Annotated in this window: 73 protein-coding genes and 3 pseudogenes (1 of these 76 running past the window's edge); 29 read left to right on the top strand and 47 right to left on the bottom strand. The window is 68.3% G+C overall.

The window, feature by feature from the left end; translation table 11 throughout:
- Positions 1-110: 110 nt before the first annotated feature.
- Positions 111-1,592, bottom strand: a complete 1,482-nt coding sequence (locus AB0I53_RS16555; protein ID WP_358602913.1) for a M23 family metallopeptidase — start codon at positions 1,590-1,592, stop codon at positions 111-113.
- A gap of 462 nt (positions 1,593-2,054) precedes the next feature.
- Here AB0I53_RS16555 and AB0I53_RS16560 point away from each other — a divergent pair, with 462 nt between their 5' ends.
- Together AB0I53_RS16560 and AB0I53_RS16565 are read left to right on the top strand one after the other, a co-directional pair.
- The gene (locus tag AB0I53_RS16560; protein ID WP_358602916.1) at positions 2,055-3,059 is read left to right on the top strand and encodes a hypothetical protein; all 1,005 of its coding nucleotides are present in this window, start codon (positions 2,055-2,057) and stop codon (positions 3,057-3,059) included.
- A gap of 12 nt (positions 3,060-3,071) precedes the next feature.
- Positions 3,072-3,968, top strand: coding sequence for an SAM-dependent methyltransferase (locus AB0I53_RS16565; protein WP_358602918.1), 897 nt, complete (start codon positions 3,072-3,074; stop codon positions 3,966-3,968).
- A gap of 102 nt (positions 3,969-4,070) precedes the next feature.
- On the opposite strand, the gene AB0I53_RS16570 is transcribed toward AB0I53_RS16565, so the two are convergent.
- Both AB0I53_RS16570 and AB0I53_RS16575 read right to left on the bottom strand, forming a co-directional pair.
- On the bottom strand, positions 4,071-5,177 hold the full coding sequence (locus AB0I53_RS16570; protein ID WP_358603086.1) for a P1 family peptidase: 1,107 nt from the start codon (positions 5,175-5,177) through the stop codon (positions 4,071-4,073).
- A gap of 45 nt (positions 5,178-5,222) precedes the next feature.
- Positions 5,223-5,882 carry a TetR family transcriptional regulator gene (locus AB0I53_RS16575; protein ID WP_358602921.1) on the bottom strand — a complete coding sequence of 220 codons (660 nt, stop codon included), beginning with the start codon at positions 5,880-5,882 and terminating at the stop codon, positions 5,223-5,225.
- A gap of 121 nt (positions 5,883-6,003) precedes the next feature.
- On the opposite strand from AB0I53_RS16575, the gene AB0I53_RS16580 reads away from it, so the two are divergent.
- The 7 genes from AB0I53_RS16580 (at position 6,004) to AB0I53_RS16610 (ending at position 13,378) form a co-directional block, all read left to right on the top strand.
- On the top strand, positions 6,004-7,422 hold the full coding sequence (locus AB0I53_RS16580; protein WP_358602924.1) for an APC family permease: 1,419 nt from the start codon (positions 6,004-6,006) through the stop codon (positions 7,420-7,422).
- 677 nt (positions 7,423-8,099) lie between these two features.
- Positions 8,100-9,425: an MFS transporter gene (locus tag AB0I53_RS16585; protein WP_358602927.1), complete on the top strand. Its 1,326-nt coding sequence runs from the start codon at positions 8,100-8,102 to the stop codon at positions 9,423-9,425.
- On the top strand, positions 9,422-10,210 hold the full coding sequence (locus AB0I53_RS16590; RefSeq protein ID WP_358602930.1) for an SDR family oxidoreductase: 789 nt from the start codon (positions 9,422-9,424) through the stop codon (positions 10,208-10,210). Before AB0I53_RS16585 ends, AB0I53_RS16590 begins: the two co-directional genes overlap by 4 nt.
- Positions 10,207-10,605: a nuclear transport factor 2 family protein gene (locus AB0I53_RS16595; RefSeq protein ID WP_358602932.1), complete on the top strand. Its 399-nt coding sequence runs from the start codon at positions 10,207-10,209 to the stop codon at positions 10,603-10,605. Before AB0I53_RS16590 ends, AB0I53_RS16595 begins: the two co-directional genes overlap by 4 nt.
- Before the next feature lie 35 nt (positions 10,606-10,640).
- Positions 10,641-11,453, top strand: coding sequence for an SDR family oxidoreductase (locus tag AB0I53_RS16600; protein ID WP_358602934.1), 813 nt, complete (start codon positions 10,641-10,643; stop codon positions 11,451-11,453).
- 9 nt (positions 11,454-11,462) lie between these two features.
- On the top strand, positions 11,463-12,893 hold the full coding sequence (locus AB0I53_RS16605; RefSeq protein ID WP_358602936.1) for an FAD-dependent oxidoreductase: 1,431 nt from the start codon (positions 11,463-11,465) through the stop codon (positions 12,891-12,893).
- On the top strand, positions 12,890-13,378 hold the full coding sequence (locus tag AB0I53_RS16610) for a nuclear transport factor 2 family protein (protein WP_358602938.1): 489 nt from the start codon (positions 12,890-12,892) through the stop codon (positions 13,376-13,378). Before AB0I53_RS16605 ends, AB0I53_RS16610 begins: the two co-directional genes overlap by 4 nt.
- Before the next feature lie 42 nt (positions 13,379-13,420).
- Here the strand turns inward: AB0I53_RS16610 and AB0I53_RS16615 are convergent, their stop codons facing one another.
- The 5 genes from AB0I53_RS16615 to AB0I53_RS16635 all read right to left on the bottom strand — a co-directional run bounded on the left by AB0I53_RS16615 (position 13,421) and on the right by AB0I53_RS16635 (position 22,191).
- On the bottom strand, positions 13,421-14,161 hold the full coding sequence (locus tag AB0I53_RS16615) for a helix-turn-helix domain-containing protein (protein ID WP_358602940.1): 741 nt from the start codon (positions 14,159-14,161) through the stop codon (positions 13,421-13,423).
- 312 nt (positions 14,162-14,473) lie between these two features.
- The gene (locus AB0I53_RS16620) at positions 14,474-15,409 is read right to left on the bottom strand and encodes an acyl-CoA desaturase (protein ID WP_358603089.1); all 936 of its coding nucleotides are present in this window, start codon (positions 15,407-15,409) and stop codon (positions 14,474-14,476) included.
- 213 nt (positions 15,410-15,622) lie between these two features.
- Positions 15,623-16,969 (bottom strand): M1 family metallopeptidase, encoded by a 1,347-nt coding sequence (locus AB0I53_RS16625; protein WP_358602942.1) that lies wholly within the window; start codon positions 16,967-16,969, stop codon positions 15,623-15,625.
- On the bottom strand, positions 16,966-20,886 hold the full coding sequence (locus tag AB0I53_RS16630; RefSeq protein ID WP_358603091.1) for a Pls/PosA family non-ribosomal peptide synthetase: 3,921 nt from the start codon (positions 20,884-20,886) through the stop codon (positions 16,966-16,968). The genes AB0I53_RS16625 and AB0I53_RS16630 overlap by 4 nt, the downstream gene beginning before the upstream one ends.
- A gap of 321 nt (positions 20,887-21,207) precedes the next feature.
- Complete coding sequence (locus tag AB0I53_RS16635) at positions 21,208-22,191, bottom strand: GlxA family transcriptional regulator (RefSeq protein ID WP_358602945.1); 984 nt, start codon at positions 22,189-22,191, stop codon at positions 21,208-21,210.
- A 101-nt stretch (positions 22,192-22,292) separates the two neighbouring features.
- On the opposite strand from AB0I53_RS16635, the gene AB0I53_RS16640 reads away from it, so the two are divergent.
- On the top strand, positions 22,293-22,931 hold the full coding sequence (locus AB0I53_RS16640; RefSeq protein ID WP_358602948.1) for an HD domain-containing protein: 639 nt from the start codon (positions 22,293-22,295) through the stop codon (positions 22,929-22,931).
- Between the two features lie 189 nt (positions 22,932-23,120).
- On the opposite strand, the gene AB0I53_RS16645 is transcribed toward AB0I53_RS16640, so the two are convergent.
- The gene (locus tag AB0I53_RS16645; RefSeq protein WP_358602951.1) at positions 23,121-23,666 is read right to left on the bottom strand and encodes a helix-turn-helix domain-containing protein; all 546 of its coding nucleotides are present in this window, start codon (positions 23,664-23,666) and stop codon (positions 23,121-23,123) included.
- A gap of 51 nt (positions 23,667-23,717) precedes the next feature.
- On the opposite strand from AB0I53_RS16645, the gene AB0I53_RS16650 reads away from it, so the two are divergent.
- Both AB0I53_RS16650 and AB0I53_RS16655 read left to right on the top strand, forming a co-directional pair.
- Entirely contained in the window at positions 23,718-25,034 is a 1,317-nt protein-coding gene (locus tag AB0I53_RS16650; protein WP_358602954.1) for an alpha/beta hydrolase, read from the top strand.
- A 27-nt stretch (positions 25,035-25,061) separates the two neighbouring features.
- Complete coding sequence (locus tag AB0I53_RS16655; RefSeq protein WP_358602956.1) at positions 25,062-26,306, top strand: serine hydrolase; 1,245 nt, start codon at positions 25,062-25,064, stop codon at positions 26,304-26,306.
- Positions 26,307-26,394: 88 nt separating this feature from the next.
- Here AB0I53_RS16655 and AB0I53_RS16660 read toward each other — a convergent pair whose 3' ends face one another.
- The 3 genes from AB0I53_RS16660 to AB0I53_RS16670 all read right to left on the bottom strand — a co-directional run bounded on the left by AB0I53_RS16660 (position 26,395) and on the right by AB0I53_RS16670 (position 28,477).
- Complete coding sequence (locus AB0I53_RS16660; RefSeq protein WP_358602958.1) at positions 26,395-26,613, bottom strand: hypothetical protein; 219 nt, start codon at positions 26,611-26,613, stop codon at positions 26,395-26,397.
- Between the two features lie 744 nt (positions 26,614-27,357).
- On the bottom strand, positions 27,358-27,840 hold the full coding sequence (locus AB0I53_RS16665) for a dirigent protein (RefSeq protein ID WP_358602961.1): 483 nt from the start codon (positions 27,838-27,840) through the stop codon (positions 27,358-27,360).
- Positions 27,841-27,934: 94 nt separating this feature from the next.
- Positions 27,935-28,477 (bottom strand): AraC family transcriptional regulator, encoded by a 543-nt coding sequence (locus AB0I53_RS16670; RefSeq protein WP_358602964.1) that lies wholly within the window; start codon positions 28,475-28,477, stop codon positions 27,935-27,937.
- Between the two features lie 172 nt (positions 28,478-28,649).
- Here AB0I53_RS16670 and AB0I53_RS16675 point away from each other — a divergent pair, with 172 nt between their 5' ends.
- A complete protein-coding gene (locus AB0I53_RS16675; RefSeq protein WP_358602967.1) occupies positions 28,650-34,343 on the top strand; it encodes an amino acid adenylation domain-containing protein in 5,694 nt (1,897 codons plus the stop codon).
- 316 nt (positions 34,344-34,659) lie between these two features.
- Here AB0I53_RS16675 and AB0I53_RS16680 read toward each other — a convergent pair whose 3' ends face one another.
- The 22 genes from AB0I53_RS16680 to AB0I53_RS16785 form a co-directional block, all read right to left on the bottom strand.
- The gene (locus AB0I53_RS16680; protein ID WP_358602970.1) at positions 34,660-36,639 is read right to left on the bottom strand and encodes a carbamoyltransferase C-terminal domain-containing protein; all 1,980 of its coding nucleotides are present in this window, start codon (positions 36,637-36,639) and stop codon (positions 34,660-34,662) included.
- 31 nt (positions 36,640-36,670) lie between these two features.
- A complete protein-coding gene (locus AB0I53_RS16685) occupies positions 36,671-36,892 on the bottom strand; it encodes a ferredoxin (RefSeq protein ID WP_358602972.1) in 222 nt (73 codons plus the stop codon).
- 104 nt (positions 36,893-36,996) lie between these two features.
- A complete protein-coding gene (locus AB0I53_RS16690) occupies positions 36,997-37,782 on the bottom strand; it encodes a thioesterase domain-containing protein (RefSeq protein WP_358602975.1) in 786 nt (261 codons plus the stop codon).
- Entirely contained in the window at positions 37,779-39,041 is a 1,263-nt protein-coding gene (locus tag AB0I53_RS16695) for a cytochrome P450 (protein WP_358602977.1), read from the bottom strand. The genes AB0I53_RS16690 and AB0I53_RS16695 overlap by 4 nt, the downstream gene beginning before the upstream one ends.
- Positions 39,038-39,367: a phosphopantetheine-binding protein gene (locus tag AB0I53_RS16700; protein WP_358602979.1), complete on the bottom strand. Its 330-nt coding sequence runs from the start codon at positions 39,365-39,367 to the stop codon at positions 39,038-39,040. Before AB0I53_RS16700 ends, AB0I53_RS16695 begins: the two co-directional genes overlap by 4 nt.
- Positions 39,364-40,620 (bottom strand): cytochrome P450, encoded by a 1,257-nt coding sequence (locus tag AB0I53_RS16705; protein WP_358602982.1) that lies wholly within the window; start codon positions 40,618-40,620, stop codon positions 39,364-39,366. Before AB0I53_RS16705 ends, AB0I53_RS16700 begins: the two co-directional genes overlap by 4 nt.
- A gap of 53 nt (positions 40,621-40,673) precedes the next feature.
- A complete protein-coding gene (locus tag AB0I53_RS16710; protein WP_358602985.1) occupies positions 40,674-41,912 on the bottom strand; it encodes a cytochrome P450 in 1,239 nt (412 codons plus the stop codon).
- A gap of 81 nt (positions 41,913-41,993) precedes the next feature.
- Positions 41,994-43,796 carry a non-ribosomal peptide synthetase gene (locus AB0I53_RS16715; protein ID WP_358602987.1) on the bottom strand — a complete coding sequence of 601 codons (1,803 nt, stop codon included), beginning with the start codon at positions 43,794-43,796 and terminating at the stop codon, positions 41,994-41,996.
- Positions 43,793-44,602, bottom strand: a complete 810-nt coding sequence (locus tag AB0I53_RS16720; RefSeq protein ID WP_358602989.1) for a thioesterase domain-containing protein — start codon at positions 44,600-44,602, stop codon at positions 43,793-43,795. The genes AB0I53_RS16715 and AB0I53_RS16720 overlap by 4 nt, the downstream gene beginning before the upstream one ends.
- A gap of 47 nt (positions 44,603-44,649) precedes the next feature.
- Positions 44,650-45,444 carry an alpha/beta fold hydrolase gene (locus AB0I53_RS16725; protein ID WP_358602990.1) on the bottom strand — a complete coding sequence of 265 codons (795 nt, stop codon included), beginning with the start codon at positions 45,442-45,444 and terminating at the stop codon, positions 44,650-44,652.
- Positions 45,437-47,860: a penicillin acylase family protein gene (locus tag AB0I53_RS16730; protein WP_358602993.1), complete on the bottom strand. Its 2,424-nt coding sequence runs from the start codon at positions 47,858-47,860 to the stop codon at positions 45,437-45,439. The genes AB0I53_RS16725 and AB0I53_RS16730 overlap by 8 nt, the downstream gene beginning before the upstream one ends.
- A complete protein-coding gene (locus AB0I53_RS16735; protein ID WP_358602996.1) occupies positions 47,857-54,297 on the bottom strand; it encodes an amino acid adenylation domain-containing protein in 6,441 nt (2,146 codons plus the stop codon). The genes AB0I53_RS16730 and AB0I53_RS16735 overlap by 4 nt, the downstream gene beginning before the upstream one ends.
- Positions 54,294-54,677 (bottom strand): phosphopantetheine-binding protein, encoded by a 384-nt coding sequence (locus AB0I53_RS16740; protein WP_358602999.1) that lies wholly within the window; start codon positions 54,675-54,677, stop codon positions 54,294-54,296. The genes AB0I53_RS16735 and AB0I53_RS16740 overlap by 4 nt, the downstream gene beginning before the upstream one ends.
- The gene (locus AB0I53_RS16745) at positions 54,649-57,837 is read right to left on the bottom strand and encodes an amino acid adenylation domain-containing protein (protein WP_358603002.1); all 3,189 of its coding nucleotides are present in this window, start codon (positions 57,835-57,837) and stop codon (positions 54,649-54,651) included. Before AB0I53_RS16745 ends, AB0I53_RS16740 begins: the two co-directional genes overlap by 29 nt.
- A 5-nt stretch (positions 57,838-57,842) precedes the next feature.
- Entirely contained in the window at positions 57,843-64,481 is a 6,639-nt protein-coding gene (locus AB0I53_RS16750) for an amino acid adenylation domain-containing protein (protein ID WP_358603004.1), read from the bottom strand.
- Between the two features lie 170 nt (positions 64,482-64,651).
- Positions 64,652-65,851: a cytochrome P450 gene (locus AB0I53_RS16755; protein WP_358603007.1), complete on the bottom strand. Its 1,200-nt coding sequence runs from the start codon at positions 65,849-65,851 to the stop codon at positions 64,652-64,654.
- A 14-nt stretch (positions 65,852-65,865) separates the two neighbouring features.
- Positions 65,866-68,874, bottom strand: a complete 3,009-nt coding sequence (locus tag AB0I53_RS16760) for a M14 family zinc carboxypeptidase (protein WP_358603010.1) — start codon at positions 68,872-68,874, stop codon at positions 65,866-65,868.
- Positions 68,875-69,308: 434 nt separating this feature from the next.
- Positions 69,309-70,151, bottom strand: a complete 843-nt coding sequence (locus AB0I53_RS16765) for an SUMF1/EgtB/PvdO family nonheme iron enzyme (RefSeq protein WP_093265427.1) — start codon at positions 70,149-70,151, stop codon at positions 69,309-69,311.
- Entirely contained in the window at positions 70,148-71,458 is a 1,311-nt protein-coding gene (locus AB0I53_RS16770; RefSeq protein WP_358603013.1) for an MFS transporter, read from the bottom strand. The genes AB0I53_RS16765 and AB0I53_RS16770 overlap by 4 nt, the downstream gene beginning before the upstream one ends.
- The gene (locus tag AB0I53_RS16775; RefSeq protein WP_358603016.1) at positions 71,455-73,080 is read right to left on the bottom strand and encodes a DUF885 family protein; all 1,626 of its coding nucleotides are present in this window, start codon (positions 73,078-73,080) and stop codon (positions 71,455-71,457) included. The genes AB0I53_RS16770 and AB0I53_RS16775 overlap by 4 nt, the downstream gene beginning before the upstream one ends.
- A gap of 90 nt (positions 73,081-73,170) precedes the next feature.
- Positions 73,171-73,323: a hypothetical protein gene (locus tag AB0I53_RS16780; protein ID WP_358603019.1), complete on the bottom strand. Its 153-nt coding sequence runs from the start codon at positions 73,321-73,323 to the stop codon at positions 73,171-73,173.
- 353 nt (positions 73,324-73,676) lie between these two features.
- Entirely contained in the window at positions 73,677-73,886 is a 210-nt protein-coding gene (locus AB0I53_RS16785; protein WP_358603022.1) for an MbtH family NRPS accessory protein, read from the bottom strand.
- A 350-nt stretch (positions 73,887-74,236) separates the two neighbouring features.
- Here AB0I53_RS16785 and AB0I53_RS16790 point away from each other — a divergent pair, with 350 nt between their 5' ends.
- From AB0I53_RS16790 to AB0I53_RS16815, 6 genes are all read left to right on the top strand, one after another.
- Entirely contained in the window at positions 74,237-75,253 is a 1,017-nt protein-coding gene (locus AB0I53_RS16790; RefSeq protein ID WP_358603025.1) for a ketoacyl-ACP synthase III family protein, read from the top strand.
- 155 nt (positions 75,254-75,408) lie between these two features.
- Positions 75,409-76,308, top strand: a complete 900-nt coding sequence (locus AB0I53_RS16795; RefSeq protein ID WP_358603028.1) for a cupin-like domain-containing protein — start codon at positions 75,409-75,411, stop codon at positions 76,306-76,308.
- Positions 76,309-76,351: 43 nt separating this feature from the next.
- Positions 76,352-77,611, top strand: coding sequence for a diaminobutyrate--2-oxoglutarate transaminase (ectB, locus tag AB0I53_RS16800; RefSeq protein WP_358603031.1), 1,260 nt, complete (start codon positions 76,352-76,354; stop codon positions 77,609-77,611).
- A 39-nt stretch (positions 77,612-77,650) separates the two neighbouring features.
- Complete coding sequence (locus tag AB0I53_RS16805) at positions 77,651-79,420, top strand: non-ribosomal peptide synthetase (RefSeq protein ID WP_358603034.1); 1,770 nt, start codon at positions 77,651-77,653, stop codon at positions 79,418-79,420.
- Complete coding sequence (locus tag AB0I53_RS16810; RefSeq protein WP_358603037.1) at positions 79,417-80,637, top strand: cytochrome P450; 1,221 nt, start codon at positions 79,417-79,419, stop codon at positions 80,635-80,637. The genes AB0I53_RS16805 and AB0I53_RS16810 overlap by 4 nt, the downstream gene beginning before the upstream one ends.
- Positions 80,638-80,791: 154 nt before the next feature.
- Positions 80,792-81,994 (top strand): hypothetical protein, encoded by a 1,203-nt coding sequence (locus AB0I53_RS16815; RefSeq protein ID WP_358603040.1) that lies wholly within the window; start codon positions 80,792-80,794, stop codon positions 81,992-81,994.
- A gap of 56 nt (positions 81,995-82,050) precedes the next feature.
- Here AB0I53_RS16815 and AB0I53_RS16820 read toward each other — a convergent pair whose 3' ends face one another.
- A complete protein-coding gene (locus AB0I53_RS16820; RefSeq protein WP_358603043.1) occupies positions 82,051-83,175 on the bottom strand; it encodes a hypothetical protein in 1,125 nt (374 codons plus the stop codon).
- Positions 83,176-83,622: 447 nt separating this feature from the next.
- Here AB0I53_RS16820 and AB0I53_RS16825 point away from each other — a divergent pair, with 447 nt between their 5' ends.
- The 3 genes from AB0I53_RS16825 to sbnA all read left to right on the top strand — a co-directional run bounded on the left by AB0I53_RS16825 (position 83,623) and on the right by sbnA (position 86,069).
- Positions 83,623-83,865: a hypothetical protein gene (locus AB0I53_RS16825; protein ID WP_358603046.1), complete on the top strand. Its 243-nt coding sequence runs from the start codon at positions 83,623-83,625 to the stop codon at positions 83,863-83,865.
- Positions 83,866-83,909: 44 nt separating this feature from the next.
- The gene (gene sbnB, locus AB0I53_RS16830; RefSeq protein ID WP_358603048.1) at positions 83,910-84,944 is read left to right on the top strand and encodes a 2,3-diaminopropionate biosynthesis protein SbnB; all 1,035 of its coding nucleotides are present in this window, start codon (positions 83,910-83,912) and stop codon (positions 84,942-84,944) included.
- Between the two features lie 66 nt (positions 84,945-85,010).
- Positions 85,011-86,069, top strand: coding sequence for a 2,3-diaminopropionate biosynthesis protein SbnA (gene sbnA / locus AB0I53_RS16835; RefSeq protein WP_358603050.1), 1,059 nt, complete (start codon positions 85,011-85,013; stop codon positions 86,067-86,069).
- Here the strand turns inward: sbnA and AB0I53_RS16840 are convergent.
- Positions 86,044-86,210: pseudogene (locus AB0I53_RS16840) on the bottom strand (IS5/IS1182 family transposase); the annotation flags it as partial. The gene sbnA and the pseudogene AB0I53_RS16840 sit on opposite strands and share 26 nt — an antisense overlap.
- Before the next feature lie 231 nt (positions 86,211-86,441).
- Between AB0I53_RS16840 and AB0I53_RS16845 the strand changes: the two are divergent.
- Complete coding sequence (locus AB0I53_RS16845) at positions 86,442-87,917, top strand: alpha/beta hydrolase (RefSeq protein ID WP_358603052.1); 1,476 nt, start codon at positions 86,442-86,444, stop codon at positions 87,915-87,917.
- A gap of 483 nt (positions 87,918-88,400) precedes the next feature.
- On the opposite strand, the gene AB0I53_RS16850 is transcribed toward AB0I53_RS16845, so the two are convergent.
- From AB0I53_RS16850 to AB0I53_RS16860, 3 genes are all read right to left on the bottom strand, one after another.
- Positions 88,401-89,876 carry an alpha/beta hydrolase gene (locus AB0I53_RS16850; RefSeq protein WP_358603054.1) on the bottom strand — a complete coding sequence of 492 codons (1,476 nt, stop codon included), beginning with the start codon at positions 89,874-89,876 and terminating at the stop codon, positions 88,401-88,403.
- 111 nt (positions 89,877-89,987) lie between these two features.
- Entirely contained in the window at positions 89,988-90,707 is a 720-nt protein-coding gene (locus tag AB0I53_RS16855; protein WP_358603056.1) for an ABC transporter permease, read from the bottom strand.
- A gap of 36 nt (positions 90,708-90,743) precedes the next feature.
- Positions 90,744-91,628 (bottom strand): ABC transporter ATP-binding protein, encoded by an 885-nt coding sequence (locus AB0I53_RS16860; protein WP_358603059.1) that lies wholly within the window; start codon positions 91,626-91,628, stop codon positions 90,744-90,746.
- A 344-nt stretch (positions 91,629-91,972) separates the two neighbouring features.
- Here AB0I53_RS16860 and AB0I53_RS16865 point away from each other — a divergent pair, with 344 nt between their 5' ends.
- Positions 91,973-93,043 carry a histidine kinase gene (locus AB0I53_RS16865; protein ID WP_358603094.1) on the top strand — a complete coding sequence of 357 codons (1,071 nt, stop codon included), beginning with the start codon at positions 91,973-91,975 and terminating at the stop codon, positions 93,041-93,043.
- Positions 93,040-93,633 (top strand): annotated as a pseudogene (locus AB0I53_RS16870) (response regulator transcription factor); the annotation flags it as partial. The gene AB0I53_RS16865 and the pseudogene AB0I53_RS16870, both read left to right, overlap by 4 nt.
- A gap of 11 nt (positions 93,634-93,644) precedes the next feature.
- On the opposite strand, the gene AB0I53_RS16875 reads toward AB0I53_RS16870, so the two are convergent.
- On the bottom strand, positions 93,645-94,841 hold the full coding sequence (locus AB0I53_RS16875; protein WP_358603097.1) for an IS30 family transposase: 1,197 nt from the start codon (positions 94,839-94,841) through the stop codon (positions 93,645-93,647).
- Positions 94,842-94,935: 94 nt separating this feature from the next.
- On the opposite strand from AB0I53_RS16875, the gene AB0I53_RS16880 reads away from it, so the two are divergent.
- The gene (locus AB0I53_RS16880) at positions 94,936-95,598 is read left to right on the top strand and encodes a GPP34 family phosphoprotein (RefSeq protein ID WP_358603062.1); all 663 of its coding nucleotides are present in this window, start codon (positions 94,936-94,938) and stop codon (positions 95,596-95,598) included.
- 13 nt (positions 95,599-95,611) lie between these two features.
- On the opposite strand, the gene AB0I53_RS16885 is transcribed toward AB0I53_RS16880, so the two are convergent.
- On the bottom strand, positions 95,612-96,604 hold the full coding sequence (locus AB0I53_RS16885) for an IS481 family transposase (protein ID WP_358603100.1): 993 nt from the start codon (positions 96,602-96,604) through the stop codon (positions 95,612-95,614).
- 457 nt (positions 96,605-97,061) lie between these two features.
- Between AB0I53_RS16885 and AB0I53_RS16890 the strand changes: the two genes are divergently transcribed.
- Positions 97,062-97,517, top strand: coding sequence for an aldo/keto reductase (locus tag AB0I53_RS16890; protein ID WP_358603065.1), 456 nt, complete (start codon positions 97,062-97,064; stop codon positions 97,515-97,517).
- 500 nt (positions 97,518-98,017) lie between these two features.
- On the opposite strand, the pseudogene AB0I53_RS16895 reads toward AB0I53_RS16890, so the two are convergent.
- Together AB0I53_RS16895 and AB0I53_RS16900 are read right to left on the bottom strand one after the other, a co-directional pair.
- Positions 98,018-98,212, bottom strand: a pseudogene (locus AB0I53_RS16895) (ISL3 family transposase); the annotation flags it as partial.
- A 289-nt stretch (positions 98,213-98,501) separates the two neighbouring features.
- On the bottom strand, positions 98,502-100,658 hold the full coding sequence (locus AB0I53_RS16900) for a UvrD-helicase domain-containing protein (RefSeq protein WP_358603068.1): 2,157 nt from the start codon (positions 100,656-100,658) through the stop codon (positions 98,502-98,504).
- Positions 100,659-100,842: 184 nt separating this feature from the next.
- Between AB0I53_RS16900 and AB0I53_RS16905 the strand changes: the two genes are divergently transcribed.
- Positions 100,843-103,326 (top strand): AAA family ATPase, encoded by a 2,484-nt coding sequence (locus AB0I53_RS16905; protein WP_358603070.1) that lies wholly within the window; start codon positions 100,843-100,845, stop codon positions 103,324-103,326.
- Positions 103,323-103,736: a hypothetical protein gene (locus tag AB0I53_RS16910; RefSeq protein WP_358603073.1), complete on the top strand. Its 414-nt coding sequence runs from the start codon at positions 103,323-103,325 to the stop codon at positions 103,734-103,736. Before AB0I53_RS16905 ends, AB0I53_RS16910 begins: the two co-directional genes overlap by 4 nt.
- Positions 103,737-103,850: 114 nt before the next feature.
- Here the strand turns inward: AB0I53_RS16910 and AB0I53_RS16915 are convergent, their stop codons facing one another.
- The 4 genes in view from AB0I53_RS16915 to AB0I53_RS16930 are tightly spaced (at most 10 nt apart) and all read right to left on the bottom strand, a layout consistent with a single transcriptional unit that may run on beyond the window.
- A complete protein-coding gene (locus AB0I53_RS16915; protein WP_358603076.1) occupies positions 103,851-105,698 on the bottom strand; it encodes a DUF1998 domain-containing protein in 1,848 nt (615 codons plus the stop codon).
- 2 nt (positions 105,699-105,700) lie between these two features.
- A complete protein-coding gene (locus AB0I53_RS16920) occupies positions 105,701-108,883 on the bottom strand; it encodes a helicase-related protein (RefSeq protein WP_358603079.1) in 3,183 nt (1,060 codons plus the stop codon).
- Between the two features lie 10 nt (positions 108,884-108,893).
- Complete coding sequence (locus AB0I53_RS16925; RefSeq protein ID WP_358603082.1) at positions 108,894-110,753, bottom strand: ATP-dependent helicase; 1,860 nt, start codon at positions 110,751-110,753, stop codon at positions 108,894-108,896.
- Positions 110,750-115,343, bottom strand: the 3' portion of a protein-coding gene (locus AB0I53_RS16930) for a DEAD/DEAH box helicase (protein ID WP_358603083.1). It continues 74 nt past the right edge of the window; 4,594 of the gene's 4,668 nt are visible here — the last part of the coding sequence; the start codon falls outside the window, past its right edge; it ends in the stop codon at positions 110,750-110,752. Before AB0I53_RS16930 ends, AB0I53_RS16925 begins: the two co-directional genes overlap by 4 nt.

The raw sequence follows: 115,343 nt of genomic DNA on the forward strand, positions 1-115,343 counted from the left end.
TCCCTCCACCGGCCGGGCGCTGTGCTCGGTCGCCGACGCCTCCCCGCACGACGGGCTGGCGGCGCTGGCGGCCGCGGCCGACGCCCAGCCGCAGTCAGAAGGGTTCCTGCTCAGCCGCAGTTGTGCGCGGCGGAAGTGCTCGACGCGATCACCACATCCACCCCGCCGGGCGCGGTCAGGTGCGCGGCGTTGACGGTGAGCCCATCGTCGGTTTCGACCTGCTCGTTGACCACCAGCCTGGTGCCGACGACGCCGAGGTCGACCTCGGCGTTGGGCACCTCGCCGACGTCCACCGGCCGGCCGGCGACGGTCAGCTCCAGGTCCACCGCTCCCGTCGCGGAGTCGCAGCCGCTGGTCGAGGTGGACCGGACACCGGAGATCTCCAGCACCGGCAACCCGGGCAGCCCGACACGGACGTCACCGGCCGTGGCCGTGGCCGTGACGGCGGTCGGGTCGGCCGTGGCAGCCACCTCCGCGCACACCACCCCGGCCGAGAGCACCACCGCGTCGGCGGTCTGCACGCACACCTGCTCCCCGGCTTGTTCGCCGGCCGTGCGCACCTCACCGGTGTCCGGGGTGGCGGCGATCGGCAGCGGAACGCCGAGCACGCCGGCGTTCGCCGCGAGGCCGTACGCACGGCCCGTGAAGTACTGCAGGAGAAGCTCCTCGGAGGTCTCCGCCTTCAGGTAGGCGCCGTCCTCACCGGCGTACTCGACGGTCAGAGGAACCGTTGTCTCATCGGTCAGCGGTTGCTCGACCTTCTCGACCGCGCAGCTCGCGACTCCATCGTCGTTCGTGGTGTCCGAACAGGTCTGCTCACTCTCGCCGGAACCGAGGGTGAAGCTCACCTCCTGGTCGGCCACCGGCTCGTCGCCCTCGGTCGTGGTCAGGGTCGCCGACAACTCGGCGCCCGTCCCGTTGGCGATGCTCTCCTGGCCGGTGTACTTGAGCGCCGTCTCCTCCGGCTCCGGCTCGGGTTCCGGCTCCGGATCAGACCCATCGCAGTTCTTGCTGGTCAGAAAGATCTCCTGGTCACTGGTCTCCGGGTCGTACTCGACCCCGTCGAAGACCTGCACCACCCGTTCCGAGCCGGGCGCGCCCCAGTCGGCGAACCCGTCGCCGTTCTCGTCATAGCCCTGCTCGAAGTGCAGGTGCGCCACACCGTTCGAGGTCGCGCCGCTCTTGCCGATGTGGCCGATCAGGTCGCCCTGCTTGACCTCGTCCCCCTTCTTGACGGCCCGGTCCTGCAGGTGGATGGACGTGGTGAACCACCCGTTGCCGTGATCGATCTGGATGATGTTGCCCGCACCAGGCGGATCCTCGTAGGACTCCGTCACGACGCCGTCGGCCGCGGCCACCGTCGGATTTCCCTCGGTCTCGTCGAACGGGTCGCGGAACATGTCCAACGCGGGCGCGTGCTGGTCGGATCCGGACAACGCCCCATACCCCATGTACATCTTGTCCCCACACGGAAACGGCAGCTGGAACGGCGGGCGCTCCGGCTCCGCAGCCGCGGAGCCGGACGGCACCGCGACCAGCCCGACCGCGACCACCGCCACCCCTAGACTCCCCACCACAGAACGGATTCTCATCGAGTGTTCCCTCCCCGAGTTGCTCGATCATTCGCGGAGCCACGCTAGGAACCAGCGCTTTCCTCCCCCTTTCCTCCCGCTTTCCTCGCACTTCTCCCGCGCCGGGCCGAGGCACGATTCATCCGCCCCCGTTACCGTTTTGCGGTGGGGTCGCCGAAGACGGATCGTGCTCGGACCAGGCGATGCCGGAGCGGCGAGGGTCACAACCGGCCCGACCCGGAATCGACCGAACGGGCCAATCAGTTGCTCCGCGCGGAACGAACTCATCGCGTTCTCCCGCGAACGTCTAGGCGGTTTGCGTAGTGTCGGCCGGACCGACATCAGGCGCCCACCGGCCGAGCATGTCGATGCCGAGGGCGACAAAGCCGCTGGCGCGGTGCGGTGCGAGCGGCTCGCGATGCCGGCCGGACGCGGGGTGCTGCCAGGGGCCCGCGTCGAAACCGACCGACGGGAGTGTGCTTGATGATCAACCGACGATGGCGCGCAGTGGCCGCCGCGATCGCCGCCGCGGGGCTCGCCCTCAGCGCACCGGCGACGGTGCAGGCGTCCGAGCTGGACGGGCGTGAGATCGAGCCGGCCGCGGATCAGAAGATGATGCTGCTGGTGCACGGCTACAACCCGGAGCCTCCCACCAACTGCAACGGGTCGACCTGGGACGAGGCCCTCGAGTACTACCAGGAAGCGGGCGGCCGGGATCGTTCCTCGATGCGGACGATCGGCTACTACGAGGGCGACAAGGCGTTGTGCGATGACGTGATCGGTGACGGTCAGGCCGACCGCGAGCGGCCCATCCAGGAAATCGCCAAGGACTTCGCCAACTACATCTACGACGAGTACACCAGCAAGGGCGAGGAAGTCGACATCGTCGCGCACTCGATGGGCGGCCTGATCACCCGCGTCGCGGTGCTCGGCACCCGCGAGGGCTGGAAGGGCTTCCCGCCCAAGGTGGCGGTCGAGGACATCGTCACGCTCGGCACCCCGCACCAAGGGCTGATCAACGGGTGCAGGAATCCCGATGACAAGCCGGACGACAAGTGCACTCGGCAGTGGCACCAGATGACCGAGGCGGACGAAGGCGGGTCGGGTTTCATCGACAAGCTGCACGAGTCCGCGCCCGGCCGCAACGACCGCGGCCTGGACGATCCGTGGGCCGCCGGGATCGACTGGAGCTTCGTCAGCTCGCTGGAAGACGAAACGGTGTCGTACTACTCCGGAATCGACAAGGGCTACTTCGCGCACCAGAAGTACGGTTACGACGAGGATCTGAGCGACAACGGGGTCGAGGACTGCTCGGACCCGGACGTCAGCCACGGCAACCTCCGGCAGCTGACCGGTGCGGGCGGCTACTGCCTCCGCTACTGGCACCACGGGGCCGACGGCGGCCCCTACACCACCGAGAACGGCTGGTCCCCGCTGAAGGTGGCCTTCAAGGCGGCCACCTACAAGGGCGACGACCTGCCGCGATGACGGCCGGCCGCGATGCGGCACAGCGACCTGTTCGCCGCATCGCGGATCCGTTTACCGCCGGGCGACGGCCTGGCATACTTCCGCGGCACCACGAGTGGATCGGGGATAGCGGTGGAAGAACTTCCGAGCTGGGTTCCTCCGGAGATCGACTGGAGCCAGCCCAGTGTGGCGCGGATCTACGACTACGCCCTCGGCGGCGCGCACAACTTCGAGGTGGACCGGCAGGCCCAGGACGAGGCGCTCAAGGTCTTCCCGTACCTCAGCGACGCCGCGAAGGCCAACCGCGGATTCCTGCACCGCGCTGTCCGGTTCTGCCTCGACGAGGGCATCCGCCAGTTCCTGGACCTCGGCTCCGGAGTCCCGACGGTCGGCAACGTCCACGAAGTCGCCCAGGCCGCCGAGCCGGAAACCCGCGTCGTGTACGTGGACCACGACCTCGTCGCCGTCTCGCACGCTCGCAGCATCCTCGCCGACAACCCGCGGGCCGTCGTGCTGCACGAAGACATCCGCGCACCGCACCAGATCCTCGCGCACCCGGACACGGTGCGGCTGATCGACTTCGAGCAGCCCCTGGCGGTGCTGATGGTCGGAATGCTGCACTACGTCAACGATGCGGCCGAGCCGATGCGCCTGCTGCGCGAATACCAGGACCGGATGGCACCCGGCTCCTACCTGGTCGCCTCCCACCTCACCAGCGACCTGCCCGAAATGCAGGCGGCGGCACCGTTCTTCGACGACAGCCGGAACCCGATGACCCTCCGCAGCAGAGCCGAGATCGAGGCGCTGCTCGCCGACTTCCACGTCGTCGACCCGGGCGTCGTCTTCACCGTCCAGTGGCGCCCCGAAAACCCACCCGGGGACCGCCCAGAACGCTCCGCCTGCTACGCCGCAGTCGGCCGTCGCCACTGAGGACCAGCAGCCCTCGTCGCCGGTTCTGCCTGTCACGACGCGAAAAGCGCCGCACCATGGCGTGTCCGCTGCTGGACCCGAGTCCGCCAGATCCGCGCCCGGTCAACGGCGGCCGAGCCGCACCCCCGACTCGCGCAGCAGCTCGGCGAGCCGGTCGTGCGGCAGGGCCGGAGAGCGGTGGCCGTCGCGGCCGGTCATGTCCGCGTTGGCGGTCAGTGCGTTGAGCACCGCCTCCTCGGTGGCTTGCACCGTGGCCTCGTAGAACGGGTCCATCCGTCCCCACGGGACGAACCGCAGCTGTTCGTAGGCCGCCCCGCCGGAGTCCATGGTGCTGGTGAGCGCACCCGGATTCGCGGTGGAGAAGGCGAGGAACAGATCCCCGGAGAAGTGGCTGCCGGTGGTGCCGGTGCGGGCGAGGCCAAGCGGCACCCGCCGGGCGAGCGCGGTGCATTGCCCCGGCAGCAGCGGCGCGTCGGTGGCCACCACGACGATCATCGATCCGGCGCCGGGCGCGGCGAACCGGTCGGCCTCCTCCATCGGGTTGTCCGCCAGCAGCTGCGCGCCGACCGGCACGCCGGCCACCACGAGTTCCCGGCGGGAGCCGAAGTTGGCCTGCACGAACACGCCGACCGCGTAACCGTCCGATTCGTACTCCACGACCCGGGACGCGGTGCCGCTGCCGCATTTGAAGGCGTAGCAGTTCATTCCGGTGCCGCCACCGACCGAGCCCTCCTCGATCGGGCCGGACCGGGCGGCGTCCACGGCGGCCGCGGCGTGGGTGGTGCGGACGTGGGCGCCGTTGATGTCGTTGAGATAGCCGTCCCAGGTCTCGCCGACCACCGGCAGCAGCCACTCGCGGGCCAGCTCGGGCCGGTTCTCGACCACCCAGTCGATCAGTCCACGATGGACGGTTCCGATCGCGTGGGTGTTGGTGATCGCGACCGGCAGCGTCAGCGAGCCGGTCTCCTCGATCCACGTGGTGCCGGTCATCTCCCCGTTGCCGTTGAGGGAGAACCAGCCTGCGGCGCACGGCCTGGCCACACCGGCCCGGCCGCGGGGCAGGATGGCGGTCACCCCGGTGCGAACCGGGCCACGCCCCGGGCGCAGCGGGCCGTCCCCGTCGATCAGGGTGGCGTAGCCGACCTCGACGCCGGGAACGTCGGTGACCGCGTTCCACGCGCCGGGCGTGCCGCCGAACGGAATCCCCAGCGCGCGGGCCCCGGGGCAGTCCGGCGGGCGTGTGGGTGGCGCCGGTCATCGGGCTCCTTTCCGGGCCCGCAGGCGGGTCACCTCGGCGTCGGCCGGATCGCCGGTCAGGTCGGCGCAGCCGGTGGCGTCGCGGGCGTAGGACAGGATCAGCTCGAACGCTCGCTGCGGCGGCATCACCGCGTTGCCTGCCAGGATCTCCAGGCCGTAACCGTTCTCCAGGCACACCAGGTTCGCCGCGATGTCCGCGACCGGCGCGGTCGGGCGGAAGTGCCCCTGGGCGCGGCCGATCTCGAGGATCGCGCCGTACATGGTGACCTGGCGGTCGAACAGGCTCTCGGCGATCACCGAGTAGATCGGATCCTGCCGGACGGCGGTGGTGAACTCGTACAGCACGTTGACCAGCTCGTCGTCCGCCCGCCACGGAATGCCCGCGCGGGCCGCGGCCACCAGCTTCTCCCGCGCATAATCCACTGTGGACAGCATCGTCGCGCGGTCGGTGCAGAAACGTTCCACCGCCTGCCGGAACACCTCGCGCAGCAACTCGGACAGGTCGGGAAAGTAGTAGTGCACCGAACCGCGGACCACGCCCGCCTGCTCGGCCACATCGGCCACCCGCAGCGCGGCCAGGCCCTGGCGGCCGACGGCCCGGGTGGCCGCGGCGACGAGATGTTCGCGCCGCACCGGTCTGCGACTGGGACGTGCCATGCCGGTGATTGTCTGGCACTCGTGCCAATCAAGTCAACAAGATGGCCCAACGGCTATTGACGTCGAGCACCGGATCTTTGACTCTGACGCCAAATAATCGGCGCGAAGGTCGAGGTGCCCGATGACCGAAGAAGTCACACCGCAGACCGGCACTCCCCGATCGGCGACCTACCGCCAGGACCTCTCCCGGTCGCTGACCTTCAGGGAGAACATCCTCATCACGCTCTCCGCGGTGACGCCCGCGTCGAGCGTGTTCATCATCGTGCCGTCGGTGATCCAGGGGATCGCCGGCGCCTCCGCGGTGGCGTTCGCCGTCGCCGCGCTGGTCGGCGTCGTGGTGGCGCTGTGCTATGCCGAGCTGTCCAGCGCGTTCCCCATCACCGGCGGCGAGTACGCGTTCGTCGCCCGGACCGTCGGCAAGCCCACCGGATTCGCGCTGTACCTGCTGACCATCGTGTCCGGCATCCTGATCTTGGTGGTGATCGCGGGCGGGACCGGCCAATACCTCGGCGCGGTGTGGTCCGCCCTGGATGGGCGTTGGGTGGGCGTCGTGGTCATCGTGGTCACCGGGCTCATCGCCGTGCTGGGCATCCGCACCAACGCGTGGGTCACCGGCATCTTCCTGGTGGTCGAACTGCTGGCGCTGGCCCTGCTGGCGGTGCTCGGCTTCGTGCACGTCACCCAGCCAGTCTCCGTGCTGTGGACCGCCCAGGCAGCCGGCATGGACGGCACCCTGACCTCCGCGTCCGCGGGACTGGTGGTCTCCTACACCGCAATCGCGATCTTCGCCTACAACGGTTACGGCACCGCCGTCTACTACGCCGAGGAGACCCGCCAGGCCACCCGGACGATCGGGCGGGCGATCCTCTGGTCGCTGGCGATCACCGTGGTCGCCGAGTTCGTCCCGCTGGTCGCCGTGCTGCTGGGCACGCCGAGCATGCCGGCGCTGGTCAACGCGGATTCGCCGATGAACTACTTCCTGCTCGCCCGCGGCGGAACGGTGGTGAACACGATCGTCAGCCTGGGCATCGCGATCGCGGTGATCAACGCGGTGATCGCGATCATGCTCCAGCTCGGTCGCAGCCTGTACTCCGCGGCGCGCGACCGCTCCTGGCCCGACGCCATCAGCCGGCCGCTGACCTGGATCCACCCGCGACTGCGCACGCCGGTCGTGGCGACACTGACGGTGGCGGCACTGGGCACGCTGGCCTACTGGCTGCTGCCGTTCCAGGTGCTGCTGCTCGGTTCCGGGGCCAGCCTGGTGATCACCTACGTGATGGTCGGACTGGCCGCGCTGGTCGGCCGGATCCGCGGCCGCACCCGCCGGGCGGTCTACCGGATGCCCGGCTGGCCGCTGCCCCCGTTGCTGCTGCTGGCGACCATGGTGGTGGTCGTCTACGAGAACCTGCTCAGCGACTGGGTGCCGGTGGCGATCACGGTCGGCATCCTGGCCGTCGGATACCTCTACTACTACGCGTACATCCACCCGCGCCGCGACGACCGGTGGACGCTGCCCGACCCGGTCGACGAGGACGCCTGACCACGCCCACTCCGTCCATTTCGGACAATCCCTCCAGCGGCTTCCTGCTCCACGGCCAGGGTTGGTCGTGCCGGGCCATTTCCAACTCCGCGTCGCCGTGGCCGGTCCCGTGTAGCCGGGGACGGCGAAGAACGGCACCATCGCGGCGAATCCGATCGCGTAGGACACCAGCCCCCGCCAGGAAACCCTGCCGTAGACGCCGTCGGGACTGAAGATCTCCCGCACCGAGTAGCGGCCGTGGCGCACGGCGTAGAAGTCGACCAGGCCCTCGCCGGCCAGCAGCGCGAGTCCGATGTTGGTCACCAGCGGGCGGCGCGAGAGCCGACACCCGCAGCCGGCGTGCGAGGCGAATCGACCGGCGGGTGTCGATGATGCTGATCAGCGTCATCGAGCCGCCGTAGATCCGGGGAGGCGAGGACAGACGCACCGTCCGAAACGCCAGTGCCCCGAGTCCCGATCGCCGACGAGGCGAGCGCGCCCCCTGCTGCGCGCAGATCCGCCTGACACGTCCCGAGCTCGCAGGCCTTTCGGCGGGTCACCACGGACCGTTGACGCGGCACCAAGCCATTGCCAGGCGGCACGCCCGGTCCATATAATCCCACTAATTGAATACTATGCTCACTATATGAACTTCACGATCCGATCTAGGCATGGAAGACCTCATCGAAGGAAATTCAATGGCGAATTCCACCACCAATGACCCCGCGACAGCCGCCGGCGCAGCGAGAGCGCGGCCCGCGCAGTCGCACGCCAAGGTCATCCGCGCCGCCATCCTGGGCACCGTCGTCGAGTACTACGACTTCGGCATCTACGGCTACATGGCGACCATGGTCAGCGCCCACTTCTTCGTCGAAGAGGATCCGAACGCAGCGTTGCTGGGCACCTTCGCCGCGTTCGCCGTGGCCTTCTTCCTCCGCGTCCCCGGCGGGATCTTCTTCGGCCACATCGGCGACAAGTACGGCCGCAAGAAGGCGCTGACCTGGACGATCCTGCTGATGGCGGTGGCCACGGCGCTCATGGGGCTGCTGCCCACCTACACCACGCTCGGTGTCTGGGCGACCGCGCTGCTGACCCTGTCCCGATGCCTGCAGGGCTTCGCCGCCGGCGGCGAACTCGGCGGGGCCAACTCGTTCGTCTCCGAGCACGCGCCGCCCAGGTGGCGCGCCTTCCAGACCTCGATGGTCAACTCCGGCACCTACATCGGATCGTTGTGCGCCTCGCTGGTGGCCCTGGCACTCACGACCGGCCTGAGCCCCGAGCAGATCAACGCGTGGGGCTGGCGGATCCCGTTCCTGCTGAGCCTGGTGATCGGTGTGGTGGGGCTGTGGATCCGCAACTCGCTGGACGAAACCGAGCAGTTCTCCGACATCCAGCAGCAGGACGAAGTGGTCAAGGTGCCGCTGTTCGCGGTGCTGTCCACCGCAAGGCGGCAGATCCTCACCATCATCCTGCTCGGCGCGCTGATCACCGGCGGCTACTACATCGCCTCCGTGTACGCGGCGACTTACCTGCAGACCGCCGGCGGCCGTTCGCCGCAGTTCGCGTTCGCGGCCACCTGCATCGCGATGGTGCTCGGGGTGATCACCTTGCCCATTTCGGGATATCTCGGCGATCGCATCGGGCGCAAACCGATGTTCATCGGCGGTTCCGCGGCCGGGGCGCTGCTCGGGTTGCCGATGTTCATGCTGATGGCCGACGGTCCCGCGCCGCTGGCGATCCTGGGCCCGGCCGTGCTGTTCATCTGCGTCTCCGTGGTCAACGGCGTCTCCTTCGCCACGTACGCCGAGATGCTGCGCGCCCGGTTCCGCTACAGCGGGATCGCGCTGGGCAACAACGTCACCAACATGCTGCTCGGCGGGACCGCGCCGTTCATCGCGACGCTGCTGGTCGGTGCCACCGGCAACAAGCTCGCGCCGGCCGGGTACTTCGTCGCGTGCGCCCTGATCAGCCTCGTCACGTCCTTCTTCCTCAAGGAGACCAAGGGAAAGGAGCTCTCCCTATGACCGTGCGGTTCCGCGATCGCCGGATCGTGGTCACCGGTGCAGGCAGCGGCATGGGCCGCGCCGAAGCGCTCGGGCTGGCCCGCGAAGGCGCCGACGTCAGGGCTGCCGACATCGATCCCGACGCCGCCAGCGCGGTGGTCGACGAGATCATCGCCGAAGGCGGCACCGCGCGCGCCCACCACCTCGACGTGGCGGATCCAGCCGCGTGGCAGCGCTTCGCCGCCGAGCTCGGCGGGGACGCCTTGCACGGCCTCGTGAACAACGCCGGGGTGAGCTTCCGCAAGGGCATCGCCGAAACGTCGGTCGAAGACTGGCACCGCGTCGTGGACATCAACCTCTCCAGCGTCTTCTACGGCATGAAGTTCCTCGCCGAACCGCTGGCGCGGGCCGGCGGCGCTTCGGTGGTCAACGTCTCGTCGATCGCCGGGCTGCTCGGCTACTTCTCCGCCTCCTACGGAGCCACCAAGTGGGGCGTGCGCGGACTGTCCAAAGTGGCGTCCCTGGAATTCGCGGCCGCGGGCATCCGGGTCAACTCCGTACACCCCGGTCTCGTCGACACGCCGCTGCTGCACTCGGGGCCGGACGACCGATTCGTCACCGAGAGCCTGCGGTCCGTCCCGGCTGGACGGGTCGCTTCCCCGGAAGAAGTCGCACGGGCCGTCGCCTTCCTGCTCTCCGACGAATCCTCCTACGTCAACGGCACGGAGCTCGTGGTCGACGGCGGACTGGTGGGCTCCGGCATCTACCACCGCATCACCACCGCGCTGGCCGAGGACGCGTCGTGACCGGCCCGCTGCCGGAGATCCTCGACCTGCTCGGCCGCCAGGCCCACGCCATCGATGGCGGTGCCGCGCAGCAGTGGGCCGAAACCTTCACCCCGGACGGCATCTTCCGCTCCCCCACCTACCCGGAACCCGTGCGCGGCCGGACGGCGCTCACCGAGTTCGCCGCCGCTTTCGCCGCGAACAACCCCCGAACCCACCACATCGTCACCAACACCTGCATCGACCGCGCCGACCCGGACGAATGCCATGTCAAGGCGAACCTGCTCATCGTGCGGACCGCGCAGCAGGACGGGCGCGACGTGGTGTCCATCGACCGGGTCACGACAATCGACGACCGCTGCGTCCGCCGGGACGGCCGCTGGCTGGTCGCCGAACGGGTCGTCACCCGCGACTGACCCGGCGACCGAAACGAAACACCAGGAGAACTTCGATGACCACCAGCGCAACGAATCCGACTCGCGCGGACGCCAGCCAGATCACCGCCCACCACCCCGAGCTCGTCGGCAAGGTCGCCGTCGTGACCGGGGCCGGGCGCGGCATGGGCGCCGTGTTCGCCACCGAGCTCGCCCGGCGCGGCGTCCATGTGGTCGGCGGCGACCTGGATGACGCGCCCGGCACCGCCGCGCGGATCAACGCCGAGCTCACCGACGCCGGACGGGTGGTCGGACTCCGCGCCGATGTCACGGATCCGGCCGACCACGACCGGCTGCTGCAGACCGCGCTGACCGAGTTCGGGCAGGTCGACTGCTGGATCAACAACGCCGGGATCTTCCCGCAGGCCGAGTTCACCGAGATCCCGCCGGACCAGCTCACCGCCACGTACCAGGTCAACGTCAACGGCGTGGTGTACGGCGCGCAGACCGCGGCCCGGCACATGCGCGAGCACGGCGGCGGCGCCATCGTCAACATGGCTTCGGTGGCCGGTGTCCGGGTGCGCGCGACGCGCGCCGCCTACAACTCCTCCAAGGCCGCGGTGCGCCACCTGACCAGTTGCATGGCCGTCGAGCTGGGCGAGCACGGCATCCGCGTCAACGCCATCGCCCCGGGTTTCGTCGACACCGAGATGACCCGGTGGGTGCGCGAGGATCCGGCCGCGCTCGACCGCGCACTGAGCACCGTCCCGCTGCGCCGGGTCGGAGCGCCCATCGAGGTCTTCGGCGCCCTGTACTTCCTGCTCTCCGACAGCGCCCGCTACATCACCGGCGCGGTCGTGCCGGTGGACGGCGGCTCCCAACACGTCTGAGGTGGACCTTTGAGCTACGACTACGACCTGGTCGTCATCGGTGCCGGTGGTGCCGGGCTGGCGGCCGCGGTGTCGGCCGCGCAGCAAGGGCTGCGGGTCCTGGTTCTGGAGTCCGAGGACGAGATCGGCGGCTCCACCCAGCTCTCCGCCGGGATGCTGACCGCCGCGGCCACCGACGTGCAGCGGGCGCTGGGCGTCGAGGACTCCCCCGCCCGGATGTTCCAGCACTACATGGACCTGAACCAGTGGCGGGTGCTGCCCGGCCCGACGCGGATGTTCTGCGAGCAGTCCGGCTCGCTCATCGGCTGGCTGGTCGATCTCGGGGTGGAGATTCCCGCCCAGTTCTCGCAGAACGCCCACATGCCCGGCCTGACCCGGGCGGGCGTCGAGGACGTCTGGCGCGGACATGTGCCCAAAGACCAGGGCTACGGTCTGGTCCAAGCGCTGGACCGCGCCCGGCAGCGGCTCGGGGTCGACCTGGCGCTGGGCAGCCGAGCCACCGACCTGCTCCGCGACGGGCACGCGGTGACCGGTGTCGTCGTGGACGATGCCGAGGTCACCGCGCCGTCCGTCGTCGTCGCCTGCGGCGGGCTGGCGCAGAGCCCGGAGCTGGTGCGGGAGTACTTCCCGGACGCCCGGATCGCCGGCGACAGCCTGTTCGTGGTCGCAGCACCCGGCAGCCGGGGCGACCACATCGGCTTCGCCGAACGCCACGGCCTCTCGCTGTTCGGGCACGGGTGGGGATTGTTGCTGGTCACCGCCGAGTTCCAGCGCTTCCACCACTGGCAGAGCGGGTTCCCGCCGGTGTCCCGGGTCCACGTCGACTCGACCGGGCGCCGGTGCATGGACGAGGACGCCCCCTACGCGGTCAGCCCCGGAATCCTCAAAGACCACGGCGGATCCGTGTGGGCGGTCTTCGACGAGGCGGCGCGTGCCGCCCTGCCGCCCGGGTACGCCGACTGGGCCCCCGAGCGGGTCCTCGAAGAGGTCGGCAAGGGCGTCGTCCGCCGAGCCGACACCCTGCCCGAACTCGCCCGGTGGATCGGCCTCCCGGCGGACAACCTGGCACGGAGCGTGCACCGGTTCAACGAGCTGATGACGCAGGGCCACGACGAGGACTACCTCCGGCACGAATCGCTCGCCGCCAAGGGGATCGACCCGCATCTGTCCGCTGTGGACAGCGGGCCGTTCTACGCGGTCCGGATGCTCCCGGCGGAGTTGGTGTGCACGCACACCGGCCTGCGCATCGACGGCCGAGCGCGGGTGCTCGACACCGAAGGGCAGGTGGTACCCGGCCTGTACGCGGCGGGGGAGGCCGCCGGCGGGATCCTCGGCGAACGCTACGTCGGAGGCGGGAACTCCGTCGCGCACGCCCTGGTCCTCGGCCGGCTGGCCGGGGATGGAGCAGCACGACGGATCCACGTGGGGAGCGCGGCGTGACCACATCGGACGATCGAAGCGCCATCGAGCGGGTCTTGTTCCGGTACGCCAGGGCGGTGGACCGCCTCGACTACGAAGGCATCCGGGACTGCTACTTCCCCGACGCCATCGACAACCACGGCGGGTACTGCGGTCCGGTGGACGGGCTGGTGGAGGACATCCGCCGGCGCCACGCGACCATCGATTCCTCGCAGCACTTCATCAGCAACGTGCTCATCGACTTCACCGACGACGACACCGCCGAGGTCGAGTCGTACTGCCTCTGCTACCTCAGGCAGGCGCGGTCGGTGGGTTCGGCCGAGCAGGACCTGGCGATAATCCGATGCCGCTATGTGGACCGGTTCGAGCGGCGCGGCGGCCGTTGGCGCATCGCCGACCGCATCGTCGTCTTCGACGAATCCCGCACCGAACGCATCGTCGACGAGTTGCCCACCACCTGGGTGCGGTCCCGGCGCGACGTCTCGGATCCGGTGTACCGCTCGTGATCAGCGGGTCGTGGGTGCGAAACCGGGCCTCGCACCTACGACCTAGCGCACCCGGGCGCGCGAGGCGAACAGCTGCCCGCTGAGTTCGCGGGCGGCTTCCGCCAGGCGCGGGGCGACCTGGTCCACCGCGTCCGGGTCGACCAAGGACACGCCGATGCTGACCTCCGGCATGGTCGGCGGCGTCTGCACCGGCACCGAAACCCCGATGACGCCCGGGATCACGTGCCCGGTCGACACGGCGTAGCCCTGCTCGCGGGCGGCCACCACCTCGGCCGGATCGTCGTCGCGCGGCGGACGTCCGGCCAGGATGGCGATGCCGCCGGAGCCGCGGTCCACCGGATGCCGCTGCCCGGTCCGAAACGCGATGTGCGCCGCGGCCAGCCGCGGCTCGACCACCAGCACCGCCTGCACCTCGACGTCGCTGATCGGCACCATCAGGTGCGCCGTCGCGTCGACCGAGTCGGCCAGCGCCGCCATGATCGGATAGGCCAGCCCCCGCAGATCGCTGTCCACCGCCGAAGCCAGCTCCACCAGTCCGTAGGCGAGGTGGAACCGCTTGTCCTCGGTCCGCCGCACGAGGTTGTGCGCGGCGAGCGCTTCCAGCATCCGGTGCAGCGCGTTGCGGTTGAGCTCCAGCGAACGCGCCATCTCGGTCAGCGTCTCGCCGTTGGGCCGTTCGGCCAGGTGCCAGAGGATCCGAATGCCCCGGTCCAGGGTCTGGGCACCCGCGACCGAGGATCGCCGGGTGTCGTCCACGCTCGTCCGCCTCGCAATGCCGGTCATGCTTACCGCTCGATCCTATCGAACCGGTTCGCACCGGGTGCCCGCCGAGAACCTGCCGCCCAGAAATTAATTTCAATCAACACTGAACATATTGCAAGTCTTGATTCACCGAGCACCGTCGCGATGATCCGACGCACCGAGCAAGAGCGCGCTCATCATCAAGCCACAACGGGCCCGCACCCGAACCGCGGCCCCTCGACCTCCCAGCCGTGTCCACAAGAGACATTGACCAAACCGAGAAGCAGCAGGGCAAACCGGTGCAGTTCGCCGATGTTCAGAGCAGTACAACGCGGTCCAGGCTTCGACGGCGTCTCAGCGGTCGGCCGACAGACGGGCCAGGCGTTGGGGGTTCGGCCAGCGGACGTGGGAGGCCCAACCGAGCCTTTCGAAGATCCAGATCACCCGGGCGGAGATGTCGATCTCACCGGGCCGGACGCCGTGCCGGGCGCATGTCGGGTCGGCGTGGTGCAGGTTGTGCCACGACTCCCCCATGCTCAGCATCGCGAGCGGCCAGAAGTTCGCCGCCTTGTCGCGGCTGCGGAACGGGCGCTCCCCGAACATGTGGCAGATCGAGTTCACCGACCAGGTCACGTGGTGCAGGAAAGCCACGCGCACCAACCCGGCCCAGAAGAAGGCCGTCGCGGCGCCCCACCAGGTACCCGTGATCAAGCCGCCGCACAGCGCGGGCAGCGCGAACGTGGCCACGGTCAACGGCCCGAACAGCCGGTGCACCAACCGGATGTCGGCGTCGTCCAGCAGATCAGGCGCGAACCGCCGCTGATTCGTCAGGTCCCGCTCGAAGATCCAACCCATGTGCGCGTGCCAGAACCCCCGCGCCAGCGCAACGGGAGAGGTGCCGAACGCCCACGGAGAGTGCGGATCACCCTCTTTGTCGGCGAACGCGTGGTGACGGCGGTGATCGGCCACCCAGTGCAGGATCGGCCCCTGGACCGCCATGCCGGCCGCGACCGCGAGCGCGATGCGCAGCCAGCGCTTGGCGCGGAACGCGCCATGCGTGAAGTAGCGGTGGTAGCCCACCGTCACGCCGAGGATGGTGAACACGTACCAGCCGGCCGCGAGCAGCGCGTCCCACCAGCGCAATCCCCATCCCCACGCCAGCGGCACCGCCGCCACCAGCGCCAGGAACGGCAGGAGCACGAACACGTAGACCGACAGGTGCGGGGCCGCTGGCCTGCGTCCGGCCAGCAGTGGTTGGGGCGTCGACCTGGACGGCTCGGTGGCGACCATGGCAGCGGGAACCTCGAATCTGCGCAGCAGGAAGTTCTGCCACCACCAACCGGGAGGCAGCCGGGCAACCACCACACAACCGGCATCGAGCCGGGAGCGCAACGAACCGGCCCGCAAGCATTGGTGAACGGCAGACGAGGGCGCGGTGTCGGGACCCCGCCCAGCGCCGACAACACCCGTGATGCCGACGAGGAAGATCGCTTGCCGGCGGCCTCAGCCGGGCAGCGGCGGTAACTCGGCGCGGTCCAGCCAGATCGTGAACAACCCGGCAAGCGACCGGTTCGCGAATTCGTCGGCCAGCGCCGTGAAGTCCGCTGTGCTCACCATGCCGTGCCGGTGGTCGGCGACCCACTTCCGCAGCAGCTCGAAGAACGGCTCATCGCCCAGTTCGCGGCGCAGCGCGTGCAGCGTCAACGCGCCACGCTTGTAGACCTGTTCGTCGAACATCCTGGCCACACCTGGATCGGCGATCCGAAGATCCGGCGGACCTGCGGCGATGTGCGCGTGCCAGTTCGCCGCGTGCTGCTGCGCCGACGGCCCGCCCGAGAACTCCGACCACAACCATTCGGCGTAGGTGGCGAAGCCTTCGTTGAGCCAGATGTGCCGCCAGTCCGCGATCGTGACGCTGTTGCCGAACCACTGGTGCGCCAGTTCGTGCACGATGAGCCGCTCGTTCGTGCGCAGGCCGTCCAGATGGCTCGCACCGAAGATCGACATGCCCTGCGCCTCGACCGGCTCTTCCAGATCATCGTCGGTGACCACGACGACGTACTCGCCGAACGGGTACGGGCCGAACAACCGCTGCAGCGTGTCCATGATCTGGCCGTGCCGCGCGAAGTCCGCGGCGAAGCGGTCGCCCAGCCGTGCGGGAATCGCCGCCCGCTGCGGCACCGGGCCACTCGCCAGCTCCACCTCGGTGTACTGGCCGACCTGGATGCTCATCAAGTACGACGCGGTCGGTTCCGGCCGCTCGTAGATCCAGGTCGTGGTGCTACCGCGGCGTTGCCGCGACACCAGATTCCCGGTCACCTGCACCGAGTACGACGACGCCGTCGTGAACGAGATCCGGTAGCCGGCCTTGTCCGCGAGATGATCGTTGCAGGGAAACCACGACGGCGCGCCGATCGGCTGGCTGGCGACCAGGGAGCCATCGGTCAGCTCCTCCCAGCCGATCTCGCCCCACCGGCCGGAAATCGGCTGCGGATTGCCCGAATACCGGATGTCCACCCGGAATTCCGCCGCCGCCGCGATGGGGCGTGCCGGCCTGACCCGGAGTTTGCCGCCGCCATGCGTGAACTTGGCGGGGCGGCCGTCCACGAGCACCCGGCGAACCCTCAGGTCGGCGAGATCCAGGCTGAACCGCGACAGGGCCTGCGTCGCCACCGCCGAGATCGTCGCCTGCCCGGCGAGCCGGTTCGGGCCGACCTGGTACTCCAGGTCCAGGTCGTAGTGCTCGACGCGGTAGCCACCGTTGCCGTGTTCGGGCAGGTAGGAGTCCGTCGACCGATCCGCCCCGGGTGCCGGAGCACCACCGTTCAACCGGTTCGCCGTGAGGGTCATCGGCGGCGTCCTCCCGCGTTCTGCCACGTCGAGATCGGGTTGCCGAGCCAGCGCGAGTGCGCGGGCACCTCGTCACCACGGGTCACCAGCGACCCGGGGCCGATGGTGGTGTGCGCACCGATGCTCGCACCGGGCAACACGATTCCGTGCGGGCCCAGCGTAGCGCCGGCGTCCAGGCGCACCTCGTCCAACCGCATGACCCGATCATGGAACAGGTGGGTCTGCACCACGCAACCGCGGTTGACGGTCGCGCCGTCGCCGAGCCGCACCAGATCCGATTCGGGCAGCCAGTAGGTCTCCAGCCACACCCCACGACCGATCCGCGCGCCCATGCTGCGCAGCCACGCCGTCAGCAGCGGCGTTCCCCCGGCCGAACCGATCAACCACGGGACGGCCAGCACCTCCACGAACATGTCCGCGAGCTCGGTTCGCCACACGAAGGAGCTCCACAGTGGACGTTCATCCGCCCGGTAGCGCCCGACCAGCAGCCACTTCACCACGGTCGTCACGGCGCAGGCCAGCAGGCCTGCGGCCAGCAACACCGGGCCGGCCAGCAACGCGGCCAGCCACAGCCCGCCTTCGGCGCGCACGAACGCCAGCGCCGCCAACACCAGCACCGCCAGCGCCGCGCTGAACATGACCGGCACGAACCGGAACAGTTCGACCACCGCGCGGGCGATCTTCAGCCGAAGCGGCGGGGCGAAGGTCCGGCTCGCGTCGGCCTTGTCGATGGAACGCCGCAGCGGCATCGGCGGCATTCCCAGCCAGGACGAGCCCTTCTTGGCCTTGCGCGGTGTCGAGGACAGCACCCCGACCAGGCCGCGCTTGGGCACCGAATGACCCGGTGCGGTCATCCCCGAGTTGCCGAGGAAGGCCTGCTTGCCGATGCTGGCCGGGGCCACGTGCAGCCAGCCACCGCCGAGCTCGTAGGCGGCGACCATGGTGTCGTCGGCGAGGAAAGCGCCATCGGCGACCTTCGTCATCTTCGGCAGCGCCAGCACGGTGGAGGCTTCCACGTCGCGGCCGACCTCGGCGCCCAGCAACCGCAGCCACACGGGCGTGAACAGGCTGGCGTACAACGGGAACAGCCCGATGCGAGCCATGTCCATCAGGCGCTCGGTCGCCCACACCTGCCACGCCATGCGACCGTGCACCGGGTGGTAGCCCTCGCGCATCCCGATGCTCAGCGCGCGCACGCTGACCAGCACCAGCAACGCGTAGGAAACGAGGTACAACGCGCTCGCCACGGGTACCGCGAGCAGCGCCCGGGTCAGCGCAGAGCCGAGATCCGGTGCGCCGCCGAGCGCTTGACCGAGCACCACGATGCCGGGCAATCCCGCCAGCGCCGGCAGCAGCCCGAGCAGCACCGAGGTCACTCCGTAAACCGAAGCCCACACCTGTGACCTGGGCGGACGGCTCGACGGCCAGGCACGGCCCGCCTTGCGCACCGGGACGGCCGGGGAACCGGCCCACCGCTGCCCCGCAGGCACCGGGCCACGCACCGTCGAGCCGGCCACGATCTCCGCGGACTTGCCGATCCGGGCTCCGGGGATCAGCGTGCTGCGCACGCCGACGCGCGCACCGGCGCCGATCCGGATCTTGCCGATGTGCACCTCGTCGCCGTCGACCCAGTAACCGGCGAGGTCGACCTCGGGTTCGACGGCCGCGCCCTTGCCGATCTTGAGCATTCCGGTGACCGGCGGCGGCGAGTGCAGGTCGACGTCCTTGGCGACCTTGGCACCCAACGCCCTCGCGTAGTGGGTCATCCAAGAGGCGCCGGAAACACCCGCCGCCCCGCTGAACTCGGCGAGTCGCTGAGCCGCCCACAGTCTCAAGTGGACATTGCCGCCGCGCGGATAGGAACCCGGGCGCACCCCGGCGAGCAGCAACCGCGCACCACCGGCCGACAGCGCGATCCGGCCCGCGGGACTGAACAAGACCAGCCACGCCGCGCCGATCCACCACCACGACACCGTCGGCGCGAACGCCGCGGAACCGGTCCAAGCCAGCACATTGCTCAACGCCGCCAGCACCGTCGACCAGCGCAATCCGACGATGGCGAGCAACGGCAGGGTGATCAGCGCCTGCCACAACCCGGTCAGCCGCGGCGTCGGCCTGACGACACGCCGCGAGATCTCGGTCGTCGCCTCCAACGCGTCGAGGTGCGCGGCCAGCGAACCGAGCGTCGGGTGCTGGTAGATGTCGGCGACCGACACCTGGGCATGCCGCAGCCGGATGCGTGCGATCAGCTGGGCGGCGGTGAGGCTGCCACCTCCGGTGGCGAAGAAGTCCGCAGCTGGGTCGGTCACCTCCACGCCGAGGATCTCCGCCCAGCCTTCCGCGAGCCACGCCTCCGTCGGCGACATCGCCGACCTCTCGGCGGTGCCGCCGCCTGCGGCGGGCAGCGGCCAGGGCAGTGCCGCGCGATCCACTTTTCCGGAGGTTCGCGTCGGCAGGTCGGACACGACGGCGAGCAGCGGCACCAACGCGGCCGGCAGCTGTTCCTGCAACCGCCGCACCGCGTGGTCGTGGTCGAACCGCACGTCCGCGGGATCGGCGGCACGAGGTACCACGTAGCCGACGAGGATCTGGTTCCCAGCGGCGGTCGTCTGCACGGCCGAGGCCGCCCCGGCGACGCCGGGCAGGGCCTGCAGCACCGCGTCCACCTCACCGAGTTCGATGCGACGGCCACCGAGCTTGATCTGTTCGTCGGCCCTGCCGACGAACAGCAGCCCCTCGGGTTCGGCCCGCACCACGTCACCGCTGCGGTACGCCCGGGACCAGCCGAGCGAGGGCAGCGGTGCGAACTTCTCGGCGTCCTTGCCAGGATCCAGATACCGGGCGAGCCCGACGCCACCGATGATCAGCTCGCCGGTGGCGCCCATCGCGACCGGCTCGCCGTGTTCGTCGACGACCGCGAGCTGCCAACCGGCCAACGGCAAACCGATCCGGACCGGATCCTGGCCGGTGAGCCGGGCGGCGCAGGCGACGACGGTCGCTTCCGTGGGCCCGTAGGTGTTCCAGACCTCACGGCCTTCCACGGCGAGGCGCTCGGCGAGCTCTGGCGGGCACGCCTCACCGCCGAAGATGAGCAGCCGAACCTCTTCCAGCGCTTCGACGGGCCACAACGCGGCCAGGGTCGGCACCGTCGACACGATGCTGATGTGCCGCGCCACCAGCCAGGGACCGAGGTCGACACCGGTGCGCACCAGGGCGCGCGGCGCGGGCACCAGGCATGCCCCGTGTCGCCACGCCAGCCACATCTCCTCGCACGAGGCGTCGAACGCCACGGACAGCCCGGCCAGCACCCGATCCCCGGGGCCGATGGGCTCCTCGGCGAGGAACAGGCCGGCTTCGGCGTCGACGAAAGCCGCGGCGGCGGAGTGACTCACCGCCACGCCCTTCGGCTTCCCGGTCGAACCGGAGGTGAAGATGATCCACGCGTCGTCGGTGGGCGCCGGTTCGCCCGGATGCCCGAGGGGCTTGCGACGCAGGTCGAACGAGCCCCCGTCGGAAAGCACGGCGCAGACCTCGGCTTCGCCGAACACGAGTTCGGCGCGCTCGTCGGGATCGTCGGCGTCCACTGGAACATAGGCGGCGCCGGCCGCGAGCACGCCCAGGATCGAGACGTAGAGTTCCGCGGTGCCGGAGGAAATCCGGATTCCGACCCGGTCGCCGATGCCGATGCCGGACTCGGCGAGTCGTCGCCGCACGAGGTCGATCTCAGCGGTCAGCCGACCGTAGGTGAGCACCGCCGTGCCGTCGTCGATCGCCGGAGCGTCCGGGTGTCGGCGGGCGGTGTCGTCGAGAATTTCAATCAGGGTGCGCTGATCGGGAGCGAAGTCCGACCAGAACACCGCGCTGGCGGCGGTATCCGGAGGCGTGGACGGGGCGAGCTCTGCACCTGCTGTTGTCAGAGTCACCGAAGGCGCCACCCTGCCGACGGCCCACTGCCCGGTTCCCTGCCGTGTGGCAGGCCCTGCGAGATGTCGCAACTCTGACCAGGACGTGAAATCACTGTCTCGCTCCGCAGTCGTCCAGGCGCGTACTCCCGATGACCCGCCCAGGGCAGACCGATCAGCCTACGGCTCGAACGAATCGCCGCATCCCGAGACCCCCGCGGAGTGCTTGCCGTCACACCCGGAGGCAACGTTCGAGGCCGACCAGAACCGAGATCTACTCGACGGCGCGGGGCCATTTCCAATTGGATCCACAGTGGACAGAACGGGACTCGTCGCTCATTCCGATCCTCGCGCCGCGGGCGGTGCCTGCTGGTGCGTGGTGGCGAACCGTTGGCGGTAGTGGGTCGGTGTCGTGCCCAGGTGGCGGGCGAAGGCGCGGCGGAGGGATTCGTCGGTGCCCAGTCCACTGTGGTGCGCGGCGGAAGTGACGCTGTGCCCGTCGAGGAGGAGCTGCTGGGCGCGGTCGAGACGGACCCGTTCGACCCAGCGGGCGGGCGTGGTGCCGAGTTCGGCGCCGAACAGGCGAGTCAGGTGCCGGGTGCTGACGGCCGCGGAGACGGCCATCGCAGGCAGGCTGTGGTCGGCTGCGGGATCGGCGACCACGGACGCGATCACCGAGCGCAGCAGGTCACTGCGCGCCGGCGGGGTGGCGATGGCGGTGGAGAACTGCGACTGCCCGCCCGGGCGTTGCATGAACACGACCATCTCCCGCGCGATGTCCCGGGCCACGTCCGCTCCGTGGTCGTCTTCCACGAGGGCGAGGGCCAGATCGACTCCCGCGCTGATGCCCGCGGAGGTGACGTAGCGGCCGTCGCGGATGTGGATGGCGTCCGGCTCGACGCGCACCCGGGGATAGCGGCGGGCGAGCATTCCGGCGTGCCGCCAGTGGGTGGTCGCGCGCCGGCCGTCGAGCAGGCCCAGTTCGGCGAGGACGAAGGCGCCGGTGCAGACCGACGCGACCCGTGCCGCCTGCGCCGCGAGCGTGCGCACGGCCTCCAGCAGGCCGTCCTCGGGTGCCTGCTCGGCGAGCCGGTCGCCTCCGGCGACCACCACTGTGTCGACCGGCCCGGCCCCGGCCGCCGCCGTGGCGCCGGTCAGCCCCGGCCCGGCGGACGTGGCGACCTGCTCGCCGCTCGGCGAGACCAACACCAGCTCATACGGGTGACCGAGCCGACCCGCCTGGCGCAGCACCTCCGAAGGACCGCTGACATCGAGCATGGTCACACCGTCGAACACCACGAAGGCAACCCGATGCGTCATGTCTGAATCTGTGGTTCTTCTGACCGAAAGGACATGGCGCCAGGATAACCGCCCGGGCGAATCTGGAGCCGGTCACCGGCGGAGCGAGAGAGGCAGCGGAGATGAACGAATCGATCGCAGGCGTGGAGATCCCGGACAGCGCCCTGGCGCGGGAGGCCACCGAACTGGTGCGCGAGGCCGTTTCGCCGGTCCTGTTCGACCACTCTCGGCGGGTGTTCCTGTGGGGCGCGCTGCGTGGCCGGGAGCAGGGGCTGCGGTTCGATCCCGAGCTGCTGTACGTGGGGGCCATGTTCCACGACCTGGGCCTGACCGAGCGGTTCCGCCGCGCGGACCAGCGCTTCGAGATCGACGGTGCCGATGAGGCGCGCAGGTTCCTGCAGGCCCACGGCATCACCGGCGAGCCCGCCGACCAGGTCTGGACGGCCATCGCCCTGCACACCACCCCCGAGATCCCGCTGCACATGGCGCCCGAGGTAGCCCTGGTCACCCGCGGTGTCGAGCTGGACGTCCTGGGCATCGGCTATCACGCGGTCTCCGACGAACAACGCGCCGCCGTGGTCGCGGCGCACCCCCGTCCGGATTTCAAGAACCAGATCCTCGCCGCGTTCACCGAGGGCATCAAGGACCGCCCCGCGACGACGTTCGGCAACGTCAAGGCGGACGTGCTGGCCCACTACGTCCCAGGCTTCGTACGCGGCGACTTCGTCGAGGTCATCAAGAACTCCGACTGGCCGGAATGACACAGCACTCCCCGGCACACCTGCGGTAGATACCTGACGAACGTCCACACCAGACTGTTGCGCCCGATCCACGACTTCGGGTTCGACGAATAGTCCGGTGTGGACACTTCCGGTGCAGATATACACGGTTGGGGTTCTGACCGGGGGCGATTCGGCTCTGGGCGATTGGCCGTGGGCCGAGGCTGCGCTTCAGTCGGTGTGGGCAGGGGGTTGTTCGCTGGGAAAGAGGATCGGGCTGAGCAGGTATCGGATGCGGTCGGGCGTGGGTTGGTTGGCCAGCCGGGGGAGGATCGCGTCGCGCAGTTCGCTGATCATGGCGGTGAGTTCGTCCTGGTTGAGCCAGATCGCGTGTTGCCGGTAGCCGACAGCGTCGGCGGCCGGGTCGGTGTTTTCTCGGTCGAGGTAGGCGTTGAACTCGGCGACCAGGGCGGCTACCGCTCCGGCGAATCCGCGCCGGTGGTCGTCGGGCGACAGTGATGCGGCCGTGTCGGGGTCGATGCTCGCCCGTTCCTGGCGCAACCGGTAGTGGCGCTCGACCGCGCCGCGTACGCGTCGTTCGTCGGCCACCTCCAGGATTCCGCCGGCGGCGAGCAGGTCGACATGCCGGTAGACCATGGCCTTCGAGACGTCCGGCAGTCGCGCGCAGAGCTGGGCGGTGGTGAGCGTCCGCCCGCCGCGCATGGCGTGCACGATCCGCAGCCGCACCGGGTGCCCCAGCAGTTCCAAGGTGTCCACAACTCAACGATCTCATGTCATGATACCGTTCGCAAAATTTGAGAATGGGTGATGATGTTGGGAACGGATCCGGCGGCGGTCGCCACAGCGGTCGTCGACATGGCGATGCAGGGACGCTTCGCGGACATCGAAGAGTTGTTCGCTCCACGGCTGCGGGCGGTGGTGTCCGCCGAGACGCTGCGGGTCGGCTGGGAGGGAGAGATCTCCAGGATTGGGCCGGTCTCGGCGGTCGGAGAGCCGACAAGCGAGCCGGTCAAGGCGGGGCTGGTCCGGGTGAGCGTCCCGATGACCTGTGCGCGCGGGGGACTCACGGTGATCATGCCGGTCGACGACGCCGGCATGTTGCACGGTCTGCGGCTCGCGCCGCCGGCTTACACGTCCTGGGAGCCACCGAGTTATGCCGCCCCGAAACGGTTCACCGAGCATGAGGTCACCGTCGGCTCCGGCCCGCTCGCGGCGCCCGGCACCGTGACCCTGCCCAAGGGGCATGGCCCGTGGCCGGGGGTGGTGTTGCTCACCGCGGGGCCCTTCGACCGCGACCTGACCACCGGGCCGAACAAGCCGTTCAAGGACCTGGCGTGGGGGCTGGCCAGCCGCGGCGTGGCAGTGGCCCGCTTCGACAAGGTGACCCACGTCCACAGCGGGGTCGCGTCCGAACCCGGCTTCACGATGATCGACGAGTACGTGTCGCACGCGGTTGCCGCCGTTCACCTGCTCCAACAGCAGCAAAGCGTGGACCCCGCGCGGGTGTTCGTCCTCGGCCACAGCGGCGGCGGCAAGGCAACCCCACGGGTCGCGGCCGCCGAGGCATCGGTCGCCGGTCTGGTGAGCCTCGCCGGTGATGCGCTGCCGTTGAGCCAGGCCGCCGTCCGGGTCACCCGCTACTTGGCCGAGCTGAATCCCGGCCCGGCCACGGCGGCAGCTGTCGAGTCGGTTGCGCGGCAGGCCGCGCTCGTCGACAGCCCTGACCTGTCACCCTCGACCCCGACCGCGGACCTGCTCTTCGGCTGGCCGGCCTCGTACTGGCTGGACCTGCGCGGCTACGACCCGGTCGCGACCGCAGCCGGGCTGGACAAGCCGATGCTCATCCTGCAGGGCGGCCGCGACTATCAGGTGACCGTCGCCGACGACCTCGTGCGCTGGCAAGCGGGCCTGGCACATCGGCCCAACGTCACGATCCGCGTCTACGACGCCGACGACCACATGTTCTTCCGCGGCGAAGGACCGTCCACGCCCGCCGGGTACGAGTCGCCGCAGCACGTCGACCCGGCCGTGGTCGCCGACATCGCCGAATGGCTGGCGCCCAGCCAGAGCAAGATCGCCCGGCTCTTCTCCAACCTCAAGCGCCGACCACACCGGCCCGAGTGACCAGAACCGACCACAAAGGACACAGCAGTGATCGAAACAACCACGGCGGACGCATCCTCGTCGTCCGCCGGACGGCAACTGGACTGGCTGGTCGGCGCCTCAGCTCGCGCTCCCCTGCCGGACGGCGAGATCCGTCAGCGCCTAGCGCTGGCCCTGCTTGACGCCATTGGCGGGCCCGAGAGCTTCAACGCCGCATTAGCCGAGGTCGGCCGGCTCACCGTGCGCGAAATCCTCGCATCGCGACCGGATCACGCCCAGGCGGCGGTGCGCGGCAGCGCCGACTACCTCGTCGCGGTGCGCGTGGACGGTGCAGGACTCATCGACGATATGCGCCTGACCCCCGACGAAGCCCCACCGACCTCGTGGACGGACATCGACAGCCAGCTGACCCAGCTGGGAGCACGCGTGTCCTTCGCCGCTGCCGAGATCCGCCCCGACGGACAGTGCCAGATCCGGCACGGCCTCGACGCCGACACGCAACGCCCGATCGGTTCGGCGTTCAAACTGTACGTGCTGGGCGCGCTCGGCCAAGCCACCGCCGAGGGACGAGCCTCCTGGGACGAACTGCTGGCAATCCGCGACGACTGGAAGAGCCTGCCTGGGGGCGTGCTGCAGAACCGACCGGCCGGCGCCACCCTCACCTTGGCGGACTACGCCGACCACATGATCTCCATCAGCGACAACACCGCCACCGACCACCTGATCCACCGGCTCGGCCGGGACGCGGCGTGGCGGCAGCTCACACTGTTCAGCCACCGACAGCCCCAGGCGAACGACCCGTCCCTGACCACCAAGGCCTTCTTCCAGCTCAAAGCCGATCCAGCCCGCGCGCGGCGATACCTGACCCTGCCGCGGCACGAGCGTGCCGCCGTTGTGGAGGAGCTGGAACGGCTTCCGCTGCCAGACGTGCGCGAGAGCTGGCCACATCCCAGGGACATCGACCAGATCGAGTGGTTCGCCTCACCCATCGACATCTGCCACGCCTACGCCGGACTGCAGCGACTCGATCAGCCCGAAATCCACCACGCCCTGTCCCTCAGCAACGAAGGGCTGAACCTGGACATCTCCAGGTTCCCCACCGTCTGGTACAAGGGCGGCAGCGAGCCCGGCGTCCTTACCCTGCACTACCTGGTCCGCACCGCCGACGCACGTGTGCTGTCCACCAGCCTCATGGTGTCCGACCCCGCCGCTCCGCTCGACAAGATCGATGTGACGATCAAAGGCCAGTCGATCATCCGTGGCGCGTTCCACCTGCTGGCCATGCCGCAATGACCCCACCACGACCGCGCTCGACATCCCCGGTCTGATCTCGGGTCGCCGAATGCCCATCCCGGTGCGCATCGCGTACGGCTAGGGGCGATCATCTCCCGCGAGCAGCGCCTCTCCGCTTGGTGGCATACGGCAGCGCGAACAGGTACAGACCGCTGAACAGGAGCAAGGCGAGCGGAAGCAGCGGCACGTAGGAAACCCAGATGACAGGTTTTTCCTGCGCCAAGACGACGAAAGTGACGATCACGGTCACCGTGAAGACAATGGCCAGCCAGCGGTGAATCTGGCGAACCCACTTGTTCCCGATCAATGGAACCTCCTCTGAAGACGAGCAACCCCGGCGCCGGCGACCTGCCGGGCGAGACGTTCAGCCGGTTGTGGACGTTGGTGGTGGCGATCGACGGCGGCAGCGCCTCGCCGACCCGGTCGAAGGACAGCGGCACCAGCGCGGCGCAACCTGACGTCATGGGTCTGGTCGGGACCGCCTGGCTCGAAGACCAACGGGAAGTCCGGAAGTCGACCGGCCCGGATGACCGGTTCGCCGTTGGCCGTTCGGCCTTAACCGGGCCCAGCCCCGTGAATGGTGATGTCCATGGCGGTCACGCTAGGCGCGGCCGCGTGGCCAGCGCTTCTCGATTCCTGACCGGTCCGGCCACCTGTTTCGCACGCACGACTGCGTGTTGGTGCGGCGCCGCTTTCCACGTCGCGCAACCGGCTTCGGCGCCCGCAGCTGGCTCTGGGCACGCTCGTCGGCGCCCATCCTGCGGTCAGCGGAACTCGACGGACTTCTCGACGCCGCGCAGCGCTTCAACCGTCTCCTCCGTCAGCCGGTGGAGCACCTCGGCTGCTCCGGGAAGATCGTTGATCATTCCCTCCTCCGCGGTCGAACCGACAGGATTCGAACCTGCACCTCCATGATCCTCAGTTCAGTCTACAAGAGACAGTCATCGGCGAGAACCGAGAAACCGCAACACCGACCAGCCTCGTTCGTGCCACGACCACCAGGCCCGCGCAGAGCGATCGAACAGCACGGGAACCACCTGACGCTCGGCGGTCACAGCACAATCGTGATGCGGACTTTCTCATTCAGCGTCTGGACGTCAGTGGCTTCCACCTCGCCGCGGGCGGTGCGGTATTTGCCCGTGCCGCCGGTGATGGCCATCAACGAATCGGTGCCGCGGACCCACAACGTCTGGGCGGTGATCTGTCCGTCAGGCAGCCGGACCGATATCACGCAGTTGGTGGTGATCTCCTGCCCCTCGACATGCGTCACCTGGCAAGCGCCACCATCGTCGCCGACCTGCCGCCCGCCCTGGTACAGCTCGTCCGAGAACACGTACTCGTCGCCGATGCTCACACCGGGCTCGCCGACATCGGTGAGGACGAACTGGTCGTTGCTCACGTCGAGGTCGATCACCTCCGTCCGCACCGCCGGATCCGCGGCCGCGGACGTTTCGGGGACCGACAGGTAGCTCAGCGCCAACAGCCCGGCCGCGGCGAGGCCACCACCGACGGCGAAAGCCTTCTTCGCAAACAAGGAATCGTCCTCCTCCAAGGCGCCGTGCAGGTCACGGCGAACGAAAACGATCCTGAGACCTCTACTTCACTGGAGGTCAAGCATGATCTTTCGCCTAAGAAAGTCCGATCCTGAACCGTGCTGGTGTCACGCCCACGTGCCTGCGGAACACCCGCGTGAGGTGGCTCTGATCGCAGAAGCCGCACAGGTTGGCGATCTCGTTGCTGGGCGCGTGGGTGCGTTGCGGCAGGATCTTCGCGCGCTCGACGCGCTGGTTGACGCCTGGAACATGAAGGGGTCGTCCGCCTCGAGCACGTCCTGCAGCTCGATCTCGTCGACTTCGCGGTCGTACACCTGCCGGCAGGTGGTCGCGTGCTCCTCCCCGGTGAGGTACACGTGGACGACCTCGATGTCCGTCGGCCAAGCCCAGTGCGACTGCGCGGCCCGCGTCAGCAGGACACGTCTCTGCGACCGAGCGTTTGCCGAGTCCACACCTTGCCGTTGCACGGCCGGGTACGTCGCGGGGCTCGACGGTGGTTTTCGGACGGATGACCGGTTTCGTGGCGTCCTTTCGGATTTTGGCCTGGTTCGCTTCGTACGCCAGGCATTGGCCCACAAGGAGGTATCGACGCTTCCGGTCGAGTGACACACTCCACACAGGATGTCCCGATCGGGGATGGGGCGTTCAACGGTGCTTCGGGAAAGGGTCCTGCCTTGTCGATTTCCGCGCGTGGCGATGCCGAGCCCGGCCTCAGCTTCCGATCTGCGGTGACGGCGATTCGATGACGGACCCGTGCTCCGCCTCCGAACCGGCAGCGACCGACGGCTCGATGCAGTTCCCCTTGGCCTCCAACCAGGAGGCGCTGTGGTTCGTCGACGAGCGAGCGGGCGGCAGCAACGCCAACCGCGTGAGCCGCGCGGTCGAGATCGCCGAGCCGCTCGACGTCGGCGCGTTCCGTCGCTGCTGGGAACGGTTGGTGGCGCGGCACGAGGCCCTCCGAACCCACTTCGGCGCCCGGCGCGGTGTTCCGCACCAGGAGGTGCTGCCCGAGCGCGCCCTCGACTTCGAGCACCGTGACGTGAGCGGACAGACCGTGCAGGCGGTGCGCGAAGCGCTCCAGGCCGAGGCCGACCGGCGGTTCGACCCGACCTCCGATTCCTTGCTGCGAATTCGGGTGCGCAGTTTCCACCCCGGCCGGCACTGGGTGCTCATCTCGTTGCACGGCCTCGTAGCCGATTTCCGGTCGCTCGCACTGCTGTTGGCCGAGTTCGGTGAGCTCTACCGAGCCGAGCGCGAGGGGCGACCGCCCGCGCTTCCCGGCCTGCCCGCCCGCTACGCGGACTTCGTCGCCGACCAGCGGTCCTGGCTGGAGGGCGAGGCGGCCGCCGCGCAGCTCGAAATGTGGGCCGACAAGCTCAATCCATCGCCGCCGCCGCTGGAAATACCGCCCGACCACCCGCGCCCGGCCGTGCAGACCGAGAACGGTGCCGTCGCCCGCCTCGCGCTCCCGGCTTCCCTGAGCTCGGCTGTCACCCGTTTCGCCGGGTCCCGTGGAGTCACGACGGACGTCTTCCTGACCACGGCGTTCCAGCTGCTCCTGCACCGCTGCACGGGGCAGGACCGGATCGTGGTCGGTGTTCCGGCGACTTGCCGCGACCGCGCCGAGTTCGCGCCGCTGGTGGGCTGCTTCGTCAACCCGGTGGCGATCGATCTCGACCTCGCCGGCGACCCCACGTTCGCGGAAGTCCTGGCCCGGGGAAAGCAGGCCGCCGACGACGCGTTCCACGGTCGTCTCGTCCCGTTCGCCCGTGTCGTCGAACGTGTCGCCCCGCGCCGCGAAGCGAGCCGTTCGCCGATCTTCCAGGTCATGCACGCCCACCTGCGGCCCCCGTCAGGCACGCCGCCCGAGCTCGCTCTGCTCGCCCTTGGAGACGACGGCGCGCAGGTCGAGGTCGGCGGCCTCACGCTCCGATCGCTGCCGCTGATCGACTCCGGCTCGCAGTTCGAGCTGCATCTCATGACGGCCGAAGGACCTGACGGGCTGAGGTTCTGCCTGCGGTACAACACCGATCTCTTCGACCGGGCGACCGCCGAGGCCATGCTGCGGAACCTGGAAGAACTCGTCTCGGACGTCATCGCCGAGCCCGCGCGACCGCTTTCGGCGTTCCCTCGGACCACGGCGCGTGAGCGAAGCGCAATAGCCGAGTGGAATCGGACAGCTCGCGACCACGACGGCGAACCGTGGTTGCACGAGGCGTTCCACACCAGGTCCCGGGAACGTCCGGACGACATCGCCCTCCGCGCTGCCGGGCGGTCGGTCTCCTACCGCGAACTCGCCCGGAGGGTGAACGGGCTGGCGCAGTTCCTGCGGGAACGCGGCGTCGGGCCGGGTTCGATCGTCGGCGTCGCGGTCGAGCGCTCGCCCGAGCTCGTGGTGGCCCTGCTCGGCACGCTGTCGGCCGGCGCCGCCTACCTCCCTCTCGACCCGGACTACCCGGTCGAGCGGATCGAGTTCATGATCGAGGACGCCCGGCCGTCGATCGTGCTGACCCAATCCCACCTTCGAGCCCGGATCCCCGATGCGGCGGCGCACGTGGTCGCACTCGACGACCCGCCCGAGGACCTGGCCGAACGGCACGAACCGGTCGCGGCCGCAGTGGACGACGACACCCCCGCCTACGTCATCTACACCTCGGGATCGACCGGCCGCCCGAAGGGCGTGCTGATCACGCACGCCGCCCTGCGGAACCGGATCGCCTGGATGCAAGGCACCTTCTCGTTGACGCCGCAGGACCGGGTGCTGCAGAAAACCCCTTCCAGCTTCGACGTGTCGGTGTGGGAGTTCTTCTGGCCGATGGCGGTCGGCGCGCGTCTCGTCCTGGCCGACCCGAGCGGTCACCGGGACGTGACGTACCTCGCCGATGTCATCCGCGCCGAGGAGATCACCACGATCCACTTCGTCCCGTCCGTGCTGCGAGTCTTCCTCGCCGAGCCGGGAGTGGCGGAATGCGGCTCCTTGCGGCGGATGTTCTGCAGCGGTGAGGCCCTGCCCCTGGACCTCGTCGAGGACGTGCTGAGCAGGCTGCCCTGCGAGCTGCACAACCTCTACGGCCCGACCGAGGCCACGGTGGACGTGACGTGGTGGCCGTGCCGCTCCGGGGAAGACGCGGTGCCGATCGGTTTCCCCGTCGACAACACCGGCATCCACCTGCTGGACCCCGCGGGACGGCAGGTGCCGATCGGCGCGGTCGGCGAGATCCACATCGGCGGGGTGCAGGTGGCGGCCGGGTATCTGAACCGACCCGCGCTGACCGCCGAGCGCTTCGTGCCTGACCCGTTCTCGGGCGCCCCGGCGCGGCTCTACCGGACCGGAGACCTCGGGCGACGCCGCCACGACGGCGCCGTGGAGTACCTCGGGCGGCTCGACCACCAGGTGAAGATCCACGGCAACCGGATCGAGATCGGCGAGATCGAGACCCGGCTGTCCGCCCACCCCGCGGTGCGCGACGCCGTGGTGACCGTGGGCAGGCAGGCGGGCACGCCGTTCCTGGAGGCTCACGTGGTTCCGGCCGACGGCGCCCAACCCGAGCCGGGCGAGCTGATCTCCCACCTGCGACGCCGGTTGCCGGCCTTCATGATCCCCAGCCGAATCCGGCTGCTCCAGCAGCTTCCGCTCACCCCCAGTGGCAAAGCCGATCGCGTGGCCCTCGCCGCGACCGCGGCCGGATCGGGCTCTGGCGACGGCGTGCGGCGGTCGCCGCGGACTCCTGCGGAGCGCACGCTCGTCCGCGTCGCCGCCGAGGTGCTCGCGATCCCGGAGACCGACGTCGACGACAACTTCTTCGCGCTCGGCGGGAACTCGATGGCCGCGCTTCGACTTCGCGCCGTCCTCCGGGAGGCGGGACTCGACGTCTCGGTGCTGGACGTGTTGCGCTCCCCCACCTTCGAAGCACTCGCGCGCGCCTCGCGGCCGGTGGTCGATCAGCCAATCCGCACCGCGCCGTTTTCGCTGCTCGCTCCGGCCGATCGGGAGAACCTCCCGGACGGGCTCGAGGACGCCTATCCCCTGACCGCTGCCCAGACCGAGCTCCTCGATCGCGATCCGACCGGCGCGGACCGCGAGCGCTGCGCTGCGGCCTTCCACTTCGGCGGTGAGTTCTCCGAGCCGGCTATGAGGGAAGCGCTCGACGCACTCGGCGAACGTCACCCGCTGCTTCGAACGTCCCTCGGGACAGCCGGTTTCAGCGAGCCGCTCCAACTCGTCCACCGGACGACGTCGGTGCCGCTGCGCATGCACGACCTCGCGTCGGCCACACCGGAGAGCCGGGTCGAGGACTGGTCGCGGTTCCAGGCTGACGTCCGCGTGGAGCCCGATTCGTTCCACCTCGTGCTCAGCCATCCGTTGATCGATCGCTGGAGCATGGGCCTGCTGATCGCAGAGCTCATGTCCGATTACGAGGCCCTCCGGGCCGGCGAGCGCCCGGCGCGCCGCGAGCCGTTGCCGCTGGGCTACGGCGATTTCGTCAGGGCCGAGCGAGAAGCGGCTCACTCACTGGAAGAGCAGCGCTTCTGGCGCGGCTACGTCGCCGATCACGAGACCCGCGCACTTCCCCGCTGGCCGTCGCGGCGGGACGAGCGCCCGACCCGCCACGTCCGCACCGAGGTGCCCGTACCCGCCGCGATTCTCGACGGTCTCGTTCAGCTCGCCCGCGCCGCGGGCACCCCGCTGCGCACCGTGCTGCTCGCCGCTCATCTGAAGGTGGTCGGCATGCTCGGCGGCCGGGCGGACGCCATGACCGGCGTCGCCACGACCGGTCGTCCCGAGCACCTCGGCGGCGACCAGATCGCCGGCTGGTTCCGCAACCTCGTGCCGTTGCGCGTCGAGCTCACCGGCGAGAGCTGGCTCGACCTGGTTCGGCGGGTCTTCGAGGCCGAGCAGGAGATCGTGCCGCACCGGCGCTATCCGTTCGCGGAGATCGTCCGGGCGCGCGGTGGAACGGCGCCCTTCGAGGCCGCCTTCGGCTACGTCGACTTCGAAGTCCGCGAAGCGCTCGGCGGACTCGCCGATGTCGAGCTGCTCGACTGGCAGCACCCGGCGGACCCGGTCGGCTTGCCGCTCGCCGCGAACTTCCACCTCGACACCGGGCGCTCGGAACTGACGTGCTTCCTCGACGCCGACGACGGCGTGCTCGACCCGAAGCAGGTGAAGCTCATCGCCGCGTACTACTCGCGCGCGCTGGCCGCGATGGCCACCGAACCCGAGTCGACGACCACCGTCGATCTCCGGCCGGACGAGGAACGAGCCTTGATCGACGGCCTCAACGCCACCGAGCGGGATTGGCCCGCGAAGTGGTCGGCCGGGATGCACCGCAGGGTGGCCGAGCATGCCCGCCGGGCCCCGGCGGCCGTGGCGGTGCGGTGCGCGGGGCGGGATCTCCCGTACGGGGAGCTCGACGCCCGCGCTGCCGGCCTCGCCCGGCAGCTGCGGTCGAACGGCGTCGCCCCGGGTGATGTCGTGGCCGTGTCGGTCGCGCACTCCGCCGACCTTCCCGCCGTCGTGCTCGGCGTGCACCGAGCCGGGGCTGCGTGCCTGCCGTTGGACCGCTCCGCCCCGGTCGGGCTGCGGCATGCGCTCGTCGACTCCGGGGCCTCGGTGATCGTCACCGATCAGGCCGCCACCGACCTGCGCGACTCCAGGGCGACCGTTGTCGACCCGCGGAATGTCCCGGACGCCGGTGAGCCTGCGACCCTGCCGCCGCCCGCCGACCCCGATTCGCTGGCCTACCTCATCTACCCGCCCGGGACGTCGCGCGGTGTGGAGATCACCCATCGCGCGGTCGACAACGCCCTGCACGCTCTCCGGGAACGGCTGAGCTGGCAGGACGAGGACGAGGTGCTGTTCGCGGTCACGACGCCTGCCACCGGCCGCGCGGAGCTGGAACTCTTCCTGCCGCTGATCACGGGAGCCCGCCTGGACCTGGCCACCGAAGCGGAGGCCGATGACCCGACCGCGCTCGCCGAGCTGCTGACCTCGACCGGGGCGACCACGATGCACGCGCCGCCGCGCACGTGGCGGATGCTCGTGGACGGTGGGTGGTCCGGGGATCCAGCACTTCGAATCGTTTGCGGCGGCGACGTCCTGCCCGCGGACCTCCGGGCACGACTGCGCGGGCTCGGTCGCGTGGTGTGGAACGTCTACGGACTCGCGGAGACGACGATCTGGTCGACGGCGGCACGCGTGGAATCCGCGGCCGGGCCGTCGCTCGGCGCGCCCCTGGCGAACACGACGTGCCACGTGGTGGGCCCGGACCACCTCCCGGTGCCCGTCGGTGTGCCCGGCGAGCTCCTGATCGGCGGGCGCGGTCTGGCACGGGGATACCGCAACCGCCCCGATCTCACGGCCCGGTCGTTCGTGCCCGCCCCCGGTGCCGACCGCCTTTACCGCACCGGGAAATTCGCCCGCCTCCGGCCCGACGGCGAGTTGGAGTTCCTGGGGCACCGAGACGGGCGGTCGAAGAACTGACGCGGGCGCACCAGTCGCCATCGCAAGATCGTCCTAAGGGGTGGTTGCAGAATGGGTTTGCGTGGCGGTGCGGGTGGCGGCCCCCCTGCGGGATTTACAGATGCCGTCTGGTCTGTGGGATCCCCGACTTACGTATGACCAATACGCGGCTTCGGGGCTGTCCTCGCCAGACGACATCTGAGAACCCGCGGCGGTGCAAGCTGAGTCCCTCACCGCATGCGGCTGACGCCGCATTCTGAAAGGACCTCTAACAGGACAGTGCGCCAGCCGGATTCGGTGATCTCGGCTGGAGCACTGGCCCGGAGTCGGGCTTCGCCTACAGGGTGTCGATCTGGCCGTGGGTGATCTTTCCTTCGAGGAGGGACTGCCAGTACGAGGCGAACCCGTCCACTCGCGTCCAGAACTGGCTGTCCTTCTTGGCGATCAGTTGCGCGGCGTCCTTCAACTTGGCCGTCCCGTTCGGCTGCCCGGCGAATCGGCGGAGAGCCGGCCAGAAGTAGAGCAGGTAGAGCACTTCCGGCGCCGCGTCGGGGCCGAACAGCACCGCGGGGCGCTTCTCCTGATCGGCGTACAGCTCGGCGAGCGGCCGCTGCTGCGGTTCGTCGGGCAGCAGTTCCGGCTGCGAGACGTCCAGCAGGAAACGCCGGCGTTCGATGTAGGCGACGGCGATTCCTTTGCGCACGCAGAAGTTCACGGCCTCGCCGGCCTCGTTCACGATCGGCTCGCCCCGGTCGTTCAGCGACGTGTTGCAGATGATCGGAACGCCGGATTCCCGGTGGAACGCTTGGAGAGCACCGGCCAGGAAGGGCTCGTCCGCCGCCGACAGCGTCTGTATCCGGGCGCTCCCGTCGATGTGCGCGATGGCCGGTACCAACGTCTGGTACTCGGGCGCGATCAGGAACGTCTCCAGCATGAACGGCGAGGGGCGACCGTCGACGAACCAGTCCGCGACGTGGTCTTCCAGCACGATCGGCGCCACCGGACGCCACCACTGGCGCTGTTTCACCCGGTTCAGCACCCGCTTGGTCTCCATCCGGCGAGGGTCTCCGAGCAGACTGCGATGCCCGAGCGCCCGCGGACCGATCTCCGCGGCACCGTCGACCCAGGCCACCGGATGGCGCTGGATGTCCGCGACGAAGACCTCCTCGTCGAAGTCCTGGACGTCCAGGATGCGGCTGTCCCAGCGTTGTCTCGCCGCCGACGTGCGCAGCCGGTTCTCCCCCGCGTACGGCAGCCGGACGTCCACCTCGCGATCGCTCAGGTCGCCGCGGGCGAAGAAGCCGAGAAGTCCGATGCCCAGCGCCTGGCCGGAGTCGTTCGCGCAGGGTGGTGCCAGCAGCCCGCGGAAGCCGTACGCGCTGACCAGCCTGGAGTTGGTGGGGCAGTTGAGCGCGAATCCGCCGGAAAGGGAGAGGAAGGCCTCGGTCGGATCGACTCCGCTGCGCTCCAGCAGCATGTCGACGTTGCGCTTCGCGATCGCGATCGACGCGGCTTGGACGATCTTCATCACCGCGCTGGCGATCAGGTCGTCGCGGGTGAAAGGGTGTTCTTCACTCTCTATTCCCGACCGGATCGCGTCCGTCGCCGCCTCGATGATGTCGCCGACCAGGCCCATGCACTTGTCCATCAGCGAATGGCCGCCCCAATACCGTTCGCTCAGCAGCACATCGATGTCGTAGTCGACGAAAGCCGGGCTGGCACCGGCCAGGGCCATCAGGGTGCCCGGTTCCATTCCGAAGAGGCGTTGGGCGGCGTGCCAGAGCAGGCCGGGCGACTCCACCGGGGTCAGCTCCACCTTTCCCTCGTGCGCGACCGCGCCTGCGTACCAGGTGTCGCCTGCGACGTCGTCTTCGAGGGCGAAGTCGGGGCCGCCGTCCATTGCCAGCGCGATGATCGGCGCGCTGCGGAACGCACGGGTGTCCATGAACAGACCGGAGAACACGTGCGCCAGGTTGTGCACCGGCAGGCCCTTGCAGTCGAACTCTGGTAACGCCGTGGTGATCTCCAGCCCGGGCGTGCCCCAGATCTCGGTCAGGTCGGCGCGTGTCAACCCCTCCCGCCCGATCAGTTCGTCGATTAATCGACCGCACGCCTCCGGCGTGTCGTACAGCGGTAACTCGTGGTGCTTCAGCCCGGACAGCCGTTCGACTTCCCAGTACCTGACCAGCGTGATGCGCGTGTCGTCGACGCGCCAGAGCGCGACGTTCTGGTCGTGGCGGTGCGCGGAAAAGGCCAGCAGGCCAGGCGGGCTCAGGTAGGTGGAAACTACGTAGCCGCCCTTGGTTCCGTTGGTCATGCTTCTGCCTCCTGGCTCTCTGGGTGAACGGTCAGCCGATCTGCGACTCGCCCGTCTCGGCGTCCACCACGTCGATCGCGCCGGTCGGGCAGAGTTCCGCGGCCTCGATCAGACGCGGCTGGGCCGGTAACGCACCGGCCGGTGGGCAGGAGCGGTCCTCCTCGTCGAGCTGGAACAAGTCCGGTGCGATCGACGTGCAGGTGCCCGAGCCCACGCAGATGCTCTGATCGATCCGGATCCGCCACTGTGACACCAGTGCCTCCTGTGTTCGCTTTCGTTGAACGTGCTGTCAGATCGGCGTTTCGCCGGCCCCCACGCCTGAGGACCGAGTCCCGCTCCGCGAGCGGCTACGGCCGCTCACGGAGCAGCGGTAAGCGGCAGGTCCATGTCCGCGAGCAGGACCTCGCGGAGATCGGCCGGTGCTTGCAGGAAGGTGAAGTGGCTGCCGCCCAGCAGCCGGAAGACGGTTTGCCCGCAGTCGCGCCACCCGGTCATCTGGTCCGGCCGGATGTTCACGTCGTCCTTCCAGCCGATGGCGCTGACGCGGCAGGGCAGCCGCACCGCCTCCGCCATCCGGTACTTCGCGTTGGCGTCCACATCGGCGCGCATCACCCGCAGCGACAGCCGCACCATATCTTCCCGCGGCTCGACACCGCCCAACTCGCGGATCAGCCGCCGAACCTCCTCGGCCAGCTCGACATCGTCCATTTCCAGGTACGTGCCGAACGGCCCTTCCTGCGGTGCCACCTGCGAGGAAACGAACACGCAGGTCGGTACGGGCCCGCCGCTGCGCGCCAGCTGCACCGCGATCTCGTAGGAGGACAGCGCCGAGCCGCAGTGGCCGAAGAACCCGAACGGCCGGTCCAGGTGCGGTCCGATCGCATCGATGACCTCGGCGGCCAGCTCCTGATAGGTCTCATGTGGACGCTCCCGAAGCCGGTTCTCCCTGCCGGGCAGCTGGATCGGGCAGATCTCCAGGCCCTCGACCATCGCAGGCCAGTTCCGGTACATGCTGGCCCCGCAGCCGGAATAAGGCAGGCAGAACAGCCGGGCCGCGGCCTCGCTCCCCGGCGGGCGCAGGAACCAGCGCGGTGGCCGGGCCTTCCGGGGCGGCCTGGTGGCGGCCGGAACGTCGGCGCTCACCGCACGGCCTCCCGTTGGTGGCCCGGCCGCGGTTTGCCCACCACCGGCATGCTGGAGATCCCGGCGACGAAGTTCGACGCGACGTGCTCCACCGGGCCGGCCAGCTGGAAGTCCTCGAACGCGGCGAACATCTCCTCGAACAGCACCTGCAGGGTCATCCGGGCGATGGCGAATCCCACGCAGTAGTGCGGGCCCGCGCCGAAGGTGAGGTGCCGGTTGGGGTGGCGACGCACGTCGAACAGGTACGGATCGTCGAAGACCTCTTCATCGCGGTTGGCCGAGCCGTACCAGACGACGACCGCGTCGCCCTCCGCGATCGGCACCCCGCGCAGCTCGGTCGGTCGCGTCGCGTAGCGCAGCACGTGGTTGGCCGGGGAAGCCCAGCGCAACGCCTCCTCCACACCGCTTTCCAGCAGTTCCGGGTGCTCCGCCCAGTCGGCGTAGCGACCGGACCGGATCAGCTCGGCCAGCGCGGCCTTCGGCACTTCCGGCACCGTCACGGTGGAACCGATCAGCAGCAGGTAGCAGTTGGCCATCACCGCGCCGCGGCCGAGCGGGGCGCCCTCCACCGTCATCGTGAGCAGGGTGCTGAGGAGATCCTCGCCGGGCTCCTTCTGCCGCCGGCTCGCGGCGTCCTGGAAGTAGGCGAACAGCTCCCGGTGCGCCCGGTGCTGGGTCGCCGCCGCGCCGGAGGAGAGCTGGTGGACCGGGTCGTCGGGAGCGACCGCCATCTCGGCCAGCTCGGTCAGCCTGGGCCAGTCGGCGGGCGGCAGATCCATCAACGTCCCGAACATGACGACCGGTAGGCGGTGCACCGCGACCGCGATGTCGAACGGCTCACCGCCGAGAGCGGGCTCCAGCAGTCTCCTGGCCTCGGCCCGCACCAGTTCGCGGTGCCGGTCGGCCGTGCGGCCGACCAGCAGGCGCTGCAACGGCGCCCGCATCTCGGTGTGGCGCGGCGGGTCGGTGGCCGACAGCTGCTGCCGGCTGGCCGGGTCGGGCTGCCCGAGCAGCGTCAGCAACGTGCCGCCCTCGGAGGTGAAGGTGGCGTGATCGCGCAACACCGCAACGATGTCGTGGTACCGGGTCACGGACCAGAAACCGGATCCCTGCCCGGTAGGTTGCCAGCGCACCGGGTCCCGGTGCCGCATCGCGTGCCACACCGCGTGCGGGTCGCCGTTGCGGTACAGCGCCGGATCCCGCAGGTCCACCGCGTCGAGGTGGATGGCGTGCGGGTCGGTCGGGTGCGAGTGCCTCATCCTTGCGCTCCTGTCCCGGTTTCCAGCGCCGCGGCCAGCTCGGCGATGCTGGGCTGGAGGAACAGGGTCTGCGCGGAGACCTCGACGCCGGTCGCCGATGCGATGTCGACCAGTAGTTCTGCGGCGGCCAGCGAATGGCCGCCGAGTTCGAAGAAGTCGTCGTCCACGCCGACCGGCCGGACATTCAGGCGTTCGGCCCACATGGCCGCCAGCCGCCGTTCCAGGTCGGTGCGGGGCGGGATGTACTCGGTCGACAAGTTCTTGTCGACGCGCGGCACCGCCGGTTCCGTTGCGGGCGCGCCGGATTCGTGCTCCACGTCGGTCATGGCAGCGCCACCTCCCGATCACTCGTGCGGACCCGCACCGGCAGGTGCGTGATCCCGTTGATGAAGTTGGAGTACAGGTGGGTCACCTCGCCCGCCAGCTCGAACCGGTCGCACCGCGCGATCAGTTCTTCGAGCAGCACCGCGAGCGCCACCTGCGCCGCCGGTCCGCCGATGCAGCGGTGCGCGCCGACGCCGAAGGCGAGGTGCGGATTGGGTGTGCGGCCCGGGTCGAAGGAGTACGGGTCGGCGAAGACCTGTTCGTCCCGGTTGGCCGAACCGACCCAGGCGCAGACCAGTTCTCCTTCGTCCAGCCGGACATCGCCGATCTGCACCTCGGTGAGGGTGCGGCGCATCAGGTGGTTGGTCGGCGAGGCCCACCGCAGTGCCTCCTCCACCGCGCTCGGGACGAGGTCCGGATTCGCCCGGAGCGTGCGCCAAACCTGCGGCTGATCGGCGAATGCGAGCACCATGTGCGAGGCGACCTGCGGCGTCGTCGTGATGGCACCCATCGCGAAGCTGTAGCAGTTGAGCAGCACCTCGTGCTCGTTCATCCGGCGGCCGCCGAAGTCGAGGTCCAGCAGCACCGAGATCAGGTCGTCCCGGCGCTGGCGGCGCCGTTGCCCGATCAGGTCGGAGAACAGGGCCATCAGTTCGTGGTGGGCGTGCCGGAGGGTGTCCTCCTCGGAGCCCGTCGCGTACTCCGGATCCGCCGGCGCGACACCGGCCATCGCCCACCTGACGATCGACGACCAGTCCCGGACGGGGATGCCGATGATCTCGCCGACCCCGGCCATCGGCAGTTGCAGCATCAGCTCGGCGAAGTCGACCGGTTCGCCGTGATCGAGGTGCCCGTCCAGGATCCGGCGGAGGTGACCGCGCACCCGTTCGCGACGTTCCCGGACCAACCGGGTCGCCATGGTGCGCATGGTGGGCAGCCGGACCGACGCGTGGTCGGGCTGATCCATCAGGTTGATCGTCTTACCACCCGCGCTGTCCCCCCGTGCGACGGCGAGGATCGTGCCGTGCGCCGAGCTGAACCTCCGGTCGTCCATGAGGACCCGGGAAACATCGCGGTAGGTGGTCACCGACCAGAACCTGTCGCCCTCCGGGGTTTGCTGCGCCCACACCGGAGCCGTCGCCCGCAGGGCGTGCCAGGACGCGTGCTGTTCGCCGTGCTGGTACCGGCCTGGGTCGTAGAGGTCGATCTTGTCCAGCGGTACCGGTGCGGCCGGCGGCGAGGCGATCAGCTGCATCGACGTACCTCCCTGTCGATGTTGGGAATCAGGTCACTTGCGTTCTTCATCTGTCACCGCCGCGGTTTTCCGAGCACCGGCATGGACGACAGGCCGTTGACCCAGTTCGACGTCAGGTGCGTGACGGGGCCGGCCAACTCGATCTGTTCGAACTTCGAGACGAGTTCTTCGAACAAGGCCCGCAACGCGATCCGCGACAGCGGCGCGCCGATGCAGTAGTGCGGGCCGATGCCGAACCCGATGTGCTGGTTGGGCGGGCGCTGCGGATCCAGGCGATATGGGTCGTCGAAAACCGCCTCGTCGCGATGCGCCGAGCCGACCCAGGCGCAGACCCAGTCGCCCGCGGAGATCCGGACGCCGCTGATCTCGGTGTCCCGCACCGCGCGGCGGACCAGGTGGTGCGGTGTGGCGGTCCACCGCACACCTTCCTCCACCACCACCGGCGTCCGCTCCGGATCCTCGCGCAGCCACGCCCACCACGACGGGTGCTCGATCAGCGCGAGCAGCGTCTGGCCGGCGACGTGCGGCGTGGTGGAGTTGGCGCCGGCCATGAAGCTGTAGCAGTTGAGCAGCACGTCGCCGTCTTCCATCCGCCGCCCATCGGGCCGCAGCTCCAGCAATGCGCTGATCAGATCGGAGCCCGGGTGACGGCGGCGGTGCGCGATCAGCTCGGAGAACCGCGCGAACAGCTCGTGGTGGGCGCGGCGCAGCGTGTGCGCCGTGGTGGGCCCGACGGCGAACGCGGGATCTTCCGGCGAGATCCCGGCCGCGGTCCAGAACGCGATCGGGTCCCAGTGTTCCTCCGGGATGCCGATCAGTTCACCGGTGATCGCCATCGGCAACCTGCGCATCAGGTGGGCGAAGTCCTGCTCGCCGTCGAGGCACGGTTGCACCAGGCGGCGCACCTGCTCCTGGATCCGGTCGGCCCGCCCGCGCAGGACCGAGTGGCTGAACGACCGCATCGACGCGGTGCGCAGCCCGGTGTGCTCGGGCGGATCCATCAGCGAGATGGTGCGCCCGCCCGCGGGATCACCGGTTTCGATCGAGCCGAGCACCGTGCCCGATGCCGAACTGAACGTGCGGTGCTCCTTGAGGACGCGTTCGCAGTCCGCGAACCTCGTCACCGACCAGAAACCCGGTTGGCCGGGCCGTTCGTGCCACCAGACCGGTGCCTGGCGGCGAAGGGTCTGCCAGGCCGCGTGCTGGCTGCCGTCGCGATAACGCTCGGGGGCGTACAGGTCGATCTCGTCGAGCGGAACGGACTCGGCGGAATCGGGTGCGGTGATGCGCATGTGGTCCCCAAGGACTGGTTCGAAATGGCTTACGTGGCGGTGCGGAACCTCGGGCCCCGTCTCGCGGCGGGGCCGTCGGCATCAGGAAGTCCGCGCGGCGGTGCTCGCCGCGTCGGACGGGGTGGCGTCGGCTTCGTACTGGGCCGCCAGCTCGACCACCGTCGGATGGCTGAAGAACTGGGCGGCGGTGAACCCGACCCCGATCGCGCGGAGCCGTTCGAGCACGGCGACGCTGCGCAGCGAATCCCCGCCCAGGGCGAAGAAGTCGTCCCGCGCCCCGACCTCGTCGAGTTCCAGGGCCTCGGCCCAAGCGGTGGCGATGATCCGTTCGATCTCGCTGCCGGGCGCCACGTACGGCGGAAGTCCCTCCACGGCGGCCCGGCTGGCCCAAGCCGCGGGCAGCGACCGGCGATCCAGCTTCCCGTTGGCGTCCAGCGGCAGCGAATCCAGGACGATGAACGTGGCCGGGACGGCGTGGCCCGGCAACCGGGCGGCGGTCCAGGCACGCAGCTCGGAAACGGCGAGATCCGCGCCCGACGAGACGTACGCGGCAAGCCGCTTGTCGCCGTCCAGCCCGGGAACCGCCACCACCGCCGCGGCCGACACATCCGGTGCGCTCAGCAAGACGTTCTCGATTTCGCCCAGCTCGATGCGGAATCCGCGGACCTTCACCTGCCGGTCGATGCGCCCGTGGAATTCCAGCTCGCCGTCGGGCAGTGCCCGGCCGAGGTCGCCGGTGCGGTACATGCGCGCCCCGGGCACGCGGGCGAACGGATCGGGCAGGAAACGTTCGGCGGTCAGCTCGGGCCTGTCGTGGTAGCCGCGGGAAAGCCCGCTGCCCCCGATGTACAACTCGCCGATCTCGCCTTGCGGGACCTGTTCGAACCGTTCGTCGAGGACGTACACCCCGACGCCGTCCAGGCCGCGTCCGAGCGGCACCCGGCTGCCCTGCCGGCCCGGCGACGGCGAGTGCAGCGTCGTGAAGACGGTGGTCTCGGTCGGCCCGTAGGCGGCGTACACCGACGTCGTGGCGGCGGCCGCCGCCACGTGGTCCGGATTGAGCACGTCGCCGCCGGTCAGCAGGCGCCCGACCGGTTTCAGGGCGGTCAGGTCGAAGTCGGCCAGCAGGTGGAACAGCCCCGTGGTGAGGAACAACCAGTCCGGTTGCAGCTCACGCAGCTGCCGCCCCAGTTCCTCGATGGACACCTGCGCCCCGGGCAGGATCGCGACCTGCGCACCGCGGCACAGCGCGCCCCAGATCTCGAAGACCGATGCGTCGAAGGCCGTCGGCGCGAAGTGCGCCACCGTCTCGCCCGGGCCGACGGCCAGCCGGTCGTCGTTGCTCACCAGCGCGACCACGTTGCGGTGCTCGACCACCACGCCCTTCGGGGTGCCGGTCGAGCCGGACGTGTAGATGACGTACGCGCACTGCTGTGCGGTGACCGGCACTGGGGCCGGGGCCGACGCCGCCGCCGGCTCGTCGCCGTCCAGGACGATCACCGGCATTCCTTCGGGATGCGCGAGCTCGACCGAAGAAACCGTCACCAGCGCCTCGACACCGGAGTCGGCGAGGATGAAGTCGAGGCGCTCCGCCGGGTACTCGGGGTCCAGCGGCACATAGCCGCAGCCCGCCTTCAACACGCCGAGGAACGCCACGATCGCCGCCGCCGAACGAGGAATCGCGACGCCGACCCGGCTCTCCAGCCCTAACCCGCTGTCCCGCAGCACGGTGGCCAACCGGTCGGCTCGTTCGTTGAGCTCGCGGTAGGTCATCGTGTCGTCGGCGTCCCGCACCGCGGGCGCGGACGGCGTAGCGGCCGCCCAGCCCTCCACCAGTTCGTGAATGGTCGGGCCGAGTTGCGGCGATCCGTCGGATGAGCTCATGGTATTACCTCCGGCGTCGTTTCGAGTGGGTTGTTCGGTACGGCATCGGCACGCGTCGACGGAGGCGGTCGCACGTCGGTCATGTCACGCGTCAGCAGGTCGACGAGGTGCGGCGGGCAGCGGGTGAACGCGAAGTGCTCGCCGTCGAGGACCTCGTAGCGGGTCTCGGCGACCTCTTCCCAGCCGCGGCACGCCTCCGCAGGCGGGACGACGTCGTCGTCGGTCCAGCCGAGCACCGTCACCGGTGCCGGCAGGAAGCGCGTCGCGTCGTGCAGGTGGGGCCGGTGCAGCTCCAAGTCGACGCGCAGGACCTGGGCGGCCACCTCGACGAAGTCTTCGCGCACCGGCACTCCGAGCTTTTCGAACAACGCGCTGACCTCTGCGCCGAGGTCGGCGGTGGCCAGGTCGACGAAGTTGAGCCTGCCGTACAGCCGCTCGTGCGGCGGGCCCCAACCCGACGCGAAAATCCTTGCGGGCAGCGGCATTCCGCGATCCTTCAGCGCCAGCGTGGTGGACAGCGCCAGCGGTACGCCGCCGCAGTGGCCGAAGAAGGCGAACTTGCGATCGGCGAAGCGGGCCAGGTACTCCACCAGCGACTCGGTGAACTCGGCGTGGGTGCGCACGGGCGGTTCCCGGAAGCGGTGCTCCCGGCCCGGCGGCTGGAGCGCGCCGAACCAGGCGTCCCCGATCTGATTCGGCCATTGCCGGTACAGGGAGGCGCCACCGCCGGCGTACGGGAAGCCGAACAACAGGGTCTGCGCGTCCTCGGGCGGCGGCCTCAGCAGCCATGATCCGGGATCCGGCATGGTGATCTCCTCGATGTCTCCGTCTTCAGCGGCTTCCGGGGCGCGGATCAGGGCTGCCCGGGGTCGATGTCCCGGCAGATCTCGGTCAGGATCTGCCGGTGGTGGGCGTGGATGAAGAAGTGGTCACCGGGGTAGAGCCGCATGGTGAACGGGCCGTCGGCCTCCTCGCTCCACCGGGCGAGCTGCTCCGGTGTGGTCGTGGGGTCGGACCGCCCGCCGAAGGCCGAAATGCCGTAGGGCAACGGCGGTTCTTCGGTGTGCCGGTAGGTCTCGCAGACCGCGAAGTCCGCGCGCAACGCCGGGGCGATCAGGTCGATCAGCCCGGGCTCGGCCAGCACCGAGTCCGGAATGCCGCCCAGCCGCCGGACTTCGGCGAGGAACTGCGACTCCGGCAGCCGGTGGATGGCCGGCAGCTCGTCGGGGATGTTCGGTGCACGACGACCGGAGACGAAGAGGTGGGCGGGCTGGGGCAATTCGTGCCGGCGCAGCGCCCGGGCGAGTTCGAAGCAGACCAGGGCGCCCATGCTGTGCCCGAGCAGGGCGTAGGGCAACGGCGCGCGCCCGTCCGGCGCCGGGCCGAACGCCTCGTCCCCGGCCAACTCCTCGACCAGGACGTCCACCACCGACCGGATGTCGGCCAGTGGTGGCTCGGCCAGCCGGCTTTCGCGAGCCGGCAGCCGGATCGCCCACACCTCCACCCACGGCGGCAGCGCCTGGGGGAAGGTCCGGTACGCGGCCGTTCCGGCACCCGCGTACGGCACGCACAGCAGCCGGCACCGCGGCGACGTCCGCGCTCCGATGCGGACGAGGGCCGGTCGGGTCGTTGTCTGCGGTTCACTCATTCCGGCCTCCCACGTCCACTGGCTCTGCGGCACCCGGCGATCCGGCCGGCCGCAACACGAATCCACATCCGCCGCGCGGCGCGGGTGCGGCGCGCGAGCCGGTGCTCGACCATTCGCGGTGGCGGTCGTCGAACTGCGCGCGCAACGGGTGTCCCGACTGCCCGCCGGGTAGCTCGAATTCCGCGAAACCGCCCGCCCCGGGCGACAAAACGGCGCGCCCGACCGCGGCGAAGCCCGGAACGCACGTCCGAACGCTGTGCAGCGCACCGGATTGCGGTCTCGCCGCGACCCCGAGCAGCCGACCTGCCCACGGTGCAAGCCCTGCCAGCGGATGGTCCAGGCCCACCGAGTTGAGTTCGCCCCAAGTCGGCAGGCGGCCGTCGCCCGCCGCTCCCCCGACTTCGGCCACGGCTCGATCCACGCAACGCGCGACGAAACCCGCCCAGCCGCCGGCTTCCTCGCCGGGCGGCAGCAGCGACGGGTCCTCGGCTCGGAGGATGGCGAGCAACGGCCCATCGACCGCACGGAAGGGATACCGGAAGTCCGGGTCGTGTTCCCGGCACACCGCCAGGTAAGCGCCGAGGACCTGCTGGGCGATGATCTCGCGCAGCCGCACGAGGACGCCGAACGCCTGGGAAGCGACATCGGCCCGGCCGTCCCAGGACGCGAGCAGGTCCGCGACGCGGTCGCCGCGGCCGGCGAGCGCCGACACCGCGAGATCGCGGTACGGCAGGTACAACTCCGCGGCCGTGTCGTGCTGCATCGCGCGCATGGCGGCCGGATCGGGGTCCGCGGCCTCGGCCAGCAGTCGCCGCAACCGGCGGGCGCGGTGGCCGGGATCGAGGTCGTAGCCGATCTGGAAGGTGTGCTCGGTCAGCGCCGCGTCGTTCGCCGAAACCAGGATCCCCGATGGCGGATCGACCAGGCGTGGCCGCTGCGCTCCGGTGAGGTACCCGTCCGCGGCACCGCGGCGATCGGCCGGCCGCCGCGGAAGCAGCCCGGTCGCCAGGTGCGCCATGCGTCCCGAATCGTCCGCGACGAGCACGTTGAGCGCGATGCCCTGCGCCTGTTCGAGCAGCTCGATGCTCTCCGCGACGCTGGATGCCTGGGCCAGCCGCTGGAACTTCAGGTCGCAGCTGCGGAGATCATGACCGGTCCACCGGATGGCGATCTTCTCGCCCAGCAAGGGATTCCGGGACACCGGCATGGTGCCGACGCGGGTGACGTCGAGTTGCGCATCCGCGCGACCTCGAACGCGGATCCGTTCAGTTCCGGTGGTCGGGCTGGCCGAGCCGTCGGCATCGGCGTCGGCGGCCGGGACCAGGTCGAGGACGTCGGCGCTGAGGTTCGTCACTCCCCACGCGATGTGCTCGTTGCGCCCGGTCAGCACCACCGGCAGACCGGGCGCCGCCAGACCGGTCACTCGCTGCCCCGGCCAGCGCAGATCCACCTCGTACAGCAGGTTCGGCATGGTCAGCGGCAGGTGGAGGTCGCAGGCCAGGAGCGGGTGCCGCGCATCGGGGCCGCCCCGGACCCAGCAGTTGGATCCGGGCACCGCCCCGTCGAGCGCGACGACGTCGGAAACCGGCTCGGCCGCGCGCAGGCGCCCCAGGCCTTCCGGGATGGACGGCTCCCGACCCGCACCCGGCAGGAAGAAATCGGCGACGTCGTCCGGGAACACCCGCCGGATCACGGCATCGGCGCGCTTCGGCTGCTCGTTCCAGGACAGCGAATGGAACAGGAACAGCGCGATCAACACGCTGTCCGCTGCGGTCCACGGCTCCGGCCGGTACGAGAGGAACCGGGCTTCGAACGGCGAGCCGTGATGCCGCAGCGACGCATTGACGCCCGCCGCGAAGGCCGTCAGGACATCTCGCTCCGGTTCCTCCAGGGACGCGGTCGCCGCCTCGGCCACCCGGGCCAGTCCCAGCGGCCGGTAGCGCTCGTCCACCGGCAACGCCGTGCGCCCCCAAACCTCCGAGAGGCGCCCCTTCGCCGTTCGCCGCAGCAGGTCGAGGTGGAAGGCGCGATCCGAGCCCATCGCAAAACCCAGCGCCCGCACGGCATCCAGGAACGAGGCCGCCTCGATCCTCGTGACGCCGTTGGGCATCGCCTCCATCCGCACCTCGGCGCCGAGGCCCGGCACCTCGACGTCACCGGGGCAACCACCACCGGAGCGGACCAGAGCGCGCACCAGCCGCAGCTCGATCGCGATGCGGGCGCGGTGCCGCCGAACTTCGGCGGTGATCACGGCCGCTCCGGCGGCGAGCACCACCAGCGGCGCCCACAACGGCGCGACGGCGGCGCTCAGCGCAACCGCGGCCACCGTCACGAGCGCCGTCGTTCCGATCGTGCGGACCGAGGGGAGCCGCCACAGGCGCCGGTAGCGAAGCCGGTGGACCGGGCAAGGAGTCACGCGCGTTCCCCCATCGCCCGGGCGGTCGCCGTCAACGCGGTCGCGATGTCGTCGAGGAGTTCGACCGCGACCGCCCGGTCCGTGATCGCCGGTTTGTAGCGCAGGTTCAGCACCAGCGCACCGTCGTCCGGCGTCACACCGAGGACGAATTCGCAGTTCGTCGCGGCGATCGAGGTGGTGAGGACGCCGCGGTCGGATCGGTATGGCGAGAACTCGAGCCCGTCGTCCGGTGCGACGGCCGTGGTCTCCTCCTGGACGACGAGCATGGCCTCGTACATCGGACCGGTCCGCTGCTCCGCGGGGTAGCGCTCCGCCAGTGCGGCCAGGACGTCCTCGAACGGAACCTCCTGGTTCTCGTACGCGCCGATGCACGCCCGCTGGACTTCGCGGCTGAGGTCGACGGGATCGGCGTCCGCGCCGACCTGCATCCGCAACACTGCCGTGTTCGCGACCAGCCCGACGATGTCCTCCGTGCCGGGCTGGGCTCGGTTGGCGAGCATCGTGGCGACGCGGATGTCGTCCTGTCCGCTCCAGGACCGCAACGCCGTCGCGAAAGCGGTCAACACCACCATGAATTCGGTCAGGCCGTGCCGACGGGCGGCGTCGCGCACCGGCTCGATCACCGCGCGGTCCAGTCGGCGTTGGCAGGAAGCGGAACGGAGGCGTTCGACGAACGTGGCCTGATCCGCGACGGCGAATCGGCTCGAAGGCCCGGCGGCGAGGGAGGTCCAGGGCGGAGCCAGTCGGTCGACCCAGTAGGTGAGTTGCCGCCGCGCCTCCGGCGATTCCGCCCACTCGGCCCGTGCCAGGGCCAGCCGACCGCTGCCCGGTGCGGCCGGCCGATCCGCGGTTCCGGCGCCGGCCGCCAGCTCCCGGTAGGTCCGCGCGGCCTCTCCCAGCAGCAGTTCCAGCGACCAGCCGTCGCAGACCACGTGGTGGATGTTCAGGTAGATCACGTGCCGCAGGGCGCCGATGCGGTAGACGATCGCGCGCATCAGCGGCGCGCGATCCAGCGCGATGGGCTCCCGCACCGCGGCCGCCATCAGCTTCTCGCAGTCGGCGACCGGATCGGCGTGCCCGCTCAGGTCCACCACCTCGATGTCGAGGTCGACGTGCGGCTCGACCACCTGCTCCGGACCGTCGTCCGTGCTCACGATGCGCGTCCGGAGGGCTTCGTGGCGCCGCACCAGCGACGCGAGCGTGCGCTTGAGCACGTCGAGGTCCAGCGGCCCCTCCGCCTGGAGCGCGGCAGGCATGCCGAACAGCGCCACTTCCGGCAACTTGCTCGCCAGCAACCACATCTGGTGCTGGGCGCGCGACAGGGGATAGCGGCGCGGCCCGTCGCCGACGGGGTCCGCGTCCACCACAGGCGCCACGGCGTCGTCAGTGGATTTCGATGCCGCGCTGAGCGCGCGTGCGGTGCCGTTGACGGTGGGGTTCTCCATGAACGCGCCCATCGACAGCTGACCGTGCTGCGCGCGGAGCATGCTCACCACCCGCATGGCCGTCAACGACGAGCCACCGACCTCGAAGAAGCTGGTGTCCGCACCGAAGTCGGTCACACCCAGCACTTCGGTCCACGCCTTGCGCGCGCTGCGGGCGAGACTCGGCTCGACCGGCGTGCTATTGTCCACTGTGGACTCAGGCGCCTCGACCCCGCCGTTCGCAGTGTCCCGCGCCGGCTCATCCGGCTCCGGGGCGGCCAGCTCGGATTCGAGCAGCCGAGCCAGGTCGACGACTCCGGGCAAGGCCGTGCTCCGGCACGCCTTGTCCGGATCGGCGACGATCGCCGACAAGATCCGGCGGTGGGCTTCTGCGGCGAGGGCGACCGTGGAGCGCGCCACGGCCGAGGCGTCGTACTCGAGGATCATCCGGAGCTCGTGGGTCCGGACGTCGACCGTGTAGTTGGAGCCGAACGCGTAGTGGGTGGATTCGAGCTCGTAGCTGTCGAGAACCTCCAGGCTGCCGTCGCGCACGAGCCTTCGCGTCGTGTGGTAGTCGGTGAAGTTGAAGCTGGAATCGAAGATGGGCCGCGATCCGTGCTCCTGCTGGATCGAGGCGTGCGGGTACCAGCGATGCCGCATCATGTCCGACTCGCCGCGGTGCACCTGCCGGGCCAACTCGGCCCAGCTCTGGTCGGCCAGTTCGATGCGCACCGGGAGCTGGTTGAGGAACAGGCCCAGCATCCGGTCGGAATCCTGCTCCTCCGGGCGGCAGGCGAAGACGAGGCTGGTCACCACGTCGTCGTGGCCGGTCAACCAGGCGACTACGCGGATGTGCGCGGCGAGCAGCAGGGCCTTGAGCGGCACCCCCACCTGCGCGGCGACCGCCCGCAGTTCGTCGATCGTTCCGGGCAGGTCCTCGTGCAGCTGCCGCATGACGGGATCGCCCGACCTACCGGGGGCGATCAGGTGGGCCTCCGGCGAAGTCCGTTCGCGCCAGAAGTCCGCATGGGCGGGGTCGGCCAGGGCCCGCTGCTCCAACGCGACGTAGTCCGCGAACCTGGTCCGCGGCCGCGGCAGCGGACGCCCCGAACCGCCGTGCAGTCGGTCGAGGTACTGGGCGTGCAGGTCCTCGAAGAAGACGTTCACCGACCAGCCGTCCAGGATGGCGTGGTTGTGGGCGAAGACCAGCTGGTAGTCGTCCGCGGACAGGGTGAGCACCACGAGCCGGAACAGCGGGACCCGCGCGAGGTCGAAGGTGCTCGCGGTCTCGGTCTCGACGACCTGCCGAATCCTGGCTTCCTGGTCCGCGGGGGCGAGATTCGCGAGGTCCTCGAACTCCACCGGGACGTCGACGGCGGTGTGCACGCGCTGCACCGGCCCGTGGGCGTGGCCGAGGTCGAAGCTGGTCCGCAGGATCGGATGCGCGTCCGTGACGGCCTGCGCCGCCGCGCGGAACGCCACCGGATCCATGGTTCCGCGCACCCGGTAGCTGAGCACGATGTGGTAGACGCCCGCCCCGGGAGCGATCTCCTGGTGGTAGATCATGCCGGTCTGCATGGCCGTCATCGGGTAGGCGTCCTCGACATCGTCGGGGAACGAACCGGCGAACTCGGCGGGCAGCAGGGAGAACGGCTCGCGCTCCGCCGACGCCTCGGTGGCGTCCGGGTCCCGGAGCGCGGCGCGCGCCGCGAGTTCGGTGAGCACCGGGGCCTCGTAGACATCGCGGACGCTGAACGCGAGGCCCCGCTCGCGGGCGAGGCCCACGAGGTGGATGGCGTGCATGGAATCGCCGCCCTGCTCCAGGAAATCGGTGGCGGTCGAGGCGGAATCGTCGCCGAGCACTTCCCGGAACAGCTCCAGCAAGAGGGTTTCCGCGGGGCCCTGCGGTGGCGCGGAAACCCGCGGGCTCGACGTGATCGCGGCTGTCGCCGCGGAAACCACCGCGGCGCGGTCGAGCTTGCCGTTGTTGGTCAGCGGCAGCTCCGCGACGACCGCGACCGCGTGCGGGATCATGTAGCGGGGCAGGACGGCGCGCGTGCCCCGGATGAGTTCGGCGGCGGAGAGGTCCGCGTCGTCCTCGGCGACGACGGCCGCGACGATCCGGGTTCCGCCGTCGTCCGGTGTGGTGACGGCCGCGGCCGCGGCCACGCCGGGTTGACCGGCCAGCGCCGCCTCGATCTCGGACAGCTCGATGCGGAATCCGTTGACCTGCACCTGCGAATCCCGCCGGCCCAGGTACGACATGCCGGTCCCGCTCCGCCGGGCGAGGTCGCCGGAGCGGTACATCCGCGATCCCGGGATCGGGCCGAACGGGTCGGGCACGAACCGCAGGGCCGTCTCCCGGGGCCTGCCGAGGTAGCCCGCGCTCACCTGCGGGCCCCCGACGTAGATCTCCCCGACGCAGCGGTCGAACACCGACGTGCCGTTGTCGTGCAGGATGTGCAGCGAGGTGCCCGGCAGCGGGCCGCCGATGTCGGATTCCGCGGTGTGCGCGTCGTCCGGCCGGAGCCACCGCCACGACGCGTGCACGGTCGTCTCGGTGATGCCGTACATGTTGACCAGCTGGGTTCGGTCACCAAGAGCCTGGTACCACTGGTCCACCAGCCGGCGCTCCAGCGCTTCTCCGGCGAACAGGACGTACCGGATGTGCTCGGCCGCGCTCGGGTTCCGCTCGATCGCCGGAAGCATCACCGACAGCGCCGAGGGCGTCTGGCTCAGCACGGTGACCCGTTCCCGTTGCAGCAGCTGGGCGAACGCCTCCGGCTCCCGCGTGGTCCACTGTGGAACCACCACCAGCCGTCCGCCGTGCAGCAGGCAGCCGAACATCTCGTACATCGAGACGTCGAAGGAACAGGCGTGGAACAGCGTCCACGTGTCGTCGGCACCGAAGCCGTAGGCGTCGCCGGTGGCGCCCAGCAGGCTCAGGACGTTGTGGTGGGTCACGTGCACGCCCTTGGGGCGACCGGTCGATCCCGATGTGTAGATCACGTAAGCGGTGGCCTGCGCCGGTACCGGCTCGCTCGGGGCGGCCGCCGCCCCGAGTTCGGCCAACTGCGCGACGGTGACGCGCCCGCTGCCCGAATCCGGTTCCGGCGCGATGATCCGGCGCGCATCCGCGTCGGCGAGGACGCGGTCGACGCGGGCCTGCGGCCAGGAGTCGTCGAGCACTAGGCACGCGGCGCCGCTGCCCATGACGCCCACGATGGCGGCGACGAGGTCGATGCCGCGCGGCAGCGAAATCGCCACGACGTCGCCCGCGCCGAAGCCTTCCCGGCGGAGTCCCCTGGCGATCCGGTCGACCAGACCGGCGAGCTCCCGGTAGGACAGCGTGGTGCCGTCGTGGCTGACGGCGACGGCGTCGCCGCGGGTCTGCGCCATCGCGGCGAGCCGGCCGACGAGCGACTCGTCCGCACCTGGCACCCGGTCGGCGTGCTCGCCCACCGCGCCCGCTCCGATCTCGCCGAACGGCGCCGCGGCCAAGTCCGCCGCACGGCGCTGCGGATTCGCCGTGCCCTGCGCGAGGATCCTGCGGACCATCGATGTCATGGCGGCCACGTCCTGCTCGCCGACCGCCCGCCGGTCGTACTCGACGTCGATCGCGAGGGTGTCGCCGTCGTCGCGCACCAGGAAGTTGAGGTCGTACTTGGCACCGACCTGCGCCACATCGAGGTGGCTCGCCTCCAGGCCGCGGAAGCTCGGCTCCGGCAGCTGGGTGCCCGCGTCGGTGACGATGACGTTGAACAACGCCCGGCCCGCCGCGTCGCCGCGCGCCGTGTGCTCGTCGAGCACGATCTCCGACGGCACCACGGCATTGCCCACCGCGCCGAGGACCGCGGTCCTGGTCCGCTTGACGAGGTCGGCGAAGCTCGGGCCGCCACCGAGTTCGAGCCGGACCGGGATCATGTCGAGCAGCAGGCCGACCAGCTTCTCCAGCCCGGCGCGGTCGCGGCGGGCCACCGGCATCCCGACCACCATGTCCTCGCGGCCGGTGTACCTGGACAGCATCGACGAGATGGCGGCCGAGACGACGAGGAAGGAGCTGGAGCGGCTCTCCGACACCAGCCGGCGCACGGCCGCGGTCGTGGCCGCATCGATGACCGCCGTATACGCGCCGCCGCGGTGATCCGCGCGCACCTCCTCCCGCGGGGGCGGGAGGGGCAACGGCCCGAAAGCCGCGTCGCTGAGCCGTTCCTTCCAGTACCGCCGGGCGGTTCCGAGGTCCGCGTAGCGGAGGTGCTCCTGCTCCCACCGGGCGTAGTCGAGCATGTCGACGGCACCCGCGGACGGCTCGACGGGGCTGCCGTCCAACCGGGCGTTGTAGCACTGGGCCAGGTCTTCCAGCAGCACGCCGACCGAGACACCGTCGGCGATGACGTGGTGCAGCACCACGACGAAGACGTGATCGTCCGCGGCTAATCGGTAGCGGCACATGGACACCGGTGGCTCGGTGTCGAGCGGGAGCTTGCGATCCGCGAGTCGCGCGCATTCCCGCAGGCACTCGTCGAGCGCCGTTTCCGGCGGCTGGTGCGATAAGTCCTGGAACACGACCGGCGTCGCGACCTCTGGCAGGACGTGCTGAACCGGCTCGCCCACCGCAACGGGGAACACGGTGCGCAGCGACGGGTGCCTGCGGTGCACGTCTTCCAGCGCGGCCGCGAACGCGACGTCGTCGAGCTCGCCGCGCAGCCGCAGGGCCCCGCACACGTTGTAGGTGCCGTCCTCCAGGAAGTAGTTCGTCGCCCAGAGCGTCTGCTGCGCCTTGCTCAGCGGTCCCCGGCGTTCCTGGTCGTCGACGTCCTCGCGAGCCGGCGGCCACCGCAGCTGCGCGCGCCGGTTCAGGATCTCGACGAGCTCGTCGCGGTGCTGCTTCATCTCGGCGACCAGCTCGGGCGCGAGCTGGGCGCCCCGGCTGCGATACCGGATCCGGTCGTCGACGAGGGTCAGCCCGACACCGAGGTCGTCCAGCCGCCGCACGAGGTCGTGCGCGTTCACAGTTCCTCCTCGTAGATGCGGGACTCGTCGAGGTCCGGCCCGACGGACCGGATGCGGTCCAGCTCGGCGGCGACCTCCGCCACGGTGCCCAGGTCGAAGAACACCTCCAGCTCCAAGGGAATCCCCGTCCGATCGGCGAGTTGGTAGACCACCTGTGCCGCCAACATGGAATGCCCGCCCAGCACGAAGAAGTCCTCGGTCACGTCGACCGCGTCGAGCTCCAGCAGCTCGCACCACACCTCGGCCACCAGCTCCTCGGTCGGCGTCTGCGGGCCGACCGGCGCCGGCTCCTCGGCGCCGGCGGCCTCAGGGCCCGCCTGGACCGGCCCGGCAACGGAGCCCGGCGCGTTCTCAGGCGTCCGAGTGCTCGGGACGTCCATCGCCATCACCTCCTGTCATCGATCGGTCTGGGCCCCGGGTGATGCCGGGTGGGACGGCCACGTCCGGGTCCGCGGCGCCGGCCCGGAGAACCTCGCCGATCGCTTCGAGCCAGGCCGCGGCCGTCTCGCGGTCCAGAACCTCGGGCCGGTAGACCAGTTCGAGCCGGAGGCGGTCCGACTCGCCGGAAACGTCGAGCATCAGGTCGAGATCGGTCACCGGTTCCGAGATCTCGCTCGGCACCACCTCGATGGCGGGCAGCGCCACGCCCGTGCGCCACGCGCTCTGGTGCGTGACCTTCACCTGGAACAGGGGGAACCGGCCTGCCTGGCGCGGCGGGTTGACGGCGGCCACGATCTTGTGGAACGGCAGCCTGTCGTTCTCGTAAGCCCCGACGCACTGCCGCCGCGCGAGCTCCAACAGGGCGCCGAAGGTCGGGGCGGCCTCCGGTGCCGCCAGTCGCACCGGGAGCTGATTCACGAACGTGCCGATGAGATCTTCGCTTCCCGGCCAGGACCGGTTGATCGAGTCGATCCCGACGACGAGATCGTCGGTGCCGGTGACATCGCGCAGCACGGCGTGCAACGCCGCCATCACGGCCATGAACGGCGTGGCCCGCATCGCCCGCGCGGTCCGCAGCAGAGCGCTGGTCTCCTCCGTCGTGAGTTCGGTGACGACGTGCTCGGCGGTGAAGTCGGGACGAGCCGGGCGAGGCCGGTCCAGCGGCAGGTCGATCGCCGGCGGTGCCCCGTCGAGCTGATCGGTCCAGTACCGCTCGCACTCTTCGGCCTCGGAGCTGCCCAGCCACCTGCGTTCCTCGCCGACGTAGCGCGCGAAGGTGCTGTCCGGCATCGGCACGTCCGGCTCTCCGTCGACCCAACGCTGGTAGTAGGTGGCGATCTCCCGCCTCAGCACGGCCAGCGACCATCCGTCGGCCACCAGGTGGTGGATGAGGAGCGTGAGGAGGTGGTGGTCGGGCGCGATCCGCGCGAGACGGGCCCGCATCAGCGGCGGCTGTTCGGTGCGGACGGACAGCTCGGAACCGTCGACCAGATCGGAGACGAGGTCGACGTCCCCGGCGACGCGCTCCAAGGTCACCTCCGCCTTGGGCCACACGGTTCCGACCGGGATGCCGCGTTCCTGGGAGAAGACCGTGCGCAGCGGCTCGTGGCGGCTAACGATGGCGTTCAGCGCGTGCTGGAGCGCGTCGAGGTCGAGATCGCCCCGCAGGGTGAGCCCCAGGCGGATCAGTTGAGCGCCTTTGCGTGGATGCAGCTGTTCGAGGAACCACAGCCGTTCCTGGCCGGACGACAACGCTCCGGGCTCCAGTTCGGTGTGCTCCGGCCGGCTCGCCGCCCGGGCATCCTTCAGCACCGAGAGCATCCGGCGTGGCGTCGGGTCGGCGAGGAACTCGCGCAATGACGCGTCGTCCGCGTGGAAGCGCTTGCGGGCCAGCGAGATGGCGTTCATCGCCGACAGCGAGTCGCCGCCCGCCGCGAAGAAGTCCTCGTCGGCGCCCACCGCGGGAACTCCCAGGACCTCAGCGATCATCGCCCGGACCGCCGCCAGCGACGTGTCCTCGTCGCTCTCCTCCGCCTCGGCCGCTCGGGCCTCCCGGCGTCCGTCGAGCGCCTGGTGGTCGACCTTCCCGGAGGTACCGGTCGGCATCCGGTCGAGGACGGTCAACTCGTGGGGCACGAGGTAGCTCGGCGCGGATGCCCGAACGAGTTCGAGGATCCGGTCCTCGGGATCGGGTTCCGCCGAGCCGGTCCGGAGCGTCACGAACGCCCGCAGCCGCCCCGTCGAGAACACGCACGCGGCCGAGGCCACCTCGGGCACCCGGAGCAGCTCGGCTTCGACGTCGCCGAGCTCGACCCGGTGCCCGCGGACCTTGACCTGGCGATCGCGTCGCCCGTGGTAGTCGATCGTGCCGTCTGACGCGCGGCTGCCCCGGTCTCCGGTGCGGTACAGCCGGGCGCCGGGCGCCGCGGACAGGTGGTCGGGCACGAACGCCAGCGCGGTGCGGACCGGATCGCCGATGTAGCCCCGCCCCACGCCGAGCCCGCCGACCAGCAGTTCGCCCTCGACTCCGGGAGGTGTCTCCTGCCCGTGCGGGTCGACGACGTGCACCCTGGTGTTGATGATCTCCCGCCCGATCGGCGGCCACGCCCGCGTCGCGCACTCCGCTTCGGTGACGACGTGGTGGGTGACGTCGTCGGAGCACTCGGTCGGGCCGTAGGCGTTCAGCAACGCGATGTCCGGGAAGCACTCGTACCAGCGCTGCGCGAGCCGGGCCGGCAACGCTTCTCCCGTGGCGATCAGGAAGCGCAACGTCCCCAACCCGGCGCGCAGCCGTTCGTCATCGGAGAGCTGGTCGAGGACGACGGCGAGGAAGGACGGCACGATTTCCAGGACCGTGACGCCATGTCGGCGCACCCAGGCGACGAGCTCGGCGGGTTCCGCCAGGTTCACCGGCGACGCGACGGCCACCGCGCCGCCGGTCGTCAGCGCGGTCAGCGCCTGCCAGACGGAGATGTCGAACGACAACGGCGCCGTGAACCCGATGACGTCGGCGGGGCCGAGCGCGAGATCGAGCGTCTTCGCGGCGATATGGTTGGCCATTCCCCCGTCGGTCACCATCGCGCCCTTCGGGGCACCGGTGGAGCCGGACGTGAAGATCACGTACGCCAAGCCGTCCGGCTCCCTGGCCGGGAAATCCGCGACGGGGTCGGTGCGCACGGGTGCCGGGGAGGCCGTGACCAGTGCCCGCGCCGGCTCGGCTCCCTCGACCAGCTCGGCGGCGTATGCCTCGTGGCCCGGCTGGACGAGCAGGACGCGCGCGCTCGCGGTCGCGCACATCTGACGCGCCCGGTGTGGCGGCGTGCTGGGCTCGATGGGCACGAACGCGGCACCGGCCCGGAGGACACCGAGCACCATCGCGACGTACTGCGGTCCGCGCTCCGCGACGATCGCCACCACGACCTCGCGACCGGCGCCTCGCTCGCGCAACGCGTTGGCATAACCGGTGGATTCGGCGTCGAGCTGCGCGTAAGTCCGGCTCGACCGGTCGTCGGCGACGGCCGGCGCGTGCGGATCGGCCGCCAGCCGGGCGTCGAACTCGGTCAGCACGCCCTGCGCTCGGGTCTTCGTCGGGCCTGGCACGGGTCTCAGCTCCTCTCGGCGTGCGGCGCCGCGGTCAGCGAACGGAGTTCTTCCACCGTCCGGTCGGGGTCGGCCGCGATCGCGGCGATCGAGGCGTGCAGGCGCTCCGCCAGCTCCTCGACGTCGGCGGGGTCGTACCTGTCGGTGGCGTACCGGTAGGACACGCGGTAGCGCCCGTCTCGCGCCTCGATGTCGACCGTCAGGGGATACGGCACGGAGCCGGTGTCGACGTCGGTCAGTTCGGTGGTCAGGCCGTCGAACTCGGCCGGCGCATCCGCCGGCTGCATCACCAACATGACGTCGAACGGGGATCCGTCGCCGCCGGGCGTCGGGGCGAACAGCGGAACGAGCTCCTGGAACGGGATGTGGCTGGAGCGGTAGGCGCGCAGCGCGCCGTCCCGGGTGCTGCCGAGCGCAGCGGCGACCGAGTCGGTGAGCGCCAGGTCGACCGCGAGGACCGAGACGTTCAGCAGCGGGCCTACGACGCGCCGCCACTCGGGCCGGTCGCGTTGCGCGATCAGCGTGCCGAGCAGCACCGACTCGCGCTCGGCCGACCCGCTGTGGACCAAAGTGGACAGTGCGGTCGCGAAGACCAGGTAGGGAGTCGTTCCGTTGCGCCCCGCCAGTTCTCGCACCGCGCCGGCGAGGTCCTCGTCGATCCAGCGGGAGTGCCGCCCGGCGCCCGGGCTGTGCCCCGGCGCGTCCCGCGTCGGCAGGGGCGACAGCGACACCGGGCCGTCTGCGACGCCGCGCCACAGCGCCGCGACCGAGTCCCGGTCACGGTTCTCCCGCCACGCCTGCTCCTCGTGGCAGTAGTCGGCGAAGCCGTACTCGATCTCGGGTGCCGCCTGCGACGCCCCGCGAACCCGCCGGTTGTAGCCCTCCGCCAGGTCGGACAGGAACACCGACAACGACCAGCCGTCGCAGGCGATGTGGTCGATCGTGACGCACAGGGCCCATTCCTTCTGCCTGAGCCGGGCCAGCAGCGCCCGGAACGGGATCTCGCGCCGCAGGTCCACGACCTCGTTCGCGTCGTCGGCCACCATCCGGTCGAACACCTCGTCACCGAACTCCGCCACCGGCCCGCGCAGATCGCGCCTGGCCAGCGTGAAATCGTCGGCCGAGCCGGGCGTCCACGTCAGGGCGCCGTCCTCCGCCGAGAACCGCGCGAGCAGCACCGGGTGCCGTGCCAGCACCTCGCGGAGGGCAGCGTCCAGCGCGTCCTCGTCCAGCACGCCGCGCATCCACAGCACGCCGGGCATGTTGTAGGTGGGCTGCCCGGGATCCATTTCGTGCAGGAACCAGAACCGCTGCTGGGCGGCGCTCGCAAGCGCCGGGAACCGAGCGCCGGCAGGCGCGGCGCCGACTCGCCGGCCGCCCGGCGACGCCGGATCCGCGCGCCGAACGGCCGCCACGAAATCGCGCAGCCGCGGATGGGCGAACACCGCGTCGACCGCGAGCTCGACGTCGAGGGTCTGGGCGACCCGGTCGATCATGGTGAGGGCCAGCAGGGAATGCCCGCCGAGTTGGAAGAAGCTGTCCTGCCAGGACACCACGTCCCGCTCCAGCAGCGCGGCCCAGATCGACCGGACCGCCGCCGACAGCGGGTCGTCGATGTCGTCGAACTCGTCTTCGTCGCCCCGGGTCGGACCGCTGAACTGCAGCGCCGGGTAGTCGACCTTGCCGTTCTTGGACCGGGGCAGCCGCGGAATCTGCACGAGGATCGTGGGGATCATGTGCCGGGGCAGCATCTCGGCGAGCGCCTGCCGGAAGCGCTCGTCCTCGCCGGGCGCCAGCACTCGCGGCTCGCCGTCCTCTTCCGCACCCGTGCCGACGTAGCCCACCAAGGAAGCACCGGTCGGCCCGTGGTGGACCTTCACGGCGGCCTCGACCACGCCCTCGCAGTCGCGCAACGCCGCTTCCACCTCACCGGCCTCGATCCGCTGACCGCGGATCTTGATCTGGGTATCGGCACGACCGAGGAACTCGATGTCGCCGTCGGCCGTGGCCCGGGCGAGATCGCCGGTGCGGTAAAGCCGACCGCCCGGGACCGCGGAGAACGGGTCGGGGACGAACATCTCGGCCGTGCGCCGGGGATTTCCCCGGTACCCGCGCCCGACCGCGCCCCCGCCGACGTGCAGCACGCCGACCACGCCCGCGGGCACCGGGACCATGTTGTCGTCCAGGATGAGCACCGCCGTGTTCGCCAGCGGTCGGCCGACCGACACGGTCATCGGCGCGTCCGGCCCGGCCGCGCACAGGCCGGCGGTGACGTCGTCGGTGCACTCGGCGGGCCCGTAGGCGTTGTGCATCGGGATGTCCGGCAGTTCCCGGACCCATCGCCGGAGGACGTCGCCGGTGAGCGCCTCTCCGGTGGACAGCATGACGCGCAGCGCGCCGGGCGAATCGGCGAGGCCCGCGTCGAGCAGTGCGACGATGTTGGACGGGACCAGTTCGAGCATGGTCACCCCGCCCTCCACCGTCGCGCGGAGGAGTCCGGCCGGTGATTGCGAAGCGGGCTCCGGAACGATCCGGACCCGCGCCCCGATCATCAGCGGCGTCAGCAACTGCCAGACGGAGATGTCGAAGGACACGGGCGCCGTCTGCGCGACGCAGTCGTCGGGGCCGAGGCCGAAGTGCTCGACCATCTGCCACATGTGGTTGGTGACGCCGTAGTTGGTCGACACGGCCGCTTTCGGGATTCCCGTCGAGCCGGAGGTGTGGATGATCGTCGAAGCGCCGTGGTCCGGGCAGGCTCGCGGCGGTCGCTGCCCGCTCCTCCCGACCGCCAGTTCCGCGAGATCGAGCGTGTCCGGCGCGTCGGGCGTGCCCGAAGCGTCGAGCGCACCCGCCAGCAGCGCACGGCCCGCCGTGCTGGCGATGGCGGCGGCCGGAGCGGTGGCGGCCACCATCGCGGCCGCCCGCCGAGGCGCCTCGCGAGGACTGATCGGCACGTAGCACCCGTCCGCCTTGTGGATCCCGACCAGCGCAACGAGATAGTCGACCGATCGCTCGGCGCACACCACGACGTTGGCGTCGACACCGACACCCTGCTCGCGCAGGCGTGCCGCCACGTGGTTCGCGCGCTCGTCCAGTTCGGCGTAGGTCAGCCGCACCGCCCCGTCGTCGGCGGCCAGGGCGTTCGGGCACCGATCGACCCACTGCTCGAACGAATCCAGGTAGTTGTCCGGACGCGCGACGTCCGGCCCGATGCTCGCCGCCAGGAGCGTGTCGACCTCGTCGGAGGTCAGCAGCGCGAGCTCGTCCACCGCGTCCCGGGGCCGTTCGCCGATCGCCGCGAGCAGCGTGCGGAACGTCGCCACGATCTGGTCCACCTGCCCACGCGTGACCCGCTCCGGGTCGTACTGGAGGTGGAAGCCGAGGGTGTCGTGCCGGACCGCGACGTTGAGGCCCACATCGGACTGCGTGGTGTAATCCGGGGCCGGGTGGCTGTGCAGGCCGCACTCGCCCATGGGCAGGGTCGCGTCCGGATCGCCCATGACGACTGCGGCCGCGGATTCACCGCCCGGCAGCGCGGTCGTGTAGTACGTGAACATCGCTTGGAAGATCGTCGCGGCCGCGTTCTCGCGATCCGGGTTCACCAGCCTCGTGATGTGCGACAACGGCAGGTCTCGGTGGTCCAGGGCGTCGAGGACTCGCCGCTGCGTCCGCCGGGCGAACTCGTCGAACCCGAGGGCCGGGGCGAACGACGAACGGACCGGTACGACGTTGACCAGGTAACCGACCCAGGACGCGAGCCGGCGGTCGCCCCGACCCGCCGTGGGCACCCCGACCAGGACGTCGGGCTGGCCGGTGAGGCGGTGCAGCAAGACCTGGAAGGCCGCGAGCAGGACGTTGTGCAGGGTCAGCCCCGACTCACGGGCGAACCGCGCCAGCGACGAGGTCAGTTCCGCGTCCGCTTCGAAGGAAACCGACGCGCCCGTGCCGCGTTCGCCCGGCTCCCCTGGTTCCGCCCGGGGAAGCGAGAGCTTCGGCAACTCGCCCGCGAGTTCCTCCCGCCAATGGACTTCGAGCTCGTCGCCCCGCTCGTCGAGGACCGCGCGTTCCCGTGCTGCGGGTAACGCAACGCCCTCCACAATGGAGAGTGCCGCGCCGTCCGCGTACGCCTGGGCGAGCTGCGCGACGATGATGGACAGGGACGACACATCGCACACGATGTGGTGCAGCGAAAGCGCCAGGAGCCAGTCCCCGGGCCGGCGCAGCACCGCGGCCCGCAGCAACGGGCCGTTTTCGAGTTCGAACGGCTTCGTGGCGAACTCTCGATACCACTCCGACGCCTCGTCGTCGCTCCACGACCGGGCGTCGACGACATCCGCTCGGATGTTCCGCCGCCGAACGATTCCCCGGGGCTCGCCGTCGACGGGCACCACCGCGAGTCGCAGGCTGGGGTGGCACCGGACAACGGCGTCGAGCGCGTCGGAGAGCGCCGCCACGTCCAGCTCTCCGGTGATGCGGAAGGCTCGGGTGACGTTGTAGTCGCTGCTGTCGGGAAACGCCCTGTGCAGGAACCAAAGCGCGCGCTGCGCCGCGTTCAGCCCGTACTCCGCGTCGTCATCGGACGGCGGCGAAACCGTAGGCGCGGCCGGCACGCGGGAGCCGACGGCCGCCCTCGCCAGATCGGCGATCGACTCCGCCCGCAACGTCAGGCTCGGGAGCAACACGACCCCGAGGGCTTCCTCGACCGCGTACTGCAACTGGACTGCCAGCATCGAGTCCGCGCCCAGGGCGGCCAACGACTCGTCGCCCCGCGGCTCGGCCGGCAGGCGCAGGACTTCGTGCAGGTGCTCGCAGAGCGCTCGGGTCAGCATCTCGACCCTGGTGGGAACGTCGGCCTCGGCGAACGGGCGCTCGCCCGCCGCCAGCCGGACGGCCAGGTCCGTCGGGCTCTGCGCCGCTGGGGCGAGCGTGTCCGAGAACAGCGCGGGCAGCTCATCGGCGAGGAACCGCTGCTTCGCCGCGTGCCGCTGGACCTTCCCGCTCGAAGTCTTGGTGACAGTTCGCGGCGGGACGAGGACGACGGTGCGCGCCGCGACGCCGTGGATCCGCGTGAGGGTCGCGCGGATCTGCTCCACGATCTCGGGATAGCGTTCCGACGGCGTGTGCTCGCGGACCTCCTGACACACGACCACGGCTTCGTCCCCGTCGTGGCGCACGCCGAAGACCGCACCGCAGCCCGGTCGCACGTTCCGGTCGCACGACGAAATGTCGGCTTCCAGGTCCTCGGGGTGCAGGTTGCGGCCGCGGTGCACGATGAGGTCCTTGCTGCGGCCCTCGATGTAGAGCTCGCCGCCGTGGACGAAGCCGAGATCGCCGGTCCGCACGAACGGCCCGGCGTCCTCGCCCGTCACGACCGCGCCGAAGGTCGCGGCGGTGCCCGCTGGATCGCCCCAGTAACCGGTGCCGTTGCTGCCGCCCGCCACCAAGATCTCACCCATGTGGCCGTCGCCGACCGGCTCGAGCGTGGCAGGGTCGACAACGCGCACCACGGCGTGCGACGGCAACGGGTAGGAGACGAGTTCGCGAACGCCGGTTTCGGCCTCGCCGGCTTCCCTGGCGACGCCGGATTCCAGCGAATCGACGGAGAAGTGCCTGCTCCTGCTCGGTACCGACGTCTCGGTGCTGGTCACGAGGAGGGTCGCTTCGGCCAGCCCGTAGCACGGTTTGTGCGACCCCGGCCGGAAACCGACGTCGCGGAACTTCTCGCTGAACGATCGCATCGTGCGGGGGAACACCTGGGCCGCCCCGTTGAACGCGACGCGCCAGCTCGAGAGGTCCAAGCGGGCCATCTCCGCCGCGCCGACCTTGCGGGTGCACAGGTCGTAGGCGAAGTTGGGGCCGCCGCTGATGTCCGCGTTCTCCTCGGAAATCGCTTCCAGCCAGCTCGCCGGTCGGCGCACGAACGACGACGGATCGAGGATGACACCGCGAGCGCCGGTGTACAGCGGCTGCAGCAGGCCGCCGATCAGTCCCATGTCGTGGTGCAGCGGCAGCCAGCTCACGATCGTGGAATCCCGGGTGACCCCGAAGGATTCCCTGATCGCCGCCTCGTTGCACATCAGGCCACCGTGCGACACCACCACGCCGCGCGGCGACCTGGTCGAGCCCGACGTGTACTGCAGGAACGCGGTGTCCTCAGCGGAAATCGCCGGAAGGCGACGGGATCGCCGCGCTCCGTCGGCGGCTTCACCGACGGCGTCGGCCAGGATCCAGTCGTAGGAGTCGCACAACTGCCGGATCTCCGGTGTACCGGCAGCCGCGAGATCGTGCACTAAGGACATCGACACGATCGCGGAGACCTGGCAATCCTCCGCCACCTTCAGCACTCGTCGCTGCGCGGACTCGTCCACCGGAATCGGCACCGGAACCGCGATCACGCCCGCTGCCAGGCAGCCCAGAAACGACACGGCGAACTCGGGCGCGGTCGGGAAGAGGAGCAACGCGCGCGCCCCGGGCTGGAGCCGGCCGGCGAGCACCTCGGCCAGCTGCCGGGATCGCTCGACGAGCTCGCCGTAGGTCAGCTGAACGCGCTCCGCATCCAGGTACGCGGGGACGAACGTCAGCGCGACGCGAGACGGATCTTCGTCGGCGTGTGCCCGCAGCCGGGCGTAGAGGTCACCGAACATGTCCTGTCCTGCCTTCCGACTCCGATTGAGGGCTCGCCGCGGGCGTCCGCGCGATGCCCCTTCCCTGCCACACCCACCGCCGCGCGCCGGAGTTCGCGCCGTGAACAGGCAGGTTTCCCGTTTCCGCCTCGATCACCCGGACGACACCGCACCGTCGGAACTGTTGGAATTCACCCCTGATCCGCCCAGACCACCTTCAGCGCGATCTCCTTCGCGCCGCAGATCAAGCGGGGATCCAGAATCTGGCTCTTCGCGTAGTCTATCGAGAACTCTTTGGTCTCACGAAGGAAATGTTCGAGCGCGATCTTGACTTCCAGACGGGCCAGGGAAGCACCCAGGCAGTAGTGGATTCCGTTGCCCAGCGCGAGATGCGCGTTCGGCGAGCGTTCGATGTCGAAGGTGTCGGGATCCGAGAACTGCCGCGGATCGCGGTTGGCGGCGGTCAGCCACACCGAAACCTTCTGCCCCGCCGGGATTTCGTGCCGCCCGACGGTGACCGGCTTGGTGGTCAGCCGGGCGATTCGCGTCGCCTGGCTGCGGTACCGCATGGTCTCCTCGATCGCGTTGTCGAGCAGGCTGGAGTCGGCGCGCAGCCGATCCGCGGCCGCCGGGTGCTGGTCCAGGCAGATGATCGCGTTGGCCAGCGTCTGGGTGCCACCGCCTTCGCCGGTGGCGAGCAGCAGTGCGGTGAGGCCGGCGATCTCGTCGTCCGTCGGAGCCGCACCGTCTATTTCGGACTCGACCAGCTTCGTGAGGAGGTCGTTGCGGGGATTCGGCCGCCGGTCCTCGATCTGCTCGTGGAGGACCCGGTTCATCTCCCGGGTCAAGGTGGCGAAGATCGCCACCTTGTTCTCCTCCTCGGACGGTGCGGTGATGGACAGCAACACCCGCAACCAGTGCCCGAACAGCTTGCGCTCACCGCTCGGAATCCCCACCATTTCGGCGATCACGGTCGACATCACGGGGAACACGTAGGCGTCCACGAACGGGACCGAGTCCTTCGCCCGGAGTTCCGCCAGGAACTTCGTCGCGACGGCGTTGATCGTCGGCGCCAACTCGTTGACGAACCGCGGCGTGAACACCTGGTTGACGAGAGCGCGCAGTTGCCGGTGTCGCGGCGGGTCCATCCACGAGAGGTTGCCGGTGCCGAAGAGCTTCAGCGCGGAGCTCTCCGGCACGTCCGTCACGGAATTCGAGAAATCGACGTGGTTGGACAGCACCTCCACCGCTTCGGCGTATCCGAACACGTGCCATTCACCGCTCTGCGGAGCGCGCTGGACGGGATCGCGCTCGCACATGTCGCGGAACCAGGTGAGGAGTTCCTCCTGCTCAGCAGGGGGATTCGTCCATTCTGCCGTTCGGGTGGTCACTATCGCTGTCCCTTTCAGTTCGGCCACTGCCGCTGGGTGCCGCCTAACAGGTGCGCCATCGACCGCCGCACCAGGTCGGCGCGCATCTGCGGGGTGGTCAGGCTCTCTGCTCCGAATCCGATGTAGACGGTGTCCTCGGTGGTGATCCCGGCACCCGCCGCGATTCCGCGGTCGATGCGTTCCCAGTTGTTCACCATCGGCGGGCTGCCGGCCGGCGGGCCGCCGATCGTCCAGCCACCGAGGCCGTCCTCGAACGACGTCTCCGCTGCGGTCGTCCCGTCGAGGGTGACCCGGGCGTCATCGAGGAAGACGCCCGCCACCGGAATGCCGTCGTCGCCGATGCTGGACAGCGAGATCTCCACCTGCTTGCCCGCGTAGGCGCTCAGGTCGAGCTTCCACTCCTGCCAGCCGCCGGAGTCACCGGTCGCCGCGTTCCAGGCCCCCGACGAGCCGCTCGGCTCGCAGTTCGCCCCCTGGTAGTGCTGGATGAACGGGTGGATCGACCGCCAGCCGCCCGGGCAGCTTCCGCCGGTCGACTGGACGGTGTGCCCGCCCTTGTCCGGCAGCGTCGTCCAATCGTCCTGGCCGACCGTGCGCGCTTCGACGGCGAAGTAGTCGAAATCCGCCTCGGTTTTCATCGACACCCAGAACGACAGTTCCCCGGACGACTTGCCGGTCAGGTCGATGGTCCTGGTCAGCCGCGTCCAGGCGCCGTCGGTGGGGCCGCTGTACACCTGCGATGTGCCGGAGTGCGGATCCGTCGGTCCCGGACCGTCCCATCCGAGCTGCGCGGAGCCGGCGAACTGCGGGAACTGCTCGGGCGGCAGGAACTGCGATGTGGCCAGGTAGGCGGCGGTGTGGCTGGGCCGTAGGGTGGCCGCGAAGCCGTCGAACCCGCCACCGCGCCCCGCGAGGGCGTAGGGCTGCGCCGTGCTCGGGTCGGTGCCGCCGTTGTCGAAGAAGAGATAGGCGCCCAGGTAGTACTGCTGGAAGTCGTTGAACACCGGGATGCACTGCGGCTCGCCCGGTGCGACGCACTCACCGAGTTCGGGATGGGGTTGGTAGGTGAACGCACCGTCGTTGTTCTGGGCGTACGAGGGGTTCTTGCCGGCGTGCAGCAGCTTTCCGCCCTCGTTCAGGTAATCCCGCATCGCCAGCTCGGTCCGCACACCGGCGCGCGAAATGGTCCCGGGTTGCTGCCCCTTGTCACGCGGGACGACGTCGTCGCCGGTTTCCCAGATCACCGCCGTGTAATGGCTGAGCGCACCGAGCGGGTGCGGCGCCTTTCGGCCACGCGCGTCCATGTCGTAGACGTCGGCGGAGTATCCGGCCTGTTCCAGCGCCGCGACATAATCGCCGGCGTACTTGGCCGTGCTGCCCTGCTGGTCCGGATCGGTGCCGGTGACGTCCTCCGCGGCCAGGACGAGCACGTCGCCGCCGATGTCATCGGCGACGGTGTAGGTGAACTCCTCGCTCCGCCCGCTCCGCGCGGTGAACCACACCGTCACCTCGTCGCCGGGCTTCGCGCCGGTCACCTTTCCGCGCATCTGGTGGAAGTACGTGTCGTAGCCCTTGCCGTAGCGCTCTCCGCCCGCCCACTCCTCGGTGGGCACCGAGATGTCCGGACCGTCGTTGATCTCGTAGTGGAGTTGGACCGGGCCGAGTTCGCGCTTGGCATCGACCTGAACTTCCTGGTCCGATCCGTAGCTCACGTCGAAGCCGTCCACGACGAAGTCGGGTGCCTCGTTTCCCAGGTGGCTCACGGGGTTGGCCGGGTCCGGGGCCGACTTCGCGAGATCGAGCGCGAACGGGAGGTTCTTCTCGAACTCCTCCTGCACCAGGCGGTCGTCGTCGGGGAAGACGAAGCCACAACCGTCGCAGCCCTCTTCGAGCTCCGCGGTCCAGGCGATCGTGCCGTATGCGCCGTGGGCGTGGTCGACCGTCTCACCGTTGTTGGTGTCGGTGGAGGCATCGGGATCGAAGCCCGGCACCGCCGGGTTGGCGTAGTCACCGGCGAGCGCCGAGTAGACCGGATCATCGGCGGTCTTGGTGGCGATCTGCCAACGCGCCGGGCGGAGCAGCATGCCGGCGTAGGAGTGGTAGTTGATCTGGAACTTGAACTTGATCCTGCTCAGCAAGCCGTCCATCGCACGGGTCTCCGGCTCGCTGTTCGGCCCGGTACCTCGGTACCGCTGGCTGCCGGGCGGCCGCGACGACCCCTCGTCGTCGTAGCCGAAGTTGGTGGCGAAGTTCCGGTTGAGGTCGACGCCGTCGGCGTTGGTGATCTTCCCGTCACCGTCGTTGTCCCGCAGGTTCTTGCGCCACAACCGGTTTCCCTCGGTGAAGGTGAAGTCGTAGCCGTCGGGGTTCACCACCGGGACGAACCACAGCTCCGTGTTGTTCAGCAGCTCGGCGAACGACTGCCGGTCCCCGACCACGCGCTTCAGCAGCCGCATGTCGACCTCGGTGGAAATCCACTCGCGGGCGTGCTGGGTGGCCGAGTACAGGACGGCCGGCCTGCTCCCGTCCGGCAGGGCGCGGGCCCCTGCCGTCACCTTCGCCGCCAGGATCTCCTTTCCCTGCAATGATCTTCCGATGCTCACGAGTTTGACGAGGTCCGGGTTGCGCTGGGCGATCTCGGTGAGCTGATCGGCGATGCCACCCGGTTCCGAGTACGACCGCCAGACCTGGTAGCCGGACTCCGCCTGAGTTCGCGCCGCCACGGCCTGCGTCCGCCCCTGCGGATCCCGGACAGGTTCGGCTTCGAGGCCGAGGTTCTCCACCACGTCGAGGTCGGACCTCGTGGCCGTCAGCTCGACGCGCTCCGCACCACCCGCCGCTTCGGACCGGATGACGTCCAAGCCGAGTTCCCGGAGCTTTTCGCCGGTACCTCGCGGCGCATCGAGTCCGTACAGCTCGACCGCCTGACCCGCCGACGATTCCACTGATTGCGCCGGGAGCGCGGGAACTGCGACCGCCAGCCCCAGAATCAGCGCGCTGATCAGGGTTGCGCTTCGCGACAAGGTCTGCCCCTTTCGGAACCAGGGTCTGTTCAATCGTCGGCGTCAACCGCCTGCGGTGCGGGATTCGGCTCGCACCGCCACGGGTTCTCGAACTGCGTCCACCCGCCGAGATTCGCCGCGAGGACGACCTCGACCTGGCGATTCGGCATTCATGATGGCGGGATTCCGCTGTCGAGAGTTTTCGCTGCCCGCATTTCTGCGGAAATCACTCTCGAATAAGTTCTCAGGACTGGTCTTTGGAAATCGGGTGCGCACGATGCCTGATTCCACCCCAGCGCCGGTTCCACCCGGCGGGGGCGGGAATCCCTTTCGCGCGTTCGGCGGTGCAGCAACACCGAGCGCGAGAACGATCGATCAGGAATGCGATCCGCTGCCGCCTCGGTCATCGGCCATCCACCGCGGCCCGGCGGGAGCCGAACGGCTCCGCTTCCGCATCACGGCGCGCACACGCGGAAACCGATGTCGTAGGAGCTGTAGTCGGGGTGCGAGTAGACGCGGACCCACGAGAGGACTCCGCGCGGGTCGCAGTTGTTGTAGAAGGAGCCGCCTCGAACGACTTTCAGGTCGAACTTGCCGAGCTTGGTCGTGATGCGCTGGTTCTTGTTCTCGTCGAAGGGATACCGGTGCCACCCGTTGGACATCCATTCCCAGACGTTGCCGGCGATGTCCTCCACGCCGTGCGGTCCGGCCGCGTCGGGAAACTTGCCGATGGGTGAGGTGTCCCCGACGTGCATGGTGTGGTTGCAGCTCGACGTCGTGGGCGGCTCGTCGCCCCACGGGTACAACCTGCCATCCGTCCCGCGAGCCGCCTTCTCCCATTCGGCCTCGTTGGGCAGGCGGGTGCCGGACCACTCGCAGTACGCGAGGCAGTCGTGGTGGCTGACGTGCGTCACGGGATGATCGTCCTTGTCGGCGATGTCCGACTCAGGACCGTGCGGGTGCCGCCACGAGGCGCCCTTGAGGTCGAACCACAGGTGGTCCTGATCCGGCGTCGTGATGTCCTCACCGCCGAGCCACACCCAGCTGCTCCCCGAGCGCTCCGCAGTGGTCACGTAGGACGTCTCCGCCACGAAACGCGCGAAGTCGGCCACCGACACCGGTTTCCGCGCGATCCGGAAAGCATCCACCTCGACCGTGTGCGCCGGCGAGGCGGCCAGCGGCTTCCCGTCCGCCCTGCGTTCATCCGAGCCCATCAGGAAGGGACCGGCCGGAATCGTCACCCACTCATGGGTTTCCAGGGTCGCGGCCGTCGCTTGCTCGCTCGTCAGCTCCGTCACAGGTCCTCCTTGGTCGTTGCGGATGACAGGGGTTTCCCCGGATCGGGATCGGGATCGACCTCGTCGATCGACCGCAGACGTAGTACAGCTCCGGTGAGCAGCGCGGTCGCCCCGATGGTCGAGACGACTGCTCCGACGAAGATTGTGGCCGCCACGCCGACGAAGGTCGCGAGAGCGCCGCCGAGCAGGTATCCGAAGGGCGTCGGCCCCTGGAACGTCATCCGCATCGTCGCGTGCACTCGGCCCTGGAGTTCGTCCGGCGTGCGCTTCTGCCGGTAGGTGAGTTGGTTGATGTCGTAGAAGGCGTTGGTGGCGCCGGTGATGAGGTTGATCCCGACCAGGACCACGACGGCGAAGCCGAGCATCGCCAGCGGGGTCAGCAGCTCGATCCCCATCCCCAGCAGCACCGAGAAGGCCATGGTGCGCCCGAATCCGAGCCACCGCGTCACCCGCGGCAGCAGTATCGCCCCGGCCGCGAACGAGACACCGGTGACCGCCAACACGAATCCCACCTGGCCAGGCGGCAGGTGCAGCGAGTTGTAGATGAAGACCAGGTAGACGGACTGGATGATGGCCTGGCCGAAGTCGCACATCGCATTGGTGAGCGCGACCCTGGCCAGCACCGGGCTCCGCCGCACGTACACGAGGCCTTCGCGGATCTCCGCGAACAGGACGCCGATGCGGAGGGTCGAGTTGTTTCGCCGCGGTTCCTTGACCCGCACGAGGACGACGGCGGCCGCGGAGACGAGGTAGGACACCGCATCGACCACGAGCGTCCGGGCGGGCCCGAGGAACTCGATGAGCAGACCGCCCACGCTGGGCCCGGCCGTCTGCGCGACCGAATTCGTCGCGCCGAGCCGCGAGTTCGCGGTCAGCAGGTGCTCTTTGGCGACGACGTGCGGAATGAACGACATGAACGTGATGTCGAAGAAAACGGTGAAGGTCCCGACCACGAACGCGACCGCGTAGATGATCCACATGTGGTGGAGTCCGGCCAGGTAGGTACCCGCCAGGGTGGCGATCGCGGCGAATCTGGCGACATCGCACACGATGAGCACGGCTCGCCGGGGAAGCCGGTCCACCAACGGCCCCGCCAACAGGGAGAACAGGGTGAACGGGACGACTTCGAGCGCTCCGACGACGCTCGCTTCGAAGGGCGTCGCGTGGTAGACCAGGATGGCCAGCGTCGGAATCGCCAGCAGTGAGATCTGGGACCCGAGTTGGCTGGTTCCTGTGCCTATCCAGATCTTCAGGAAGTTGCTCCTGGAGCGGGCCATCAGCGCGTTCTCGCTGGTGCCGTTCGTCACGACGTGAACCTCGTATTCGACGAAACCGATGCGGATCGCGGGTCGTGCTGCCCGTCGAGGTAGTACTGCCACGCCGCGGACAGCGGGGCGCTACCGCAGTGCAGCAGGCGATCGTGGAAATTCCGGAGTTCCCGCCTGCTCGTCCCCACTTCGATCCTCTTTCTCCATTCACGGATGCGCAGTTTGCCCAGGGTGTACATGGCGCCGGTGGCGTCTGCCGCCACGATCAGGACCTCTCGCGCCGCTCGCTCCGGCGACCAGTTGCACAGCGCGGCGGCCCGCTCCGCGGCTTCAGCCAGCGTCCACCGTCCCATGTGGACCGACAGGAATACGAGCAGCCGCGTGGCCGCCTCCAGCGCGGACTTCAGCTGGGCGACCTCGACGAGTGGGCGGCCCTCGGCGAGCCCCCGCTCGATCGCGAGTTCCTCGACGTAGTGCGCCCAGCCCTCGGTGAACCCGGGGAACCACGGGATGCAGGTGCGGATCATGCTGGGTCCACGGGAGGACGCTTCTACCTGCACGTAATGGCCCACGAAGGCTTCGTGGACCGCGATCACCTCGAGCATCGGATCGTTCAGGTACTCCCGCCGCAGGCTCGCCCCGTGCGCGGCCGATTCGGGCGGTTCCGGGACGTAGAGGATGTGCGGTTGCCTGACCTCGTCCAGCGGGGCGGAAATGCTGAACTCGACCCGGGCGGCCCCGGCGAGCTGCGGTGCGCGTCGGACTTCGAGGGGATTCACCGTCTCCACGGAGACGATGTCCTGCCGCACCCAGAAGTCCTTCATCCGCTGCATTATCGAGTTCAGGGAATCCAGCACCGAGCCGTCGGAAACCTGGTCGGCCATGAGCGCGTAGGCCTGCTGCCGCTGCCCGACGCCGAGTTTCGCGGCGGCCGAATCCAGCGCCGAGGCGATCGCGTCGACTTCGGCGCTCGCCTCCGCCAGGAGATCGTCGACCGGATTCTCGATCCCCTCCGCAGCTCGCAGGAATTCGGCAAGTACCTCCGGCCCGAACAACGCCTTGGCCGGCGCCGTCTCCGCCACGGCCCGGGCGAAGTCCTCACAGGCTTCGGCCGCGGCCGAAGCCGCGGCCGCGAGCCGCTCCCCCGCGAGCTCGGGGTGATCCAGGGCCAGCCGGCCCGCGATGTCGCGAAGGTTGACGGCCTGCGCCCGCGCCTGCTCCATGCCGCGCAGGCGTTCTCCGGCCGGAAGCCTGGTCGGCAAGGTCTTGGCCGCATGTTCCAGGAAATCGGGGATCCGCACCAGGTGCCCCTCGATGGCGACCAGCCGCTCGGCGAGCGGCGCGTGCGGACTTCTCAGGTATACCGAGACATTCGTCTCCGCCAACACCTCGAGCGGACCGAAGTGGACGCGGCCGAGTCCGGCCACCCGGAAGCGCTCGTCCGCCAAGATTCCCAAGGCCGCGCCAAGGTCGGCGCGGACCTCGGGATCCGCTTGTTCCGGCAGCGAACCGAGCCGGCTCGCCGCGGCTGCTCGCAGGCGATCGAGATCGGTCGCCGAACGTCCGTCGAGAGCCGGGAGGCAACCGTCGAACTCATGTCGCCCGACCCGTCTGGCGATGTGCGGGTAGTGCTCGAAGACGTATTCCACAACATCGGACACCGACGCCGTCGCGGCACCGTCCGGTTGAGTTGACAGAGTTGACAAATAAGAGCCCCGCTTTCACACCACCGAACAGGGACCGGACCTGGCCTAGGACTCTTCTCCGCCGGACGTCGCGTCGGCCGAAGCGGAGTCCTCCTCCCCATAGACCACGTCGTCGTCCAGCTTGGCGAGCATCTCCCGCAATTCCTCGGGCGAGAGGGAGTTCAGTTCATCCGCATCTACGAGCTGAGACAGAATCATTCTTCCTCCGAGTGAGACCGGGCGGCCGAACTAAAAAACCATCTTTAAAAGGACTCTGCTGATGTATACGTGGGTCGACATTCCGCCCTTATCGGATGGGCAGGTGTCGTGTTTGCGATGCGCTGTTCACGAGTGCCCCTCCAACGTCAGGGGTGCTTCGCATTGCCACCGCGACAACCTCGCGCCCACCCTTGACCCGGAGCCGCTGCGGCGCTCGTGAGGGCACCTTGCGGACCAGGCCAGAGGCCCGCCCTCCGCGAGCACGACGCCGAATGGAGCGATCCACACGCGCGATCCGGATTCGCGGAAGGAGCAGGACGGCCTGAAAATTAGGAAAAGACCAGGTAGGACTACTAGGCCGACTGCCGTTCCATCGCTTCGCGCACGCTTTTCGGACGCATGTCGGTCCAGACCTGTTCGATGTGGTTCAGGCACTCCTCCCGGGACCGCGCCGGTTCGATGGCTCGCCAGCCCGTCGGCAAGTCACGACGGGCAGGCCAGATCGAGTACTGCTCTTCGTCGTTGACCACGACGAAGTAGTCGATGGTTTCATCATCAAACATCGCAGTTACCTCCCCAGGTGCCCGCCGGCAATCTAATCGGACAAACCGCCGCGGGGTCCACTGTCGACTGCCGCTTTTGACCAAAGTCGACTGTCGGTTGATCACGAAAACATAGCCGTGCCGTGATAGGACGTCAAGTGCTCGCCGACGTCGGAAAATGTGCTATACAGTCGCTTGGTCGGCCGCCGCCGCGCACCATACTGCAAAAGGCGCAGCAGATCTTTGAACGCGACACCAGTTCCACACCAACGGTTTCCAATGACGCACTCCGCGTTCGCCCGTGCTCACCAACAAATTCTACTAATAAGAGTTAACGCTCTTAGACCATTCGTCCCACAGGAGACCTACCCATGCGGTGGAGCGATATTCACGTCAAGGCCGGTGCCGTTGCGTTGGGCCGCAGGGAGGACACCGCGACCGCCGTGGCGGACGGGCGGTACGACCCCGACTACTGCGCAGCGCACGACTACGAATCCGTGTGCGTGGCGAAGGACGACGAACTCGCCTTGGACCTGGCAGTCGACGCGGCGCGGCGGGCGTTGTCGAGATCCGGCGTGGATTCCGCCGCCATCAAGCTGGTCGTCTACGTCAGCTCCACGCCCGGTGGGCCGGACGGCATCGTGCCCGCGTCCTACCTCCAGGGCAAGGCCGTCGGCGCGGGCACGGCCAGCGCGCTAGAGGTGCGGCAGACCTGCAACGGTGGGCTCGCCGCTCTGGAACTCGCCGCCGCGTACCTTTCCGCCGCACCCGCGGGGTGGTCGGCCTTGATCGCCACGAGCGACAAGCACCAGTTGCCGGGCGCCGAGCGCTACCGCTCCGATCCAGGGAACCTGGACGCCGACGGTGCCGCCGCCTTGGTCCTCTCGCGAGGCAACGGCGTGGCCAGAATCCTTTCCACAGTGGTCCTCGGGGACGGGCGGTTCAGCGACGTGGCCCTCGACGGCCCGCAGAACTACGCGAACCGGCAGGAGTTCCTCGCGGAACAACGCCGGCGGCTGCAACCGATGTTGGCCTCCGCGGCCGCGCTGCAGCGGGAGAGCGTCGCCACCGCGCTGGCGGAAGCGGGAGTGCTCAGCGCCGAGATCAACCGGTGGGTGTTCGCGAACGTGGGCCGCCTGATGGTCGACCAGGAGTTCCGCAAGGAATTCGGCATCGAGGAGTCGAGAACGACCTGGGATTGGGGCCGGACGGTCGGGCACACCGGCACGGCCGATCAGTTCGCCGGCCTGACGCACCTGCTGGAGACCGGTGCGGTGCACGTCGGCGACCGGGTCGCCCTGTGCGGCAACGGTGTCGGTTTCAGCCACGGCTGCGCGGTCGTGGACATCGTCGACGAGCCGGAATGGTCAGCCGATGGGCAGGACTGACTTCGCCCCCGGTGCTGGAACGCGCCGCGGCGGACCCACCGCGGTCCTGGCCGCCCCGAGCGCGTTCGCCGAGCGCTCACCACCGCAGCACCGAGCCGGCGATCCACGCAGTCCTCGCGGTCAACTCCGCTGATGCAAAGCCGAACAGGAGGAGCATGACAACCACGGCCCCGTTCTCGCCCGTCGACGTCCGCCCGCAGCTGTCTCCCGCGGAGTTCTACGCCGAGTACGCGAACAAGAAACCCGTCCTGATGAAGGGCGCGATCGCCGACTTCCCCGCCGCGTCGCGCTGGTCGGTGGAACACCTCGCGGAACTGGCCCCGGACCTGGAGGTGCGACTGAAGACCGGCTTGGTGTCCGAGGGCCGCACCGCCACGGCGCGGCTGGCGGACTACTGCCAGGCGGTGACCGAATGGGAGCAGAAGACGCCCGCCGAGCAGGACGCCGCTCAGCCACCCGCGTACCTGCACGACATCCCCCTGCTCTCGCTGATTCCGGAACTGCGACGCGACCTGCAGCCGTTTCCGGCCGAGTTCTTACCCAAGTTCTTCCGGGACGAGTGGTGGGCGTTCACCCAGTTCTTCGTCGGCCCCTCGCGCGCGCTGACGCCCCTGCACTTCGACACGCTGCTCACCCACAACCTCTTCTTCCAGATCCACGGCAGCAAGCGGTGGGTCCTGATCGACGCCGCCGACCGCGACCTCTGCTACACCCACAACTGGCGGTGGTCGCCGGTCGATCCGGATGCGCCCGACTTCGAGCGGTTCCCGCGATTCCGCGGTGCCCGGATCCGGACCTGCGTGGTGGAGGCGGGCGACCTGTTCTACATGCCCCCGGGCACCCTGCACAAGGTCACCTCGCTGACCGCGTCGGTGTCGTTCAACATCGACTGGCACGACCGCCTGAGCTCGCGCCGCGGCCTCACCGCGGTCCGCCACGGCATGCCGCTCCAGAACCTGCGCTACAACCTGCTGTTCGCGCTCGGCCTCTGGGCACGGATTCCGCATCGGGTGCTGATGCCGGCCCTCAAGTCCTACTTCACCTACATCTCTTGATCAGCGACGAAGACACGCGAACACGAGTCAAACGGATGACGACATGAGCATCTTCGAACAACTCGAATCCGAGGTGCGCAGCTACTGCCGCGCCTGGCCGGTGGTGTTCGACCGGGCGTCGGGCAGCCGGATCTACGCCGAGGGCGGAAAGCCGTACCTGGACTTCTTCGCCGGCGCGGGCGCCCTGAACTACGGGCACAACAACCCCGTCCTCAAGCAGGCGCTGATCGACTACCTCGCGCGGGACGGGGTGACTCACGCGCTGGACATGTTCACCGCCGCCAAGCGGGATCTGCTGGTGATGCTGGAAGAGAAGATCTTCGCGCCGCGCGAGTTGTCGTACCGGGTGGTCTTCCCCGGGCCGGGCGGGACGAACGCGGTGGAGGCGGCGCTTAAGCTGGCGCGCAAGGTGACCGGCAGGAAGCAGGTCGTCCACTTCACCAACGGATTCCACGGCATGACGCTCGGCGCGCTGTCGGCGACCGGCAACTCCATGCACCGCAGGGGTGCCGGGGTTCCGCTGGTGCACGCCACTCCGATGCCCTTCGACCGCTACTTCGACGACTCGTTTCCCTACCTGGGCTACTTCGAGCGGCTGCTGGACGACCCCGGCAGCGGCCTCGACGAGCCGGCCGCCGTGATCGTGGAGACCGTGCAGGGCGAGGGCGGGATCAACGCCGCCAGCGCGGAATGGTTGCGCGGGCTCCAAGAGCTGTGCCGGTCGCACGGCATCCTGGTGATCGTCGACGACGTGCAGATGGGCTGCGGGCGCACCGGGCCGTTCTTCAGCTTCGAGGACGCCGGCATCGAACCGGACCTCGTCTGCCTGTCGAAATCCATTGGCGGCTACGGGCTTCCGATGGCGCTCACGCTGATCAAGCCGGAGCTGGACGTGTGGGAGCCGGGTGAGCACAACGGCACCTTCCGCGGTGTCAGTCCCGCGTTCGTGACCGCCGCCGAGGCGCTGCGCGTCTACTGGAGCGACGACGAGTTGGAGAAGTCCACCCGGGCCAAGGGCGAGCGCGTCGGAATCGGCCTGCAGAACGTCGTCGAACGCTTCCCCGCGGCGGGTCTGGTGGCCAAGGGCCACGGCCTGGCTCGCGGGCTGGCGTTCAGCGGCGGCGAACTCGCCGGCCAGGTGTGCGCCGCCGCGTTCGAAAGGGGCCTGCTGCTTGAAACCTCGGGCCCCGGCGGCGAAGTGGTGAAACTGCTGCCGCCGCTCACGCTCACCGACGCCGAAGTCGATGAAGGGCTGGAAATCATCGAGGAGTCGGTGAAGTCCGCGCTCGACGGCGGCCGGTGAACCGCCCCGCCGCCTGGCTCACGACCTGATGGAGATGCCTTGACCAAACCGCCCCAGACCACGACGCTCGTCGACCTCCTGTTGCGCTCCACGGAGCGCTACCCCGATCTGCCGGCCGCCAGCGACGACGAGCTGTCGATTACCTACGCGGAGCTGGATCGACGATCCCGGGCAGTCTCCGGGCTACTGCGAAGCCGCGGCGTGCAGCTGGGAGATCGGGTCGGCCTCTACATCGACAGGTCGGTCGACGTCGTGGTGGCGATCCTGGGCATCCTCCGCGCCGGTGCCGCCTACGTCGCTGTCGACAGCCGCTACCCCGATGCGCGGCGTGACCTGATGCTGCGGGCCAGCGGCGCGAAAACCGTCATCACCCGGCCGGACTGGCGCGACCGGCTCGGCGAGGTCGACGCGGACATCGTGACGCTGGAGGAGGCGACCGATGACGCTTGCGCCCAGGACGGGCCTGCCGGGCCCACCGACGCGGCCAGCGTGCTTTTCACCTCGGGCTCCTCGGGCGAGCCCAAGGCAATCGTGCTGGAACACCGCAACATCGTGTCGTTCGCGACCAACCCGAGCCTGCCCGCGCTGCGTCCCGGCGACCGCACCGGGCAGATCTCCAGCCTGTCCTTCGACGCCTTCCACTTCGAGATGTGGACGACCCTGGCCAGCGGCGCGGAGATCGTGGTGCTGCCGCCGGTTCCCGACCTGCTCGCCGCGGACTTCCAGCGGGAGCTCAAGCGCAGGCGGATCACCGCGATGCTGGTGCCGACGATGGTGCTCAACCACGTGGTGTGGGAGGACCGGGACGCCTTCGCCGCGCTGCGCATCCTGCAGGCCGGCGGCGACGTCATCCTCCCGTCCGCCTGCCGGGATCTGCTGGGCGGCAAGTTCGACGGCGAGCTGTACAACCTGTACGGCCCGGCCGAGATCACCACCGCCTGCACCGCGCATCTGGTCGGCGAGGCCGACCTGGCCGGGGATTCCATCCCGATCGGGCGCGCCTTGCACGGGGTCAGCACATACGTGCTCGACCCGGGCGGGCAGCCGGTACCGGCCGGTGAGGTGGGCGAGCTCCACGTCGGTGGGCCGGGCGTGGCGCGCGGCTACCTGGACCGCCCCGACCTCACCGTCGAGCGGTTCCTGCCCGACCCGTTCGGCGATTCCGGCACGCTCTACCGCACCGGAGACCTCGTGCGAGAGCGGCCCGACGGCGTGCTGGAGTTCGTCGGCCGAGCCGACGACCAGGTCAAGATCAGGGGCTACCGGGTCGAACCCGGCGACGTGGAGCGCAACCTGCGCCGCCATTCCGACGTCCACGACGCCGTCGTGCTGGCGACCGGCGAGGATTCCGATCGCAGCCTGGTCGCCTTCGTGGTGCTCAACGACGCCGTGACCATCAAGAAGCTGCGCGAGTACGCCGAAGCGGAACTGCCCGACTACCTGGTGCCGAGCGAGTTCGTCGTGCTTCCCGCCATCCCCGCCAACGAGAACGGCAAGCGCGATCTCGACGCCCTGCACGAGGAGTTGGATCAGCTCCGTTCCCGCCGCGAGAACTACGCCGCCCCGGCCACCGACACCGAGCGCTACCTGGCCGAGATGTGGGCCGGCCTGCTGGCCGTCGAGAACGTCGGCCGCGACGACGACTTCTTCCAGCTCGGAGGGCATTCGCTGATGGCCTTCCGGTTGAACACCAAGATCAAACGCGACCTGGGGATCACGTTGGACCACAAGGCCATCCTGCGCAATCCGGTGCTCGGCCACATCGCGTCGTTGATCGACGAGGCGAAAACCCTCGCGGACCGGTCATGAGCACGCGGTTGGAGATCGACCTTACCGACGTCGACATGTTCGTGCGCGGCGAGCACCTCGCCGCATTCGAGCACCTCCGGGCCCACGAACCCATCTACCGCAACGAATCCGCCGAAGGCGGCCGGTTCTGGGCGCTCACCCGCTACGACGACGTGCTGTGGGCCTACGGCAACCACGCGGTGTTCGGTTCCGAGCACGGTGCGATCCTCGGCGGTTCGTTCCGCAGCGAGGCGGACACGGCGGGCGGGAAGATGCTCGTCGCCACGGATGTGCCGCGGCACCGCCTGCTCAAGCAGCAGATCCACCCCGCGATGTCGGCGGCCGTGACGGCGCGCGTCGCCGATCAGGTGCGCGAGCTGGTGAACGCCGCGTTGGATCGGGCCATCGCCGACGGCGGCTGCGACTTCGCCACCGAACTGGCCACCGAACTGCCCGCGGGCGCCCTGATGGTGGTCATGGGCATCGGCCGGCGGGACGCCCACCACCTCATCGGACTGACGCGGCGGATGATCGGCTTCCGCGACGAGACGTTCGTCGACATCGGCGAGGACGCCCGGCTGCGGCTGGCCTGGCTCCAGGCGGAGATCTTCGAGTTCTTCGCCGACCTGGTCGACGAGCGCCGCTCGAAGCCGGGCGCAGACCTGGTGAGCATCCTGCTGGGTGCGGAGATCAACGGCCGGCGCCTGTCGGAGGAGGAGATCTTCTACAACTGCATGAACGTCGCGGTGGGCGGCAACGAGACCTCGTCCTACACGGCGTGCACCGGAATGCTCGCCCTCGTCGAACACCCGGAGCAGTACGACCGGTTGTTGTCCGCGCCCGAGCTGACCAAGGACGCGATCGAGGAGATGCTGCGGTGGAGCTCGACCAACGCCTACGTGCAGCGGGTCGCCAAAGCCGATGTGCGGCGCGGCGACGTGCTCATCCGGGAGGGAGACTCGGTGACCCTTTGGAACGTGTCGGCGAACCGGGACGAGGCGCAGTTCCCGGACGCGGACGTGTTCGACATCGGCCGGACGCCCAACCGCCACCTGTCCTACGGCGCCGGCATTCACCGGTGCATCGGGGCGCCGATCGCCGCGGCCGAGCTCTCCCTGCTGTTCGACCGGATCGTCGCCGATCGCGTGCGCTTCGAGCTGGCCGGCGAGCCGCAGCGGTTGCGCTCGAACTTCATCCTCGGCATGACCCGGCTGCCGTTGAAAGTCAGCGCTGCCTGACTCGCCCGCGCCGCGGATTTCGATGAGGTTTTTCCAACCTCGTTCTGCGTGGCGGTGCCGGTAGCGGCCCCCCTGCGGGAGTTACAGCGCCCGCCTGGCTGTGGGTGCCCTGACTTATGTATGCCAAATGGAACAGCACCGAAAGGGAGGACATGTGGAGCAGGTTGCGATCGTCTACGACGTCGGCGCGGCGACTCCGTTGGAGATCCTGACGAGCCTGGCCGACCTGGTCGAACCGGTGTTCGTGCTGCCCGAATCCGACCACAACCGGCAAGTCGCCGACATGCTCGCGGACCTGGCGGTGGTCGCCTCGCCCGACGACCTCGCGGACTTCGGGCCGCGCGGCATCATGACGTTCAGCGACTTCCAGCTGGAGACGACGGCGGAGCTCGCGGCCGGCCTCGGGCTGCCGTTCCACACCACGGCGGTGGCGCACGACCTCACCAGGAAGTACTCGCAGCGCACGATCCTCAACGAGCACGGCGTGGATCACATCGCGACCGCTCTCGTCGTGGATCGCGAATCGGCCGAGCGCGCCGCCGAGATCGTGCCGCTGCCGGGCGTCCTCAAACCGAACCGGGGTTTCGGCGGCACGCACACGTATCCCATCGATTCGCCGGCGGAACTCTTCGATGTCGTGGCGAAGTCGATCGAGCCGCAGGGGTGCGCCCCGGACGACGGATTCGTCTTGGAGACACGCCTGTTCGGCGACCGGGTGGAACCGCCATGGGGCAGCTACGTGTCGGTGGAGAGCGTTGTCCGCGGTGGGCTGGTCCACCACCTCGGCATCACCGGGAAGTTGGCGTTGTCGCCGCCGTTCCGCGAGCAGGGCAGCTACCTGCCCGCCCGCCTGCCCGACTCCGCCCAGGACGCCGCGCTGGACCTGACCGCCCGCGCCCTCACCGCGCTGGGGGTGGGTGATTCGATCTGCCACACCGAGCTGATGTTGACCGCCGGAGGCCCGCGGATCATCGAGGTCAACGGCCGGCTCGGGCATCCGATCCACGACCTGTTCCACCGCGGGCACGGCATCGACCTGATCCAGCTCGCCGCGGAGATCGCGCTCGGCCGCGACCTGTCTACCAAGGTCGGCCCGTGCGACGGCGTCGTGTACCACTACTTCGGACTCCCGCCGATGGAGGCGCGCCGGCTGGTGGAACTGCCGGGGCTGGCAACGGCCCGCGCACTGCCCGAAGTGGACCAGCTCGAACTGCTGATGCCCACGCAGTCGGCGGTCGATTGGCGGCGCGGCTTCCAGGAGCGGATCTACACCTGCCGCGGAACCGTGCGCACTCACGACGAGTTGGCGGCATTCGTGCAGAACATCGATCAGGTGCTGGCGCCACGGTACGAATAGCCACCCGCCCACGACCGGAGCACCGGGCGGCCATCCCTCCCCCGCCCTACCGGAGATCAGCGGCTTCGTTCTCGCGGCACCAACCCGGGGCCGTCCTCGGCGATCTGGAAGCTCGACGCAGGCTTCAGCAGGGCCCAACTGCGGTCGTCACCCCAGACCGAGCGCGGATTCACGTATGGCCGCAACAGCGCCGTGAGCTCTGGAGTGCCCCGGTTGTTGAGTTCGTCCGACGCGATCTTCCGCGCCACGCCCGCGAGGAAGTCGGCGACCTGAACCCGCGGGTCCGAGAGCGAATCGACGAGGGCCAGGTCGGCCAGCCTGCCGGTCGGCACGTAACCGAGCAGCGTCGGGTTCGGATGACCGAAGATCTCCTTGATCTGCGCGATGCGCTCCCCGGACAGCGAATTCTGCTGATCATGCACCACGCGAACGGTGCTGCCGCCGCCGCTCCAGTGGTCGATGGCCTCAACGATGGCCGGCACCAGGGGGTCCGCCACCGGGATCCGCCGCGGATCGTGAAGGAAGTGTGCGCGGAGGGCGTCCGCCTGCGGCCGGGCCTGGACGAGCCGCGCCAGAATCTCGTCGACGCGCTCCGGCGCCCCGGCCAGGCGCAGTGCCCCGACCGAATGGAAGAACGCGTCGACCAGGACTCGCACGTCACCGCGACTCTTGACCCGCATCAGGTTGTTGGCCGACACCAGGAATTTGCCCCACTGCTCGCGGCTGAACGCGCGCCGGCCATCTCGGTACAGGGTGACCGCCGTGGCCTTCGCCTGCCGGTCCTGGTGCAGCCCGATGCTCGCCGGGTGACCGACCCGCTCGACGAGCAGGTCCAGGACCTTGCCGACGACGAAGAACGCCTTGTCGATCAGCTGCACCTTCGCGGTGCCCCGCAGCGGACCAGACGGCCCGAACAGCCACTCGAGGGCCGGTCGGCTTTTCTCCCGGAGTATGTGGTTCGCCTTGTATTCCGTCGCCGGCGAACCAATTCTGCCGCGCAGTTCCCGGATGCAGTCCTCGGCGACTTCGGCGCTCAACTGCACGCTGGCGTGCGCGAACACATCGGTCGTCGTGCCGATGAGCTTGTCGCCCTCGTAACCGGACTCGTCGCAGGCGATCTCGAGGATTCGACCGGACGATGCGCATTCGGCCGACGTGAGAGGTTCGCGATCACGCGTCATGGCCGCCCACCACCGGGAGATCCTCGTCCGCGAACGCGTCCGCCATCTTGCCCCCTGCTCTGCTGCAGATCGGGTGTACGTAACCGAGACCCTATCTCCCCGACGCCTCTTGTTCACCCGTGTCCCGGCCTCCGGTGGCGCATGAAATCGACATGGCGCTGCTGCCCGCCGGTCTTTCAGATCGCACCGACGCGAAAGAGGCACGTCGCGAGAACCTCGATCTCAACATCCGAGGTACCACAATTCGCGCATTTCCGGCGATCACGAACTCGGTTTCTCACGGGTCGCGAATGGACCGACTCCGTTCGGAGCAATCCCGGTTCCCACAGCCTATTCGCACGCCGAGCAGTCCGATATCCGAGGTGGCACCGGCGATGAGCGGAGGGCCGGGAAATCGCGTACCTCAACGAGTGGACGATCGACCCCGGGATACGGGATTATCTGGTGATGTGGTCCGGCCCGGAAGGCCTACCGTTCAACAACCGCTGCCGCAGCGGCACGCCGATCGAGGACGACGCGATCACCCTGCGCCGCAAGGTCTTCGTGGAGCGCACGCCGCGGAAACCGCGGCACGCCGGGGATCTGATGCCGGTCGACGACATCGCGCGGGCGCACGGCCGCGAGGTGCTGATGGCGATGGGCGAGCTGGTTCGGCTGGCGGATTGCTCGCCGATCGTCGCACCGTCATGATCACAAATCGAATTTCCGTCCCAGACCTGAGTGGAGCTCCCAGCATGTCCGACTTAGCCAACGTCCCAGCCTTCACCGTGATCTCCGGCGCCCAGGTGCAGGAGTCCTTGGAAGGGCGGCAGAAGCAGGTCGTGGACATAGTCGAGGCGGCCTACCGGCTGCACGGCGCGGCCCAGACGGTCAACCCGCCGTCGTACTTCCTGCGCTTCCCCGACCGGCCGACGTCGCGCATCATCGCGCTGCCCGCCTCGCTCGGCGGTGACTCGGCGGTCGACGGGATCAAGTGGATCTCCAGCTTCCCGGAGAACGTGGCGGCCGGGATCCCGCGCGGATCAGCGGTGCTGGTGCTCAACGACCACGACACCGGATACCCGTTCGCCTGCCTGGAAAGCTCGGTCATCAGCGCCACCCGCACCGCGGCGTCGGCGGCGCTGGCCGCCGACCACCTCAGCCGGGACCGGGGCCGCCCGCGGCGGGTCGGCTTCATCGGCGTCGGCCTGATCGCCCGCTACATCCACAGCTACCTGCGGGCGACGGACTGGACGTTCGACGAGATCGGCGTGCACGACCTGTCCGCCGAGCACGCCGCGGGCTTCAAGTCCTACCTGGAGCGCGCCGAGGACGGCACGCGGATCACCGTGCACGACAGCGCCGAAGACCTGATCAGGTCCGCCGACCTCGTGGTCTTCGCGACCGTCGCCGGCACCCCGCACGTGCACGACCCGGCCTGGTTCGAGCACAACCCGCTGGTGCTGCACGTGTCCCTGCGCGACCTGTCGCCGGAGATCATCCTGTCCTCGGCGAACGTCGTCGACGACGTCGAGCACTGCCTGAAGGCCGACACCTCGCCGCACCTCGCCGAGCAGCGGACCGGCAACCGGGACTTCCTGGACGGCACGATCAACGACGTGCTCGCCGGCGAGCTCAAGGTGCCGACGGACCGGCCAGTGGTGTTCTCCCCGTTCGGGCTCGGCGTGCTCGACCTGGCGGTGGGCAAGTACATCTACGACGAGGTCACGACCCACGGGAACCCGACGGTGATCCCGGACTTCTTCTCCGAACTCCGCCGCTACGGCTGACAGGTGGTGGCCGGTTCGCGCTGACCCGCAAGCAGGTTCGTTTCGGACAAGACGGAGACAGTCCCGGTGCCCATCATCTCGCAGCCGCACGAATTCAACGAGGACGACCTGTACGTCGACCTCCGGCCCACCATCGGGATTCCGCTGTACCTGAAGTGCGAGGGGTTCAACTTCGCCGGGTCCATCAAGCTGAAGGCGGCCGAGTCGATGGTGGCCGCGGCGGAGCGGTCCGGGGCGTTGCGCCCGGACTCGATCCTGGTGGAGTCGTCGTCGGGCAACCTCGGGGTGGCGCTGAGCGTGCTCGCCGCGAGCAAGGGCTACAAGTTCGTGTGCGTCACCGACTCGCGGTGCAACCTGGCCGCCAAGCAGCTGATGGAGACCCTCGGCTCCCAGGTGCACACCGTCACGGAACTGGATCCCGAGGGCGGGTATCTGGCCGCGCGCATCGCCCACGTGCGCGAGCTCTGCGAGGACGACGACCGGTACGTGTGGCTGAACCAGTACGCGAACCCGGACAACTGGTCGGCGCACTACCGGACCACCGCGCCGTCGATCGACCGGGCTTTTCCCAATCTGGACGTGCTGTTCGTCGGCGCGGGCACCACGGGCACGCTGATGGGCTGCGCCCGGTACTTCAAGCGGTTCCGGCCGGACGTGCGGATCGTGGCCGTCGACGCGGTCGGCTCGGTCACCTTCGGCGGGCCCCCGGCGCCCCGGATGATTCCCGGCCTCGGCACCGGAGTCCGGCCGGACCTGCTCGACGAGTCCTTCGTGGACGACGTGGTGCTGGTCGAGGAGATCGACACGGTGCGCGCCTGCCACCGGCTGGCCTCCCGGGGTTTCCTCTTCGGCGGCTCCACCGGCACCGTCATCAGCGGCGCCACCCAGTGGCTGGCGGCCAACGGGCTCGGGCCCGACGTCACGGCGGTGACCATCGCGCCCGACCTCGGTGAGCGCTACCTCGACTCGCTGTACCAGCCGAGCTGGGTGAAGCAGGTCTACCAGACCGACGCGCTGGACCTCACCGCCGAACCGGCAGCCCACCAAAAGTGCCTTGAATCCTTGGTCTGTTGCCTGAGCGAGTGTCTAATGTGGCCGCTTTGCGGAGTTTCTTGTAGCAGGTGAGAGCGGCGGCGAGGGTGCGGAAGGCGCAGAAGTGGTCGACCTTGCGCTCGTATCGGATGGCGAGCCGGCGGTAGGCAAGTCCGCGTGGTCGTAGGCCTTGTCGGCGTGCAGCTCGCCGGGTCCACGTCTACGGGGTCCGCGGAGATGGCGGCGCTGAAGGAGCTGCACCCGGTTGCCCGCACGCCGGTCGCGTTGGAACGCCTTGCCCACGGACGCGAAGGCGGCCGCACGCGGCGCGGTCTCGACGTGTCGACCTTGACCGTGCCCCGAGGGCACGGTGTGGAGTGGCAGTCGGCAGAACCACCTGTGAGATTGCGTCGGGAGTGTGAACACGTGGATCGAATACGGAGTGTTGGCCGGGGTGTGCCCCTGATGGCCGTGCTCGGCCTCACCGGGGCGTTGGTCGGGGTGCCCGCCGTGGCCGCCGAGCAGGGCGACGAGCCCGCGGCGCAGGTGCAGTGGGGCGCGTGTCCCGAAGACGTCCCGGCCGACCCACCGCAGTTGCAGTGCGCCACCGTGCCGGTGCCCCTGGACTACAGCGATCCCGAGGGCGCGCAGATCGAGATCATGATCTCCCGGCTGGCCAGCAAGAACCCGGACAAGCGGCGCGGCGTGCTGTTGCTGAACTCGGGTGGTCCGGGCGGGTCCGGGTTGGGGTTCTCCAAGCTCCTGTTCTCCCGGGGCCTGCCGGCCGACGTCCTGGACAGCTACGACCTGATCGGCATGGACACCCGCGGGGTCGGGCACTCGACGCCGGTGGGCTGCGGTTTCACCGATGATCAGGCGTACTTCAGCAACATCCCGCCGTACGCGGTCGACGACGCGGCGGTCGCCGAGCAGGCGACGATCGCCAAGGGGGCCGCCGAGCAGTGCGCGGCGAATGACCGCCAGGGACGGCTGCGTCACCTGACGACGGCGAACACGGCCCGCGACCTGGACCGGATCCGGGCCGCGCTCGGCGAGGAAAAGGCCAGCTTCCTCGGGTTCTCCTACGGGACCGCGCTGGGTGCCGCGTACGCCTCGATGTTCCCAGAGCGCTCCGACCGGATCGTGCTCGACAGCAACATCGGCGACACCTTCCTCGACCACGACGGGATGCGCAGGTACGCCCGGGGAATGGAGGAGACGTTCCCGGACTTCGCGAAATGGGCCGCCGCGCGGCACGACAGCTACGGCCTGGGCCGCACACCGGAGGAGGTGCGCAAGACCTACTTCACCATCGCCGAGCGACTTGACGAGACCCCGGTGGACGGGATGGACGGCAGCCTCTTCCGGTTGAGCACCTTCGTGTCGCTCTACAACGAGTCGTCGTACGGTCAGGCTGCGCAGAGCTGGCAGTCGCTGCTCAACTCCGCGGGGGCGGCGCCCGCGGGCAACCAGCCGGCAGGCACCGCGGCACCCTCGCCGAATGACAACAGCTGGTCGGTCTTCCTCGCGGTGACCTGCAACGACGTCGAATGGCCCGAGGACGTCCAGACCTACCAGCGCGCCGTCGCCGAGGACCGCAAGAAGTACCCGCTCTACGGCGCGGCCACCGCCAACATCATGCCCTGCGCCTACTGGCAGCAGGGGCCGTCCGAGCCGCCGGTGGAGGTCAGCGACGACGGGCCGACCAACGTCCTGGTCGTGCAGAACCAGCGCGACCCGGTCACACCGCTCCGCGGCGCCGAGTTGCTCGACGAGAAGTTCGGCGAGCGGTCCCGGCTGCTGAGCGTCGATGGGAGTGGGCACGGGGCGTACGTCCTCGGCACCAATCCCTGTGCGTTGAACGTCACCACGAGCTACCTGGTCGACGGCACGATGCCCGAGCGGGACATGACCTGCGAGGCGGCCCGGACTTCCGGTTGAGAAACGATCCGCGACGTCAAGGAGCGGCGAACCAAGCCGTGAGGGGTGCGGGCCGAAGTCGCCCCACCCCTCACGGCCTGTGGCGAAGACGGGACGGCCGAAGGCCGAGTTGGTGCTGCGGTGCCGGATCATGCACGCGTGCATGGTCTGTCCAATGTGGAAGGCTCCCGACTCCGGCGCCAAAACAGCCCATCCGAACACTCGACGTCCTCCGAGGATTGGGCGTCACAAGCACGAAGAACCACTTCATCCGTGAACAGTCGTACCGCCGCCGAGTGGTGAGGACGTCGCGAGGGGCTCCTTCGGTCGATCGCTGACTCACGCGAGCGAACGAGCACCAGTTCGGCATCACGTCCGGGTCGTTCAGCATGCGCCAGATTCGGCCACGAGAGAACGGTGTCTCATGGGGTCGGCCATCCCGGCGAAGCGCATGAGTTCGACCGCTGGGGCGCGGGGCTCGTGCTCCGCTGCGCGGTCGCCGGATCAGGCCGGTTCAGCTCCGCAGGCGAGGTCGTGCTGCGGACGCTCACCGGTGACCAGGAACTTCGTCGCGATGTCGTTGGCGCACTGGTTGCCCATGACCAGGTACGCCAGGTGGCCGCCCTGGTCGGCCGTCACCATCCGGGCCCGGTTCCCGAAGGCCTTCCGCAGCTCCCTGGCGCCGGCCAGCGGCGTGGCCGGGTCACGGAGGTTCTGGAGGATCAGCACGTTCGACGGGCCCTCGTCGGTGATCTCCACCGGCGGTTCGACCGGCTCGGACGGCCAGAACGCGCACGGCGTGATGTTGGCCCCGGCAGCGCCGAACATCGGGCGGCGGAACCCGTCGATCGCGACGTTGCGCTGGTAGGTCCGCACGTCCTCCGGCCAGTCGGAGTCGTTGCAGATCACGTGCAGCTGGCTGGCCAGGTAGTTGTCAGCGGGCACTCCGGTCGCAGCGGACGGCTGTTCGCCGGCGCCGGACTCGGGCACCGGCACCGGGTTGCCGGTGTCGAGCGCACGCCAGGTCTCGGCCAGCTGCGGCAGGTTCCTGTCGTAGTAGAGGCTGGAGAACGTAACGAAGCGGAACGCCTGGCCGTTGTAGCCGTCCGGGCTCGGAGTCGCGTCCAGCCGCGCGGCGAGCTCGAAGTACTTCGCCGTCACCTGTTCCGGCGTCTCGCCGAGGCCGTACTCGGGGCGTGCGGCGGCGAACTCCGCGAAGTCCGGGAACCTGCCCTCGAAGCCCTGCCCGAACATCCTCGCCAACGAGGCGTCCCAGCCGCCGGGGCCCGTCGCGCTGTCCACCAAGAACCGGTCGCTGCGGTGCGGGAACATCGTGGTGTAGACCGACCCGAGGTAGGTGCCGTAGGAGATGCCGAAGTAGGACACCTTCGACTCGCCCAGCGCCTCGCGGATCCGGTCCATGTCGCGCGCGGTGTTGGCCGTGGTGATGTGCGGCAGTAACGGCGCCGTCGCCGACGATCCGCACTTCTCGGCGACGCCGGCCACCCTCTTGGCCTCGTCCTCGACGTCGGCGGCGTTCCGCGCGAACATCGGGATGTTGGTCGGGTGCTCCGCGAGCGTCAGGTCACAGGTCACCGGCGTGCTGTGGCCGACCCCGCGCGGGTCGATCCCGATCACGTCGTAGCTGTCCAGCACGTCCTGCGGCATCCCCCCGTCCCGCAGGAGGGCCGGGAAGTCCAGTCCCGCACCGCCCGGCCCGCCGGTGTTGGTCAGCAACACGCCGCGGCGCTTCTCCGGGTTGGTGCTCGCCAGGCGCGAGACCGCGATCGTGATCGTCTGCCCGTCGGGGTCGCGGTAGTCCAGCGGAACGTCGAGCGTGGCGCACTCCAGGCCGGGCTTGGCGACGTCTGCCGGGCACGGCCCCCAACTCAGCGGGCCAGGCGTCGTCGCCGGTGCTCCCGCCGTGGTCAAGGTCGCCACCACTGCGGCGACGAGAACGGTCAGGACAGGTCTGCGCATCTGTGCTTCTCCTCTGACTTGAGATCAACAATCCACAATGGACGAATGTGGGGCACTGAGCGAAATCGAAACCTTGCCGTTGCGCCACAACAGAATCGAACTACCCGTTCCTCATCGGCGGGGCTCCCAGCGGAAGAACCGGGAGGCCAGGACGACGGCGACGACGACCCAGGCCATGGTGGGCGCGAGCAGCAGCAGCGAGTCCGTGACGGCGACGCCGCCGTTCCAGGCGTTGACGACCAGTTCGGTGGCCGAGCCGCCGGGGAGCAGCCGCTTGAGCAGGGTGAGGTCTTCGGTGCCCGCGATGCCGACCCAGCTGGCCACGGCGATGACGCCGAGGCTGACGGGCAGCGTGGTGACCTGGGCGTGCTCGGGCGAGTTGGTCAGGCCCGCGGTGGCCAGGCCCAGGCCGATCATCATGCTCACCGTGGCGAGGACGGCCAGCACCAAGATCCCGATGCTGTCCGGCATGCCGGTGACCACGCCCAGCACGGTCATGATCACGGCCACCTGGATCAGCGCGATGACGGTGATCGGCAGCACCAGCCCGGCCAGGATGCCGGCGTCGCCGACAGCGGTGGAGCGCAGCCGCTTGAGGAACAGGTTCTGCCTGCGCGAAGCCAGCGTGGTGACCGAGCTGGCGTAGAGCCCGAACACGCAGACGGTGAACATCACGATCGCCGCGATGTAGCCGAGGCTGCCCACCGCGGCGAAGAGCTCGTGCTGATAGATGAAGAACGCGCTGACCGCGACGGGCATCACGAAACCGGTGATGAGCACCGAGCGGTTCCGGAAGATCTGGATCAGCTCGCTGAGAGCGATCGAAAGCATGACGGAGGTCCCCTTTTCGGGAAAGAATGCGGTGGTCTAGTCGTTGTCGATGGCGCGGAACACGTCGTCGAGCCGGGTCGGGCCCGCCTCGAGCTCACGCAGCTCCACCGCGTTGTCCTGCGCCCACCCGAGCAGGGTGTACAGGTCCTTCTGCAGGCTGAAGGTCTCGATGAGAAACTTCCCGTCGCTCTCGCGCTTGCCCGGCAGCGGCAGAGCCGGAGCCGACGGCGGAAGGGCGAACCGGATCACGGCGGGCAGCGTCCGCGTCAGCTCGGCGACGGTCCCCTGCCGGTGGAAGGTTCCCTTGTGCATCAGGCCGATGCGGTCGGCGCGCTGCTGCGCCTCCTCCAGGTAGTGCGTGGTGAGCACGACGGTCGAGCCGTCCTCGCGCAGCTTGTCCACCGCGTCCCACAGCGCGTCCCGGGACTGGATGTCCAATCCGGTCGTGGGTTCGTCCAGGAACACCAGCTCCGGCGTGCCGTACACGGCGGCGGCGAAGTCCAGTCGCCGCTGCTCACCGCCGGACAGCTGCGACACCTTCGTGCTCGCCTTGCGCGTGAGATCCACGATGCCGAGCACCCGCTCGACCCGGTCCGTGCGCCGGGTCAGGTTTCCGATCAGCCAGACCGACTCCCTAACCGTCAGATCCGGGGAGAATCCGCTCTCCTGCAGCATGATTCCCATCTTGGGCCGCACGGCGGCCCGGTCCCGCGGGCTCCGCCCGAGAACCCGCACGGTGCCCGACGTATGCGCGCGGTGACCTTCGATGGTCTCCAGGGTCGAAGTCTTCCCGGCCCCGTTCGTGCCGAGCAGGGCGTAGAACTCGCCTCGCCGCACCTGAAACGACAGATCCTTCACGGCGTGGAAGTCGCCGTACTCGAGGTTGAGACGTGCTACGTCGATCACGGGTGTCGAGGTCATGCCCTTGATCTCAGCCGTTCGAGGGCGCATCCCCCAGTGCGACCACGTCACCACTTCGCCATGACATTCCTTCGGTGAACACATGACGCAGTGTCACTGGTGCTGACCACCAGATCGGAACAATAGTGTGGAGCCGACCCTGCTGTTCGACCCCGGAGAGCCACCCATGAACGCCGGCCCACTGACCGATGCTGCCGACCGTGGGCATGGCTGATGTGGACAGTCGCGGGCCCGCTGCGCAACCCGACCGCCCGGCAGCCAGGTGCGGATCAGTGAGCCCGGCACGCGCGGTGTCCGAGGACACCGAGCCGTCGCGGGGACAGCTGCGCAAGCTCAACCTCACCATGTTCGTCCCGTTGTTCGTCGTCGTCGGGGCGGTGGTGGTGGTCGTGGACGCCCGGTCCTGGTGGCAAGCCGTCGTCCTGAGCGCCGGCGTGGTGGCGACCTTGGTGGCGTTCGTGCGGTGGGCGGCAGGCGATGTCCTGCGCGTCGCGCTCGCCTGCCTGGTCGTCACGGCGGCCGTGTGGCCCTTCTCCGTACTGGTGGTCGGCGGCGGGGCGGCGTTCTTCGGCATCTCCTGCGTGGGCGCGTTCGTCATCCCCCAGTTGTCGCGCCGCCGGGGCTGGGCGGCCGCCGCGCTGGTCGGCTATGTCGCCGCGGTGGGCGCGGCGAGGTTGCTGGTGTCGCACGAGGACGTGCCCGACGTTCTGATCCGGTACGTGCTCATCCCCACGGGCGTCACCGTGGTGCTGACCGGACTCATGTTCCCCAACAAGCGGTTCTACGACGTCGTCGCGGAGCTGGAGGAGGCGCGGGAGCGGGAAGCGGAGCTGGCCGTCGCTCGCGAACGCGTCCGGTTCGCCAGCGACCTGCACGACATCCAGGGCCACACCCTCCACGTGGTGAAGCTGAAGACGGCGCTCGCCCAGAAACTGGTGGACAGCGACGCCGAACGAGCCAAGCAGGAGCTACGCGAGATCCACGCCCTGGTCAGCGACACCATCACCCAGACCAAGGAGCTCGCCTACGCGCAGCGGCGGCTCAACCTCTCCGCCGAGCTGGAGAACGCGAGGAACCTCTTCGAGGCCGCCGGCATCGACGTGCGCATCAAACGCGAAGCCGATGTCGACCCGGGCGCGAGCGAACTGCTCGGCCAGGTCCTCCGCGAGACGACCACCAACATCCTGCGCCACGCCCAGGCGACGCAGGTGCGGATCACCCTGTCGGAGTCGAGTATCAGCATCGTCAACGACGGCGCCCAACAAGCTCCGCTGCCCGAGCTCCGAGGGCTGGCCGCCCTAGAACAACGCGTCGCCGCCGACGGAGGCGAATTGACGGTCGAGCAGGACAACGGTCAGTTCCGGACAGCCGCGGCATTCCCGCACCAACGTTCCAAAGCAGAGGGAAACCGATGACCACCGTGGTGCTCGCCGACGACGAAGCCCTTCTCCGCAAGGCGATGGCCGCGCTGCTCCCGCTCGAGGGCGACATCACCGTGCTCGCCGAAGCGGAGAACGGCGAGGAGGCCGTCCAAGCCACCCTGCGGCACCAACCCGACGTGCTCGTCATCGACCTCGAAATGCCCGGCGTGGACGGGCTCGGCGCCGTCGCGGAGATCCGCCGCACCCGGCCGAACCAGGTCATCCTCATGCTGACCCGCCACGCCAAACCCGGGGTGCTCCGCAAAGCGCTCAAACTCGGAGTCCAGGGCTTCGTGAGCAAATCCGCCGAACCCTTGCACATCACCTCGGTGATCACAGTCCTGCACGAAGGCAAGCGCTGGATCGACCCGGACGTCTCCGCGCTCGCCGTCGTCGACGACTGCCCCCTCACCGACCGGGAGATCGACGTGCTGCGCGCGACCCGCGAAGGCTATTCCGTCGCCGACATCGCCGCCCAACTCCACCTCGCACAAGGCACGGTGCGCAACTACCTCTCCAACGCCATGCAGAAGACCCAGACCCAGACCCGGCACGAAGCGGCCCGGTACGCACGCGAACACGACTGTGGGCGGATTCACGCGATCAGTGCAACACCGGGTGGGTCGGATGGCGAGAGTAGCGCATCGAGTGCTTCGGTGGGTGTTTTCCATCCCAGTCGTTTGCGGGGTCGTCGATTGAGTTGGGCGGCGACGAACTCCAGATAGTCTCGGTGGTATCCGGACAGGTCGGTTCCCTTGGGAAAGTACTGGCGCAGCAAGCCGTTCGTGTTCTCGTTGGTGCCTCGCTGCCAAGGTGAGTGGGCATCGCAGAAGAAGATGTCCATCCCCGTCGCAGCGGCGATCTGGACGTGATTGGTCATCTCGCGGCCTTGATCCCAGGTCAGGCTTCGCCGCAAGGACCGCGGCAACGAGTTCATCGCCGCGATGATGGCTTGTTGCACTTCAACCGCCCCATGACCGTCGGGTAGGTGGAGCAGGATCACGTACCCGGTGGCGCGTTCCACGAGTGTGCCGATCGCGGAGTGATGCTGTGGGCCGGCGATCAAATCGCCTTCCCAATGCCCGGCCACCTTCCGATCCTCCACCTCTGCTGGACGCTCGCTGATATTGACCATGTCCGCGATCCGTCCGCGGCGCTCGGCTACCTTTCGCCGAGGCTTCCGCAGTGTCCGGCCTGTTCGCATGCATCGCACCAGACCCCGTTGCAGCGCACCACGTCCTGGGACGTAGAGGGCCCGGTAGATCGTCTCGTGGGACACACGCATCTCCGGCTCGTCGGGGTAGTCCACGATGAGGCGCTGGCTGACTTGCTCCGGACTGAGCTTGTCCCGAAGTTGTTGCTGGACATGCTCGCGGAGCCGGTCATTCTGCGCCAGCCTCGAGACCTTCGGTCGCCGGGAACGAACATCGGCTCGAGCCTGCGCGACCGATGCCCGGTATCCGGTCTTGCGGCGGACAGTGCCCCGTGCCAATTCTCTGCTCACTGTGGACGGTGACCGCCCCAATGCCCGGGCGATCGCACGAATCCCGGCACCTGCGGCGCGGCGACAGCTGATCTCCTCACGCTCGGCAAAAGACAGCCGTGAATACTGCGCCTCGGCACGGTCCGCCGGAGCGGTTATAGGTATCACGCCGCCAGCTTCGCGGAACCACCTCCAGGCGACCGTCTTCGACACGCCGACAACGGCCGCCGCGTCGTCGAGCACAACTCCGGTCCGCATCATCGACCAAAACTGGCGCTGGACCTGTAACGGCAACGCAGGACGCCCCATCACGAACACCTCGCAGCAGACAAGGCGTTGCGCTAACCCATTGAACCCGCGCTGGCTGTAAGTGCCGAAAAAGAGGGAGAACATGCCGAACGACATGCTGCTCGTCGAGGATCTGATGATGCTGCTGCTCGACGACGAGACGGGGATCCCTGCGGCAGCTGGCACCCTTCACTACACCCTCGGCGGCGCCGTGCTCGCCGAGCTGGCGCTCCGTGGCAGCGTCGAGACCGACGGCAGCGAGGGCATGAACGGCCCCAAGATCCTCCCGGTCGGGGATGGTCCGCCCTCGGATCCCCTGCTCCGGTCCGCCTATGAGAAGGTCTCCGAGCGACCCCGCCGAGTCCAGACACTCCTGCTCGAAATCGGCGGTGGGCTCCGGAAACCGGTGATCGATCGGCTGCTCGAGCGCGGCCTCATTCGTCTCGAGAAGAAGCGGGTGCTGGGCGTGTTCCCCACGACCAGGCTGCCGGCCGAGGACACCGGACACGAAGCGGAACTGCGGCGGAAGATCCGCGCGGTGCTGGAAGACGGCGAGAGCCCCGACACCCGCACCGGGGCGCTGATCGCCCTGCTCTCCTCGAGCGGCGCCCTCCCGGCTCTGCGGCCGCCCATCAAGTGGTCGGGCAAGGTTTACAAGCGCGCGAAGGAATTCGAGAAGGGCAACTGGGGCGCCGAAGCCGTGAGCACCGCGGTGACCCGCACCACCGCGGCGGTCGCCGCGGCGACCGCCGTCGTTACCGTCACCGTGGTCACGTGAGCACGGCGGTCGCCTAGGTGTACTGGCTTGAGAGGTTGGGCACGCGGCTGGCGGGTGGCAGGCCGCCGAGTGCGGTGTGGCCGCGGTGGTGATTGTAGGTGTGTAACCAGCCGGGGAAGGCGTCGCGGCGTTCGGTTTCGGAGTGATAGGGCTGGCCGTAGGCCCATACGTCGAGCAGGGTGCGGTTGAATCGTTCGACCTTGCCGTTGGTTTGCGGCCGGTAGGGCCGAGTGCGTTTGTGGCTGATCCCGGCGTTGGCGAGAGTCTGGCGCCAGAGGCGGGACTTGTAGCAGCTGCCGTTGTCAGTCAGTACTCGCTGGATCGTGATTCCGCTAGCAGCAAAGAAAAGCTGGGCACGGTGCCAGAACGCGACCGCAGTCTCTTTCTTCTCATCGGCCAGGATCTCGCTGTAGGCCGGCCGGGAGTGATCGTCGACCGCGTTGTGCAGGTAGCTATAGCCGACATGACTGTTGCCGTTGCCGTCGAGGGTTTTGCCGGGTGTGCGGGTGCGATGGCGTTGCCCGGCTTGCCGTCCCACGGCTCGGTGGCCGCCACCTTCGGGAATGTTGCCCAGCTTCTTGATGTCGACGTGCACCAGCTCACCGGGTGCGTCGCGTTCGTAACGGCGGATCACCCGACCGGTGGCGCGGTCCAGATGCGCCAGTCTCGCGATCTTGTAGCGGACCAAGACTCGATGCACCGTCGAGGGGTTCAGCCCCAGCAGGTAGGCGATCCGGGCCGGCCCCCACCGGCGTGCCAGCCGAACCTTGATGATCCGCCGCTCGGTCCGGGTCGGCGTCCGGCGTGGGCTGGAATGCGGCCGTGAGGACCGATCGACCATCCCCGCCTCGCCGAGCTCCCGGTACCGGCCCGCCCAGCCTCGGGCGGTCCCGGCCGCGACTTGGAAGCGCTCCGCCGCCCGGCGTAGTGGCCAGCCTTCCTCCACGACACACCGAGCCAGACGCAGCCTGCCAGTTTCGGACAACGGGGCATTACGGTGGGACACGAGGGCCTCCAGTGACTCCGGGTAGATGTCGCAATCCACACCGAACTGGAGGCCCTCCCTCATTCCAAGATCATCAACCTACGTGTCGGCCCGTGCCCAACCTCCGCGGTCAGTACACTTAGGTCATGTCTGACAATACTTTTGTCCAGGCGGTAGCTTGTTGAGGCCGCAAGCTGTTTCACCTGGCGGAGCAAGCGAAAGGGTGATCTGGCCGGGAGTCTGATCAGCTATCCCCAAATCGCAAGACCACCCCGAAACACGGTGGAAGCGGCTTGGAAACGACGAACGCGCCCCGCACTCGGTAAGGGCACTGGCACGTTCATGTCAGCCTTATGGTGGCCGGAACCCGTACCCACACCCGCAACCGGGGTACGCGCCCCACACATGACCAGCCTTCGGAAACGAATCGCCGTACGTCGCGGCACGACGAGTGGTCAGCTCACGATCAAACGATCACATGCAGGGGCACGCCCTGCCACCAGTCCAATCGATCGAGACCGAACACGTCCCGGCCGGCCAGACCCTGGGACTCGGCATCACAGCCTGGAGCCCGCTCGGCAGCGGCTTCCTCACCGGCAAGTACCGCAACTCCAACAAGGGCTTGACCGGCGAAGGGCGCCTCAGTGGCAAGGGCGGTATCGGGTACGACTGGACGGACCGGCACTGGGAACTGCTGAAGACGCGGCAGACCGTGGCGGACAAGCTGGGCGCGACGATGGCCCAGGTAGCTCTCAACTGGGTCGCGACCCAGCCCGGGATCGCCTCGGCCATCGTGGGGGCGAGCAGCACCGAGCAGCTCGGTTCCTCGCTGGCGGCGCTCGATTTCGAGCTGCCCGCGGAACTTCGTGCCGATCTCGACGCTGCCAGTGCCGTAGCGCCGGGCAAGCCCTATGCGATGTTCACGCCGCAGTAGCAGTCGCGGATCATCAACGCCGGAGTCAGACTCGGGGACAAGCTGGCCGAGTACCACCCGGCCGCACGGAACTGGGTCCCGGAGAACCAAGGCTGATCGAGAGGCGCCACCCCGCCCGGGCAGCACCTCACCTAACTGGTCCAGCTGCAAGCAGGGGTCCCGGTGCGCAGGTAGCCGAGGCTGAGGTCCAGCACCGACTCCAGGTATTCCGCGGACCCCGTGGGCATTAGGAGCAGCACACCGCCCTGGATCGCGGCGATCAGCACACCCGTTGTACGGACCGAATCGACGTCCCGGGCAACCTGGGCGCTCCCCGGCGTCGGCCCGACCGCGTGATCACCGGACTCAGATCCGCGAACGCCAGAACTCGACGGGACACCTAGGACCGCTCTATGAACGCAGTTACTCGGGGCCGGAGTCGGCACCATTGTCCACCGCTGCACGCAACCATTCCTGGTATCGGGTGACCGTGCGCTCCACCGCGCCAGCAAAGCTATTCACCGATCGGGCATCTGCAGCGCATCCGGCGCGCCTTCGCGGGCGCCCTCGGGGTAGGCGCCGGTCCGGTCCGCAGACGACCTCCACACCGGGCTGGGTCTGTAACCACGCGGTCAGCACCTCGACTGGGCGGGGATGGACTCGACATCGATCAGGATCGTGCCGTAGTGGTGCCTGCGGCGCAGAGCGAAGTCGTCCTACACCAAGCACTCGAGGAGTTGCTCGTTTGCGGTCGGTCCGGGTGCGAACCGGGTGCGAACCGCACCCGGGCCGACCACGGAAACTGTGCCAGAGGCAGGATCCGCGTGCCGTCGACAAACTGTGAGGGTCCAGTTCATCGAAGCACGAACGATGTCCGTGCGGTAAGCAGGTCAAGGCCTTGCTCGACCTCGCCGATCGCGACCGTTTGCCAGACGGAGACCGCCCTGTCCGCATCAGCACCTGTACCGTGCACGCTGCCGAAGCAGTGCTGATCGGGTGAGACCGCTACGTCGGGAGCAACGGCGAGGGCTTCCCCGTCCACGTAACGACCAGCTGATCGCGAGGACGTGTGCAGGCGACGTAGAGGAGACAACGATCGCGCTGTTCGATTTCCGGCCGCTCATCCGGGGCTGCGGCTTCGATCCGGTACCTGGACGGAATCGTGTCGGCGCCTACCCCCGCGACGATGCATCGTGCGAACTCGGTTCCTTTTGCTCGATGCATCGTGGAGACCTGGACACTTGTCGTATCCACGGGGCCGTCTATGTTCGTTGCCACAGCGGGAATACCCGAGCTCTGGAGCATCCGTACGATCTCGTCACGGGTATCCCATTGGTAGGTGAGCACAGCCACCGCCCCCGCGGAAGGCGGAGCCGGATCGTTCAACCAGCTCCGAATCGTGTCAGCGATGTAAGCCTTCTCGTCCCGCCATGATCGTGCCGAATGCCTAACAGGTTCCGGGCCCGTCAACAGCGAGCGGTACATCAGTGTCGACTCGTCCTCCTCCTCGAGATCAACAAAGTCGGCACCGTTCAACACATGAGTGGCGTACTGAAGTGTCTGCCTGGTCGTGCGGTAGTTCAGCGTCAGTCGCTGCGACCTTCCCTTGGTATTGATGTCGAAGCGGCTCAGCACCACTCTCTCGCCGTAGATCCGCTGGTGGGCGTCCTCGCAAATGAACAGATCGTTGGGCCCTTCGGCTACCACTCCACGCAGTAGGCGCCAATGTGCGGGCAAAAGATCCTGCGCCTCGTCGACGATCACGTGGTCGTACCTGTTCGACGAAGGCAGGTCCGATGAATTGGCGATCTCGGCCGCCTTGGCCGCGACGTTGGCGTAGGTGGTCCGGTCTTCGGCCGCGAGAAGACGCGTGAACTCCTCTACGACGCGCCAAACCCGCACGCGTTGCACTCTGTTCAGTCGAACGCCCCGGCCTTTTCGAGACTCGGCCAGATACTGAGCACTGCTGAAGTCCTTCATCCCGAGAACGACCTGCTGGTACTCCCGCATGAGGAAGTAGGGCGTCAGCACCGCCCGGTCCGCGGCCGGAAGATCGGGCACGCCATCGACCGCTCGCTGCCACTTCCTCTGCTGGTCACGGTCGTTCAAGACCTTGGTGCGTGCTCCCTGGGCTCTCGCCACGACGTCGCGCGCGAGCTGATCGATACCCTTGACATCGATGCGCTCCAGCACCTCGGGGCCTGCGAGCCGGCTGAGGTCCGCTTTGAGCTGGATCGCAAGGTTCTTGGTGAAGGTCGTGACGAGGATGCGGGCCTTGGGGTCGCGTTCCGCAAGTACCGCGGCCCTGTGCATAGCGACCACGGTCTTCCCCGTTCCCGCTCCGCCGGTGACACGGTAGGAACCCCTGCGGTCCCGCTCGACCAACTGTCGTTGCTCGGGGTGAAGGAAGGTGCGCCAAGCGGCGAAGTCGCCGTCGAGCATTCTGCGCAGGTGTTCGTCGCCCTCGACCAGGACGAATTCCATCTGCGATGCGGCACGATCGAGCGAGTCGCGGAATTGTTTCGGGTCGTTGGCATCAATGGGAATGGTGCTGCTCGTGCTTCGACCCTCGGGAGACCCGTAGATCTTCACGACCTCGTCCATGGGCATACCGAAGGCCAGGTCCAGCAACGCACTCGCCTGCCAGGCGGGAGCGTGCAGACAGAGCTTTTCGAGCTCATCCTCGTCCCGCAACACGACTGCGTGTTCTGCCAACTCGGGAAGGATTCCCATGGCCTTGAGCTCGTCGACTCGGTAGGGCAGCAGAAGGGGACGATCGTCCTCGCACGCATCCGTCTTGGAGACCGGCGCCTCCTGCGGTGCGGCGAAGTCGCCCAGCACCTCGGCTATGCCGTTCATCGGATTGAGGCGAATGGTGATCCGAGTAGCGTACTTGTACGCTTCGTCATGCGGCCGGATCGCGACGAGAACGTAGTACTGGTCTTCCGCGGTGCCCGCGGCGAAGAACACCGCTCGGAAGTTGTCGGTGACCTTGGCTGTGCGCACCCTGGGATCCCTTGCACCCTGCGGGATCTTGAGATCCAATCCGGTCAGGTCCGGATCGCTGCTCAGCTTTTGCAGCAGATCCCATGCGCGTGACTTGAGGGAACCTTCCAGTTTCAGATTCTTCTGAAACTCTTTCGCGAACACGACCTTCGCCATCGTCGATCTTCCCCCTGGGGCTCCCGATCTCGGTCTGTCTCCAGAACCGGACCACTTTACATGCGGCGATCTCCACGCAGACCTCGACTCAGGGAAGTGGAGGTCTGCTGCTACGTTCGACTTGATCAGGGGGGATAGCTTGTCCGACTCATCGACCGACCGCGGCGACGGTGCGAGGCAGGCCATGACGGTGGCGGAGCTCCACGAGCTCCTCCTGCCGGACGGCACCTCAGACGAGGCCGACCAATTCGTACTGGAGGCTCTCGACAAGTGTCGCGAGAACATCGACACAGATGAGGACGTTCTTCACGATGCACTTGCGGCGGGACCGTGGGGTTTGCGCTCCGTTCAGGTGAGCGGATTCCGCGGCGCTGCGAACGCGGCCGGGGCGGAAGGCTCGATGCCCGACCCACTGCTGCTTGAGTTTCCACGTTCCGCCCCCGTGGTACTCGTGCACGCCCCCAACGGGACGGGGAAGTCGACGATCACCGATGCGCTTGACGTCGCGCTTCGCGGCGGAGTCTCATATTCGTACGCTTTCAACCCGTCCGACATGCGCAGGCCGGTCGCAGTGCATGCCGGCGCCGCGCGAGCGGAGATCGTCGTCGTGCTCGGCAATGATCGAGATGATCACTTGCGGATCACCTGGCGTTCGACCGCAGGCGGAGAAGACGTCGAAGTCGCTTGGTTGCCCGCGGGCGACCCGCATGGAACAGTGGAGCGACCTGGCGCGAAGTGGGCGGAATCCATCGCCGCGCACCACCCCGTCGTCGGATATGACCACATGACGCACCGGCTACGCGCCGGAAACCTCACCGACTTCGTGCACGACACGCTGAGTCTCGGCAGCACCTGGTGGAAGCTTTGGGATCTTCTGCGGGCCGAGTACGAGGCGGCCTTACGCGCACTCGAACGCTGGTCTCAATCCAGAGACGATGTGGCGACGGCACTGGCGGATCTCGATGAAGATCTCGCACACCAGCATCCTGAGGTCCGTGTGCCGGAGGCGATCGAGCTGCCGGAATCGCCGGCGGAGGACGTCACGATCTGGTTCACGGACTGCTTCGGCTCGGACCATGATGTCGTGCCCGGGTTGAATGTCGACCCCTATCTCGCTCATGGGATCGCGGAGGCACTGAAGTCGGCGAAGACGAGCGTGGACGGCTATAGGCGAGTGCGTGAGCAAAGCGACCGGGGTTTGTGGACGGGAGAAGGTCTGGCGGCGCTGCGCGAGCTCATGATCCACACCTCCGACCATCAGGAGCATCGTTGCCCGGTGTGCGACGGAGCGACATCGGAATGGCGTGAAACCGCACAGCGAACCCTGCAGGATCTCCGCCTGGTGCGGGAGGAGTTCAACCTCGCGCAGGCGGATCTGACCGAGCTCGGCGACCTGCTGGTCGAACGGCTCCTGCCACTGCTCAAGTCCGCGGACCAGGCGCCCGAGGTCGCCACGACCACTCATCGGCTGCGCGTTCTCATCGAGCCGATGATCGGGCGCCGACCGCGATCCGATCAAGACTCGGCGTGGCGTGCTCTCGACTCGGTACTCGAGGACGACGCCTTCGAGCGTGATGTGCACGCCGTGCTGTCGGAATTGAGATCTGCATCGGATGTTCTTGAACACTGGCGCGCCGCAAGAAGACAACACTGCCTGGCACTGCTCGCCGCCCACTCGGAGTACGGGTGCATCGCCGCGAGGGTCGATGAGCGCAAGATCGCGCTAGAGCGTGTGGCCGCCGCCTTCGACGGTGTGCACAGAGATCGGCGGGACATCGTCGAATCGAAGGTCGGCGAGCCGCTGCGCGCCCTGTTGGCGGACCTGGACTTCGACGGTCTGACGCTGCAGGTGGGAATGTCCGACCATCAAGCCCTGAACGAATCGACGACCCTGTCGATGTCGATGTACGGTCGGGAAACCGTGATGGGCATGCTGTCCGCAGGTCAGTACAACGCCCTGGTCCTGGCTTTATTGCTGGGTGAAGATGAGTCGGGGCCGTTCCGGTTCCTGGTTCTCGATGATCCGATCCACGCCTTCGACGACTTCCGCATCGATGTGTTCGCCCAGCTCGTCGCCGAACAAGCCGGCGCCGGACGGCAGATCGTCCTGCTGACTCATGACCAGCAGATGGTGGAGGTGATGCGTCACCATGTTCGCGATCTGCACCTGATCAAGCTGGGCAGGGACCCACACGGAAATATCGTGCACATCGATGCCTCCCATCCGTGGCAGCCGCTGGTCGCCGATGCAAGGGCGGTCCTGGGCGGGAACGCCGGCAACGGCGGCGATCATCGTGTGCTGTCCGCGACGACCACCGGGCTGCTGGTACTCGCGTTCTGCAGGCAGGCCGTCGATGCGGCACTACGTCAATTCGTCATGGACGTGAGCAGACCTGCGGTCACCGATATCCAGGATGCCCTCGACCGGTTGAACAAGGCGTTCAGTACTAAGGACTCCCTGAAAGCCGCCCTCCGAGTGGCCGGCAGGCAACATCCGGCCGCTGAGTTGATCAACGCTGTTCTCCGTGAGACCGCCTACATGAACGAACTGAACTCCGGGGCCCACGGTGACCCGCTCGGCCTCGTGGTCACACCAGCCCACCTTCTCGAACGCATCGATCGAACGGAGCGTTTCTGTTCCGAGCTGCTGAACACCGTGGCCCGATGAACTGGATGCCGACGAACGGATGGCGAGAAGTGGCGGAGGAGAGTCTGTCTCCGTTCCTGCGCTCCCGCTGCGAACTGTTGCTCTTGCGAATGCGCATCGAGCGACTTGCCAAAGCGCTGCCCGGAACGGCCCTCGTGAACGACTCTGGGCGCGGCCGGACCAACCTCCGGCTGTGGGGGTTGGTGGCCTCGGCGACGCCGGAGAACCGGCAAGCTGTTCGAGATCGGGTGCGGCAGGCACAATGGATCTATCGACTTAGCAGTGAATACCTCCACGGCCGTCGTGCGGCTCTCGTCCCGCCTCCTGCCGAACTCTCCAGCTGGCTCACCAGTGTCGACGCGCTGGAGGATCTGTTGCGGCATCTCACGGACGGTGTGGAGCATGAAACATCGGAACGACGACTCGGATAGTCCCGGTTCGTCGACTCCCGACGTGGTCGCGTTGCGCACGCGATGGTCCATTGTGGAGTGGTCGAGGGCCGTGCCCGCGGCGTGATGGTTCGCCGCAGGCATGGCCACACGATCTCAGTCGACGAAGAACCCAACGGACGGATCGGCAGGGGAGCCGATCACGACGGCTCGGTCGAGAAAGGTGTTGTTCATCTCGCAGCTGCTCTCCGGGACCATGACACAGGCGTAACAGGCGGCGAGATTGAGACTGTCGGTTCCGCTGGCCTCCGCCTCCATGCAGGGCGGGTCCTGGGAACACCACTCGATCCGATTCAGCGCCGATTCCATCGATTCGGTAAGTCGTTCGTGCTCGCCGTGGGCGACCACACCCCCTAGGCTGCCCGCCGAGTCACTGGTCGCCGTGTAGATGAGGACTCCTGCGCGATCGTCGTCCGCGTAGAGCCGCTCGCGAAGCGCGGCGGCCGGGTACCCGGCATCGAGGCTCCATTCATTGATGAGTACATGCGCGAGGGTGTGCAGCAAAATGAATCGTGCCGACACCTGCGATCGAATCTGATCGAGTGGACGTCCGTCCCCATGCTTCTTCGCCTGTTCCCGCAGAAGCCTGGTATGACGATCGCGAATCATCCGCGCGCGGTCCTCGGCTCCCGACAATGCCTCCCACGCCTTGAGTCGATCGGGATCGAGCGAGAGGAACACGCCCTCACCGCTCACCTCGATCGCGGGCAGCCAGTCGACCTTCCCGTTCGAGAGAGCGGCGTGCCGCTTCTTGTCCGGCAGTGCGTCCGGCGCCTCGACCCTGGTGAACGACTGAAGCGCTCGCACTTCGCGCAGCCGCTTGACCAGCATGCTGCGCCCGATCCCAGCAGGGAGCTCGGTGCGGTCGGCATCGTTGGGTTTGACGCATTCGAAATCGTCTTTCGGGCCGAATATGGTCGTCCCGACGTAGAGAGGTCCATATTCTTCCAATCGGAAGGGACTGGCCGCTTCCAGGGAGGCGGCCGATTCCGCCTCGACTATCGTCGAATCAGAAAACTGCTTTCGGTACCTGACCGCATCGATCACGGCCTCCACGCTGGCCGAGACCTCCGTGTCCGCGATCGAGTTCTTGATGATGTCCACAGCGTTCGGCTGGTCCACGGCGTAAGCCAACACCTGATAGTGACGGTCCAGGCCCTTCTGAAGGGTCTGCGACCATGGTGGGATCGACAGCGAAGATCGATTGATCGCGAACCACGCGGCCGACGCGCCTCGTTGCAGAGTTCTGGGAACCGCGTCACAGCCGGGCTGCTCGGATCCGTCGCCGAGCCATGGGCGCCTACCGGAGCAACGAACCCCCAGCATCTCCATCGCCCTTCTACCGAAGGCTCCCTCCATTGAAACCGGCGCGACGCCGCAAGAGCACGTGATGATCATTGATCGCAATGATGCCGTACGTCCTTCGGAGTGGAGGCGAAGTGCGCACTTTCCTGGGTTTCGAGGCTTGCCCTTGTGCACCCACGCCCAGTAGGGAAAATCGTCCAGATGGCCGTTCTCGCACGCGATGACGAATCTGGACGGCACGAGCGTCCGTTCGCATTTGAGGCACTTGCTCTCGGTGACCGAGCCTCCGAAGTGCTTGAAATCCTTGAGCTCGTGGCACTCTGAACAGGAGTATTGCGTAGGGAACCGCCGCACACGTACTCCGTCGCCCGAAGACGGATTGTCGGAGGGAGGAGCATAGAGTGCCCGGACCCCTAGACGTCGTTGAAGACGGGGCTCGTACAGCCGCGATGTACCGTCGATCTTCCAGGTGTCCAGTCCGCTCACGATGTACGACTGATCCCCGATGGCGACCATCGCTCCTACACCGTAGGTGGTGACGATCTGCGCGTTGCGGGCGCCGCCCAGAGGAGTCGCGGAGAGCGGCCCCTTCGGCCGGTCATCGACAGATGGTCGTTGTTTCGGCTTGCGCAGAGGCATGATCATCGCTCCAGGTAGAAATCGGACTCCTCGTCGACGTCGCGCAGACTCCACAGGGTGGGATACGCTTCGTCCAAGTCGTTGTCTGTGAACATGCAGAGCAGGGAAGCGGCCGAGCCTCTTGGTCCCGCCCTTTTCGGCCGTGGTTCATAGACGAGATTCGGATTGCTCGCGGCCAGCTGAGACCAGTCATCGATGATCGACTCGAGCTGCGCCCTGGTCCCCTCGCATTCTTCCTTCGCCACGTTGTCCACTCGCGCGAGAATGAGTTTTACGAGTTCGTCGAGTCGAGGCCGGAAGCTCTCGATGTCAGCGGCGGCCTTGTTCGGCCGCGCCTCGTCGATCATCAATCTGGCCATGCCGACCAACACGGCGTGCAACGCACGGTCTCGTGCTCGAGAGGAGAACGGTGTGACGCTGGTCGACTCGACCTGCCGATACAGGGCCGAGTGATAGGAGAGGAAGTTCTCGTAGTGCGAGCGGTCTCTCGACCGCGCTGCGTTGTACATCGTCACGACCATGCCGGGGTGCTGACGTCCCACACGACTGCTCGACTGGATGTACTCCGCTGTCGTCTGAGGCTGTCCCATGATGGCCATCAGGCCGAGCCGATCGACGTCCACACCGACTGAGATCATGTTCGTCGCCAACAGGACGTCCAACACGGCTTTCTCCGGGAGTGCCCGTGCCAGATCTTCCAGGTAGGTCGGTATATCGCTCGAATCGATACGACTCGTCAGCTCGGCGACGATCTCCGCCGCCCGTGCCTTTCCGTCGTCGCCGCCTGCCAACAACGACAGTCGGTCACGGACGTCGTCGCGGACCTGAAGGTCCGCTGCGGCGAGCAACCGCAGACTGTTGAAGTAGCCGACCAGCGTCCAATAGGCGTCTCGGACGGTGTCGACTCCCTCGATGTGGGCGGCATGGTGCAGCAGCGCGGCATACGTCCGTACGAGGAGGGTCGCCTGGCTGGTGTTCGGTGTGATCAGACCGACGTACAGCCGCGTCGCCTTGTCCCTACGCGACGTCTCTACCGCGAACCAGGAGTCGCGTGCATCGAGTCCAGGAGGCGGAAACTGAGCCACTTCTCGGTCGAAGAGGCTACGACCTTGTTTCGTTGCCCGGCGAATGGTGGCGGTCGACGCCACGATCTTCGGTCGGTCGGCAGCCTCATCGACCACCGTCTCGTACAGACCCGCAAGACTTCCCAACGGCCCCGAGATGAGGTGCAGTTCATCCTGGACGATCAGCTCAGGGGGCGGGATGCCATCGACATCGCGGTTGAACAGCGCCGCGACATCGGCCCGCCACGGAATCCGGGCGAACTTGTCCGAAGTCGCAATGATCAGCGTCGGGCGGACCCGGTAGATCATCTCGTCGACGACGTGGACGGGTAGGCCGGAACGAAAATCGCATTGGGACGCACCACAGAAGATCGTCATCTCCGAACTCTCGACGCGGTAGTTCCTGGCGTCCATCGCAGTGCCGCACCATGGGCAGACACGGAGTTGAACCGGGTCCTCGGTCTGAACCTTGTCGCCCTTCCTGAGCAGGTCGAGGCTGGCTTCGGCCCGTTTCAGGTCGTTCGGGGTGGCGTCCTTGCCGACCCACATGCCCAGCGAGATCTCCGGGCCCAGGTTCGCGCCCGATTTCCTGCGGATCAACTCCATCGCGCAGATGAGCGAGGCGGCCCGTTCGAACTGTTGGAGGGTCAACAACCGAAGCGTGTACCGCATGATCGCCGTGACACCGCCGCCGGAGGAACCCTTGCGAATCCTTCTCAAGAACACGGTGAACGCGATGAGTCCCAGATAGGCCTCGGTCTTGCCGCCACCCGTCGGGAACCACAACAGGTCGACGTATCCCCGATCCGGATGATCGGGGTCAGCGATGCCGTCGAGGCACTGGAGCACGAACGCGATCTGGAACGGACGCCATTTGCCGTCGAGAGCAACCGGGCCACGGCGCTTGTTCTTGATCCACGACGAACGGCCGCGCTGCAGCGCCATCGCCTCGTTAGCCAGTCGGAACGCCCGCAGCGCGTCTCGGTTCTTGCGCAACAGGCGGATGCCGCTTTCGATCCTCTCCTGCGCTCTCACGCAGTTTTCCAGGTGAGCTTCAATCGTCTTGAGGAACTCGTTGCCACGCAGGTGTTCTGCTTCATCTCGTCTTTGGGAGATCCATACCCGATAGCCGTCGACGAGCGAGTCCAAGGCATTGAACAGTTCCTCGTCGCTCGCCGTCGCCAGGTTCTGCATGCCGAGCGCGCCGGTCTCGATCTCGGGATTCGAATCGGTTAGCAGCATCTCATGCGAAGGCACGTACGTGGTGCGGACCTCTGGAACCGTGGCGGGGCAGTCGGCTCGCTCGATCAGATCGTCCGGGCTGGGCGGATTCCAATCCCACTCGACGGAGCACCCGTGTCCAACGGCGAACGTCGGGGCGTACCTGTGAAGCAGCCGGCTCGCGACGACTTCGGGATCACTGCCTCCTCCAGGCCCCGGGCGCTCGACGAGTGCGCCGTTGGCCTTGATCAACGGTTGGAAGAAGCAATGCGGGTCCTGCAGATCGGAGGTCGCGATCCGATTGACGTTGACGAGTGTCGCGGTGATCGACACCGTCCCGTCCCGCGGTTCCCGGACCCGCAACCTGAGTTCTAGGCCGTCGAGCAGCTTCTGCTTACCATTTGGAGGATTGTCGAGGTCGATCTGCACGGAAGCCGGGTAGAGAGGGCGCCGGCGCCACCGAATGCCTTGGTCTTCCGTGCTGCGCCGCTCGGCGTGCTTTGCCTCGACCGGGTTCCCCGCCTCGTCGACCGGTTCGTACACGGCCACTTCGAAGGTCAACATCACCTTCTGCGAGGTCGACGGGTCGACGGCGAAGGTCATACCCATCGAAGACGGAGCCTGGACGTTGGCCATCGCCACACCCGTGTCCGGTACTTCGTCAGACGACAAGCGTACGGATGCCAGATCGATGTCAGCCTCGTCGTTGCTCTGCCTCGATCTCTTGTGCCCCTTCTCGTCCTGCTCTTCACGGCGAGGAAACAGGATCCCGGTCGCGTATGTCGTCACCGGTGGATCGGTGAGAACCTCGTTCTCGGACCGCGCGGGCCCGAGGAGGTCCTGCTTCAGGCCTTTGAGCAGCTCGCCTCTGAAGCGGTAGTGCTCGTCGTGCTCGGACAACGACGCCCCCTCAAACGGTCTTCTCGTCGTGAACAAAGGTGCTGAGACCTTCGAGTCTTGGTATGAGCCACACACCATGGGAGCCGAGTCCCGCTTCGATCGCGGCAGCCTCGCTGCCAGCCACCGCCTCCACACAGTCGACCCGAACGCCGGCGATTCTGCGCGGCCAGCCCAAGGGCCTTTGCCTACCGGCGGGCCGCTGAAAGCGGTACAGGTCACGGCGAAACTGTCGGGACACCGTCGCGATGGGACGGTCTCCGTGCATGACCAGATACGGTGGGCTTTCCTGAAACCCTATGGATTCCTCGTAGAGTCGTTCGAGTACGACTTCGTCGGCAGGATGCACCTCGGTGGCCAGGTAGTGTTGTAGAGCTGCGCACAGCGTCCCGAAGTCCTCCGCACCCGGAGGCTCGTCCTTTGAAACGTCACCGGATCCGAGCTCCAGCCCTATACGTTGCCAGGGCTGCCAACCGAACCTTGCCCATCGATCGGTCGCCTTGTGCTTTCGGATGCGCACGTCGCCCGGCGTGTCGATCCACGCGAGCTCATCGCGTGCACGGGTCATCGCAACGTACAACATGCGAGCCTCTTCGGCGTGGTCCATGTCGAAGCCATCACGGTTCGGCCCGGGGTCTGCGACGATCACCTGATCGAACTCGAGTCCCTTGGCACGGTGGTAGGACGACACGACTACCGATGCGGCGCGCTGATCGGTCAATTCGTCCGGAAGTCGCCCCGACTCGATGGCGGACCGCAGCCTGCGAAGGTCGACCGTGTTATCGCCGCGACCTGTCGAGGTCGCGCGAACCAACCACGTCCACAGAAGTCCATGCTCGGCGTCCTCGTCCAGCGGAAACGTGCGGACCAGCTCGTCGAATCCCGAACGAGTCAGGAACGACCCGCTCCCCACATTGAAGAGTCCGGCGATCCAACCGGCCACGATCTTGTCGCGCGCGGACCGTTGCAGTCGGTGGTGAACTCCCGCCTGATGCAGGTCTTCGGCCACGAGAAGGGCTTGACCGTTCGTTCGGCACAGGATCGCGGTAGTCAGGCTTTCCTGAGACAGCACCATACGTGCGTACTCGTCGCTCAGATCGCCGAAGGGCACGGTGTCGTGGAGAGCCACGCGAAGTCGATTTCCAAGTGACCTGCCGTGACCGTTCACCCCCTTGCGGAGCTCGCTTCCAAAAGGAAGGGCGGCGGTTGCGGTGTCCTCCCTGACCCTGAAGTTTTTCGTCAGCGCCAGTTCCCTGAGTTCTTCGCCGAATATCTCCCGCATCCGGGTGAAGAATCGGTTCGTCTCCGCTGCCCGTGCCGCGGGATCGGAGATCTGGAAACCATAGATCGCCTGAGCCGGATCTCCCACGACGGTGAAGCCACAGTCGAACCTCTCCAACAGCGACTCGACCATGACTCGCCGTACGCCCACGAGATCCTGCACCTCGTCGACGGCTATGTGCCGAAGCTCGTCGCAGTACTCGTCCGCCCGCCCGTTTTGGATCGCCTCGACCGCACCTTCGATCCGAGCCTCGAAGCCGCGGGCCTGCCACTCATCGTTCCCGTCGATCGACGTCAGCAGATCGAGAGCCCAGGAGTCGAAGGTCTGTGCCCGGACATGACGTGCCGCGTCGCCGTGGTGCGCCAATCTGTGCCGCAGTTCGCGAACAGCGGCACGAGAGAAGGTCAGCACGAGGATCTCTCCAGATGACAGACCGCCGTGCTCCACCAGTGTGTCCAACCGGCGGACCAACGTGTGCGTCTTGCCGGTCCCCGGGCCGGCGACCACCGACACCAACGCATCGGCCGGCTGGTCGACGACGGCCTGCTGCTCCTCGGTGAGGGTGCCCGAGTCGAGGCCCGAAACGATCATCCCCGCCCCCAAAGGTGCTCGAATCCCGTGAACGTAAGCGAGTTCTGGTAGTTGGTGATGTTGTCCCTCACATCGAGGATGAGGCACTGCTCCTTGCCGCCGTTCTTCGGGCCTCGAAGCCCCCGCCCGATCATCTGTGTGTAGACGTTGGGGCTGTAGGTCGGACGAGCCACGATGACCACTCGGGTGGCAGGAGCGTCGAAACCTTGGGCTAGCACACCGTAGTTCGCGATGACCTGGATCTTCCCCGTACGGAAGTCCTCGATGCTCTTGCGTCGCTCGGTGGGAGGCGTCGCGGACTCGATCGCCACGGCATTGATTCCCATGCCCTTGAGCCTGGCGGCCATGACCTTCGCGTGGTTCACCGATGTCGCGAACAACAGCACGGGCCAGTCCCTCGGCAGACGTCGGATCTCGGCCAGGAGCATGCCATTGCGATCGTCGTCTTCACCGAGCCGCTGTTCGGCCGCGAAAGGCAGGTTCTGTTGGAAGGGCAGTGACAGCGACTCCAGCTCCTCCTGCGTCAACTGCATCGTCGCGCCTGCCAACTCTCGATGCTCGACTCTGGCGAGCATCCCGAGCTCTTGCAAGGAGGTGTGCGGGTCCGAGTCGAACACACCCTGGTCAAGGCGCGTTCCGCCGTAGCGCTCGACAAGTCGGCGCGTCTCGTCATCGTTGAATCCACGGAACGGTGTCGCGGTCAGTCCGATCAACGGACGCTCGGTGCTGTGGCGAGTGATGCCCAACGAACGCAGAAGCTGCGTGTAGCGTGAGGTGATCGAAGTATGCGCCTCGTCAACGATGACCAACGCGGCTTGACGCAGCCATGAGTAGCGCTCAGTGTCCAGGCAGCTTTCGAGCTTCGCATCCGTGGCCACGACGAGGTGTGCGGTCTCCTTCACCGCGGCGGCCTTGTTTCCGGACCACAGTCTGCTGATCGCAAGACGGCCCTCGGGTCCGACTTTCGACCAGACGAACTTCCAGCTTTGCACAGCTTGTTCGCACAACTCGTCGGTCTGTGCGATCCACAGGACGGGACGTCCACCGAGCCCACGCGCTTTGATGACCCTGATCACCGCCTCGGCGGCCACACGTGTTTTACCAGCACCCGTAGGGAGACAGAGCATGGCACGCTGAGGAGTCGGGCGTGTCAAGAGTTCGAACATCTTGACGGCCAATCGTTCCTGGTAATCGTGCAGCCCAGGGAATTGGACCGGGCCATCGACCATCTCGAGAGCGTCTCTGCTTTGATCCGGCTTCGTACCCGCGAAGGACTCGGGCAGCTGCAAGTCGTTGACCAACTCGCGCGAGGTGTGATCACCGCGGAACGAGCCCACGGGATCGGAGATGTGCGCTTCCAAAGCTTTGGCGTGGTGCCGAAGCACCGAATCCCCATGTGCGTCCCACGCGAGTTGGGCGATCCTGAGGTCATTCGGTTCTTGTCCGGATTGGGCCCTCTCGCTCTCTACCAGTCCCTTGGGGAGCTTGCGCTTCAGCTCCTCCGAGCCGACCATGTACAAGAGCTTCTCCGGCACCGTACCCGCTGAACGAATACGTTTCCTCAGATCATTGTTCTCTTGCCTCTTGATCCGATCCAAGATCGCTCGACAGCCGCTGTCTCCCAGGTTCAACTTCAGCATCCGGTCGACCGCTTGAAGCGTGGCGAGGTCATCGTCACGGGGATTCAGGACCAGAACTGTCTTTCCCTGGACTGCAGCCTGGATGGTCTCGTTCCTCGCTCCATTTAGCGTGTGCGTGATCTCCTCGAGTTCCTTGCAGCAAACCAGAGACCAGCCGTTGATCCTGCTGCGATGAGACAATCTGAGAGGCGGAAACTCGTCGGCGATGAGCATCGGCTCAGTCTGCTCAACATATCTCAGCTCTTTTTCGATAACGTCCGCAGGACTGAGCATCCCCCACTGCTCGATCATGAGCTGGGCGGTTTCTGCGGACGGGACGAGCACCGCGGGAATCTGTTCCATCACGAGCAGGTCATACTCATCCCGCACCGCCGCCACTGCGATCTCTTCGTCGGATATGGAGGTCGTCCACTTGTCCCCGACCCGGCAACGCGTATTACCGATTCCTTCGGGAATTTCGACCTCCAGGTCGAACAGCATTGCGTACACCCTGCCCGGGAACTCGTCGCTCTCGCTCTCCGCCACTTCGTCCAGTAGCGCTTGCCAGAATGATGGCTTGAGTTCGCTCAGATCGTTGTCGAGTCGAAACGCCTCCGCGACTCCAATGGGCAGATCAGCGACCGGGAAGAACTCGCCGTATTCCTTCAAAGCGGGACTGACGCATTGCGTCAGCGGCCGGATTCCCTTGGCCGTCCGAGCCCGGCCGTGCTTGCGCGCCATCCAGACCAGCGGGGACGAAACGGAGCGACTACCGGAACGCAGGCCACCGACCTGAAGTGCCCAGTTTTGAATGACGCCTGCCCATGGGAGCGATCTGAGGAAGGCCGCTCTGCCTTCATCGGACAGCTCCTCCAGGAGATGCAGCGGCCCCGCCGTGTTCATACCGTCGACCTTGACGGTCTTCATTTGGACGCGTGGCACATCGGCCGGGAGCGTCTTGAGGTACGATCTCCAGCACGCCTCGCGATAGGATTCGAACCACGGCTCGCCACGTGGATCGACATTGTTACGCGGCGCGTCGGACAATCCGATTTCGCGCAGTACCTGCCGGTCCGAGTCGTGGAAACGGAGATCGACCGCGATCGAGCCGTCCCGGCTGCCGTCCTCCGGGACCACGGCGCCTGGAAGAAGGCACCGCCCGATCTCCCGGAAACGTCCGGACACCGTTCGGACGAAGACCGACTGCGAATTGTCCGTAGCCCCGCCGCGGAGGATGACCACGACAGACGCAGGCCCCGCCAGACGGGCCAACTCCCAGAACTCCGACCATCGGGCATCGTCGTAACCTTCGAATCCTTGGTCCACGACGGCGGTGAATCTGCCATTGGCGTCGGCCTCATGAATGCCGAGCACTTCGAGTGCGCCGAGTGCGCCGAACTCCGCCGTTACCCGGTCATCCACATAGCTGATCGTGTCGACTAGCGAGTCCTTCAACGCTCGACGGAAGATCTGACCACGAACCGGCGACACCAGGTCGTTGGACTCGGTCAGAACGATCTGAGCCTTCAGAGCCTGATCGGCGAGTGCGTGCTTGGTGCGCACCATGTCGGCGGTGATGCGAATTGCAATCGCCGAGGCCATCGGGGTGCGATCTTGGACGAGAGCCTCAAGCCATTCCCGCACTGAGGCGACCGAGACCCCGGCGGTGTTGCAGATCAGCTCGGCGCTCGCCCTGCGAAGCCTGTTCGCCTCGACCGAGTGATGGGCCCAGTTCTCGGGCCTGCCGGTGTACTGCCGCCACCATTCGAGCCACTCGGGCCGGAGGTCTGCGGGATGCAGTCGAACATCCGCCGGCAGGCGAAGTTCACCGCGCTGGTCGGGCAACGACGGCTTGTGGGCGGTAGCGGACCACACCGCCTCGACCAGTCCGACAGACGCCCATTGTGGTTCTTCTCGACCACGTGCGGGAGTGAAATCCAAGTACGATGCGGGGTCGTCGGGGCGGCACAGCGATGGCAGCGAGTCCACGACGAGTGCTGCCATCACATCGATCAGCTCTTCGTTGAATTCATTCTCGCCGTAAAGGTTTTGCCTGTCCTCGCTCGTCTTCCACGGGGCATTTACAATACCACGGAGGGTGGTCTTGTACTTGGTCGGGAAGTACGCCCAGAACTCTCCAAGTTTGGATTCTCGACCATGCCGTTCCGGAACGGCCCACGATATGTCTATTTCAGGCCGGTCGTGCAGTTCACCGGCTGCTTGGAGCGCCTTTTCACTGGGACGGTGAACGCAGGTGAACACGCGCCAGTTGGAGGTCGACCCGGGGCCGAAATCGGTCTCTTCTTGAATCGTATGCAGTTCACCGTCGACCCGCTGAAAAATCTGTCGCCTGGCGATTTCGGCAGAACGACGATCTTCGAGGGTCACCGTGCCGACATGTGGGGAGAAAAGCAGGAATTCGCTCGGAAACTTGACCAGATCGCGGGCGAGCCTGGTCGCTGCGGAGGGTCGGAGCGGAAGCCTTACGACCGTGGTGGCCCATCCGAGGAGCTCGGCGAGAACAGGATCGGCTGCCATGGCCCGGTCTTGGTTGATGGATTGAGCCATGCGCAAGACCGGTACTTCATCCAAATCCGGGCGGATTGTTCGAATCCGCTTTGTCGACCAGTCTTTGTCGAACCCGAAGGATCCCGTCGAACTGAAGAATTCCGGCGAGTCAGAGACACTGAGAACCGACTTGACACCGACACCGAAGCGGCCAATCTGACCAGCACGCTTGCGCGAAGAACTCATTCGAAGAATAGTTTCGGCTCCCTCTGGCGTAATTGGAGCCCCTTGATTGGCACAGTACAAGCGAGTAGCCGTCAAGACAACGCTAATTTCCCCACCGGTATCTTCCCGGAGCTCATCCGCCCCATTCTGCACAAGCTCGTAGATCTGCCGGTCCCCATATCCACCCTGAGTGATCCGCCTTTCAGAATTGGCATGTTCGCCGATGAGACCCGGATCA

It is taken from the genome of Saccharopolyspora sp. NPDC050389, from assembly GCF_040655595.1.
Taxonomy (GTDB): domain Bacteria; phylum Actinomycetota; class Actinomycetes; order Mycobacteriales; family Pseudonocardiaceae; genus Saccharopolyspora.

Bases quoted from the DNA above. Each gene is read 5' to 3' on its own strand.
- ectB (WP_358603031.1), top strand. From the start codon at position 76,352: ATGAGCATCTTCGAACAACTCGAATCCGAGGTGCGCAGCTACTGCCGC.
- AB0I53_RS16560 (WP_358602916.1), top strand. From the start codon at position 2,055: ATGATCAACCGACGATGGCGCGCAGTGGCCGCCGCGATCGCCGCCGCG.
- AB0I53_RS16910 (WP_358603073.1), top strand. From the start codon at position 103,323: ATGAACTGGATGCCGACGAACGGATGGCGAGAAGTGGCGGAGGAGAGT.
- AB0I53_RS16880 (WP_358603062.1), top strand. From the start codon at position 94,936: ATGCTGCTCGTCGAGGATCTGATGATGCTGCTGCTCGACGACGAGACG.
- AB0I53_RS16780 (WP_358603019.1), bottom strand. From the start codon at position 73,323: ATGATTCTGTCTCAGCTCGTAGATGCGGATGAACTGAACTCCCTCTCG.
- AB0I53_RS16725 (WP_358602990.1), bottom strand. From the start codon at position 45,444: ATGAGTGAACCGCAGACAACGACCCGACCGGCCCTCGTCCGCATCGGA.
- AB0I53_RS16925 (WP_358603082.1), bottom strand. From the start codon at position 110,753: ATGATCGTTTCGGGCCTCGACTCGGGCACCCTCACCGAGGAGCAGCAG.
- AB0I53_RS16635 (WP_358602945.1), bottom strand. From the start codon at position 22,191: ATGACGCATCGGGTTGCCTTCGTGGTGTTCGACGGTGTGACCATGCTC.
- AB0I53_RS16710 (WP_358602985.1), bottom strand. From the start codon at position 41,912: ATGCGCATCACCGCACCCGATTCCGCCGAGTCCGTTCCGCTCGACGAG.
- AB0I53_RS16715 (WP_358602987.1), bottom strand. From the start codon at position 43,796: ATGAGCTCATCCGACGGATCGCCGCAACTCGGCCCGACCATTCACGAA.
- sbnB (WP_358603048.1), top strand. From the start codon at position 83,910: ATGTCCGACTTAGCCAACGTCCCAGCCTTCACCGTGATCTCCGGCGCC.
- AB0I53_RS16590 (WP_358602930.1), top strand. From the start codon at position 9,422: ATGACCGTGCGGTTCCGCGATCGCCGGATCGTGGTCACCGGTGCAGGC.
- AB0I53_RS16695 (WP_358602977.1), bottom strand. From the start codon at position 39,041: ATGAGGCACTCGCACCCGACCGACCCGCACGCCATCCACCTCGACGCG.
- AB0I53_RS16750 (WP_358603004.1), bottom strand. From the start codon at position 64,481: ATGTTCGGTGACCTCTACGCCCGGCTGCGGGCACACGCCGACGAAGAT.
- AB0I53_RS16675 (WP_358602967.1), top strand. From the start codon at position 28,650: ATGCAGTTCCCCTTGGCCTCCAACCAGGAGGCGCTGTGGTTCGTCGAC.
- AB0I53_RS16875 (WP_358603097.1), bottom strand. From the start codon at position 94,841: ATGGGGCGTCCTGCGTTGCCGTTACAGGTCCAGCGCCAGTTTTGGTCG.
- AB0I53_RS16555 (WP_358602913.1), bottom strand. From the start codon at position 1,592: ATGAGAATCCGTTCTGTGGTGGGGAGTCTAGGGGTGGCGGTGGTCGCG.
- AB0I53_RS16600 (WP_358602934.1), top strand. From the start codon at position 10,641: ATGACCACCAGCGCAACGAATCCGACTCGCGCGGACGCCAGCCAGATC.
- AB0I53_RS16580 (WP_358602924.1), top strand. From the start codon at position 6,004: ATGACCGAAGAAGTCACACCGCAGACCGGCACTCCCCGATCGGCGACC.
- AB0I53_RS16855 (WP_358603056.1), bottom strand. From the start codon at position 90,707: ATGCTTTCGATCGCTCTCAGCGAGCTGATCCAGATCTTCCGGAACCGC.
- AB0I53_RS16915 (WP_358603076.1), bottom strand. From the start codon at position 105,698: ATGCCTCTGCGCAAGCCGAAACAACGACCATCTGTCGATGACCGGCCG.
- AB0I53_RS16565 (WP_358602918.1), top strand. From the start codon at position 3,072: ATGCGGCACAGCGACCTGTTCGCCGCATCGCGGATCCGTTTACCGCCG.
- AB0I53_RS16795 (WP_358603028.1), top strand. From the start codon at position 75,409: ATGACAACCACGGCCCCGTTCTCGCCCGTCGACGTCCGCCCGCAGCTG.
- AB0I53_RS16585 (WP_358602927.1), top strand. From the start codon at position 8,100: ATGGCGAATTCCACCACCAATGACCCCGCGACAGCCGCCGGCGCAGCG.
- AB0I53_RS16620 (WP_358603089.1), bottom strand. From the start codon at position 15,409: ATGGTCGCCACCGAGCCGTCCAGGTCGACGCCCCAACCACTGCTGGCC.
- AB0I53_RS16575 (WP_358602921.1), bottom strand. From the start codon at position 5,882: ATGGCACGTCCCAGTCGCAGACCGGTGCGGCGCGAACATCTCGTCGCC.
- AB0I53_RS16705 (WP_358602982.1), bottom strand. From the start codon at position 40,620: ATGCAGCTGATCGCCTCGCCGCCGGCCGCACCGGTACCGCTGGACAAG.
- AB0I53_RS16850 (WP_358603054.1), bottom strand. From the start codon at position 89,876: ATGCGCAGACCTGTCCTGACCGTTCTCGTCGCCGCAGTGGTGGCGACC.
- AB0I53_RS16680 (WP_358602970.1), bottom strand. From the start codon at position 36,639: ATGACCAACGGAACCAAGGGCGGCTACGTAGTTTCCACCTACCTGAGC.
- AB0I53_RS16825 (WP_358603046.1), top strand. From the start codon at position 83,623: ATGTGGTCCGGCCCGGAAGGCCTACCGTTCAACAACCGCTGCCGCAGC.
- AB0I53_RS16650 (WP_358602954.1), top strand. From the start codon at position 23,718: ATGATGTTGGGAACGGATCCGGCGGCGGTCGCCACAGCGGTCGTCGAC.
- AB0I53_RS16625 (WP_358602942.1), bottom strand. From the start codon at position 16,969: ATGACCCTCACGGCGAACCGGTTGAACGGTGGTGCTCCGGCACCCGGG.
- AB0I53_RS16865 (WP_358603094.1), top strand. From the start codon at position 91,973: ATGTTCGTCCCGTTGTTCGTCGTCGTCGGGGCGGTGGTGGTGGTCGTG.
- AB0I53_RS16905 (WP_358603070.1), top strand. From the start codon at position 100,843: ATGACGGTGGCGGAGCTCCACGAGCTCCTCCTGCCGGACGGCACCTCA.
- AB0I53_RS16740 (WP_358602999.1), bottom strand. From the start codon at position 54,677: ATGGACGTCCCGAGCACTCGGACGCCTGAGAACGCGCCGGGCTCCGTT.
- AB0I53_RS16615 (WP_358602940.1), bottom strand. From the start codon at position 14,161: ATGACCGGCATTGCGAGGCGGACGAGCGTGGACGACACCCGGCGATCC.
- AB0I53_RS16820 (WP_358603043.1), bottom strand. From the start codon at position 83,175: ATGACGCGTGATCGCGAACCTCTCACGTCGGCCGAATGCGCATCGTCC.
- AB0I53_RS16900 (WP_358603068.1), bottom strand. From the start codon at position 100,658: ATGGCGAAGGTCGTGTTCGCGAAAGAGTTTCAGAAGAATCTGAAACTG.
- AB0I53_RS16860 (WP_358603059.1), bottom strand. From the start codon at position 91,628: ATGACCTCGACACCCGTGATCGACGTAGCACGTCTCAACCTCGAGTAC.
- AB0I53_RS16640 (WP_358602948.1), top strand. From the start codon at position 22,293: ATGAACGAATCGATCGCAGGCGTGGAGATCCCGGACAGCGCCCTGGCG.
- AB0I53_RS16785 (WP_358603022.1), bottom strand. From the start codon at position 73,886: ATGTTTGATGATGAAACCATCGACTACTTCGTCGTGGTCAACGACGAA.
- AB0I53_RS16890 (WP_358603065.1), top strand. From the start codon at position 97,062: ATGCAGGGGCACGCCCTGCCACCAGTCCAATCGATCGAGACCGAACAC.
- AB0I53_RS16720 (WP_358602989.1), bottom strand. From the start codon at position 44,602: ATGCCGGATCCCGGATCATGGCTGCTGAGGCCGCCGCCCGAGGACGCG.
- AB0I53_RS16790 (WP_358603025.1), top strand. From the start codon at position 74,237: ATGCGGTGGAGCGATATTCACGTCAAGGCCGGTGCCGTTGCGTTGGGC.
- AB0I53_RS16810 (WP_358603037.1), top strand. From the start codon at position 79,417: ATGAGCACGCGGTTGGAGATCGACCTTACCGACGTCGACATGTTCGTG.
- AB0I53_RS16845 (WP_358603052.1), top strand. From the start codon at position 86,442: ATGGCCGTGCTCGGCCTCACCGGGGCGTTGGTCGGGGTGCCCGCCGTG.
- AB0I53_RS16700 (WP_358602979.1), bottom strand. From the start codon at position 39,367: ATGACCGACGTGGAGCACGAATCCGGCGCGCCCGCAACGGAACCGGCG.